Source organism: Sphingopyxis sp. H050, assembly GCF_001468265.1.
GTDB lineage: Bacteria > Pseudomonadota > Alphaproteobacteria > Sphingomonadales > Sphingomonadaceae > Sphingopyxis.
In genome coordinates, this window is sequence record NZ_LNRZ01000002.1 from 57,672 (window position 1) to 169,173 (window position 111,502).

At 64.8% G+C, this 111,502-nt stretch carries 111 protein-coding genes, 2 tRNA genes, 1 other RNA gene and 1 riboswitch (2 of these 115 only partly in view); of the genes, 63 read left to right on the forward strand and 51 right to left on the reverse strand.

What is annotated here, in order from left to right; genetic code table 11:
• From ATE67_RS03380 to ATE67_RS03395, 4 genes are all read left to right on the forward strand, one after another.
• Window positions 1-1,035 carry the 3' portion of a hypothetical protein gene (locus ATE67_RS03380; RefSeq protein WP_058809149.1) on the forward strand. It extends 579 nt beyond the left edge of the window, so the window shows 1,035 of its 1,614 coding nt (coding positions 580-1,614); the start codon falls outside the window, past its left edge; its stop codon occupies window positions 1,033-1,035.
• The gene (locus tag ATE67_RS03385; protein ID WP_058809148.1) at window positions 1,032-2,564 is read left to right on the forward strand and encodes an ATP-binding protein; all 1,533 of its coding nucleotides are present in this window, start codon (window positions 1,032-1,034) and stop codon (window positions 2,562-2,564) included. Before ATE67_RS03380 ends, ATE67_RS03385 begins: the two co-directional genes overlap by 4 nt.
• Window positions 2,565-2,854: 290 nt before the next feature.
• Entirely contained in the window at window positions 2,855-4,612 is a 1,758-nt protein-coding gene (locus ATE67_RS03390; RefSeq protein WP_058809147.1) for a PIN-like domain-containing protein, read from the forward strand.
• Window positions 4,609-6,273 (forward strand): ATP-binding protein, encoded by a 1,665-nt coding sequence (locus ATE67_RS03395; RefSeq protein WP_058815265.1) that lies wholly within the window; start codon window positions 4,609-4,611, stop codon window positions 6,271-6,273. Before ATE67_RS03390 ends, ATE67_RS03395 begins: the two co-directional genes overlap by 4 nt.
• 122 nt (window positions 6,274-6,395) lie before the next feature.
• Here the strand turns inward: ATE67_RS03395 and ATE67_RS21295 are convergent, their stop codons facing one another.
• A complete protein-coding gene (locus ATE67_RS21295; RefSeq protein WP_156416892.1) occupies window positions 6,396-6,581 on the reverse strand; it encodes a hypothetical protein in 186 nt (61 codons plus the stop codon).
• Between the two features lie 253 nt (window positions 6,582-6,834).
• On the opposite strand from ATE67_RS21295, the gene ATE67_RS03400 reads away from it, so the two are divergent.
• The 6 genes from ATE67_RS03400 to ATE67_RS03425 all read left to right on the forward strand — a co-directional run bounded on the left by ATE67_RS03400 (window position 6,835) and on the right by ATE67_RS03425 (window position 10,506).
• Window positions 6,835-7,323 (forward strand): hypothetical protein, encoded by a 489-nt coding sequence (locus ATE67_RS03400; RefSeq protein WP_058540022.1) that lies wholly within the window; start codon window positions 6,835-6,837, stop codon window positions 7,321-7,323.
• Between the two features lie 8 nt (window positions 7,324-7,331).
• On the forward strand, window positions 7,332-8,183 hold the full coding sequence (locus tag ATE67_RS03405; protein ID WP_058809145.1) for a GIY-YIG nuclease family protein: 852 nt from the start codon (window positions 7,332-7,334) through the stop codon (window positions 8,181-8,183).
• A gap of 55 nt (window positions 8,184-8,238) precedes the next feature.
• Window positions 8,239-8,709, forward strand: coding sequence for a hypothetical protein (locus ATE67_RS03410; protein ID WP_058815266.1), 471 nt, complete (start codon window positions 8,239-8,241; stop codon window positions 8,707-8,709).
• Window positions 8,693-9,367 carry a hypothetical protein gene (locus ATE67_RS03415; protein ID WP_058809143.1) on the forward strand — a complete coding sequence of 225 codons (675 nt, stop codon included), beginning with the start codon at window positions 8,693-8,695 and terminating at the stop codon, window positions 9,365-9,367. The genes ATE67_RS03410 and ATE67_RS03415 overlap by 17 nt, the downstream gene beginning before the upstream one ends.
• Window positions 9,352-9,804, forward strand: coding sequence for a hypothetical protein (locus ATE67_RS03420; RefSeq protein WP_058815267.1), 453 nt, complete (start codon window positions 9,352-9,354; stop codon window positions 9,802-9,804). Before ATE67_RS03415 ends, ATE67_RS03420 begins: the two co-directional genes overlap by 16 nt.
• Window positions 9,805-9,879: 75 nt before the next feature.
• Entirely contained in the window at window positions 9,880-10,506 is a 627-nt protein-coding gene (locus tag ATE67_RS03425; RefSeq protein ID WP_231728034.1) for a hypothetical protein, read from the forward strand.
• A gap of 45 nt (window positions 10,507-10,551) precedes the next feature.
• On the opposite strand, the gene ATE67_RS03430 is transcribed toward ATE67_RS03425, so the two are convergent.
• Both ATE67_RS03430 and ATE67_RS03435 read right to left on the reverse strand, forming a co-directional pair.
• Window positions 10,552-11,337, reverse strand: coding sequence for a hypothetical protein (locus ATE67_RS03430; protein ID WP_058809140.1), 786 nt, complete (start codon window positions 11,335-11,337; stop codon window positions 10,552-10,554).
• A gap of 391 nt (window positions 11,338-11,728) precedes the next feature.
• Window positions 11,729-11,923: a hypothetical protein gene (locus tag ATE67_RS03435; RefSeq protein WP_231728035.1), complete on the reverse strand. Its 195-nt coding sequence runs from the start codon at window positions 11,921-11,923 to the stop codon at window positions 11,729-11,731.
• A gap of 161 nt (window positions 11,924-12,084) precedes the next feature.
• Here ATE67_RS03435 and ATE67_RS03440 point away from each other — a divergent pair, with 161 nt between their 5' ends.
• The 3 genes from ATE67_RS03440 to ATE67_RS03450 all read left to right on the forward strand — a co-directional run bounded on the left by ATE67_RS03440 (window position 12,085) and on the right by ATE67_RS03450 (window position 13,886).
• Window positions 12,085-12,549, forward strand: coding sequence for a DUF736 domain-containing protein (locus ATE67_RS03440; RefSeq protein WP_058809138.1), 465 nt, complete (start codon window positions 12,085-12,087; stop codon window positions 12,547-12,549).
• Window positions 12,550-12,622: 73 nt separating this feature from the next.
• Window positions 12,623-13,645 (forward strand): SLOG family protein, encoded by a 1,023-nt coding sequence (locus tag ATE67_RS03445; protein WP_058809137.1) that lies wholly within the window; start codon window positions 12,623-12,625, stop codon window positions 13,643-13,645.
• 7 nt (window positions 13,646-13,652) lie between these two features.
• Window positions 13,653-13,886 (forward strand): DUF6117 family protein, encoded by a 234-nt coding sequence (locus ATE67_RS03450; protein WP_058809153.1) that lies wholly within the window; start codon window positions 13,653-13,655, stop codon window positions 13,884-13,886.
• Window positions 13,887-13,929: 43 nt separating this feature from the next.
• Here ATE67_RS03450 and ATE67_RS03455 read toward each other — a convergent pair whose 3' ends face one another.
• Window positions 13,930-14,400 (reverse strand): SRPBCC domain-containing protein, encoded by a 471-nt coding sequence (locus tag ATE67_RS03455; RefSeq protein WP_156416893.1) that lies wholly within the window; start codon window positions 14,398-14,400, stop codon window positions 13,930-13,932.
• A gap of 375 nt (window positions 14,401-14,775) precedes the next feature.
• On the opposite strand from ATE67_RS03455, the gene ATE67_RS03460 reads away from it, so the two are divergent.
• Entirely contained in the window at window positions 14,776-15,747 is a 972-nt protein-coding gene (locus ATE67_RS03460; protein ID WP_058809135.1) for a DUF2493 domain-containing protein, read from the forward strand.
• Between the two features lie 198 nt (window positions 15,748-15,945).
• Here ATE67_RS03460 and ATE67_RS03465 read toward each other — a convergent pair whose 3' ends face one another.
• A complete protein-coding gene (locus ATE67_RS03465; RefSeq protein WP_058539864.1) occupies window positions 15,946-16,185 on the reverse strand; it encodes a hypothetical protein in 240 nt (79 codons plus the stop codon).
• Between the two features lie 461 nt (window positions 16,186-16,646).
• Between ATE67_RS03465 and ATE67_RS03470 the strand changes: the two genes are divergently transcribed.
• From ATE67_RS03470 to ATE67_RS03485, 6 genes are all read left to right on the forward strand, one after another.
• Window positions 16,647-16,949 (forward strand): CopG family transcriptional regulator, encoded by a 303-nt coding sequence (locus ATE67_RS03470; RefSeq protein WP_058539870.1) that lies wholly within the window; start codon window positions 16,647-16,649, stop codon window positions 16,947-16,949.
• Window positions 16,946-18,940, forward strand: coding sequence for a type IV secretion system DNA-binding domain-containing protein (locus tag ATE67_RS03475; protein WP_058809134.1), 1,995 nt, complete (start codon window positions 16,946-16,948; stop codon window positions 18,938-18,940). Before ATE67_RS03470 ends, ATE67_RS03475 begins: the two co-directional genes overlap by 4 nt.
• On the forward strand, window positions 18,937-21,879 hold the full coding sequence (gene mobF / locus ATE67_RS03480) for a MobF family relaxase (RefSeq protein ID WP_058809133.1): 2,943 nt from the start codon (window positions 18,937-18,939) through the stop codon (window positions 21,877-21,879). Before ATE67_RS03475 ends, mobF begins: the two co-directional genes overlap by 4 nt.
• Window positions 21,869-22,429, forward strand: coding sequence for a lytic transglycosylase domain-containing protein (locus ATE67_RS20920; protein ID WP_231728036.1), 561 nt, complete (start codon window positions 21,869-21,871; stop codon window positions 22,427-22,429). Before mobF ends, ATE67_RS20920 begins: the two co-directional genes overlap by 11 nt.
• A gap of 79 nt (window positions 22,430-22,508) precedes the next feature.
• Window positions 22,509-22,646, forward strand: coding sequence for a helix-turn-helix domain-containing protein (locus tag ATE67_RS20925; RefSeq protein ID WP_331458740.1), 138 nt, complete (start codon window positions 22,509-22,511; stop codon window positions 22,644-22,646).
• 618 nt (window positions 22,647-23,264) lie between these two features.
• On the forward strand, window positions 23,265-24,305 hold the full coding sequence (locus ATE67_RS03485; protein WP_058809132.1) for an IS110 family transposase: 1,041 nt from the start codon (window positions 23,265-23,267) through the stop codon (window positions 24,303-24,305).
• A 596-nt stretch (window positions 24,306-24,901) separates the two neighbouring features.
• Here the strand turns inward: ATE67_RS03485 and ATE67_RS03490 are convergent.
• The 6 genes from ATE67_RS03490 to ATE67_RS03515 form a co-directional block, all read right to left on the reverse strand.
• A tRNA-Lys gene (locus tag ATE67_RS03490) sits at window positions 24,902-24,977 on the reverse strand.
• A gap of 111 nt (window positions 24,978-25,088) precedes the next feature.
• Entirely contained in the window at window positions 25,089-26,195 is a 1,107-nt protein-coding gene (rodA, locus tag ATE67_RS03495) for a rod shape-determining protein RodA (RefSeq protein WP_058815268.1), read from the reverse strand.
• Window positions 26,192-28,099 (reverse strand): penicillin-binding protein 2, encoded by a 1,908-nt coding sequence (gene mrdA, locus ATE67_RS03500; RefSeq protein ID WP_058815269.1) that lies wholly within the window; start codon window positions 28,097-28,099, stop codon window positions 26,192-26,194. Before mrdA ends, rodA begins: the two co-directional genes overlap by 4 nt.
• A gap of 11 nt (window positions 28,100-28,110) precedes the next feature.
• A complete protein-coding gene (gene mreD, locus ATE67_RS03505) occupies window positions 28,111-28,632 on the reverse strand; it encodes a rod shape-determining protein MreD (RefSeq protein WP_058815270.1) in 522 nt (173 codons plus the stop codon).
• Window positions 28,629-29,534: a rod shape-determining protein MreC gene (gene mreC / locus ATE67_RS03510; RefSeq protein WP_058815271.1), complete on the reverse strand. Its 906-nt coding sequence runs from the start codon at window positions 29,532-29,534 to the stop codon at window positions 28,629-28,631. The genes mreD and mreC overlap by 4 nt, the downstream gene beginning before the upstream one ends.
• 20 nt (window positions 29,535-29,554) lie before the next feature.
• A complete protein-coding gene (locus ATE67_RS03515) occupies window positions 29,555-30,601 on the reverse strand; it encodes a rod shape-determining protein (protein ID WP_058815272.1) in 1,047 nt (348 codons plus the stop codon).
• A 197-nt stretch (window positions 30,602-30,798) separates the two neighbouring features.
• Here ATE67_RS03515 and mutL point away from each other — a divergent pair, with 197 nt between their 5' ends.
• Window positions 30,799-32,613: a DNA mismatch repair endonuclease MutL gene (gene mutL / locus ATE67_RS03520; RefSeq protein WP_058815273.1), complete on the forward strand. Its 1,815-nt coding sequence runs from the start codon at window positions 30,799-30,801 to the stop codon at window positions 32,611-32,613.
• A gap of 1 nt (window position 32,614) precedes the next feature.
• On the forward strand, window positions 32,615-33,151 hold the full coding sequence (locus tag ATE67_RS03525) for a hypothetical protein (RefSeq protein ID WP_156416894.1): 537 nt from the start codon (window positions 32,615-32,617) through the stop codon (window positions 33,149-33,151).
• On the opposite strand, the gene ATE67_RS03530 is transcribed toward ATE67_RS03525, so the two are convergent.
• From ATE67_RS03530 to ychF, 5 genes are all read right to left on the reverse strand, one after another.
• Window positions 33,152-33,610, reverse strand: a complete 459-nt coding sequence (locus ATE67_RS03530) for a MaoC family dehydratase (RefSeq protein ID WP_058815275.1) — start codon at window positions 33,608-33,610, stop codon at window positions 33,152-33,154. It lies immediately after the preceding gene.
• A 15-nt stretch (window positions 33,611-33,625) separates the two neighbouring features.
• Complete coding sequence (locus ATE67_RS03535) at window positions 33,626-35,194, reverse strand: alkaline phosphatase D family protein (RefSeq protein ID WP_058815276.1); 1,569 nt, start codon at window positions 35,192-35,194, stop codon at window positions 33,626-33,628.
• A 71-nt stretch (window positions 35,195-35,265) separates the two neighbouring features.
• Window positions 35,266-36,588 carry a hypothetical protein gene (locus tag ATE67_RS03540; RefSeq protein WP_231728037.1) on the reverse strand — a complete coding sequence of 441 codons (1,323 nt, stop codon included), beginning with the start codon at window positions 36,586-36,588 and terminating at the stop codon, window positions 35,266-35,268.
• Window positions 36,589-36,631: 43 nt separating this feature from the next.
• Complete coding sequence (locus ATE67_RS03545; protein WP_058815277.1) at window positions 36,632-36,925, reverse strand: hypothetical protein; 294 nt, start codon at window positions 36,923-36,925, stop codon at window positions 36,632-36,634.
• A gap of 71 nt (window positions 36,926-36,996) precedes the next feature.
• The gene (gene ychF, locus ATE67_RS03550; protein WP_058815278.1) at window positions 36,997-38,094 is read right to left on the reverse strand and encodes a redox-regulated ATPase YchF; all 1,098 of its coding nucleotides are present in this window, start codon (window positions 38,092-38,094) and stop codon (window positions 36,997-36,999) included.
• Between the two features lie 192 nt (window positions 38,095-38,286).
• Here ychF and ATE67_RS03555 point away from each other — a divergent pair, with 192 nt between their 5' ends.
• Together ATE67_RS03555 and ATE67_RS03560 are read left to right on the forward strand one after the other, a co-directional pair.
• The gene (locus ATE67_RS03555) at window positions 38,287-38,910 is read left to right on the forward strand and encodes a CAP domain-containing protein (protein ID WP_156416895.1); all 624 of its coding nucleotides are present in this window, start codon (window positions 38,287-38,289) and stop codon (window positions 38,908-38,910) included.
• A gap of 136 nt (window positions 38,911-39,046) precedes the next feature.
• Window positions 39,047-40,159 (forward strand): serine hydrolase domain-containing protein, encoded by a 1,113-nt coding sequence (locus ATE67_RS03560; RefSeq protein WP_231728038.1) that lies wholly within the window; start codon window positions 39,047-39,049, stop codon window positions 40,157-40,159.
• 19 nt (window positions 40,160-40,178) lie between these two features.
• On the opposite strand, the gene hslU is transcribed toward ATE67_RS03560, so the two are convergent.
• The 4 genes from hslU to ATE67_RS03580 all read right to left on the reverse strand — a co-directional run bounded on the left by hslU (window position 40,179) and on the right by ATE67_RS03580 (window position 43,907).
• Window positions 40,179-41,480: an ATP-dependent protease ATPase subunit HslU gene (gene hslU / locus ATE67_RS03565; protein WP_058815281.1), complete on the reverse strand. Its 1,302-nt coding sequence runs from the start codon at window positions 41,478-41,480 to the stop codon at window positions 40,179-40,181.
• Window positions 41,481-41,485: 5 nt separating this feature from the next.
• Complete coding sequence (gene hslV / locus ATE67_RS03570) at window positions 41,486-42,052, reverse strand: ATP-dependent protease subunit HslV (protein WP_058815282.1); 567 nt, start codon at window positions 42,050-42,052, stop codon at window positions 41,486-41,488.
• Between the two features lie 231 nt (window positions 42,053-42,283).
• Entirely contained in the window at window positions 42,284-43,090 is an 807-nt protein-coding gene (locus ATE67_RS03575; RefSeq protein ID WP_058815283.1) for a class I mannose-6-phosphate isomerase, read from the reverse strand.
• A gap of 103 nt (window positions 43,091-43,193) precedes the next feature.
• A complete protein-coding gene (locus tag ATE67_RS03580; protein WP_058815284.1) occupies window positions 43,194-43,907 on the reverse strand; it encodes a winged helix-turn-helix transcriptional regulator in 714 nt (237 codons plus the stop codon).
• Window positions 43,908-44,057: 150 nt separating this feature from the next.
• Here ATE67_RS03580 and ATE67_RS03585 point away from each other — a divergent pair, with 150 nt between their 5' ends.
• From ATE67_RS03585 to ATE67_RS03620, 8 genes are all read left to right on the forward strand, one after another.
• Window positions 44,058-45,194 (forward strand): acyl-CoA dehydrogenase family protein, encoded by a 1,137-nt coding sequence (locus ATE67_RS03585; protein WP_197411878.1) that lies wholly within the window; start codon window positions 44,058-44,060, stop codon window positions 45,192-45,194.
• A 71-nt stretch (window positions 45,195-45,265) separates the two neighbouring features.
• On the forward strand, window positions 45,266-46,726 hold the full coding sequence (locus tag ATE67_RS03590; RefSeq protein WP_058815285.1) for a protein adenylyltransferase SelO: 1,461 nt from the start codon (window positions 45,266-45,268) through the stop codon (window positions 46,724-46,726).
• Between the two features lie 62 nt (window positions 46,727-46,788).
• Window positions 46,789-47,967 (forward strand): nucleotide sugar dehydrogenase, encoded by a 1,179-nt coding sequence (locus ATE67_RS03595; RefSeq protein ID WP_058815286.1) that lies wholly within the window; start codon window positions 46,789-46,791, stop codon window positions 47,965-47,967.
• Window positions 47,968-48,156: 189 nt separating this feature from the next.
• Window positions 48,157-50,499, forward strand: coding sequence for an autotransporter assembly complex protein TamA (locus tag ATE67_RS03600; protein ID WP_058815287.1), 2,343 nt, complete (start codon window positions 48,157-48,159; stop codon window positions 50,497-50,499).
• Window positions 50,499-54,734 (forward strand): translocation/assembly module TamB domain-containing protein, encoded by a 4,236-nt coding sequence (locus tag ATE67_RS03605; protein ID WP_058815288.1) that lies wholly within the window; start codon window positions 50,499-50,501, stop codon window positions 54,732-54,734. Before ATE67_RS03600 ends, ATE67_RS03605 begins: the two co-directional genes overlap by 1 nt.
• Complete coding sequence (locus tag ATE67_RS03610) at window positions 54,734-54,946, forward strand: hypothetical protein (RefSeq protein WP_058815289.1); 213 nt, start codon at window positions 54,734-54,736, stop codon at window positions 54,944-54,946. Before ATE67_RS03605 ends, ATE67_RS03610 begins: the two co-directional genes overlap by 1 nt.
• A riboswitch (yybP-ykoY riboswitch) is annotated at window positions 54,925-55,105 on the forward strand. Its footprint overlaps the gene before it by 22 nt.
• Window positions 55,106-55,126: 21 nt before the next feature.
• Window positions 55,127-55,699: a TMEM165/GDT1 family protein gene (locus ATE67_RS03615; RefSeq protein ID WP_058815290.1), complete on the forward strand. Its 573-nt coding sequence runs from the start codon at window positions 55,127-55,129 to the stop codon at window positions 55,697-55,699.
• A 258-nt stretch (window positions 55,700-55,957) separates the two neighbouring features.
• Window positions 55,958-56,578: a PilZ domain-containing protein gene (locus ATE67_RS03620; protein WP_058815291.1), complete on the forward strand. Its 621-nt coding sequence runs from the start codon at window positions 55,958-55,960 to the stop codon at window positions 56,576-56,578.
• On the opposite strand, the gene ATE67_RS03625 is transcribed toward ATE67_RS03620, so the two are convergent.
• From ATE67_RS03625 to ATE67_RS03640, 4 genes are all read right to left on the reverse strand, one after another.
• Window positions 56,575-57,219 (reverse strand): FABP family protein, encoded by a 645-nt coding sequence (locus ATE67_RS03625; protein WP_058815292.1) that lies wholly within the window; start codon window positions 57,217-57,219, stop codon window positions 56,575-56,577. The two genes, ATE67_RS03620 and ATE67_RS03625, sit on opposite strands and share 4 nt — an antisense overlap.
• Window positions 57,220-57,240: 21 nt before the next feature.
• Window positions 57,241-58,092 (reverse strand): N-carbamoylputrescine amidase, encoded by an 852-nt coding sequence (aguB, locus tag ATE67_RS03630; protein WP_058815293.1) that lies wholly within the window; start codon window positions 58,090-58,092, stop codon window positions 57,241-57,243.
• Window positions 58,093-58,147: 55 nt separating this feature from the next.
• Window positions 58,148-59,131, reverse strand: coding sequence for an agmatine deiminase family protein (locus ATE67_RS03635; RefSeq protein ID WP_058815294.1), 984 nt, complete (start codon window positions 59,129-59,131; stop codon window positions 58,148-58,150).
• 126 nt (window positions 59,132-59,257) lie between these two features.
• Window positions 59,258-60,946, reverse strand: coding sequence for a M28 family metallopeptidase (locus tag ATE67_RS03640; RefSeq protein ID WP_058815295.1), 1,689 nt, complete (start codon window positions 60,944-60,946; stop codon window positions 59,258-59,260).
• A 139-nt stretch (window positions 60,947-61,085) separates the two neighbouring features.
• On the opposite strand from ATE67_RS03640, the gene ATE67_RS03645 reads away from it, so the two are divergent.
• Entirely contained in the window at window positions 61,086-63,107 is a 2,022-nt protein-coding gene (locus ATE67_RS03645; RefSeq protein ID WP_197411879.1) for an alpha/beta hydrolase family protein, read from the forward strand.
• Window positions 63,108-63,166: 59 nt separating this feature from the next.
• Here ATE67_RS03645 and rpsD read toward each other — a convergent pair whose 3' ends face one another.
• The gene (gene rpsD, locus ATE67_RS03650; RefSeq protein ID WP_058815296.1) at window positions 63,167-63,778 is read right to left on the reverse strand and encodes a 30S ribosomal protein S4; all 612 of its coding nucleotides are present in this window, start codon (window positions 63,776-63,778) and stop codon (window positions 63,167-63,169) included.
• A 212-nt stretch (window positions 63,779-63,990) separates the two neighbouring features.
• Here rpsD and ATE67_RS03655 point away from each other — a divergent pair, with 212 nt between their 5' ends.
• Entirely contained in the window at window positions 63,991-64,305 is a 315-nt protein-coding gene (locus ATE67_RS03655; protein ID WP_058815297.1) for a chorismate mutase, read from the forward strand.
• A gap of 4 nt (window positions 64,306-64,309) precedes the next feature.
• Here the strand turns inward: ATE67_RS03655 and ATE67_RS03660 are convergent, their stop codons facing one another.
• From ATE67_RS03660 to rpiB, 7 genes are all read right to left on the reverse strand, one after another.
• The gene (locus ATE67_RS03660) at window positions 64,310-64,555 is read right to left on the reverse strand and encodes a hypothetical protein (RefSeq protein ID WP_156416897.1); all 246 of its coding nucleotides are present in this window, start codon (window positions 64,553-64,555) and stop codon (window positions 64,310-64,312) included.
• 89 nt (window positions 64,556-64,644) lie between these two features.
• Window positions 64,645-64,881, reverse strand: a complete 237-nt coding sequence (locus ATE67_RS03665; RefSeq protein WP_058815299.1) for a hypothetical protein — start codon at window positions 64,879-64,881, stop codon at window positions 64,645-64,647.
• 26 nt (window positions 64,882-64,907) lie between these two features.
• A complete protein-coding gene (locus ATE67_RS03670; RefSeq protein ID WP_058815300.1) occupies window positions 64,908-65,636 on the reverse strand; it encodes an RNA methyltransferase in 729 nt (242 codons plus the stop codon).
• Window positions 65,633-66,100: a transcriptional regulator NrdR gene (nrdR, locus tag ATE67_RS03675; protein WP_058815301.1), complete on the reverse strand. Its 468-nt coding sequence runs from the start codon at window positions 66,098-66,100 to the stop codon at window positions 65,633-65,635. The genes ATE67_RS03670 and nrdR overlap by 4 nt, the downstream gene beginning before the upstream one ends.
• Window positions 66,101-66,103: 3 nt before the next feature.
• Entirely contained in the window at window positions 66,104-66,322 is a 219-nt protein-coding gene (locus tag ATE67_RS03680) for a hypothetical protein (protein ID WP_058815302.1), read from the reverse strand.
• A 4-nt stretch (window positions 66,323-66,326) separates the two neighbouring features.
• On the reverse strand, window positions 66,327-67,634 hold the full coding sequence (gene glyA, locus ATE67_RS03685) for a serine hydroxymethyltransferase (RefSeq protein WP_058815303.1): 1,308 nt from the start codon (window positions 67,632-67,634) through the stop codon (window positions 66,327-66,329).
• The gene (rpiB, locus tag ATE67_RS03690) at window positions 67,631-68,083 is read right to left on the reverse strand and encodes a ribose 5-phosphate isomerase B (protein WP_058815304.1); all 453 of its coding nucleotides are present in this window, start codon (window positions 68,081-68,083) and stop codon (window positions 67,631-67,633) included. The genes glyA and rpiB overlap by 4 nt, the downstream gene beginning before the upstream one ends.
• Before the next feature lie 112 nt (window positions 68,084-68,195).
• Here rpiB and ATE67_RS21630 point away from each other — a divergent pair, with 112 nt between their 5' ends.
• On the forward strand, window positions 68,196-68,360 hold the full coding sequence (locus ATE67_RS21630) for a hypothetical protein (protein ID WP_197411880.1): 165 nt from the start codon (window positions 68,196-68,198) through the stop codon (window positions 68,358-68,360).
• Between the two features lie 40 nt (window positions 68,361-68,400).
• On the opposite strand, the gene ATE67_RS03695 is transcribed toward ATE67_RS21630, so the two are convergent.
• A complete protein-coding gene (locus ATE67_RS03695; protein ID WP_058453864.1) occupies window positions 68,401-69,057 on the reverse strand; it encodes an alpha/beta hydrolase in 657 nt (218 codons plus the stop codon).
• Between the two features lie 205 nt (window positions 69,058-69,262).
• On the opposite strand from ATE67_RS03695, the gene ATE67_RS03700 reads away from it, so the two are divergent.
• The 12 genes from ATE67_RS03700 to ATE67_RS03750 all read left to right on the forward strand — a co-directional run bounded on the left by ATE67_RS03700 (window position 69,263) and on the right by ATE67_RS03750 (window position 79,822).
• A complete protein-coding gene (locus tag ATE67_RS03700; RefSeq protein ID WP_058815305.1) occupies window positions 69,263-70,366 on the forward strand; it encodes a cysteine desulfurase family protein in 1,104 nt (367 codons plus the stop codon).
• Window positions 70,366-70,701, forward strand: coding sequence for a 2Fe-2S iron-sulfur cluster-binding protein (locus ATE67_RS03705; protein ID WP_058815306.1), 336 nt, complete (start codon window positions 70,366-70,368; stop codon window positions 70,699-70,701). The genes ATE67_RS03700 and ATE67_RS03705 overlap by 1 nt, the downstream gene beginning before the upstream one ends.
• 47 nt (window positions 70,702-70,748) lie before the next feature.
• Complete coding sequence (locus tag ATE67_RS03710; protein WP_082660190.1) at window positions 70,749-71,555, forward strand: c-type cytochrome; 807 nt, start codon at window positions 70,749-70,751, stop codon at window positions 71,553-71,555.
• A 48-nt stretch (window positions 71,556-71,603) separates the two neighbouring features.
• Window positions 71,604-71,701: signal recognition particle sRNA small type (gene ffs / locus ATE67_RS20930), an RNA gene on the forward strand.
• Between the two features lie 185 nt (window positions 71,702-71,886).
• Window positions 71,887-73,581, forward strand: a complete 1,695-nt coding sequence (locus tag ATE67_RS03715) for a DNA polymerase III subunit gamma/tau (protein ID WP_082660191.1) — start codon at window positions 71,887-71,889, stop codon at window positions 73,579-73,581.
• A 10-nt stretch (window positions 73,582-73,591) separates the two neighbouring features.
• Entirely contained in the window at window positions 73,592-73,927 is a 336-nt protein-coding gene (locus ATE67_RS03720; RefSeq protein WP_058815308.1) for a YbaB/EbfC family nucleoid-associated protein, read from the forward strand.
• Window positions 73,928-74,185: 258 nt separating this feature from the next.
• Window positions 74,186-76,582, forward strand: a complete 2,397-nt coding sequence (gene lon, locus ATE67_RS03725) for an endopeptidase La (protein ID WP_058815309.1) — start codon at window positions 74,186-74,188, stop codon at window positions 76,580-76,582.
• A 173-nt stretch (window positions 76,583-76,755) separates the two neighbouring features.
• Window positions 76,756-77,028 (forward strand): HU family DNA-binding protein, encoded by a 273-nt coding sequence (locus ATE67_RS03730; protein ID WP_037510426.1) that lies wholly within the window; start codon window positions 76,756-76,758, stop codon window positions 77,026-77,028.
• A gap of 164 nt (window positions 77,029-77,192) precedes the next feature.
• Window positions 77,193-77,267, forward strand: a tRNA-Val gene (locus ATE67_RS03735).
• A gap of 83 nt (window positions 77,268-77,350) precedes the next feature.
• Window positions 77,351-77,656, forward strand: coding sequence for a hypothetical protein (locus ATE67_RS03740; RefSeq protein WP_058815818.1), 306 nt, complete (start codon window positions 77,351-77,353; stop codon window positions 77,654-77,656).
• Window positions 77,657-77,758: 102 nt separating this feature from the next.
• Window positions 77,759-78,421 carry a response regulator transcription factor gene (locus ATE67_RS03745; RefSeq protein WP_058815310.1) on the forward strand — a complete coding sequence of 221 codons (663 nt, stop codon included), beginning with the start codon at window positions 77,759-77,761 and terminating at the stop codon, window positions 78,419-78,421.
• 96 nt (window positions 78,422-78,517) lie between these two features.
• The gene (locus ATE67_RS03750; RefSeq protein WP_058815820.1) at window positions 78,518-79,822 is read left to right on the forward strand and encodes a sensor histidine kinase; all 1,305 of its coding nucleotides are present in this window, start codon (window positions 78,518-78,520) and stop codon (window positions 79,820-79,822) included.
• A 485-nt stretch (window positions 79,823-80,307) separates the two neighbouring features.
• On the opposite strand, the gene ATE67_RS03755 is transcribed toward ATE67_RS03750, so the two are convergent.
• Both ATE67_RS03755 and ATE67_RS03760 read right to left on the reverse strand, forming a co-directional pair.
• Entirely contained in the window at window positions 80,308-81,003 is a 696-nt protein-coding gene (locus ATE67_RS03755; protein WP_058815311.1) for a glutathione S-transferase N-terminal domain-containing protein, read from the reverse strand.
• Entirely contained in the window at window positions 81,000-81,287 is a 288-nt protein-coding gene (locus tag ATE67_RS03760) for a chorismate mutase (protein ID WP_058815312.1), read from the reverse strand. Before ATE67_RS03760 ends, ATE67_RS03755 begins: the two co-directional genes overlap by 4 nt.
• A gap of 104 nt (window positions 81,288-81,391) precedes the next feature.
• Between ATE67_RS03760 and ATE67_RS03765 the strand changes: the two genes are divergently transcribed.
• The 4 genes from ATE67_RS03765 (at window position 81,392) to ATE67_RS03780 (ending at window position 85,728) form a co-directional block, all read left to right on the forward strand.
• Window positions 81,392-82,405, forward strand: coding sequence for a polyprenyl synthetase family protein (locus ATE67_RS03765; RefSeq protein WP_058815821.1), 1,014 nt, complete (start codon window positions 81,392-81,394; stop codon window positions 82,403-82,405).
• A 129-nt stretch (window positions 82,406-82,534) separates the two neighbouring features.
• A complete protein-coding gene (locus ATE67_RS03770; protein ID WP_058815313.1) occupies window positions 82,535-82,921 on the forward strand; it encodes a DUF1801 domain-containing protein in 387 nt (128 codons plus the stop codon).
• A complete protein-coding gene (gene hrpB / locus ATE67_RS03775) occupies window positions 82,918-85,383 on the forward strand; it encodes an ATP-dependent helicase HrpB (protein ID WP_058815314.1) in 2,466 nt (821 codons plus the stop codon). The genes ATE67_RS03770 and hrpB overlap by 4 nt, the downstream gene beginning before the upstream one ends.
• A gap of 66 nt (window positions 85,384-85,449) precedes the next feature.
• Window positions 85,450-85,728 (forward strand): ETC complex I subunit, encoded by a 279-nt coding sequence (locus tag ATE67_RS03780; protein ID WP_058815315.1) that lies wholly within the window; start codon window positions 85,450-85,452, stop codon window positions 85,726-85,728.
• Window positions 85,729-85,818: 90 nt separating this feature from the next.
• Here the strand turns inward: ATE67_RS03780 and ATE67_RS03785 are convergent, their stop codons facing one another.
• The 5 genes from ATE67_RS03785 to ATE67_RS03805 form a co-directional block, all read right to left on the reverse strand.
• On the reverse strand, window positions 85,819-86,034 hold the full coding sequence (locus tag ATE67_RS03785) for a DUF4170 domain-containing protein (protein WP_058815316.1): 216 nt from the start codon (window positions 86,032-86,034) through the stop codon (window positions 85,819-85,821).
• Between the two features lie 348 nt (window positions 86,035-86,382).
• Complete coding sequence (locus tag ATE67_RS03790; protein ID WP_058815317.1) at window positions 86,383-86,739, reverse strand: hypothetical protein; 357 nt, start codon at window positions 86,737-86,739, stop codon at window positions 86,383-86,385.
• A complete protein-coding gene (locus ATE67_RS03795; RefSeq protein WP_058815318.1) occupies window positions 86,723-87,097 on the reverse strand; it encodes a hypothetical protein in 375 nt (124 codons plus the stop codon). The genes ATE67_RS03790 and ATE67_RS03795 overlap by 17 nt, the downstream gene beginning before the upstream one ends.
• Window positions 87,097-87,549 carry a phage holin family protein gene (locus tag ATE67_RS03800; RefSeq protein WP_058815319.1) on the reverse strand — a complete coding sequence of 151 codons (453 nt, stop codon included), beginning with the start codon at window positions 87,547-87,549 and terminating at the stop codon, window positions 87,097-87,099. The genes ATE67_RS03795 and ATE67_RS03800 overlap by 1 nt, the downstream gene beginning before the upstream one ends.
• 17 nt (window positions 87,550-87,566) lie before the next feature.
• Complete coding sequence (locus ATE67_RS03805; RefSeq protein ID WP_058815320.1) at window positions 87,567-88,109, reverse strand: hypothetical protein; 543 nt, start codon at window positions 88,107-88,109, stop codon at window positions 87,567-87,569.
• 214 nt (window positions 88,110-88,323) lie between these two features.
• On the opposite strand from ATE67_RS03805, the gene eno reads away from it, so the two are divergent.
• The 9 genes from eno to ATE67_RS03850 all read left to right on the forward strand — a co-directional run bounded on the left by eno (window position 88,324) and on the right by ATE67_RS03850 (window position 95,251).
• Window positions 88,324-89,598 (forward strand): phosphopyruvate hydratase, encoded by a 1,275-nt coding sequence (gene eno / locus ATE67_RS03810; protein WP_058815321.1) that lies wholly within the window; start codon window positions 88,324-88,326, stop codon window positions 89,596-89,598.
• 69 nt (window positions 89,599-89,667) lie between these two features.
• Complete coding sequence (locus tag ATE67_RS21805; RefSeq protein ID WP_156416898.1) at window positions 89,668-89,856, forward strand: hypothetical protein; 189 nt, start codon at window positions 89,668-89,670, stop codon at window positions 89,854-89,856.
• Between the two features lie 222 nt (window positions 89,857-90,078).
• Window positions 90,079-90,276 (forward strand): hypothetical protein, encoded by a 198-nt coding sequence (locus ATE67_RS03820; protein WP_058815323.1) that lies wholly within the window; start codon window positions 90,079-90,081, stop codon window positions 90,274-90,276.
• 90 nt (window positions 90,277-90,366) lie between these two features.
• Complete coding sequence (locus ATE67_RS03825) at window positions 90,367-90,693, forward strand: FtsB family cell division protein (protein WP_058815324.1); 327 nt, start codon at window positions 90,367-90,369, stop codon at window positions 90,691-90,693.
• A gap of 116 nt (window positions 90,694-90,809) precedes the next feature.
• A complete protein-coding gene (gene pdhA, locus ATE67_RS03830; RefSeq protein WP_058456090.1) occupies window positions 90,810-91,880 on the forward strand; it encodes a pyruvate dehydrogenase (acetyl-transferring) E1 component subunit alpha in 1,071 nt (356 codons plus the stop codon).
• A gap of 1 nt (window position 91,881) precedes the next feature.
• A complete protein-coding gene (locus ATE67_RS03835; RefSeq protein WP_058815325.1) occupies window positions 91,882-93,285 on the forward strand; it encodes a pyruvate dehydrogenase complex E1 component subunit beta in 1,404 nt (467 codons plus the stop codon).
• Between the two features lie 189 nt (window positions 93,286-93,474).
• Complete coding sequence (locus ATE67_RS03840; RefSeq protein WP_058815326.1) at window positions 93,475-94,101, forward strand: hypothetical protein; 627 nt, start codon at window positions 93,475-93,477, stop codon at window positions 94,099-94,101.
• An 86-nt stretch (window positions 94,102-94,187) separates the two neighbouring features.
• Window positions 94,188-94,904, forward strand: a complete 717-nt coding sequence (gene cysE, locus ATE67_RS03845; RefSeq protein WP_058815327.1) for a serine O-acetyltransferase — start codon at window positions 94,188-94,190, stop codon at window positions 94,902-94,904.
• Window positions 94,904-95,251 (forward strand): DUF2794 domain-containing protein, encoded by a 348-nt coding sequence (locus tag ATE67_RS03850; protein WP_058815328.1) that lies wholly within the window; start codon window positions 94,904-94,906, stop codon window positions 95,249-95,251. Before cysE ends, ATE67_RS03850 begins: the two co-directional genes overlap by 1 nt.
• On the opposite strand, the gene ATE67_RS03855 is transcribed toward ATE67_RS03850, so the two are convergent.
• Entirely contained in the window at window positions 95,229-96,302 is a 1,074-nt protein-coding gene (locus ATE67_RS03855; RefSeq protein ID WP_058815329.1) for a hypothetical protein, read from the reverse strand. The genes ATE67_RS03850 and ATE67_RS03855 overlap by 23 nt on opposite strands.
• Before the next feature lie 115 nt (window positions 96,303-96,417).
• On the reverse strand, window positions 96,418-97,320 hold the full coding sequence (locus ATE67_RS03860; RefSeq protein WP_058815330.1) for an SDR family oxidoreductase: 903 nt from the start codon (window positions 97,318-97,320) through the stop codon (window positions 96,418-96,420).
• Window positions 97,321-97,515: 195 nt separating this feature from the next.
• Between ATE67_RS03860 and ATE67_RS03865 the strand changes: the two genes are divergently transcribed.
• The gene (locus ATE67_RS03865; protein WP_058815331.1) at window positions 97,516-98,883 is read left to right on the forward strand and encodes an OprO/OprP family phosphate-selective porin; all 1,368 of its coding nucleotides are present in this window, start codon (window positions 97,516-97,518) and stop codon (window positions 98,881-98,883) included.
• A gap of 259 nt (window positions 98,884-99,142) precedes the next feature.
• On the opposite strand, the gene phoB is transcribed toward ATE67_RS03865, so the two are convergent.
• The 7 genes from phoB to ATE67_RS21305 all read right to left on the reverse strand — a co-directional run bounded on the left by phoB (window position 99,143) and on the right by ATE67_RS21305 (window position 107,600).
• Window positions 99,143-99,841: a phosphate regulon transcriptional regulator PhoB gene (gene phoB / locus ATE67_RS03870; RefSeq protein WP_058815332.1), complete on the reverse strand. Its 699-nt coding sequence runs from the start codon at window positions 99,839-99,841 to the stop codon at window positions 99,143-99,145.
• Complete coding sequence (gene phoU, locus ATE67_RS03875; protein WP_058815822.1) at window positions 99,841-100,560, reverse strand: phosphate signaling complex protein PhoU; 720 nt, start codon at window positions 100,558-100,560, stop codon at window positions 99,841-99,843. The genes phoB and phoU overlap by 1 nt, the downstream gene beginning before the upstream one ends.
• 179 nt (window positions 100,561-100,739) lie before the next feature.
• Window positions 100,740-101,522 (reverse strand): phosphate ABC transporter ATP-binding protein PstB, encoded by a 783-nt coding sequence (pstB, locus tag ATE67_RS03880; protein WP_058815333.1) that lies wholly within the window; start codon window positions 101,520-101,522, stop codon window positions 100,740-100,742.
• Window positions 101,523-101,524: 2 nt separating this feature from the next.
• The gene (gene pstA / locus ATE67_RS03885) at window positions 101,525-102,781 is read right to left on the reverse strand and encodes a phosphate ABC transporter permease PstA (protein WP_058815334.1); all 1,257 of its coding nucleotides are present in this window, start codon (window positions 102,779-102,781) and stop codon (window positions 101,525-101,527) included.
• Window positions 102,774-104,150, reverse strand: coding sequence for a phosphate ABC transporter permease subunit PstC (pstC, locus tag ATE67_RS03890; protein WP_058815335.1), 1,377 nt, complete (start codon window positions 104,148-104,150; stop codon window positions 102,774-102,776). The genes pstA and pstC overlap by 8 nt, the downstream gene beginning before the upstream one ends.
• Before the next feature lie 276 nt (window positions 104,151-104,426).
• The gene (locus tag ATE67_RS03895; protein ID WP_058815336.1) at window positions 104,427-105,476 is read right to left on the reverse strand and encodes a substrate-binding domain-containing protein; all 1,050 of its coding nucleotides are present in this window, start codon (window positions 105,474-105,476) and stop codon (window positions 104,427-104,429) included.
• Between the two features lie 141 nt (window positions 105,477-105,617).
• Window positions 105,618-107,600 (reverse strand): ATP-binding protein, encoded by a 1,983-nt coding sequence (locus ATE67_RS21305; RefSeq protein WP_197411881.1) that lies wholly within the window; start codon window positions 107,598-107,600, stop codon window positions 105,618-105,620.
• A 95-nt stretch (window positions 107,601-107,695) separates the two neighbouring features.
• Between ATE67_RS21305 and ATE67_RS03900 the strand changes: the two genes are divergently transcribed.
• A complete protein-coding gene (locus ATE67_RS03900) occupies window positions 107,696-108,004 on the forward strand; it encodes a putative quinol monooxygenase (RefSeq protein WP_058815337.1) in 309 nt (102 codons plus the stop codon).
• A gap of 354 nt (window positions 108,005-108,358) precedes the next feature.
• Here ATE67_RS03900 and ATE67_RS03905 read toward each other — a convergent pair whose 3' ends face one another.
• Window positions 108,359-109,132, reverse strand: a complete 774-nt coding sequence (locus tag ATE67_RS03905) for a hypothetical protein (RefSeq protein ID WP_231728040.1) — start codon at window positions 109,130-109,132, stop codon at window positions 108,359-108,361.
• 171 nt (window positions 109,133-109,303) lie between these two features.
• On the opposite strand from ATE67_RS03905, the gene ATE67_RS03910 reads away from it, so the two are divergent.
• Complete coding sequence (locus ATE67_RS03910) at window positions 109,304-109,852, forward strand: hypothetical protein (RefSeq protein WP_058815339.1); 549 nt, start codon at window positions 109,304-109,306, stop codon at window positions 109,850-109,852.
• A 99-nt stretch (window positions 109,853-109,951) separates the two neighbouring features.
• Here the strand turns inward: ATE67_RS03910 and uvrA are convergent, their stop codons facing one another.
• Window positions 109,952-111,502 carry the 3' portion of an excinuclease ABC subunit UvrA gene (uvrA, locus tag ATE67_RS03915; protein ID WP_058815340.1) on the reverse strand. Its footprint extends 1,341 nt past the window's final position, so only the last 1,551 of its 2,892 coding nucleotides appear in the window; its start codon lies beyond the right edge, outside the window; the stop codon is at window positions 109,952-109,954.

Genomic DNA, 111,502 nt, shown 5'->3' on the forward strand with positions numbered 1-111,502 from the left:
GTCGAATCGTTGACCGATATCGTCCGTGCGATCGACGAGAAATATGGTCCCAAGAAGGACCTTATCCTCATGGACAACAATGTTGTCGCAAGCCCGCGGTTCAAGGAGATCATCGCCGAGATTCGCGATCTCGGCTTCACCCCGGGCGCGAAGCTTTTGCGGTCGGGCTCGCGCGTCCCCGTTCAGCGCCGGGTCGATTTCAATCAAGGCGTCGATGCGCGCATTCTGTGCAAGGACCCGATGTACCTGCGGGAATTGGCATCGATCTGTCTCAAGCCCTTGCGCATCGCATTCGATCATCTCGGCGTTCGCAAGCCCTATGAGCAGGCGGTGCGCTACGCTCACGAACATGGGCTTACCGAGCTCTCGAATTACATGCTCTATAATTTCCACGATACGCCTGCGGATCTCTTCGAGCGCATGCGCCTCAACGTGACGCTGAACGAAGAACTCGACATTCGCGTCTGGTCCTTCCCCATGCGTTTCCAGCCGACTAACCGACCGGACCGCGGTCATATTGGCGAGCACTGGTCGCGCTACCAGCTGCGGTCGATGCAACTCATCCTTCAAGCGACACATGGTGTCGTGAGCGGCGCCCCCGAATTTTTCCGTCGGGCGTTCGGTGACACCGTGGCCGAATTCGAGAATATCCTGATGATGCCGCACGACATGATCTTCAACCGCGACTGGTATGACAAGCAGGGCGGGCGGGCCGAATATGATGACTATGTGGCCCAGGCCTCCCGGCTCTCGCCGGACCGGCGCCATGAACTGATAACGCTCCTTTCATCGTGCGACCCGCGCCATTATCCGACTTTGACCGAAATGACCGACGATGCGGCCGTTCGCAGCATCCTCCAATTCTATATGCCTCGCTCGAAGGAACTTCTTGCGGCAATCTGGAGCGGACGGGGTTCCTGGCCAAAGGTTGCCGCTGACCTCGGGGTTCCAGAGGACGAACGCGTTGAGGATGCGGGCCTTGACGCCGAAGAAGAGCCGATTGAGGCGTCGGCGAACCGAAAGGTGGCAGCATGAATACGATGATGCAGCTTGGTCGCGGCGACGCGGAAAGCCAACTCGAGCAGACCGCGACGGTTGGAAAGGACATCATCGAACTCCTCTCGACGGCGATGTATGTCGACCCACTTACGGTTTACCGGGAATATATTCAGAACTCGGCCGATGCGATCGATGCCGCGCGCGCCGCCGGGCATCCCGCCGGACAGGTCCAGATCGCGCTCGATCCCGCCGCGCGCACAATCGTCATTCGCGATGACGGGGACGGCCTGCCGATGCAGGGTTTCGCCGCAAGATTGACGGCTGTAGGGGCGAGTCTCAAACGGGGCACGCAGGCGCGGGGGTTTCGCGGCGTCGGCCGGCTGTCGGGACTGGCCTATGCGCGCGCGCTGACGTTCCGGTCGCGCGCGCGCGGCGAGGACATTGTGTCAACAATGCGATGGGACTGTCAGCGTATGCGCGCTGCGCTCAAGGACCCCGACGATCACCGCGATCTTCCCGCGCTGGTCGCGGCCGTCACAGAAACACATATAGAAACCGAAGCCGGCCCTCCCTTTTTCGAGGTCAGGCTCGAGGGGGTGGTGCGCCACGGTGACGACCGGCTCATGTCGCCGGGCGCCGTCGCCGATTACCTGTCCCAGGTCGCGCCGCTTCCGCTCAACACCGCCTTTTCGCACCGGGAGGGCATCGTCGCGAAGCTTTCGGCCGAGCTTGACATGGCCGGTATTGAAATTTCCATCAACGGCGAACCGCCGCTCATGCGTCCACATGTCGACGAGATCTTGGTAGAGGGCGTTCGTCCGCTTCGGCTGCATGAAATCAGCTTCGTGGAAATCCCGTCGACGGATGGCGGGACCGCGGCGCTCGGATGGATCGCCCATCATGATTATGAAGGCGCAATCCATCCTTCGACCAAGGTCCGTGGACTTCGCGTGCGCGCCGGCAATATTCAGATTGGCGATGCGGGCGTTCTCGCCGACGCATTCCCCGAACAGCGTTTCGACAGCTGGGCGGTCGGTGAAATCCATATTCTCGATCCCCGCATAGTCCCGAATGGGCGCCGGGACGATTTTGAGCGCAACATCCATCTCGCGAATTTGAAGAACCATCTCGCGCCGCACGGACGCGAGGTTGCTAACCGCTGCCGCACCAGTTCGCGGGAGCGCAAGCGGGTGCGCGATATCGAGCTCGAGCAAGCCTCCGCCCGCGAAGGGCTTTCAATCCTGAGACAGGGAAGCCTTGGTGCCGCCGAGCGCGACCGCGTGGCGCTTTCGGTCGAACTCGCGCTGATGCGTGCCGAGAAGCATACCGGCCAAACGGAGCTCGTCGTCGATGTGCATCAACAGACGCGCCTGGAGCTCGACGGGTTGCGCGAAGAGCTCGACATGCTGGCGTCCGACGAGCAGGCCCCCGCATCGCCACTTGACCGGCTGAACCCCGAACGACGCGCCTTTTACGAGGAAATGTTTGCTCTAATTTACAACTGCTCAGTCAACCGCTCGGCCGCAAAGGGCCTTGTCGACCGGATTATTGCCCAGATTGCCTGAGTGGTCTTCGGTGAGGGGCTCGGCAGGCGCGGAGCAGCCTTCAGTTTCGGGCTGGCGGCCCCATGCTCGCTATTTGGAACCGATCCGGACAATCGAATAGCATTGCACTTTCATTTGAACGCTCGAGACGAAGCATTGTCCGGCAATGGGCTGTTTCCAAACTCGAGTTTGTTCACCCTCGACTCAGAAGATTGAATCAGTAATCAGTCGTCGCATCCAATAAAATTCTTGCGCGGGGCGGCTTTCACACAATGATATTTCCGGAAATCGCTCCCTCTCGCAGTGAGTGCATGCGGCAGATCCAGGAGGCTTTCCGGTCTGACGGCGCCCGGATTTATGTCGACGCAAGCGTTCTCATCCACTGCTACGAAATGAGCCGCAGTGCCCGCGAGGAACTGCTCAACGCGCTCGATTCCTTCGGGCCCAAGGTGCGTATTCCCGTCTGGTCAGCGAAGGAAACCTGGGATCATACCCGCGCGCTGCGGACAAAATGGCCCTTGAAAGCAACCGCCAAGACCCTGAGCAACTATATGGCGCGATTTCGGTCCGAAAGCCTTCGCTACGTCGATGAGCGCACCTTCGGCGACATGAGCATGGAGCAATTCTCACGCGAGCTTGATGGTTTTCTCGCTACGGGAGAGGCGCTCGCCAAGCGGGCCGAGCACATCGACCCCGGGCACGATGACGCAAATGCGCGCTTGCTGCCGTTCATCGCCGGTCACGCCCTCACATCCGACATGACGATCATCTACGATGAGGTAAACCGGACGGGCGAGGCGCGCTACAGTCATGACGTTCCTCCCGGCTTCGGCGATGGCGGCGTGAGGACTCAAAATGGAGAAGGCGAGGAAGGCGAAGGATCGGCCCAACTCAAGGGTAAGAAGCGCAACCGCTTCGGCGACCTTATCATGTGGCTCGAGGCGCTGCAGGATTGCGGTGCGCCGGAAGCCAAGCATCTTGTGATCGTGACACGCGACAACACCAAGAAGGACTGGGTCTATAATCCCGAACGCGTTGCGACCGACGAGGGCGGCCTCCTGCAGAATGGCGGCCTCATCACCCTTCCGCTCCCGCTTCTCGCACAGGAAGCGAAATTTCGCTGCCCGCACCTCGAAGGGATCCACGTGATCTCGCTCGAAATGCTCACGCACATTCTGCGGACAGGTCATGGCGCGCGCGTCACAAACCTTGTCCGCGCGCTTCAGCCCGATGTGGGCAACCCGCGCGGAAGCGTGCGCGACGGGCGCGCCGAACGACGCGGGGAAAGTGCCGAGGGCGAGCCCGTTGCCGTGAGCTTCGGATCGTCGGACATGATATTCGAGCCCGGGGAGGATACAGAAGGCCCGGTCTGGCGAGCGGTTAACGCGCTCCGTGCGGAAGGCTGGAGCATAACCAACGCGGCGGCCGCGGCGCTGACCGAATATATGCACCAGGTCAATGCCGATCAAGCCAAGCAAATTGGCCGGGGCATTGTCGCAGCGTCGAACGACGACGCGCTGAAGCCGATCGAACTCGCACAGCATGTTCTCAACGGCGACGAATATTCGGCGGAGATACGGGCCAACCTCCTCGTCGGCATGCTCGGCGAGACCTATTTTGACGAAAATGGCGAGCCGAGGAAGCCGACGGCGCACAGCGATATCACCGGTATCCTCTTCGATCACGCCGGCGACGCCGACACACGCGTCGCCTATGAAGCGACGATCGCGACGACACTCGATCCCTTCCGGAAACTCTATCTCGCTCTTCCGGGCGAACCGGAACGCGGCATCCCGATCGAACTCCAGCTCAGCGGCAGCCGCCTTATCGGTTGCCAGGCCGATGGAAAGGATTTGCTCGAAATGAATGCCCCTGAATCGCGTCAGCTCGTGAGCGGCGGCAAGAGCGAGGAAATGCCGGTCACTGATCTGCTCGCAGCACTGGCGCGCGAGTTCGTGGTCCCTGAGACCATGCTGACTCTCGAAGGCCCGACCAATTTCCAGATCGAACTTCCCGAGCGGATAGGTTTTGTCGGCTGGGGCCCGAACAGCGGAGAATTGCTGCGATGACGAAAGCCCAGGTGCCCGCCGACTCAGTGATCGTCGGATCCTATTCGCTCGAATCCCTGACCACGGGTATGTATGAAGATCCGCGGCACTGTATCCGCGAATATGTACAAAATGGCTATGACGCGATCCGTGCCGCGCGGGCCGTTGAACTGATCGGTCCGGCCGAAGGCCTCGTCACGGTTTCGATCAGCGGCTCGCAAAGTCGTCCCACGATCACCGTCAAGGACGATGGCACCGGCATTCCCTCCGCGCAGGCCGTCGGCATTCTCGTGTCTGTCGGCGCCAGCACCAAACGCTCGACGCTGAATGCAGGATTTCGGGGGATCGGGCGCCTTGCCGGCATCGCCTATTGTACGACCCTTCGTTTCTCCACCACCGTGGCCGGTGAGGATGTCGCGACCATCGTCGAGTTCGATTGCGGCCGCCTGCGAGGTTTCATGAAGCCCAGCGCGGACTATCAGGATATTCGCGAAGTCATCCGGCAATGCTCCACGAGCGACATCAGGACGGCACCGGTTGATGCCCATTGGACCGAGGTTGAAATGATCGGCCTCACCGGTGTCGGTCTCGAATTTGCCGAAATCGAAAAGCTGGTGCCCTATCTCCGACAGGTTTGTCCGACCGACTATTCGGATCGCTTCACCTTCGCGCCGCGCATCCGGAATTTCGCCGAGACAGTCGGACATCCGATCGGCTCGATCGAGGTTGAAACGCGCTACAAGCGCGAACGCACCCAGATCCTCAAGGCCTATGACGATGCGACGCCGACGAGCGATCCGCGCAAGCCATCGACCGTGAATGACATCGAACTCATCAACAACGCCGAGCTCGGCTGGCATGGCTGGATCGCCCGTTCGAACTTCAAGGGAGAACTTACCGACGACACGGTCGCAGGCGTGCGCTTCCGGATGAAAAATATCCAGATAGACGGGTCGAGCCTCATCGAGACTTTAGGGTCTGAGCTGACACTCGGTGGCACCGAAGGCCGCCTCCAACGCTACGCCGTCGGAGAGATTTTCATCACCAATCCCGCCGTAATCCCCAACGCGCGCCGCGACGGGTTCGAGGACAGCGCGGCCTGGCGCCAGATCCGCACTGACGTGAAGACGAAGGTCGCAAAGCGCGTCGTCACCCTCGTCCGGGAAGCCTCGAAGAGCCGGACGACGCTCCGCTCGATCGCCAGCGAAATAGCCGGGCTCGCGCGAACGATCGATGCGGAGTGGATCGAACCTGTCGTTGCCGACCGGGTCGCCGCCACCATCAATCGCATCCTTGCCCGGCTGAAGCCTGAGAAGCTCACCGGCGGAGACCCCGATGAGGTCGGTGGCCATGTGTCGAGGCTCAAGACATTGCAGGAGAAGCTCGACGAACTGCGCGCCCGCCCGAAACCGGAACCCGAGAGACCCCAGGAGGGAGGTGGCAACGTGCCTGCGCCGGAGGACGATGATGGCGGTGGTGCGGATGACGGCAACGACATTGGCGGCGGCAGCGGCGAAAGCGATGACGTCGGCGACGACGACGAGATGGATTCCCCCGACGCCTGGCCTGCCGACCGCATGCTGGCAGCTGTGCGCTTCATCATCGAATCCGAACAGGGTGCAGAGGAGGCGCAGCGCATATTCGCGGCTGCCGCTGCCCATCTTGCTGCGGGAGGACCATGACCCACGGGCTTTACGTCATCGCATCTCTCGCCGGATGAGCGCTGCCGCCCTGTTCCAGACGATATCCGTGAGAATCAGACCATGCTGCCGGACGGCAAAACAGAGCCCATAGGGAAAGATACTCATGTCGTGCGCCGAAGCGGTGCCTCGAGGAGCAGTTGCAGCGTCTTTCGCTTGCGCCTTATTCGGGCAATAATCTCCGTCACACGCGACGGCGACAATCCGAATTGCCGTCCGAGTGCCGCATAGCTTGCCCCTTCGCTATGCAGCCTCTCCATTTCGGCATTCCGGGCATCCTTCACCGTCATCGATCTTGTCCTCATATCGAGATCCCCGACGGCGTTTCGCCGTTGGACCGGTCCTCCCAGTATCGCGCCGCGAGATCATCACGCAAGTAGAAGTTCATTCTATGTTCCTGTCCGCTCTCCGGCTTCGAATTCTTCTCGTTCTGCCACTCCGGCGAAGGACGCTATAGCGATCCACGGCTTTGACTGGCTTTGGAACAAGCTTTTCTTCATGGTCCGTCCGCATCATGGATATGGAAAGGGGAATGGCCGGCCGATGATCGAACAGGAACAAGCCAGCTGGAAATCCCGTGACTATTTCGCCGAAATGTATGTGGCGGGCCTGATGGCCGACGCCGGCTGGAACCTCTATTTCCCGCACCGCGACCAGGGGTTCGACATGATCGCAACCTATGCTGCCGCCGACGGTATGATCGTCCGGCCAGTCCAGGTGAAGGGCAAATATCCGACCGAGGGAAAAACAGACAAGGCTCGCTACGGTTATGTGGGTCCGATCACGGCTTTTCATGACGACATGATCCTGGCAATCCCGCTCTTCGCAGGGCTCGAGGATCCTGCGCCGCGACACATCGCCTGGATGCCGCGCAAGGCCATTCGTCCCGCCGCCCAGGATCGCTGGCGATGCGAACCGGCGCGCTTCGTCGATGGCTTGCCAAAGCCCCGCGACACTTTTCTGGGATATTTCGACCAGGTGGGATTAATGCGCTGGGTCCTGCCCACCATCGATCCGATCCTGGCGGACTAGCCGCCGCGATGCCGCTAACCTTCAACATGCTGCTGCGCTCGGAAGGCATCGATCCGGCCGAGGTGCGCCTGCTCCGTCATCAGACCGAGAAGGAGCGTGGCCGCACACCTTATTCGCTCTGGCGCGACGATCCCGCTGCCTTCGAGCGATATCAATCCGTCCAGGACGTGAAACAGCGCAGCCATTTCCGCAGTGCCTTTTGGGCGAGCTTCGTGGCGCCGCCCGGCGGCGGCACCCTGTTCGTCGGCCTCTATCGGGTGAAGCTGATCGGCGCCGTCGCGGTCGGTGCGATCGACGCCTTCACCGGGCGGGGCATCGGCGAGGAGAAGGGCTGGGCGCAATATGATCAATATGACTGTATATTGATGCCGGATCTCGCTGACTATGTCGGCCGCCTGTCCATCCATTGGGGTGATAGCGCGAGCAGCCGCCGCGCCTGGAAGCAGCGGGCGGAGCTGCGCGACAAGCCGATCGTTGAGCTCTTGCGTGCCTTTCGCGAGGATCCCTTCCCGGGCTTCACCAATCTCGTCCGTCCGCTGTCCGAGGTCGAGACGATACCAGCGGCGTGGAAGGAAGTGCTCGCCGCCAGCCGAGGGGTCTATCTGCTCGCCTGTCCGCGCACGCGTGAACATTATGTCGGGTCCGCCTGCTCAGCCGGAGGGTTCCTCGCGCGCTGGCGCGATTATGTCGCGTCCGGTCATGGCGGCAATGTCGGCCTCAGAATCCGCGACCCTTCCGATTTTACGGTCAGCATCCTCGAGGTCGCGGGGTCGGCCGCCTCGGAGGCCGACATCCTTGCCATGGAAGCTCAATGGAAAGCGAAGCTTTTGAGCCGCACCATCGGCCTCAACCGCAATTGAGTAGGTGCGATGCGACCTTGCCCCTCGGTTGCCAGCCCGGCAGGAGAATACGGCCATGATGCGCGGTGACGAGATCGACCGGGAATTCCGGGCCATCGTGTTCGACTTCTTCTATTGGTTCTCGCGCTTCGAATTCGCGCTGAAGGAAAGGCGCTATCTGAAGTCGCATGTGGTCGGACGGAAAGCGGAACCGAGCTGGAAGGAATTCTGGGAAGCCCATGAAGGTGCGTACAAACTGACGCCCGCAGCCAAAGCGCTCATCGCGGCAAAACCCGAACGGCAGATCGTCGGCGAGCCCGACCATGATTTCGAAGAGCCGCCGATCCCCGAAGATGCCTCGGACCTCCAAGCACTGACGATATACGTCCGGACGGTCCGTAACAACCTCTTCCACGGCGGCAAGCATGGGCTTAGCTATTGGAGCGATCCGCCGCGTACCCGTCTTCTCCTCACGACCACGATCACCATTCTCGATGAGCTGGCCAGACTCGGCGGTTTTGGCGGCGATTATGATCTCTATTACTGAACCCCATGGCTCTCCGCCCGAACCCACCGCCTATTTTATCGATGAGAGCGGCCATAGCGGCGATCTCGCAGCCACCCGCGCGCTCGATTTCGCCGATCAGCCGGTCTTCGCGCTTGCCTGTATCGGCGTCGCCGATGCAAGGGCGCTCGGCGCCGAGATGGAACGCCTGCGCGGTGTCCATGGCTGCGGCCCGGGCGAGCTCAAATCGGCCATGGCGCGCTTGCCCCGGTTCGTGACCGACCTCGCGGCCTATCTGAAGGCGCGGGACTGCCCGGTCTTCATCGAGCTCGTTGACAAGCGCTTCTTTATCGCCACGCATGTTGTGACCTATCTGCTCTGCGGCGGGCTTGGCCTGGGCCAGGTGCCCGAACCTGTTCGCAACGCCGTCGCCGAATTCCTGACCGACGAACCGGCCGACGCTCTCCTGCTCGGCTATCTCGCAGCATGCCGCGAGCCGTCGCTCCCGGCTATCCGCGTGCTTCTCGATGAGCTGTGGGCCTGGTTCGACCCTCGGACGGAGACATCGCCAGAGTCGGCCAGTTTCTCACAATGGAAGCCCGAGACCGTGCCTGTCGGGCCGACGCCGACACAAGGGCCTTCCTGCCGCTGCCCGACCGGACCGAGTCCGACCGGATGGTCTGGATGCTGCCCAACCTGACATCGCTCGCTCATATCTATGGCCGCATCAACCTGTCCCGTGCCGGGGGTCTCGAAGGCGTGAGCCTCGTCCATGACGAGCAACTCCAATATGGCCGCGTTCTTGCCGACACCAAGGCGGCGATGGATGACCTCGCCCGGCAGGGGCCTGTCATGCATCTTCCCTTCGCCGACTATGACGTGTCCGGCGCCGCCGCGTTATGCTTCACCGCCAGCACGAACGATCTGTGCTTGCAGGCCAGCGATCTCCTTGCCGGTTGCGCCATGCGGTTCGCGCGCGATGCCGCGGACAAGCGGCGCCGGCTCGATCCGTCGCTGCGCGAGGCCTTTTTCGCGCTCTTGAGGCTCACCGACGCGTCCAGGGGCCACGGTGTCAATCTCGTCTTCACCTATGCGGCGCTGGGCCGGATGGGCATACCGGTCCACCGGGCGTTCTGAACGCCTTGTGGGAGGGAGGGCCTAAAGCGGCCAAACTTCGCGGGGGAGCGTGAGATGATCCATATCGAACCCCTGATGACGCGCTTGAGCGCCCGACGTCCGATCTTCCACTCGGAGGCGGACTTTCAGCACGAACTGGCGATCGAACTCCGCGCCATGGATCCCGCGCTCGCGCTGCGGCTCGAATATCCCTTCGGGCTCGGTGCGCGCGCCAGCCTCGATATCCTGCTCCGAAAGAAGAACGTACTGGCCGGCCTCGAGCTCAAATATCTGTGCCGCGCCGCCGATGTCTCGGTCGCCGGCGAGGCGTTCCGCCTGCGCCATCAAAGCGCGCACGACATCCGCCGCTACGACGTCTGCAAGGATGTCGTCCGCATGGAGGCCTTCTGCGAACGCTTCGGCGCCACCGGCGGCGTCCTCATCCTCACCAACGACCCGGCCTATTGGTCGCCGCGCCGGCACGCCGACACGTTCGACGCCGCGTTCAACCTCGCCGACCTTCGGGTGCTTGGCGGCACGCTGGCCTGGGCCGAGGGCGCCGGCTCGGGAACGACCAGGGGGCGGGAGGTGCCGCTGGCAATCGCCGGTAGCTATCCGCTGGCTTGGCGCGACTATGCCGATGTCGGTGGAGCCGGCGGCCGCTTGCGCTATCTCTTTATCCCCATCGGCTGCGTCGAAACCCGAGGCGCCGCGGACGCTTGAGCATCGCGTCGTAGCATGTCGTCGCTATTTTCAGCCACGGCTCCGCTAGACCCAGACCGCGGAGCCATAGGCACGTCGGAGCGCGCGACGCCGCTCTTCTTCGCGGCGGGCCTGCGCCCGGGCTCCTTCGGGCCTGATCTCGCAATCAAGATCGTAGAGCGACGCCTTGGCCATGTTGAAGCCCGCATTGAGAGTCTCGCGGCCAAAATCGTCGGTATGGGGCTTCGCGTCGAACCCGGCATGGATTGCGGCCGCGATCAGCAGGCCATTGGGGACATAGACCGGCCCGAGCTTTTCGCCGCCGGGATAGCGGCATTCATAATTCTCGGCGATATGCTTCAGCCAATAGCTGTTGGTCGCGGGCCGGATCGTTTTCGTTCGTTCGACCCGCGCGACGAAGGCGAGACTGGCGAGGAAGGGTTCGGCCGAATGACCGCTGACCAGCTCGGCCCGGTCGTCGTCGAAGCGCTGGCGCCGCACCGCTGCCGTGTCGTCCGGCTGCCATTCGCCGATGCCGAAGCCGCTAGCGGTCAGCGTCGGATAGCGCTCGGCTACCTGCTCGAGTGCAGCCTTGGCGACCGCTCGGTACAGTGCCGTACCCGGACCGTGGAAGTCATGCTGCGCCAGATAGGCCGTAAACGCCGCGCCATCGGCGACGGCATGATGACCCGCGTCCGTATTCGCCTTGAGCGACGCATAGGTCCGGTATGCCAGCCCCCGCGCGAGCGCTTCGCAGCGGTGCGACGATTTGACCTCGGGCAGCGCCTTGGTCAGCGAACGTTTGACCGCATCGACAGCGGACGCAGTGACGGAAATGGACAGGGTGAACATTGAGCACCTCCAGGAGGGGCATGGCCGTTCGCCGATTACGCAGCTGCCCGGTGGAAGGGTGCCTCGGGATCATGATGCAAAAGCTCGATGGTCTTCGGACGTTTGACCCGGCGACAGGTCACAGGTGTCCAACCCGAAATGCGATATAGGAATCCCGGTTCGGCGCCGCAAGGGGCTGCGCAGCGGTTCGCTCTGAACCATTCCGCTGACGGAGGTGAGCGAGGACGGCTGCCCGCTGGCGCGGGCACCGCCGCTCTATCTCCGCGTCGCTCGCGCGCCGCTCCGACCGAGCGCCGGCTGCGCCGGATCTCGGCCCTGCCGGATGACGATAGGCTCCCGGGGGAAGAAAGGCGCGGGGTGAAGGATAGGGTGGATGTGGAGATCAGCGGCGCTAGCGGAAAGGCCGCGGACGGCGGTCGGCCGCGTCGGCGGAGGCCTCGAGATCGGCAGCAAGCTGACGCAGCGCCCGTGCGGCGCCCAGCCGTTCGAGGCCGTCGCCATGCGCGGCCGCGCTGCCGCGCTCGGCGCGGGACCGCGCCAGCCGCGCGACCGTTCGCATCGTCTCCGAGTCCATGGGTGCGATCATAGCGCCCGAGCCACCATGAAGCGAGCCTCGGTGCGGCGGCGAAGGTGAAGATCCCCTTGCGCGTCGGCACGCGGCCGCGGCGGTGGGACAGAGAGGAGAGAGGGCTTTTGGAAGGTGTCGCTTGGGACTGGCCTGAGCGACATATGTCAAAGGAAAGTCTCATGAATATCGGTGAATTCAACGTCCGCAATGGCCGTCTCCTGGGTTCGATCGCCACCCGCACGATCGATCTGCCGCGCCTCGGCCTCCGTCCCGTCGAAAGCGACAATGACCGCGCCCCGGTCTTCGAGATCATCGCGCTCAATGTCGGCAATCGCTGGGTCCAGGTCGGCGCACTCTGGGAAGCCGTCGCCAAGCACACGACCGGCGAGGTGTTTCTCCAGGGCTCGATCGACGATCCGGGCCTCGCCGAACCGCTCCCTATCGCGCTCTTCGGAAGCGATGAGGATGGCTATCGCGTCGCCTGGCGTCGCCCGCAGCGGCGCGACGATTTCGGTCCCGCGATCCGCTCGGGCCGCGCCGGCGATCCCTCGGGGGATCAGGGCGGCTTCGGCGACAGCACCGCTGGTCGCGACGGTGGCGTGATGGGCGACGAGCAGCCCGTCGATGACGAGATCCCCTTCTGACGGGCGGCTTGGCCGGGCCGGGGGCGTTCGCGCGCCCGGCCCTTTTCTCTTCTTTCATTGGAAAGGTCAGGACATGACGCACAGCCGTCCCCCAAGCATCGACCGCTTTGCCGACCTCAAGCAGCTTTATGCCGAAGCGATCGCCACCCCCGAATTCCAGGCCGCTTTCGGCGACCCGATGCCTCTCTCGATCATCGAGGCCGGGGACGAACCCGGCGAGCATGACATGCCCGAGCCGATCGCGGCGCAGGCCGAATGCGGCGGCATCGTCGCCGCCATCTTCGATCTGTTCACCGGCACGCGGCTCGAGCCCTTCGCCCCCGACATCGCCTGGGGCATCGTCAATTCCTTCCATTTCGTGGCGGGCAAGATCGAACGCCGTGAAGATGCGGTCGCCGGGGACCTTGGCGAGCTCGCCCGCCGCCCCGATCTCAGCGAGGTCTATGCGACGAGCCTCGAGGAGAAACAGATGCTCTGCCGCTCGCTCGCCGAGCAGCGCGGCGCTCTCGAATGCATGCGCGATTATGCCGCCGAGATGTACCGCGCCCTCGCGGGCTGGCCCTGGTCCCCGGCCAGGGGCTCGCGCGTCTCGACCGTCGCGACCGCGAGCCAGGTCGCGGTGCAGGACTTCCTGCGCGAACGCCAGCTCGCGGCGCGCGAACGTCATCTGCCGCAAGGGCCGATCATTGTCTTCTCCGGCCCTGCCCAATGGGAGAATTGGCAGCCGATCTGGGCGAGGCTCGACGCGATCAAGGCGCGCGTCCCGCACATGACGTTGGTCACGACGGGCCAGCGCAAGGGCGCCGACGCGATCGCCGCGGCATGGGCCGCGCGCCCCGAAAACGGGGTGCCGCTCGTCGCTTATGGTCTCTATGGTTCGGGCAAGAAGATCGCCTTCAACCGCAACCGCAAGCTCGTCGACCTAAAGCCGGTCGAGGCCTTGCTCTGTGAAGGATCGGGCCTCCAGGCCAATCTCTATCAGCTGCTCCGCAAGGCCGGCATCCCAATCCACGCCTTCCGCAAGACCGACGCGGCGATCCCGGCGGATGCGCCGCGGCGCCCCGGGGCCGCCGCCCCGGCCGCGCGGGCGGCGTGAGGGGGCCATGGCGTTCCCCGCGCGCTGCCGCGACACTTATGCCCTGCTCCTGCGCGCCGCCGAACGGCGTGACCTGGCGCTGATGGAATGCACCGGCCGCGCGACGGGCGCCCCGGTCTATGTCCTGTGCGAGATGCGGCGCGAAGGCGGCGGCCATGTCATCACCCCGCTTGCGCATCTCCATGACGGCGACCCCGCCGAACTCATCTGGCCACCGGGGCACCAGCCGACTCCCAGTTGAACCTCAAGGGCGACCCTCCTTTCGGAGTGGTCGCCTTTTTTGTTCACTCGGTCAGCAGAGCGAGCCGTCGAAGCGCGGCAGCGAGCGCCTCGCGATGCGTGTCCGCGCCGACCGCGTCCGGTACGCCGGTCGCGCGCAGCGTCACCTTGGTCCCGCTCTGTGCCGCCTCGATCAGTGTCTCGAACGTCATGGCGGCGATCTCGCGACGGTCCTCGCCGAGAAAGCGGACTCTCTCCAGTACCCGTTCGTCCGCCAGGAAATCGACGAAATGGCCCTCGACGAGGTCCTTGCCAGGCGCCGACACACCATGAGCTTCATCCGCGTAACGCAGCTCCAGGCGATAGCCGCCGCCGGCCCTGGGATCGAGCGCCGAGAAGCCGCCATCGACCCCTTCGGGAATCCGCCACGCCTTCAGCGTCTCCGGGTCGAGAAAGGTCCGGAAGAGCATGCGCGGGCTCGCCAGGATGATTCGTGACGTGCTGTCGACCCGTTCCCCCTGTTTCGGCGCACTCAAGACCTGTCATCCTTTCATGGCTACCCCGGTGCCACAGGGGCGGGGTGATCGTTGGTGCCGCCCCCCGGTCTTTTGAGGGTGGCGCCTGGGGCGCACCATTTGCGAATCGGGGGCATCGAGCCCCCGCTTCGCAAGCCTCTTCTTCTCTCTCAACTCTTTTCAGCATGGCACGGGGACGGCGCCGGCCTCAAGGACGGCGGGGCCCCACCATTTTCCTTGGCGGGGCGGGTGCGGCGCCTGTCCTTCGGGCCTCGGTGTCCGCCAAGGAAAATCGTGACCCCCACCGCCGCTTCGCGGCCCGCTGCGCGGGTCCTTGACCCCGTCGCCCGGAGCCCGTGCCGGAAAGAAGACCTCTTTTGTTTCAAGGAGGTTCTCATGACGACGATCAAATATACCCGTACCGCAGACGAAATCGCCGACCTCATCGCCGAGGAAACCGCAAGCCCGGCCTTTGAACAGGCCTTTACCGAAACCGGGGGCGGCTTTCGGATGAGTTACGCCGAGGACGAGACCGACGCGGCGATGCCGCTCGCCCGCGAGGCGGAGCTGGCAACCGAGATGGTGGTGCGCACCTTCTTCGACCTGTTCCGCGATACCCGCCTCGAAAACCTCGCCGACCGGATCGCTTGGGGCATGGTGCACAGCCTCCACAAGGTCGCGGGCCAGCTCGACGGCGAAGCCGACAAGGCGGCGCTCAAGGTCCGGGACCTCATCCGCGACGCCGACGGAAGCGAGGTGTTGTCCGCCGAACTGGAGGAGGCCCAAAGGCTCTGCCAGTCCCTCGATGAAGCGCGCGACGCGATCGACTGCATGCGCGACCATGCCGCCCGCTCCTTCGCCGCCGAGACCGGCCGCCCATGGTCGGCGCCACGGGGATCCCTGGTGTCGAGCAAGCGCACGGCTTCGGTGGTTGCAGCCGCCGACTTCCTCGCCGCCCGCCGTCAGCAGCGCATCGACCGCCACGCGCCGAAGGGGCCGGTCGTGCTCTTCTCGGGCGGCCAGAAATGGGAGGATAGCGGTACTCTCTGGAACCGGCTCGACAGCATCCGCGCGCGCGTGCCCATGATGGTCCTGGCAACCACCGCGCAGGACAAGGGCTGCGACGCCATCGCCGCCGCATGGGCCGCGAGCCGCAAGGTGCCGCTGGTCGCCTTCACCCTTGCCAAGTGGCGGAACATGGGGGACCGGGCAGGGTTCGCGCGCAACGACGCGATGCTGGCCTTGAAGCCGGTGGAAGCGATCGTCTGCGAAGGCAGCGGACTCCAGTCGCACCTCGCGCGGGGCGTGCGGGCTAAGGGCATTCCGGCGCATTTCTTCCGGCTGTCCGATCAGCGCCACGCCGCCTGAGGGCGGAAAAGGGCCGGTCCGGGCTTTCCCGGATCGGCCCTTTTTCTTGTGCGGGAGGACATTCGCCGAGCTCCAGGACCCCGTATCGGGGTCCATCGCCCGGCGATGCGATGCCGCGCTTCGCTGAGCGGCATCGGCCTCCTGCGCGCGGCTCCGCCGTGCTCGTCGCAGGGACGCCGTTCCGGCGATGACCGGGGTTCAGGTAGCAGCCGCCGGGAGCGCCTTCAGCGCTGCCACAGCGGCCGCACCGCCCGCCCTGGTCGCGAGGACGAGCACGTCCTTATACTCGCGTTCGGTCAATTGTTCCACCGGGATTTCGGCAGCGAGCGCGCCATAGCGGGCGCGGATCTGGCGGCGCACCGCCTCGGCTTCGTCCGCGAGCTTCCTCTGGTCATTGTCGATCTTTGCGAGACGTTCGCGGTCGGTCATCTTGGGCATGAACTGTTCCTTCGAAAAGAAGGTCCGCCCGCCGCTCTTTCTTATCCGCAAAATCACCCAGTGACGCAAGGACATAGGATGGGCCGGCGTGCCGCCGGCCGAAGAGAATGATCCCCTCCGGGGGGCCCCGCGCCTTCCGGCACGAGGCGGCGCAGCGCGAAAAGCGCTGCGAAGCGAGGACGCACGCCGCAAGGGCGTTTGTAATGCACCGTACGCACGGGTGCTGCGGGCGCAAAATCGCCGGAAAAGTGCCGGTTTTGCGGGTCACAAAATGGCGGACGCGATGTCTCCGATCGTCCGACGGCGTCTGACCCTTCCGCGCAAGAAACGGGCTAACCCGCTGATATCATGCGTCATACTGCGTCTGACGCCGGCAGACGCGATAAGATGTTGAGATCATGGTGCTAATCTGCTATCAAGCGGGTGCTTCATCACGCTCGGCGCTGTTCAAGGATCAGTGCTTGGCCAGAATAACGCTCCGTCTCGACGATGCGCTGCATGACCGGTTGGTTGCCGCTGCGCGAGGGATCGGGACTACACCCTCCGCCTATATCCGGGATATCCTTGACCGGTACGAAGGTCATGATCCGGCCGGCTATCACGCCCGGTTCGACGAGCTTCATGCGACCGCGATCCAGACGCTCGCGATCCTCGCCAAGTCGATCGGTCGGCGGTCGCCCGAGACCCTCGAGGAGGGACTCGCCGATGCCCGGCGCCTGCTCCGCGAAAGGGGGCTGCTCGACCCCGAGCAGGACCGCGCATGAGCATATTCCGCCATGACACGCTGGGCTCCTGGACGAGAGGCGGTCAGGCGATCGTCCACAACGTCCGGATGACCACCCAGGTCTTCTATCAGACCTGTCTCGCCGGGATCATCCTCTGGATAGGGGGTGTCCTCTGGTACGCGTTCGAGAAATCCACCGACTATGAGCGCTTCGTCCTCCTGAAGCTCGCGCAGGCGGCGATGATCGGGGACACGGTCCCCGGCGCCGCCGCGCCCCTTCTGTTCAGGACGCCTGCAGGCCGCGAATATTGGGTGAGTCCCGGGGCGCTCCTTGACTCCGGCATCGCCGAGAAAACGCTCCATGCCTTCGAAACCTATCTCCTCCAAGGGGCGGCGCTCTCGGGGGTGTTCGCACTCGCGATGCTCGCCTGGGCCTGGTTCTATTTCACCCGGACGGGCAGGGGACTCGGCTCCAACCAGTTCCTGCGCGGAGCGCGCTTCGGGACAGTCCGCCAGGTTCGTCGGGCGCTGCGCTGGCAGCCGCGCGGGAGTTTCGAGATTGGCGGCGTACAAGTGCCCGAGGCCTTCGAGCCCGAGCATATCCTGATCTGCGGTGCGCCCGGAACCGGCAAGACCAACATCATCGTCAAGATGCTCGACGGCATCCGCAAGAGAAAGCGTCGGGCTATCGTTTATGACACCGCGGGGACCTTCGTCGAGAAATTCTACCGCCCCGGGATCGACGTGCTGCTGAACCCGCTCGATGCCCGCGCGGACGCCTGGTCGCCTTGGGTCGATGTACCCCGCGACTATCATTATGACCAGATCGCCGAGTCCACGATTCCGGACAAGGCGGGCGATCCCTTCTGGGCGAAGGCGGCGCGCGGGACACTGGTCGCGGTGCTCCGGAAACTTGCCCGGCAGGAGCGGACCCTGGTCTCGATCCTGCTCGACACGCTGCTCCGGTCCAAGCTCAAGGATCTCGCCGCTTTCGCTGCCGGAACCGATGCCGCTGCCTTCATCTCGACGGAAGGTGAGCGCACCTCGGCCGGCATCCAGGCCGAGCTTGCCTCGGTGATGCGCAGCTTCTCCTATCTCGACGATACCGTCGATGGGCTGTCGATCCGCGACTGGGTGGCGAACGAGAAGGATGACAGCTGGCTTTTCATCACCGTGAAGGCCGACCAGCTTCCTTCGCTCCGGCCGCTTATCACGGTCTGGCTCGACATCGCGATCAGCGCGATCATGAGCATGGCGCCCGATCGCGACCGGCGGCTCTATTGCGTCATCGACGAACTCCCGACCCTCCAGAAGTTGCCATCACTTTCCGACTTCCTCGCCCGCGCCCGGAAATATGGCGGATGCGGTATCTTGGGGTTCCAGAGCTATCCCCAGCTCGAAGCAACCTACGGAATCCAGGATGCCGCCGCGATCACCGGCTATTGCTCGACTTGGGTGGCTTTGCGCGCGAACGACACCCCTACCGCCAAGCATGTCAGCGAGAATCTCGGCCAGGTCGAACAGGTCGAGGCCAATGAGGGCATGAGTTACGGCGTCAACGACATGCGCGACGGGGTCAATCTCTCGCGGATGCAGGTGACCCGGCCTTTGGTGATGCATACCGAGGTCACCAATCTTCCGAACCTTGCAGGCTATCTCCGGTTCGGCCGCAATCTCCCGGTTGTCCGCTTCGAGGATCGCTACAACAAGGTGCGGTCGGTGGCGGTCGCGTTCGAGGAACGAATCGATCCGCCGATCCGCCTCGATGCGCCTGGCGGTGCGGCGCTGCTGACGGAAACTCCCGCGGCGGCGAGTAAGCCGAAGCGCCGCCGCCCGGGTGACGATGCGCCGATGCTGCCACTTCCCGAGCCGCAGCCGCCGAAGAATGCTCCAACGCCCGTAGACCCGGAACCAGGGGCGCCCTCGCCACGGCCTCAGCCGGAAATCACCCTTTTCGGCAAGCCGGCGGGGTTCCGCCTGCGCCAGCACGGTCGCCGCGATGGCGACCGCGATGAGGCGAGACCGGCATGATCCATCCACGCCGCCTGAAGGGTACGCCTCGCAACCTGTCCCGCTACTACTCGGTGGGGGATTACTATACCAAGGGTGTCGACGAGCATTCGGAATGGGGTGGCCGGATCGCCGCTGAACTCGGGCTTGAGGGCAAGGTCGATCCAGCCATCTTCGAGGCGTTCCTCGAAGGTACGGTTGCCGGCCAGCAACTCGGCCGGCACAGGCAGGACGGCCGGATCCAACATCACCCCGGATGGGACTTCGCGGTCAGTGCGCCCAAATCCGTGTCGATCTTGGCCCTCGTCGCCGAAGACACGCGCATCGTGGCCGCGCATGAGCGCGCGGTCGGCGTCGCGCTTTCCTATCTGGAGGAACATGCAACGCTACGCCACCGCGATGGAGGTACGATTGTCCACGAGACGACCGGGCGCCTGATCTTCGCGCGGTTCACCGAACACGCCTCGCGCGAGCTCGATCCGCATCTCCACACCCATGTCGTCGTAATGAACATGACTAATCGCGCGGATGGCGCGCAAATGGCCAGCCTCGAGACCCGCGCCATGTTCGCCGAGCAGATGACCGCGGGGCAAGTCTATCGGAGTGAACTCGCGCACGCGCTGAGAGAGCTTGGCTATGCCGTCGATTTCGACCCTCGCAAGGGTCTTTTCGAGATCAGGGGCGTTCCGCGCGAACTGATCGAGACTTATTCGACCCGCGCCGCCCAGATCGAGGAACATGCCCGTGAGCACGGTCTCACAGGGCAGGCGGCGCGGCGCATATCCTTCTACGAAACCCGCGGACCCAAGGAACGCGCGTCGCTGGATGATTTGCATGGGCGCTGGACCGCTCGCCTCGAACCCCATCGGGAGATGCTGGACAAGCTGATCCTCGCCGCAGCTCAAACCGGCGAGCGGATGATCCCGGTCGAGCCGATGACCGCCGCGCGCGCGATGCTGTTCGGCATCCGGCAGTCGGAAGGCCGCGAGGCTGTCAATAATCTCGGACAGTTCCTCCGCACCGCGCTCGCCAGTCATGTCGGCGAGGTGCGGCTAGCCGACATCCGCCCTCTTGTCGAAGCGCACGAGGATCGCGCGAAGCTCCTCGTGACCCGGCACGAGACGGGCGACGCTGTGCATGTGCGCGGGCGGACCACGCGGCGCACGGCACGGCTGGAGCTCGCGCTTGTCGATCATCTGGCACTGGCGCTAGGAGACGCCGTTCCGGTCGCGCCGCGCGAACGGCTGGAGCGGATGAGCGAGGAAGCGGGGCTGAACGCAGCGCAGGAGGCAGCGCTCCTCCATATCGGCACGACGACTGATCGTGTGGTCGGTGTTCATGGTGTCGCCGGCGCGGGGAAGTCGACGCTGGTCAAGGCACTCCGTGAAGCGGCGGATCCGGACACGGCGATCATCGCGCTCGCCCCGACTTCGTCGGCCGCCGCGAATCTCGGCGCCACCGCGGGAATAGAGTCGCGGACGGTCGCGAGCCTTATCGCGGGCGGAGGGTACGGCCTCGATGACCGGCATGCGCTGGTGCTCGACGAGGCGGGCCAGCTCGGCAACCGGCAGGCGCTACGGGTGCTGGAGATCAGCCGGCTGACGGGAGCGCGGCTGATCCTGCTCGGTGACAACCGGCAGACGGGTGCGATCGAACAGGGCAAGGCCTTCTGGCTGATGCAGCGCCTGGGGCTCCCGAAGGCCGAACTTCCCGAATCGGTCCGCCAGGAAACGCGGGCGATGAAGGCGGCAGTCACCCAGGCCCGGCTTTTCAACTATGCCGCATCAATCGCCAATCTCGACAAGGTGTCGAGCGGAGAAGCCGCCGACAAGCTCGCCGAGGAGCTCGTCCGCGAATGGACGCATCTCAAGCCTGAGAACCGGGCGAACACCAATATCCTTGTCCTTGAGAATGCGACCCGGCTTATCGTCAACACCAAGGTGCGCGAGGCACTGAAGACCGAAGGCGCGGTCGCGGCCCAAGAGACCCGTCTCGCTGTGCTAACCCCTTCAGGCCTGACGGATCAGGAGAAGCATTTTGCGCGCTTTTATTCGGGCGGACAGGTGCTCGTTTTCTCGCGCGAGAATGCCGGGCTCGGCATCGCCCGAGACACCGAATATCGGGTCGTTGGCATCGGGCGCGACGCGCGCGGACGACAGATCGTCCGCCTCGTCGACGAGAATGGCAGGACCATTCGTTGGGATCCGAGCCTTGGGCGGGCCTCGCAGGTTAATGTGTTCAAGGCGGAGGAACGCGACCTTGCGGCGGGCGACCGCGTTCAGTGGCGTCTGGTGTCGCATGATCTCGGCGTCCGCAATGCCGACCGCGGAACGGTCGAGCGGCTGGAGGGCGCGCAGGCGACGATCCGCTGGGACCGCGACGGGCGTGTGCAAACGATCGATCTCGGCCGGCACAAGAATTGGGACCATGGCTATGCCGAGACCGTCTATTCGGCGCAGTCCAAAACCTATGACCGCGTCTATGTGCTTGCCCCGGTCAACTCCCCGCTGGTCACGGGCCAGAATTATTACACGGCGATCACGCGTGCGCGGTTTGGCGTAAAGCTCTGGACTGAGGATGAGAAACGGCTCGTCGACCGGCTCGAACGGCGGTCCGGTGAGAAGACGTCGGCGCTTGAAGGCTTGGGGCGTCTCCACCGCGACAATGAGCGAAGCCGGACTGCGCGGCATGGAGGTCGTCTCGATAAGCTGCGTGACGAGCAGCGGCATGACCGTGAGGAGCGGATGATGGCCGACCGCGCTCGACGCGAGCAGACAGAGCCCCCTGACTTCCGCTCCTATTTCGCAAACCGGGCGTTGTCGGCAGCCGAGACGATGGACAGATTCTTCCGCTCGATCCTCGACGGAGACCGGTCTTCGCGGCGCGCGTCATCCGATAGCTCGCAGGCTCCGCAGCCATCTCCCGACCATGCGAGTGAAGGAGGCCGTCATGACCGCTAACCGCCTTTATTGGATATCGATCGTAGTCACCGCGGTTGCCTTGTCGCCAGCTAGTGCCACGTTTGCCAGAGCGGAAAGCACTGCTGGAGAAGCAAGGATTGCCCAATGCATTCGCGCCGCCGCCGGCGGCCGTCAATGGCTTGAAAGGACGCTTTGGGGCTTGCGTGATCAGGAAGGCGGATGGATCGGGGCCGAGGTCAAGAACAGCGACGGCAGTCACGACCTTGGACCGCTTCAGGTCAATAGTTGGTGGGTAGGCAAAATCGCTTCGATGACAGGTCGCTCGCCCGAGATAATTCGGTGGTGGCTCGCGAACGATGCCTGTTTTAATGTCGATGCTGCACGATGGATATTCCTTTCGGGCCTTCACGCGACCGGCGACTACTGGAAAGCGATCGGCAAATACCACAGTCCAACTCTTTGGCGGCAGCGTCGCTATGCGAACGCCGTTTCCGAGCACTTGCGTCGCCGCTTCGGTGCAAACCTGTTTTCTCGACGGGCAGGCGTGACCGGACCGAGTCCGATATTCGACACGAGATCTAAGGACTGATGAAGTGAGAAAAATGAACTCCGAAGGAATTGCCCAAGCTGTGGAGCCATTGGCGGTCCGAATCCCTCTAGCTGCGCAAATGCTGGGTATCGGCAAATCGACCTTATATGAGATGATCGCCGCTGGTGAGATTGAAACAATCAAAATCGGCAGATCCACTCTTGTTCCCACGGATAGCCTTCGCGCGTTCCTGGCTAGGCGCCGTAATCCGATCTGAACAAGCATTTCCAGAACCCGTCCTTGGCCGTGTCACTCCGCTGATCGGTGCAGTCGCTTGGCGGCTCGATGTCGTCGTAAAAATCGAAACTGCGGCTTTGAGGGCTGCCGTCCAAGATCATTTCACCAAGGAGAAATGCACAAGCTGACAAAACTAGCCAGCGAAGTAGCATCGGATATTTCGTGAGCGTAACGCTTACCAACGCCGCTCCTGTTACGAAGAGCAGGAAGCCCAGGATGAGACCAAAGCTCCACCATCACGAACGATTGCCGCCGCTTTTCGGCGGATTGAAGGTTTGAATCCGAAGGCTTGGCGCCAAATCCGACGATGAATGAATTCTGGGCGCTTTACGGCCGCAGACCGTTCATCATTCCTGCCAGCTGCTGGTCCGCAATCGGCCCCGTTGCCGCAAGTTTTGGGATGGCGATGCCAAAACCACTGGCGCCACCGATCGATTGCTGATGGCCTCCGGCACCCTCCTACGCAAAGAGTGAGATTGAAACGTCCGCTTTTCGCGATCAGCGCCTAGAAGCGGATGAGGTGGATGGCTCCCGCTCACGGCATCTAGGTGCCAAGATGGGTTGCTGTCATGCAACCCGAGCAAAGGAGCCACCCACCATGGAGATTAGCACGATCGGCCTGGATTTGGCCAAGAACGTTTTTCAGGTTAACGGCATCAGTGCGACCGGCGAGGTCGTAATTCGCAAGGCGCTGCGGCGATCGCAGATGCTGCCGTTCTTCGAGAAGCTGCCGCCGTGCCTGGTAGGCGCCGAGGCGTGCGGGACGTCGCATCACTGGGCGCGCGAACTGACCAAGCTGGGTCATGAGGTGCGGCTGATGCCGGCGGCTTACGTGAAGCCCTATGTGAAGCGCGGCAAGAACGACGCCGCCGACGCGGAAGCGATCTGCGAAGCGGTCACACGCCAGACGATGCGGTTCGTGCCGATCGAGTCGCGCGAGCAGCAAGCGGCCTTGTCGCTGCATCGTGTGCGCAGCCTGTTGATCAAGCAGCGCACGCAGCTGGTCAACATGATGCGCAGCGTGCTCGCCGAGCTGGGCGTCGCCATCCCGGTTGGTATCGTAAAGGCACTGCAGATGGCGCGCGAGATCGTCGACGGCGAGTCGAGGCTCGATTTGCCGACCGAGGCGACCAATGTCGTCACCATGCTGGCAGAGGAACTGCTCCAGCTTCACACCCAACTGCGTAAGCTCGACCTGCGTCTCGCCGCTCGGCAGCGCAGCGACGATCGAGCCCGACGTCTGGCAACTATCCCTGGTATCGGGCCGATCGGTGCGACCGCGCTCGCCGCGTCGGTGACCGACCCAATCCAGTTCTCGTCAGGGCGCCAGTTCGCCGCCTGGCTGGGGCTGACCCCGCGGCAGAGCTCGAGTGGCGGTAAGGAACGCTTGGGGCGCATTACCAAGATGGGCGACAGGTATCTTCGGCAGCTCCTGGTCGTCGGCGCAACCGCGTTGGTCCGATACGCCAAACATAAACCCGGCACGGTCGATCCGCGCTTTGTCGCTCTGCTCGCCAGAAAGCCCGCGCGCGTGGCCTCGGTCGCCATCGCTAACAAGATGGCGCGGATCGCATGGGCGATCATGGCGCGCGGCGGCGTCTTCGAACGCGGGCATGCGCCAATGCTGGCGGCCGCATAGACCGAGAACTTAGCCGAGGAGATCAGCTTCACGAGGTTGTGAGAGCGAAGGATGTGATGGCAAAACCGGTCGAACCGGGAACAAGGACAACCCAAAGACTGTCATAGGCGTAATAGCCTGCAAAGCCGATCGGACCTTGTTCACGGACCCCATCAGGGCCAGCAGTCTACACCGACTGCATCAACAGGCCGGACAGACGACTGCAACCGACCAACGGCCAGATCATCACTTTACACTTGCAACGCGGGAGCCATCCACAGACGACGGCCCTCTACAGGCCATTGCTCTTATGTTGTCTGACCGTCTCGCTGACGGATAGCGTCTGTTTGAGATCCAAGGCGCCACTCGAGCCACTAGCTTGGGCAGGCCGAAAGGCGCGGCGAGGCAACGGGTGAGAACAAGGCTCTCAGAGAGCGATTATTGGCAACGCCGAATCTGGAGCCAGATGGATTCTCTTGTCTGTCGGCGACCACCAAGGTCCGCTAATGATCGGCGTCGCGATGACACCCATATGGCACCCATAGCAGCGCCTGGGTGTCAAATTGCGCCAGGGTGCCCGGGGATAGTGTCTATTATTCTGATATTATTGGGAAATTTGGTGGACGCACTAGGGCTCGAACCTAGGACCCGCTGATTAAGAGTCAGCTGCTCTACCAACTGAGCTATGCGTCCACTTGCCATTTCGGCAGGCTTCGACGAGGTGGGTTGGAGCCCTGTCTCGCGAAGAGAGCGGCCCGCTATCATGGTGCTTTCGCCTTGGCAATGGCCAAAGCGAATTTTTTCTCACTGAAAGCGGCGGGTGCCCTTTTTGCTGTCGTTTTCGATGGCGAGGATGATGCCGACGCAGGTCATGATCGTAAGCATCGACGATCCGCCATAGGAAAAGAGCGGCAGGGGGATGCCGACGACCGGCGCCATACCCATCACCATCGACAGGTTGATCGCGATGTAGAAGAAGATCGTCATGGTAAGGCCCGCCGCGGTGAGCTGACCGAAGCGGGTGCGGGCCCGCAGCGCGACGCGGGTCGACCAGCGCAGCAGCAGGAAGAAAAGGAAGAGAAGGAAAAGGCCGCCGATCAGGCCCCATTCCTCGGCCATCGTCGCGAAGATGAAGTCGGTGTGCCCCTCGGGCAGATAGTCGAGATGGCTTTGCGAGCCGTTGAGGAAGCCCTTGCCGCCGATCCCGCCCGATCCGATCGCGATCTTCGACTGGCTGATGTGGTAGCCCGCGCCGAGCGGGTCGCTTTCGGGGTCCATGAAGATCAGAACGCGCTTCTGCTGATAGTCGTGGAGGAAGGAGAACAGCACCGGCAACGCAGCGATGCCCGCCGCGGCGGTGCTGCCGAACCACCAAAGGGGAAGGCCGGCTGCGAACATCACGACGACACCGCCTATGCAGATCGCGAGCGCGGTGCCGAGGTCGGGCTGGAGCATCACGAGCGCTGCCGGAACGCCGATCATGACCAACGCGGGCCAGAGTGCAGTGAGGGTCCGCGTGCTCCCGGGCGGAAGCTGGGTATAGAAGCGCGCAAGCGCGATAACGATCGCGACCTTCATCAGCTCCGATGGCTGCAGATTCATGAAGCCGAGGTTGAGCCATCGCTGGCTGCCCCCGCCCACGAAGCCCAGCAACTCGACCGCGATCAGCAGGACCAGGATGCCGATATAGGCGAGATAGGAGAAATCCTCGAACAGGCGGATCGGCAGGCGGCCGATCACCAGCGCGACGCTGAGGAACAGGAGGAAGCGCACGCCCTGATTGAGCGCCCATGGCGTGATGCTGCCGCCCGCTGCCGAATAGAGCACGAGCAGGCCGAAGCCGGTGATTCCGGCCAGGATCGCGATCAGCTTCCAAGGGATCGCCTGGATGGCGGGTGGGACGGGGATCACTGCGCGAGCCCCGCATCGGGGCGGGCGATGCCCGCCTTCCACGCCGCATAGTCGCGGTCCATCCGCTCCTTGATCGTCCCGCCCCAGCCGGCCTCGAAGGCCTCGAGCGCTTCCATAGCCTTGGCGCGGTCGAACAGGAAGGTCATGAAGTCCTTGGCGACCGGCGCCGCGGCGCGGCTGCCGCCCATCCCGTGCTCGATCACCACCGCAGTCGCATAGCGTGGATTGACGACCGGCGCGAAGCCGATGAACAGGCCGTGGTCGCGGAACTTCCACGTGCCGCTCTTGCCATTGCCCGTGTTGAGCCCGCGCACCTGCGCCGTGCCGGTCTTGCCCGCCATCGCGATGCCGTCGAGCGGCAACTTGCTGCGCCCCGCGGTTCCGCCCGGCCCGTTGACGACCAAGTCCATTCCGTGGCGCGCGGTCGCCAGCGCCTCCGCCGAGAAGGGCAGGGCTTCGTTCCTGAAATGGCGGTTGACCAGGCGCGGGTAGAGGCGGCGGCCCGAGGCGATGCGCGCCGCCATGACCGCCAGCTGAAGCGGGTTCACGCTGACATAGCCCTGGCCGATCACCGCGTTCAGCGAATCCGACGCGGACCAGGGCTGGTCGTATTTCTTCATTTTCCAGGCGCTGTCGGGAATGGTGCCGTAGCGCTGGTTGCTGCCGGCGAGCTGGAATTCCTCCCCGAGCCCCATCAGCCGCGCGGTCGGTGCAATCGCGTCATAGCCGAGACGGTGCGCGACCCAATAGAAATAGCTGTTGCAGCTCTTCATGATCGCGGTCGCCATATCGACGCTGCCATGCCTGCCGAGGCAGCGGAAGAAGCGGCTGCCGAGGCGATAGCCGCCGATGCAGGTATGGCGTTCGCTGGGGTCAATCCCATGCTCGATCGCGGCGATCGCCGCCATCGGCTTCAAGGTCGAACCCGGCGGATAGAGGCCGCGCGTCGCCTTGTTGATCAGCGGCTGGTGGTCGTCCTCGCGCAGCCAGCTATATTCGGAGCTGCTGATGCCGTCGGAGAAGCTGTTCGGATCGAAACAGGGCATAGACACGAAGGACAGGATGTCGCCATTCTGGCAATCGATGACGACCGCCGCGCCAGACTCGCGCCCCATGCGCCGCGCAACGAACTCCTGCAGGTCGGCGTCGATCGTCAGATGGACCGTCTTGCCCTGTGTGTCGCGCGTCGTCTCGAGCTCGCGCACGACCTTGCCGCCGGCGGTGACCTCGACGCGCTTCGCGCCGGGCTTGCCGCGCAGCATGTCCTGGAAATATTTCTCCAACCCGTCCTTGCCGGTGCGAAAGCCGGGGGTGATGTAGAGCGGATCCTTGACCTTCTCATATTCCTCGGCGGTCGGGGCGCCGACATAGCCGATGAGATGGCCGACCGCCGCGCCCGTCGGATAGTTGCGCGCGAAGCCGCGCTGCGGGGCGACGCCGGGCAGTTCGGGCAGGCGGACCAGGATCGAGCTATACTCCGCCTCGGTCATGTCCTCGGCGACGGCAACCGGCTGGAAGCCCGACGCGGATTTCAGGTCGCGCTGGATGCGCTCCATGGTGTCGCCGTCGAGCTGAAGCAGGGTGCGGAGCTGACCCAGCACGAAATCCTTGTTGTGCAGGCGGTCGGGGATGATGTCGATGCGCAGCGACACGCGGTTGTTCGCGAGCGCCTTGCCGTTGCGATCGACGATCCAGCCCCGTCGCGGCGGGACGAGCGTCAGATTGACGCGGTTGCTTTCCGATTCAAGAACATAGCGGTCGTTATCGACGACGGAGATATAGGTCATGCGCGCCGCCAGCGCGACGCCGACCGCCGTCTGTGCGCCGCCGACGACGAGCGCGCGCCGCGTGAAGGTGAAGCCTCTCCAGGCTTCGGTGATCGGGGGACTTTTTTTGCGCGGCATGGAGGGACGGTTTATCGGCGTTTCAGGCGGAAATTGTCAAACTTGCCGGTGAGGCGAAGGAAGAGCGGCAGCAACAGGATCGAGACGATGATCTGGGGCAGGGCGAGCCCCAGCACGCGTCCCGTGTGGGCGTCGGGATGCGTGATGAGCGCGGCGACAGCCTGAATGATCGCGACAAGTAAAGCTCCAATCGCCCAGTCGTGGAAAAAACCGCGCCAATAGATGCGCTGAGAGACATAGGCGATCGCGATGCTCGCGGCGGTCCACAGAAAGACCGCGGTGCCGATCGGCGCGCCGCTGAACAGGTCGTCGAACAGGCCCAATGGAATGCCGATCCACACCGGCCACATTTCGGTGCGGAGGAGCTGCCAGCACAGGAAGAAGAGCAGGCCGAGCGGCGGCAGCACCGGCGAACTCGCGACAAGCGGCAGCATCAGCGGCAGCGCCGATGCGACCAGCACCGTGATGACCGGCACCGCGCGCATCCGCCACAGCGATGCCGGCTCGCCGAGGCGCGGGCCCTTCTGGTTCATGGCGCCTTCGGAACTTCCGGCACCGCCTCGGGCGGCGGCGCCAGCTGCGCCTCGGCGTCTTGAGGCGTGTAGGGGCGGAGCACCGCCACCGCATCGACCTTCGCCGGATCGGCGAGCGGCCGCGCGAGCGCGCCATCGTCCTGGCGGCGGATGACGATCGCGACCGGAATATTCGGTGGGTAGATTCCGCCGGTGCCTGAGGTGACGAGGATGTCGCCGGGCTTGAAGGGATTGTTCGCGATGTTGAGCGTGCGAATGTCGAGATCGCCATTGCCCCGGCCATAGGCAAGCGCGGGCAGGCCGTCGCGCGCGCGGCGAACGGGAACGATATTGTCGACGTCGGTGATCAGCAGCACCTGCGACACCGACGGCCCCGACCCGAGGATGCGTCCGATCAGCCCGTCGGCGCCGCGCACCGGCTGCCCGGATGCGACGCCCAGGTTTCGGCCGATGCTGAGCAGCGCGATGCGCTTGGTGCTCGTCGAGGTCGAGGTGAGCAGATAGCCGTTGGCGATCGCGGCCTTGTCGGTTTCCTGCAGCTTCAGCAGCGTCTTGAGCTGACGGTTCTCTTCCTGCAGCGAGCTGGTCGCGACGAGCTGGCGCCGCGTTTCGGCAAGCTCCTTGCGCAGCCGCCGGTTCTGCGTTCCCGCCCCCACATAGGCCGAAACCGCGTCATCGATGCCCGAGATCGAGCCGATCGCCGAGCGGCTGACGCGCGCGACGGGGGCAGTGATCTCCTGGCTGGCGATGCGGAGCTGGGCGAAGCCGACGGGATCGACGACCGACAGCAGCGCCAGCAGCAAGCCCGCCATCGCCCCTGTCACCGCGATGACATAGGCAACGAACAGGCTGTACTGGGCCTTGCGGGATTGCCCCGGACGCCGATGTGCCGGGCGGACCATAGTGAAGCGCTACCGTCCGATCAGGCTTGCTGCAACACGCCGCGGAAGGCCGGATCTTCCATCGCGCGGCCGGTGCCGATCGCGACGCAGGTCAGCGGGTCTTCGGCGACCGTGACGGGCAGGCCCGTCGCATCGCGCAGCAGTTCGTCGAGTTCGGCGATCAGCGCGCCGCCGCCGGTCAGGACGATGCCCTGGTCGACGATGTCGGCGGCCAGTTCGGGGGCGGTGTTCTCGAGCGCGATGCGCACACCCTCGACGATCGTCCCGATCGGTTCGGACAGCGCTTCGGCGATCTGCGCCTGATTGATCGAAATTTCCTTGGGCACGCCGTTGACGAGGTCGCGGCCCTTGATGTGGATCGTCAGGCCCACGCCGTCGGCGGGAATGCGCGCGATGCCGAAATCCTTCTTGATCCGCTCGGCGGTCGATTCACCGATCAACAGATTATGGTGCCGGCGGACATAGCTGACGATCGCTTCGTCCATCTTGTCGCCGCCCGCGCGGACCGAGGTGGTGTAGGCGAGGCCGCGGAGCGAGAGCACCGCGACTTCGGTGGTGCCGCCGCCGATGTCGACGACCATCGAACCGATCGGTTCGGTCACCGGCATGTCGGCGCCGATCGCGGCCGCCATCGGTTCCTCGATCAGCCACACTTCGCTGGCGCCGGCGTTCGACGCCGCGTCGCGGATCGCGCGGCGTTCGACGCTGGTCGATCCCGACGGGACACAGATCACGATCTCCGGGCTGCGGAACGCGTTGGGCTTGCCGCCATGCACCTTGGTGATGAAGTGCTTGATCATCTGTTCGGCCACGTCGATGTCCGCGATGACGCCGTCACGCAGCGGGCGGATCGCCTCGATGCTGTCGGGGGTCTTGCCCATCATCAGCTTGGCGTCGTCGCCGACCGCCTTCACCCGCTTGATGCCGTTCAGCGTTTCGACTGCGACGACCGAGGGTTCGTTGAGCACGATGCCCTTGCCGCGGACATAGACCACCGTGTTCGCGGTGCCGAGGTCGATCGCCATGTCCTGGGAATTGAATTTAAGCCAGCGCGAAAAGAAGGACATCTATACCTGCTTCCTGTCATCGAAGCCGCGGCCCCGCACGGACCGCGCCCCCTGTCGTGATTCCACCCGCGCGCCCGTCCGGGGACAGCTTCAATCAGGGGGAGATTCCGGCTCTTCCACGGGGGCTGGCTGGACAAAATGATCAGGGCTGTGCGGGTGGGTCGCGATTTGCGTCCGACTGCGCTAGGAGAGGGCCTATGTCAATACGCCGCCTGCCGGAAAAGCTCGTAAATCGGATCGCAGCCGGTGAAGTGGTCGAAAGACCCGCCGCGGCGCTCAAAGAGCTGGTTGAAAACGCCATAGACGCTGACGCGACTCGCATTTCGGTGCGAATCGCCGAGGGCGGGATTTCGCGCCTGGAGGTCGAGGATGACGGCTGCGGGATGACCGCGGCCGACATGGCGCTGGCGCTCGAACGCCATGCGACCTCGAAGCTGCCGACCGATGCGATCGAGGACGTCACGACGATGGGTTTTCGCGGCGAGGCGCTGCCGTCGATCGCCAGCGTCGCGGCGCTGACGCTGGAAAGCCGGGTCGCGGGCGGCGACGGCTGGAAACGCGTGGTCGACAATGGCGCGGTGGTCGCCGAAGGACCCGCAGCGCTGGCGAACGGCACCCGCGTTCTTGTCGAGAATCTGTTCGCGCGCGTTCCGGCGCGGCGCAAATTCCTGCGCAGCGCGCGGAGCGAATATGCCGCCTGCATCGACGTCGTGAAGCGGCTGGCGATGGCGCGCCCCGACATCGCCTTCGTCGTCGAACATGACGGACGGCGCGTACTCGACGTGCAGGGCGGCCAAGACCGGATCGCGCGCGTTGCCGCGCTCACGCAGCGCGAGCTCGCTGCGAACAGCATCGGCGTCGATCTGGACCGCGGCGAGGTGCATCTGGGCGGGGTGATCAGCCTGCCGACCTACAATCGCGGCATCGCCGACCATCAATATCTGTTCGTCAACGGCCGGCCGGTGAAGGACCGGCTGCTCGTCGGCGCGCTGCGCGGGGCCTATGCCGATCTGCTTGCGCGCGATCGGCATCCCGTGGTCGCGCTGTTCCTCGACATTCCGACGAGCGAGGTCGACGTCAACGTCCATCCGGCGAAAACCGAGGTGCGTTTTCGCGATCCGCAGCTGATCCGCGGCCTGATCGTCGGTGGCCTGAGGCGGGCGCTCGACGAGCATGGCTTCCGCAGCGTCCAGCGTCCCGCGGAGGCGGCGCTTGCTGCGTGGCAGCAGGAACCCGTCGCACCCGAGCCCGCGACCGGCTTCCTGTTCGGCCACCGGACCGAGCCCGCGGTCCACCTGTTCGGAACCGACCTGCCGCCGCGGTCGGACGACGTCGCGCGCGTTTACGACCGGCTCGTACCGTTCGCCAGCACGCAGGCCCCGCTCGCCGGGCGCGCCGAGGTCGCCGAGATCGCCCCGCCGCAGGCCGAAGAGCATCCGCTCGGCATTGCCCGCGGGCAGATCGCGAACACTTATATCGTCGCCGAGGCGGAGGACGGTCTCGTCATTGTCGATCAGCATGCCGCGCACGAACGGCTGGTGCTCGAGCAACTCCGCCACGCCATGGCTGGCCGGGCGGTGCCGTCGCAAGGCCTGCTGCTCCCCGAAGTCGTCGAACTCGACGAGCCCGCGTGCGACCGGCTCGAAGCCGCCGCCGCGCAGCTTGCCTCGCTCGGCGTCGAACTCGAGCGCTTCGGCCCCGCTGCGGTCATGGTGCGCGCGACCCCGGCGATGCTCGGCGCGATCGATTGCCATAAGCTGGTCAACGACATCGCCGACGATCTTGCCGGTTATGACGCCGCGCTGGGGCTCAATGAAAAGCTGGAGCTTGTCGCCGCGACGATGGCTTGCCATGGTTCGGTCCGCGCCGGGCGGCCCTTGAGCGTGGCCGAAATGAACGCGCTCCTCCGTCAGATGGAGGTGACGCCCCACTCGGGCCAGTGCAATCACGGCCGTCCGACATGGGTGAAGCTCGCGATGGACGATGTCGAGAGATTGTTCGGGAGGAAATAGCATGAGGTTTCGCGTCTGTGCGCTAATGCTGGCCGTATCTGCCGCGCTTCCCACTTTGGCCGCCCCGGCGAAAAAGGCGCCCGCCAAAGCCGAATCCTGCCTGGCGAATCCGACCCTCCCGCCCGAATTCGCCGACTGGTCGCGCAGTATTTCGGCGAAGACCATCTACGGCTATGGCGAGCCGCGCGACATCGGCTGGCCCGCGCTCGGCGCGGCGCGGACCGAGCTGTCGCTGCACAAAGCCGAAAGCTTGCGCTATTGGGTCGCGCCCGCGCGCGAGCCCGATGTGTTCAAATTCGGCGGTATGGTGCCGATCGACGTCAAGAAATCCGGGCGGCTGGTCGTCGCGCTAGACGGCGGGGCGTGGATCGACCTCGTGCGCGACGGCCGCATCGTCAAATCGGCGACCCACGGCCATGGTCCCGCCTGTTCGGGCATCCGCAAGACGGTCGAATTCGACGTCGAGCAGGGGCGCTATCTGCTCCAGATCGTCAATGCGCCGTCGGACCGGATCCGCGCGATGGCGGTGATGCGCTGATCAGTCGGTCCCCGCTTGGTCGCGGACGCGGATCAGGCCGGTCGACACCATCGTCATCACCGGCACGTCATGCTGGTTCAAGACGGTGAGCCTTGATTTGAAAAGGCCCATTTCCGGGCGACTTGCCGACCGGCGCTTTTCCAGCACCTCGGTTTCGCAGCGGAGCGTGTCGCCCGGATAGACAGGCGTCAGCCACCGCAGATCCTCGATCCCGGGCGAGCCGAGCCCGGCCTGCTCATGCTCCTTCATATTGTCGACCATCATCCGCATCGCCATCGATCCGGTGTGCCAGCCGCTCGCCGAGAGCCGCCCGAAATGGGTGTTCGCGGCGGCTTCGTCGTCGAGGTGAAACGGCTGCGGATCATACTTGCCCGCAAAGTCGATCACTTCGTCGCGCGTGACCTGCTTGCTGCCGAAGCGCCGGACGACGCCGACCTCGATGTCCTCATAGTATAGCAAGTGTCTCTCCCCGCCTCAGGCCATCTTGATCCCGGCGACGTCGCGCTCGACCACGGCGGTCGCGCGATTCGACAGCGTGTTGGTCGGCGTCGTCACCTTGTCGACGACCATGAAGTGCGATTGCCACGCCTCCTTGCCGACTTCGCACACCACATAGCCGCGCTGGTCGTTAGCGAATTTGAGCTCGGGGTTGAGCTTCAGGAACACGTCGGTGCCCCGGCGCTGGTCGCTGCCGTCACCGCCGCTCGAAATCGAGGTCGCGACGACCTCGGCGCCGACGACCTTGTCCTTGTGGACCAGATCGCCGCAGAAATTCTGATGCTCGTCGCCGGTCAGCACGACGCAATTCTTGAGCCCCGCAAAGCGCGACAGGATGCGCTCGCGCGGGGCGTCGTAGCCCGGCCAGCTGTCGAGGTTGAGGATCTTCTTCGGCTCGTCCTCGCGGCGGCGGCGGTCGAGCGACATCATCGTCACCTGCTGCGCGATGCCGTTCCACGTCGCGCCGCCTTCACCGAGATTCTTGGCGAGCCAGTCTTCCTGCGCCTTGCCAAGCACCTGTGCATCCTTGGCGAACACCTCGGGGCAGGTCGGCTTGAAGCCATCGCCGCACGGTTGATTGCTGCGATACTGCCGCGTGTCGAGCACCTGCATCGCCATCAGATTGCCGTAACGCAGTTCGCGGTTCGCGGCGATGAAGCCGCCGCGCGGGAGCAGCGCCTTGCGGACGGGCATATGTTCGTACCACGCCTGGAACGCCGCCTGCCGGCGCAGCATGAACACCTCGGGGGGCGGCGCGTCGGGATCGTTGCCGTCGAGGTCCATCTTCCAGTCGTCGTAGACCGAGACCCAGTCGTTGCGGATCTCGTGATCGTCGAAGCTGGAGATGAAGGCGTGCTGCGACCGCGCCGCCTGCATGTCGATGTCGAACAATGTCTGCGAATAGGCGGTGCGGAAGTCGCCGAGATCCTGCAGCCCGCGCAGCGCATATTTGCGCACCGGCCGCACGGGCAGGCCGTCGGGGAACAGATAGTCTTGGCTGTACTCGTAGATGAAGTCGCCGTAGTGATAGACGAAGGCGAGGTCCTCGCGCGCGAGATGACGGTAGGCGCCATAGAAGCCCGACTCATAATGCTGGCAGCCCGCAACGCCGAATTTCAGCGCGTCGACGTTCGCGCCGACCGGGGGCAGCGTTTTCGCCCGCCCGCGCAGGCTGCGCTCGCCGCCCGCGGTAAAGCGGTAATAATAGGGGCGATTGGGCTGTAGCCCGGCGACCTCGACATGGACGCTGTGACCGAGTTCCGGGCGCGCCAGTTCGGTGCCCTTCGCCGCGATCTCCTTGAAACCGCTATCGGGCGACACTTCCCATTCGACCGGTATGTTGACCGGCGGCATCCCGCCATGCGGCGCCATCGGCTCGGGCGCGAGGCGGGTCCAGATGACGAAGCCGTCGCTCGCGGGATCGCCCGCTGCAACGCCCAGGCCGAAGGGGAAGTCGCGGAAGATGCCAGCCTCCGCGCGCAGGATCGCGGGCGCCGACAGCCCGGCAAGCGTGGCGGTGGCGAGAAAGTTGCGGCGGTTCAACATGGCTGGGCTCCGTGGGGAGGAATTGGGGGGAGGCGAATCGCTAATCCTCGATAGCCCAGCCATGCGTTACATCAATGACCGATGCTGAGCCGCGCGAAGACCGTCGCGCCGATCGGGTTCCTGCCATAGGCCGCATCCAGCCGTCGCGGCTTGTCGAACGCCGCCACGCTGCCGCCGAGCGCGAGGTTCAGTGGCCCCGTGATCGGGATGCGGTACGCATAGCCCGCCTGGAACTTCGTCACGCGGAACGGCACGTCGTGCAGCGGATCGTCATGGTCGCTGAATAGCTCGTCATTCTTCACATTCTCGATCCGTCCGAACAACGTATGATGATCGTCCAGATCCCAGTTCACCTCGGCCAGATACGCCGTCAGCGTCTCGCCGGGATCGCGGTTCTTGGCGCTGAACGCCGCGGTCGCCGACAAGCCCTTGCCGTTCGCATATTGGACGCTCGCCGTGGTGCGATGCTCATTCTGTGCGCCGTGCAACAACTCCGGCTGCTTCAGGAACGCATGGCTTGCCTGCAGCGCAAGGCTCGGCGTCGGCGTCCAGGTGCCGCGCACCGCCCAGCTGTCGAAGCGCGGTTTTTCGATATTCCAGCGCTTCTCGTCGGGCTCGCGCCCCGTAAAGAGCGAGCCTTCGATCTGCACCCTCCGCGTCTGATAGCCAAGCGTCGCGACGCCATAGGTGATGTGCGTCGAATCGAACCAGTGGTGGGTGATCGGCGCCTCGGGATTATAGCGCGCGCTGCCGCGGTGCATGAACGCGCTCGGCCCGATCGCTGGCTCGCCGACGGGGCCGCCATAGAGGAACAGACGTTCGCCATTGTCGCCAACGTCAATGTCGATGCGCGCCGCCAGCTCCATGAACAGGTCGTGCGGATGCTGGCGATCGACAAGCGGCTCGCCGCCCGCGGTCTCGCCGGTCGCGAACAGATTGGGATAGCCGCGGTTCGACATCAGCGGCTCGAGGCTCATCATCGATTTGAGCTGGATGCGGCCCCAGCCGGTGTCCTTCTCGCCCGACAGCATCAGCATCGATTGGATAGTGGCCTTGTCGTCGCCGCGCGGACCCGACTGGTCCGAATAGACGCCCCAGGCGAAGCCATGCGCCATGACCATCCAGCCGCCGCCGGCGTCGATATGCAGACCGGTGTGGCCGCTCTCGTTGGCGGGAAGGCGCGCGGTGCCCGAACCTTCGCCGGGCGCGTCCGGATTGCCGTGGCCCATCGCCGAATGGTCCATCTTCGAATGATCCATTCTCGAATGATCCATGGGTTCGTCGCCTGGCGGCGTTCCGGCGGACATATCATGTCCGCTATGATCCTGCGCGGCTGCGGGCAGGGAGAGGAGGGCAAGCGCCGCGGCGCCCGCCAGAAAAGGCAGTTTCGACATATGAATTTCCTGACAAAGAACGGGAATGGGTTTTCCGTCTTCGTCAGGCGCGGGGCGGCGGCGTACTCGGCGGTGCGTTGGCGCCCGCGAGCGCCATCATCGACTGCGGAGCGGGCGCGGCAGGGGGAAGGGGAAGCGGGGCTTGAGCGGCCGGCAACGCCGGATTGGCGACGCAGCCGATGCAGAAATAGCCCATCTTGCCGGTATCGCCGTCGGGCTTGTGCGTGGGCTGCGTGCCATGACAATCGACCGGCGCGCTCTGGCCGTGCGTCGGCACGGCCATCGCAGGCAGCGACAGGCCGATCAGAAACAGGGCGAGGAGCAAATGCCGCAACATCGCGCCGCTCCTAGCACGGCGCGTGGGCAAGAGGAAAGGCGCTGCGGCAAAGCCGCGTCCGCCTTTTCCGCCTAGCTGTGCAGGAAGTGCATCACGTCGCCGTCCTGCACGATATAGGCCTTGCCCTCGGCGCGGAGCTTGCCGGCTTCGCGCGCGCGCGCTTCGCCGCCCAACGCGACATAATCGTCGTAAGCGATCGTTTCGGCGCGGATGAAGCCCTTCTGGAAATCGCTGTGGATTTCACCCGCGGCTTGGGGAGCGGTCGCGCCCTGATGCACCGTCCACGCGCGCGCTTCCTGCGGCCCCACGGTGAAGAAGGTGATCAGGTGGAGCAGTTCGTAGCCGGCGCGGATGACGCGGGCGAGGCCCGTTTCGTGCAGGCCCATCTCTTCGAGGAATTCGAGCCGGTCGGCTATGTCCATCGTGACGAGTTCGCTCTCGATCGCGGCGGAGACGACGACGGCCTGCGCCCCCTCGGCAGCGGCCTTGGCGAAGACTTTTTCCGAGAAGCCATTGCCCTTTGCGGCGCTGCCTTCGTCGACGTTGCAGACATAGAGGACGGGCTTCGAGGTCAGCAGCTGTGCGGTGCGCAGCACGCGCGCTTCCTCGTCGTCCCTGGGTTCGACGAGCCGCGCGGGCTTGCCGTCGCGAAGCAGGTCGAGCGCTTGCCCGAGCACCGAGGCCGCGATCTTGGCTTCCTTGTCGCCCTGCGCCGCCTTCTTGGCGAAGGCGGGGACGCGCTTTTCAAGGCTTTCGAGATCGGCGAGCAGCAGTTCGGTCTCCACCGTCTCCGCATCGGCGACGGGATCGACGCGGTTTTCGACATGCTGAATGTCGTCATCCTCGAAACAGCGCAGCACGTGGACGATCGCATCGACTTCGCGGATATTGCCGAGGAACTGGTTGCCTAGCCCTTCGCCCTTCGACGCGCCGCGGACGAGGCCGGCGATGTCGACGAAGGCGAGCTGCGTCGCGATGATCTTTTTGCTGTTCGCGATCGCGGCCAGCTTTTCCAGCCGGTCGTCGGGGACCGCGACGTTGCCGATATTCGGCTCGATCGTGCAGAAGGGATAATTCGCCGCCTGCGCCGCCGCCGTCTCGGTCAGCGCGTTGAACAGGGTGGACTTGCCGACGTTCGGCAGGCCGACGATCCCGCATTTGAAACCCATAAAAACTCCGTGAGGTTCGGCGCGCTGTGGCGTGCGCCGCCGTGTGTCGCCCGCGCCCCTAGCGCCAAGTGACGCCGGACGCCAGCCATATGGCGTCGCGGGCAGCGCTGAGCGGTTGCTATTTGTTCAGACTGGTGGGACTAGATCCATGCCGTGAGATATCGTGCGAGACATTTCCGGGCGGCTGCCGTGGTGAGCGCCGCACTGGCGGCCGGCGCCGCAATCGCTGCGCCCAGCCGCTTCGAAGCCAGCGTGCTTGCCGAGCTCAATCGCTTTCGCGCCGATCCCGCCGCCTACGCCGACGTGCTGCGCAGCTATCGCCCGCGCTTCGAGGGCAGGCTGCTGATCGCCGAGGAAGGCGGCGAGATCGACATCATGACCAACGAGGGCGTCGCCGCGGTGAACGAGGCGATCCGCGAGCTGCGCGCCGAAAAGCCGCTCGCGCGGCTGACCTGGAGCGACAGCCTCGCCCGCGCCGCCGCCGACCATGTCGCGGCGCAGTCGCGGTCGGGCTCGGTCGGCCATTATACGAACGGCCGTGGCCCCAGCGAGCGTATGCGCGCACGCGGCGGCGGCCCCTATGTCAACGAGGTCATCACCTACGGCCATCATACTCCGGCGGGGGTGATTCACCAGTTGCTGATCGACGACGGCGTGCCCGACCGCGGCCATCGGTACAGCCTGCTCCGCGCGGAACACCGCTACGCGGGCGTCGCCTGCGGAACGCACAAGGTTCATCGCACGATGTGCGTCGTGCTGATGTCGCAGACGCCCGACGGCTCGCCCCCGCCGCCCCCGAAGCGCCCCGCGCAATGACGGCCATGCTTGCAAGCTGTATTATTATAGCATAACAGTCTATCTCTCTGAGAACAGGGAGATAGCGATGCGTCTGGCGAAACTGGCCCTGATCGTACCGATGTTATTGAGCGCGGTCCCGGCGCAGGCAAAATCCGTGCTCGATAAAACCCGAATTGCAACGACCGCGCGCGATGCGATGATGAAGACCGGCGCGCGCGGACTGGCGATCGCGGTCATCGACCGGGGCAAGGTCGTCTCGGTCCAGAGCTTCGGCGATCGCAACGCAAAGGGCGACCCGCTGACGCCGCAGACGATCATGTATGGCGCCTCGCTGACCAAGGCGGTCTTCGCTTACACGGTGCTGCGGCTGGTCGACGAGGGCAAGGTCGATCTCGACAGGCCGATTGCGGCGATGCTGGCGAAGCCGCTGCCCGATTACGGCAATCTCGACGCCTATGGCAATTGGGGCGACCTCGCGGGCGACGAGCGCTGGCGGGCGGTGACGCCGCGCCATGTGCTGAACCACAGCACGGGCTTCGCGAATTTCTCCTTCCTCGAACCCGACGGAAAGCTGCGCTTTCATTTCGATCCGGGCAGCCGCTACGGCTATTCGGGCGAGGGGATCATGCTGCTCCAGTTCGGGCTCGACAAGGGGCTGGGTCTCGACACCGGCAGAGAGGTGCAGCGGCTGGTCTTCGATCCGCTCAAGATGCCGAACTCCAGCCTGGTCTGGCGCCCCGATTTTGCCGCCAACTATGCCGACGGCTGGACGCTCGGCGGCAGCGTCGAGGTGCATGACGAGCGCGGCCGCGTACGAATGGCGGGGTCGATGGACACGACGATCACCGACCTGGCAAACTTCGTCGCGGCGTTGGTGTCGGGCAAGGGGCTTTCAAAGAAGGCCCGCCGCGAACTGCTGCGACCCGGCCTGCCGATCCGTTCGGCCGGGCAGTTCCCGACGCTGGGCGGCGACGTGCCCGCGGCGCAGCAGCACAAGGGTCTGGCGGCGAGCGTCGGGCTGATCACCTTCGACGGACCGCAGGGCCGAGCCTTTTTCCGCGGCGGCCACAATGATTCGACCGGCAACACGCTGGTATGCCTTGAAAAGGGCCAGCGCTGCGTCTTGATCATGTCGAACGACGTCCGCGCCGAAGCCGCTTTTCCGATGATCGTGCGCGACATCCTCGGGGAGACGGGGGCGCCGTGGCGCTGGATTTTCGGCGATATGAAATTCGTCTCGGCCCCGCTGCAAACCAAGGCCCTATAATGGCGCGGGGGACTACATCCTACAGCACATATTTGCTGAGGTCGGTGTCCCCGACGACATCGGCGAGCTGTTTGTCGACATAAGCCGCGTCGATCTCGAGCGTCGTGTCACCGACGTCCTCGGCCGTGAAGCTGATCTCCTCGACCAGCCGCTCCATGATCGTCTGCAGGCGGCGCGCGCCGATATTCTCGACCTTCTCGTTGACCTCGGCCGCGAGCTTCGCGACGCGCGCGATCGCGTCGGGCGTGAAGTTCAGCGTCACGCCTTCGGTGCCTAGCAAGGCCACATATTGTTCGGGCAAGCCGGCCTTGGTCTCGCTGAGGATGCGGACGAAGTCCGCCTCGGTCAGCGCACCCAGTTCGACGCGGATCGGCAGGCGGCCCTGCAGTTCGGGGAGGAGGTCGCTCGGTTTTGCGACGTGAAAGGCGCCCGACGCGATGAAGAGGATATGGTCGGTCTTCATCGGACCATATTTGGTCGCAACGGTTGTGCCTTCGATCAGCGGCAGAAGGTCGCGCTGAACGCCTTCGCGGCTGACCGATCCGCCGCGCACGTCGCTGACGGCGATCTTGTCGATCTCGTCGAGGAAGACGATGCCGTTCGCCTCGGCATCGGCGAGCGCGATGCGCGCGACATCGTCTTGGTCGAGGCGCTTGTCCTGCTCCTCCTCGATCAGCCGCGTCGCGGCCTCGATGACCTTGAGCTTGCGGCGCTTCTTGGGCGCGCCGCCCATCGCCTTGCCGAGCATGTCGGAGAGGTTGATCATGCTCATCTGGCCCGGCTGGCCGGGCAGTTCGAACGGCATGCTGGGGGCGTCCGCCACCTCGATCTCGACCTCGCTGTCGTCGAGATGACCTTCGCGGATACGCTGGCGAAAGCTTTGGCGCGTCGCCTCGCTGGCGCCCTTGCCGGTCAGCGCGTCGAGTAATCGCTCCATCGCGGCCTCTTCGGCGGCCGCGCGCACCGCCTCGCGGCGGCGGTCCTTTTCGAGCCGCACGGCCTCCTCGACGAGGTCGCGGGCGATCTGTTCGACGTCGCGGCCGACATAGCCGACTTCGGTGAATTTGGTCGCTTCGACCTTGATGAAGGGGGCGTCGGCAAGCTTCGCCAGACGGCGCGAAATCTCGGTCTTGCCACAGCCGGTGGGGCCGATCATCAGGATATTCTTGGGGCTCACCTCGTCACGCAGATCGGGCGACAATTGCTGGCGGCGCCAGCGATTGCGCAGCGCGACGGCGACCGCGCGCTTCGCCGCAGCCTGGCCAATGATATGCGTGTCGAGGGCGGCGACGATCGCCTTCGGAGTCAGATCCTTGTTCATTTTGATTATGCCTGAATTTCGATGATTTCTTGGGTGAACTGGTCGTTGGTGTAGACGCAGATATCGGCGGCGACTTCCATCGCCTTGCGGGTCAGGACCTCGGGATCCTTTTCATAATCGGCGAGCGCGCGGGCCGCGGAGAGGGCGAAATTTCCGCCCGATCCGATCGCGGCGATGCCGCCCTGGGGTTCGAGCACATCGCCGTTGCCGGTAATGACGAGCGTCACTTCCTTGTCAGCGACGATCATCATCGCCTCCAGATTGCGGAGATATTTGTCGGTGCGCCAGTCCTTGGCGAGTTCGACCGCGGCGCGAAGCAGTTGGCCATTGTGGCGTTCGAGCTTGGCTTCGAGGCGTTCGAAGAGGGTGAAGGCGTCGGCGGTCGCGCCCGCGAAGCCGCCGATCACGCTGCCGTCGTGGAGGCGGCGGACCTTGCGGGCGTTGGGCTTCATCACCGTCTGGCCCATCGAGACCTGGCCGTCGCCGATGATGACGACCTTGTCGGCACTGCGGGCGGAGAGGATGGTGGTTCCGTGCCAGGGCGCGGCACTTTGCGCGTGGGGATTGGTCATGGCGCGGGATATGGGCGATGGCGTGCGGGGCTGCAAGGGGAGGGGCTTTCCGATCCCTCCTGCTACAAATCCACCCGTCATCCCCGCGAAGGCGGGGATCCAGCTTATTCTTCCTTTCTTCTCTTTGCGCCTTCGCGCCTTTGCGTGAGGTTTAGTTTTCCCGGCCTCACGCAAAGGCGCGAAGGCGCAAAGAAGAAAGCTGGATCCCCGCCTCCGCGGGGATGACGGGATTTAAGCCGGCCAAGTCAGGAGGGCGCGGGCGCCTTGGTCGATCTCGATCGCCGAAGTGTCGGTGAGCAGGACCGCTTCGCCGAGCGCGACGCTTTCGCCTGCGATGTGACACCCGGCCGAGAGCGGAACGAACGTCAACTCGCCGGTCGCTTGCGAGAGAATCGCCGAATCGACGGGACCCGCGAGCTGGGCGAGGTGGAAGTGCGGGCCGCTGACGAGCATGCGGTTGGCGGTCGGATCGACCACCGTGTCGCGCTCGTCATGGACCGGGCCGGGGTTCGAGACCTTCAGCCCTTCGTCGAGGTGGAGTTCGCGCGGGCGGCCATAATCATAGAGGCGGTAGGTGCAGTCGACATTCTGCTGCACCTCGACCACGGTCAGCCCGGGACCGATGGCGTGGATCGTGCCTGCGCGATTATAGACGAAATCATCGGTCTTCGACGGACGCCAGTCGATCAGGTCGACAATGCTGCCGTCGAGCGCGGCGGCATGGAGTTCCTCGCGGCTGCTTTGCCGGTTGAGGCCAACGCCGAGTTCCGCGCCCGGTTGCGCATCGAGGATCAGCCAGCATTCCTCCTTGCCGCGCGGATAGCCCGCGGCCTGCGCGGCTTCGTCGTCGGGGTGGACCTGGATCGACAGCCGCTCCGACGTGAAGAGGAATTTGACCATGATCGGCGCGTCGTCGCCGGCGGGGTTCGCGAACCAGATCTCGCCGATGCGGCGACCGCCGAAATCGCCGAACGCGGGCGGGATGTCGGTGCGGCCCCATGGCTTTTCGACGACGATGGTTTCGAGGCGGGTCAGCATCAGGTTCAGATGCGGCCGCGCGGCGTGGCCGTCAAGCGGCGAGCGTCAGGCCGCGCGATGCAAAGGATTGCCCATGCCGCTGCAATGACCAGATGACGCGGCGTCAAAGCGCCGCTTCGGCGGCTTTGGCCGGCGCGGTCTTGGCGAAGGGGCTGAGCCCGAGCCAGGATTCGATGCTGCCGGTCAGTTTCTCGTCGCCGGTCAGGATCAGGCGTCGTTCTTCCACGGCATCGCCGACGCGGTCATAGCCCATCCAGATCGCGGTCATCGTGCGCAGGTCGGTCGCGGCGTAGAGGTCGACGTCCTGACCCGGATCGACCGAACAGAGCTGCGTTTCGGCGCCGGGCTCGATAACCAGCCACCACGAGCGGCGGTCGGCGGGCAGGTCGGTGTAGCGAAACTGCACGATCGTCTTGCGGTCGGGCATGGGGTCGAGCACCAGCCCGCGGCGCATGTCCCACATGAGCAGCTGGACATCGAGCTTTTCGAGCGACAGGTCGCCGTCGATCCAGCGCTTGCCCCACACGCCGAACGCCTCGACGACCGGCGCCAGCTCCTGCCCGGCACGGGTCAGGCGATAGTCGAACACCCCCGAGTCCTTCGGCGCCGGGGCGCGATAGACGATGCCGGCGGCCTCCAGTTCCTTGAGGCGCTGCGACAGCAGGGCGGGGGACATGCGCGGGACGCCCCGCCGCAAGTCATTGAATCGGGTCGATCCCGCGGCGAGTTCGCGGACGAGAACGATCGTCCAGCGCGTGCACAGCACCTCGGCCGCCATCGCAACCGGACAGAATTGGCCATAGCTGGTATTCGCCATGATAAGCTCCTCGGCCAGCGTTATACCGTATGAGTCGCCGAAGAGGCGAGTTCAGTTTATGTACCGGGGGCGATTCAGTTCCTGAACTATCGGGCCGCGCCATCCCTCGTCAGAAGCCGTCGTCAGCAAGAGAAATCTATGGAGATGACAATGCTTGCCACGACTGAAACGAAGACCCCCCAATATTGGCTCGACATGGCCGACAAGATCGCCGCGAAGATCGGCGCGGCCGCGGCGGCGCACGACCGCGATGGCAGCTTCGTCGCCGAAAATTACGACCTGCTCCGCGAGGCCGGGCTGATCGGCGCGGCGGTGCCGGTCGAACTCGGCGGCGACGGGCTCGATTACCGGACGCTGTGCGGCGTCGTGCGCCGGCTCGGCAAAAGCTGCGGGTCGACCGCTCTCGCCTTTTCGATGCACTGTCACCAGGTCGCGGTCGCGGCGTGGCGCTGGCAGCATATGCAGGCGCCGACCGACGCCCTGCTGCGCCGGGTGGCGGCCGAGAATCTGGTGCTCGTGTCCAGCGGCGGGTCGGACTGGCTGCAAGGCTCGGGCAGCGCGACGAAGGTCGAGGGCGGATTCCTGATCAACGCGCGCAAGATTTTCTCGAGCGGCTGTCAGGCGGGCCATATCCTGATGACCAGCGCGGTCTATGACGATCCCGAGGCGGGGCCCAGCGTGCTGCATTTCGGGTTGCCGTTCAGCGCCGAGGGCGTCACTATCCTCGACACCTGGGACACGATGGGGATGCGCGGCACGGGATCGCACGACGTCGAGCTCAAGGACGTGTTCCTTGCCGACGCGGCCGTCTCCGGGCGGCGTCCGCAGGGCAAATGGCACCCGCTGTTCCATATCATCAGCATGATCGCCTTCCCGCTGATCTACTCGGCCTATCTGGGCGTCGCCGAGGGCGCGCGCGATGCGGCGATCGAGGCGGCCCAGCGCAAGCCGGCCAATCCGGCGCTGATTGCGCTCGCCGGCGAATTGCAGAACAGTTTCTGGACCGCCGAAACCGCGGTGGCGTCGATGATCGCGACCGCGGAAACGGCATCGCCGGGCCCCGAGACGACAAATCTGGCGATGATCGGGCGGACGGTTGCCGGCCGCGCGGCGATCCGCACCGCCGAGCTGGCGATCGAGCTGGCGGGCGGCAGCGCCTTCTACAAGGGCTCGCCGATCGAACGCGCCTTCCGCGACGTGCAGGGCGCGCGCTTCCACCCGCTGCAGGAGCCGGCGCAGAAGGAGCTCAGCGGCCGCCTGGCGCTCGGGCTCGACATCGACGGCTGATTGAGAGTGGCCGGGTCGCTTCAGCGGCGCGGCCACTTGCATAAATGGCGCCGACGTTTGACATAGGCGGCATGGATTTCGCGTTCGACAACAGCTTTCACGACAGCATGGAGGGCTTCTACGCCCCCGCCGAGGCGGCGAAGCCGTCGGCGCCAAAGCTGCTCCTCTTCAATCACGACCTCGCGCAGCGACTCGGGATCGATGTCGGCTGCGCGAGCGACGAGCAGCTTGCGCGCATCTTTTCGGGTGAGGAGATGCCCGGCGGGGCGAACCCGCTTGCGCTGGCCTATGCCGGGCATCAGTTCGGCCATTTCTCGCCGCAGCTCGGCGACGGCCGCGCGCTATTGCTGGGTGAAGTGGTGGCGCCCGACGGCGCGCGCTTCGACGTCCAACTCAAGGGATCGGGGCCGACGCCCTTCTCGCGCAACGGCGACGGCAAGGCCGCGATCGGACCGGTCCTTCGCGAATATCTGATGTCCGAAGCAATGGCCGCCCTCGGCGTGCCGACGACGCGTTCGCTCGCCGCGGTCGCGACGGGTGACAGGGTCCAGCGCGAGCAGGCGCATCCGGGCGCGGTGCTGACGCGCATCGCGTCGAGCCATATTCGCGTCGGCACTTTTCAGTTCTTTGCCGCGCACTTCGGCGCCGACCATGTCGTACAGTTGTCCGACTATGTCATCCGGCGGCATTTCCCCGATCTTGCCGACACGGCGAATCCGCATCTGGCGCTGCTCAACCGGGTGATCGGGTTGCAATGTGAACTGGTCGCCTGCTGGCTGGGTATCGGCTTCATCCACGGGGTGATGAACACCGACAATGTAGCGGTCAGCGGCGAGACGATCGATTACGGGCCGTGCGCCTTCATGGACCGTTTTTCCGTCAACACCGTCTTCAGCTCGATCGACGCCAACGGCCGCTATGCCTATGGTCGCCAGCCGCAGATATTGCACTGGAACATGGCGCGGTTCGCCGAGGCGTTGTTACCCGCGATCCACGCGGTCGATCCCGACGGGGTCGAGACGGCGAAGGATCTGGTTAACGAAATCCCCGAACGCTTCCGCGCCGTCTGGCACCAGCTCGTGCGTGCGAAGCTGGGGCTGCTCGAAGATGCGCCCGACGCCTCGCTGATCGATTCCCTGTTCGCGGCGCTCGAAGACAATGGCGTCGATTTCACCTCCTTTTTCCGTGCGCTCGCGATGCTGCTGCGCGGGGAAGGCGCGATGCTCGAAAAGCTGCTGCCGACGCCCGACGCGATGGCGCCGTGGATCGCGCTATGGTGGGAGCATATCGAGCGCGAGGCGCTGAGCCCGCTCGAAATCGCCGACGCGATGGATGGGGTGAATCCGGTCTATGTGCCGCGCAACCATCTGGTCGAAGCGGCGCTCGGCGCCGCCGAGGGAGGCGACATGGCGCCGTTTCTCGAACTGCTGGAGGTGGTGCGTCATCCTTATGACGAGCGGCCGGTCTGGGCGCTGTTCGCGGGGCCTGCGCCGGCCGAGTTCGGCCCCTACAAGACCTTCTGCGGCACCTGATCGGTTGAGCCGTCCCCCGCGGCCTGCTAGGCACGCCGCCGCACCCGTCAGAGGATAACGCTTTGTCTCCACCCAAAATCACCGTCGTCGGCACCGGCTATGTCGGGGTGTCGAACGCCGTCCTGCTCGCGCAGCATAGCCAGGTCGTCGCGCTCGACATCGACGCGCGCAAGGTCGAGTTGCTGAACGCGGGCAAATCGCCGATCGCCGACCCCGAGATCGAGGAGTATCTGGCGAACAAGCCGCTGAACCTGACCGCGACCACCGATCGCGAAGCGGCCTATGACGGCGCCGATTTCGTGATCGTCGCGACCCCGACCGATTATGATCCCGACAATAATTACTTCAACACGACGACGGTCGAGCGGGTGATCGCCGATGCGCTGATGCTGGCGCCGCAGGCGCTGATCGTGATCAAATCGACGATTCCCGTGGGCTTCACCGACCGGATGCGCGCCGAGACCGGATCGGACAATATTGTTTTCTCGCCCGAATTCCTGCGCGAAGGGCGGGCGCTCCACGACAATCTCCACCCCTCGCGGATCATCGTGGGCGATACGCACCCACGCGCCAGGGAATTCGCGCAGCTGTTGCTCGAAGGGTCGCTGAAGCCCGACGCCGCGGTGCTCCATACGGGCAATACCGAGGCCGAGGCGATCAAGCTGTTCGCCAATACCTATCTTGCGATGCGGGTCGCCTTCTTCAACGAACTCGACACTTACGCTGCGGCGCATGATGTGGACTCGCGGCAGGTGATCGACGGCGTGTGCCTCGATCCCCGCATCGGCAGCTTCTACAACAATCCCTCCTTCGGATACGGCGGTTATTGCCTGCCCAAGGACACCAAGCAGATGCTAGCCAATTACAAGGATGTGCCGCAGAATCTGATCGCCGCGATCGTGTCGTCGAATACGACGCGCAAGGATTTTATCGCATCGGAGATCATCAAGCGGCGCCCGCGCGTGGTCGGCATCCACCGCCTCGCGATGAAGGCGGGATCGGACAATTTTCGCGCCAGCAGCATCCTTGGCATCATGAAACGGGTGAAGGCCAAGGGTATCGAGGTCATCGTCTACGAACCGCTGGTCGAGGAGGACCGGCTGTTCAATTCGCGGGTGATCCGCGATCTCGATGCTTTCAAGGCCGAGGCGGATGTGATCATCGCGAACCGCGTCACCGACGAACTCGCCGATGTCTACGACAAGGTCTATAGCCGCGACTTGTTCGGCGCCGACAGCTGATTTAGGCCGATATTCAACGACCCGCCGCTTTTGCGCGGAACCGCCGGGCCTTGCGCTCGTTGAATCGCCGTCGGTGGCAACGGGCAGGGGAAGTGCGATCCATGGCGTCGTTTCGCGACTTTGCCGCCGCAGAAAGCGGTTGCGCGGTTCTGTCGCCCAAGTCAGAGAAGCATCAGCGACGGGCAACTGATGCAAAACACTGATCTTTCCAGCGAAATGCACGCGCGCCGGTCGCTGCGCCTTCGCCGGATATTGACCCTGTCGGCCTCAATCCTGTGTCTGGGATGGAGCACCGCCGCGCTCGCGCAGGCGGTCGATCCGCCACGTGTCGTGCCGACGGTCGATGCGACACCCACCGCCGACATCGCCGCGCCGACCCCGCCGCCGCCCGAAGCGCAGCTACCTGAAGTCGCGCCGATCATTTCGGACGAGGAGTTCAAAGGCGCGATCCCGACGATCAGCGCCGAGGACGATCCCGAACTTAACGAGCCATTGGAGTCGATCGAGGAGTTCGAGCGCCGCCAAGCGATCAAGGACGCCCGCGACGTCGGCGCCGAGGTGCCCGTGGTCGATGGCGCGCCGGTCCCCGCGCTCGCCGATGGTGACAGCGCCGAGGCGATCGGCGATGCGCCGATCAGCGACGCCGAACTCGCGGCGCCTTTGCCACCGCTCGAAAGTTTCGACGTCACCCCGGTCGAATTCGCCGAACCCGAAAATCCGGACGAGACGCGCAGCATTCCCTATACGGTGCAGGTCAACGGTCTTGCGCCGGCCGACGACAGCACGGATGTCGATCTGGCCGACCTGTTCGGCGATCTGTCGGCGCTCTACGACGGCGATGGGAAGGCGGACAATATCGCCATGGTGCGCGCGCGCCTGTCGGCCGACGCCGAGTTGATGCAGCGCATCCTGGCGTCCGAGGGCTATTATGACGGCACCGTCGAAACCCGGATCGATCGCGGCGACCGCGCCGACCGCAATCCGGCGGACGGTTCCCAGAGTAGCGGCCCGAACCAGAATGGACCGCGCCAGCCGGTCACCGCGGTGATCGACGTGAAGCCGGGCGTCCGGTATAAATTCTCGGCGATCACCCTCGATGCAAAGCCGACGATCCCGCCGACGTTGATTCAGGACAACTTCCCGCTCGCGGTCGGCGAACCGATCGTCGCGCAGCGCGTGCAAGGCGCCGAAGCCGCCATCGCGCTGAAGCTGCCCGAGGAGGGCTATCCCTTCGCCACCGTCGGCCAGCGCGACATATTGCTCGACGGCGCAACGGGCGAGGGGGCTTACACGCTGCCGATCGACATCGGACCGCGCGGGCGGTTCGGCGGCATCGAGACGACGGGCAAGCTCGCTTTCGATGCAGAGCATGTCGGCGTGCTCGCGCGCTTCAAGCGCGGCGAGCTCTACGACAGCCGGATGGCCGACGATCTGCGGCAGGCGCTCGTCGCGACGGGGCTTTTTTCGACCGTGGCGGTCGAGCCGCAAAAGACGGGCGAGAGCGCGGGCGACAATACCGAATATGTGACCGTGCTGGTCACGCAGGAAGCCGGGCCGCCGCGCACGCTCGCCGCGAGCGCGGGCTATGGCACCGGCGAGGGCCTCCGGCTGGAAGGGACCTGGACCCATCGCAACCTGTTCCCGCCCGAAGGCGCGCTGATCGGGCGCGCCGTCATCGGGACGCAGGAGCAGGGCATCGGCGCGACGTTGCGCCGCTCGAACGCCGGCAAGCGCGACCGCACCGTCGAACTGGTCGCCGAGGCGACACGCAGCAATTACAATGCGTTCGAGGCCATCACGGGGCGCGTCGGGGTGCGGATGAGCCGGGACTCGACGCCGATCTGGCAGAAGAAGCTGACCTACGCCGTCGGCGCCGAACTGATCGCGACGAGCGAAGACGATTACAGCTTCACGCGAGGTGCGCGCGAACGCGATTTCTATACGATCTTCGGCCTGAGCGGGCAGGTCGGTTTCGACCGCACCGACAGCCTGCTCGATCCGACCAAAGGGTTCCGGGTCACGACCCGCATCCAGCCCGAAGGGTCGCTGGCCGGTCGCTTCTCGCCCTATGCGCGCGCGCAGGTCGATGTCAGCGGCTATTATCCGGTGGCGGACAGCCTCGTTCTTGCGGGCCGGGTCCGGGTCGGCTCGATCCTTGGCGCGGCGCGCGAGCGGCTGGCGCCGTCGCGCCGCTTCTACGCCGGCGGTGGCGGGTCGGTGCGCGGCTATGGCTATCAGCAATTGGGGCCGAAGGATCCGAACAACGACCCGATCGGCGGCCGCAGCGTCAACGAGGCCGCGTTCGAGGCGCGCTATCGCTTCGGCAATTTCGGCGTCGTCGGCTTCGTCGACGCAGGGCAGGTCTATCGCGGGTCGACGCCGACCTTTGACGATCTTCGCTTCGGCCTGGGCATCGGCGGCCGTTTCTACACCAATTTCGGGCCGATGCGCCTCGACATCGCAACGCCCATCGACCGTCAGCCGGGCGAGGCGCGCGTCAGCGTCTATGTCTCGATCGGACAGGCCTTCTGATGGCGGAGGATGCAGTCGCGATCGCCCAGAGCGAGAAGAGAGCGGCGAAGCGTTCGTGGCCGACGCGGATTGCGAAATGGGCGGGCATCATTCTGTTGAGCCTGATCGCGGTGATCGCAATCTTCCTTATTGGGCTAAACAGCGATGCCGGGCGGCGCTTCGTTGCGACCCAGGTCGAGAAATATCGGTTCGAAAACGGGATGAAGATCGGCATCGGCCGGCTCGACGGTTCGCTGTTCGGCGAAATGGTCATCCGAGATTTCACCTTGTCCGACCCCAAGGGGGTGTTCCTGCGCTCGCCCGAACTGCGCGTCGACTGGCGACCCTTCGCTTATCTGTCGAACCATATCGACGTCCGCTCGGCGACCGCAAAGACGCTGGTGATGGAGAAACTTCCGGCCTTCTCGCCGGTGCCCGACACGGGCGAGCCGCTGCTGCCCGACCTCGACATCGATGTCGGCCGCGTACAAGTCGACCGCTTTGTCTTCGAGGCGCCGGTGGCGGGCGACCGGCAGGTGGCGACGCTACGCGGCAAGATCGCGATCGCCGACCGCCGCGCGCAGGTGACCGCCGACGCGCGCACGATCGCGGGCGGCGGCGGCGAGGGCGATACGCTGAAGCTGCTGCTCGACGCGGTGCCCGAGCAGAATCGGCTCGCGATGACGTTGGACCTTACGGCGCCGAAGGGCGGCGTCCTCGCGGCGATGGGCGGATTCGAGCAGCCGCTGACCGCGAAACTGGACGGGCGGGGCGACTGGAAGGTCTGGAACGGGGCGCTGACCGCCAATCTCGGCGCCGATCCGCTCGCGCGGCTGGCGCTGACGGCGCGCGACGGGACGTTCGCTGTCAAGGGCACGGCGCAGGCGTCGCGCTTGCTCGCCGGGGGTCCCGTCGCCCGCATATTGGGGACCGAGACGTCGGTCGATCTCACCGCGAGGCTCGACGAGCGCAAGATGGATCTCGACGGCCGCGTTGCCTCGGATGCCGCGCAACTCGGCGTCAGCGGCGGGATCGACCTCGGCAACAGTCGCTATGAGGGGCTGAGGCTCGCGCTCAACGTGCTGCGCCCGAGCGCTGTTGCGCCTGCGCTGCGCGCCAATGGTCTCCGTGCAACGGCGGCGTTCGACGGCGCCTTCGACCGGCCGACGGTCGATTATACCGCGAACGCGAACAGCCTGGCGGTCAACGACATCATCGTCGAGGCGCTGAGCCTGGCGGGCAAGGCGCGGGTCGACGCCGATCAGATCGTCATCCCGGTCGCCGGCCGCGCGGCGCGCATCCGCGGGCTCGATACGGTCGCCGGGGGCACACTCACGCAAGTGCAGCTCAATGGCGATCTCGCTTACGCCGACGGCCGTATCCTCAGCGACAATTTGCGCCTGCGTTCGCCGCGTATCGATGCAAAGGCGATCGTCATCGCGGACCTGACCAAGGGCTTCTACACCGGCGCGATCGACGGGCGGATCAACGACTACCGGATCGAGAGCGTCGGCATCTTCGACATCGACACCGATGCCGATCTGAAGACTGCGCCGCGTGGCGGGTTCGAGATCGTCGGACGCGTCCGCGCGCGGTCGACCAAGTTGTTCAATTCGGGCGTGCGCGACTTTCTCGGTGGCAATGCGACCGCGTCGAGCGACGTGCGCTATGGCACCGACGGGGTCGTCCGTTTCTCCGGCCTGCGCATGACCGCGCCGCGCCTGCGCGTGACGGGCGGGCAGGGGAGTTACGCACCGAACGGCCAGATCAGGCTGACCGCACGCGCCAACTCGACCGATTACGGCCCTGTCGGGCTTCAGCTGGCTGGGACGATCAGCGATCCCCGCGCGGTGGTGACGGCGGACCGGCCGGGGCTTGGCATCGGACTGGCCAAGCTGGTCGCGACAATCAACGGCGCGCCGAACGGCTATCGTCTGGCGGCGACCGGCGAGACGGACTATGGTCCGTTGGCGGCCGACGTCGTGTTGGTGACGGCTTCAGGGCCGCTGACGATCGACATTCAGCGCGGCGACCTGTCGGGCATCGGCTTCACCGGGCGGCTCGTGAAGAGCAATGCCGGGCCGTTCGTGGGGCAGCTGGACGCATCCGGGCAGGGTCTCGGCGGCGTCGTGCGGCTGAGCGCGGCCGGGAAATATCAGGCTGCGGCGATCAACGTCCGGGCGAACAACGTCGTGCTGCCGGGCGCTGCAAAGCTCGCGATCGGATCGGCGATCGTCGATGCCGACGTCGTCCTCTACGACAAGCCGCATATCGTTGCCGACGTCCAGCTCGCCGACACGCAAATCCGCACCTATGACATCGCGGTCGGGCGCGTGAAGATCGACTATCAGAACGGCAGCGGGCGGGCGCAGGCGCTGGTCGAGGGATCGAGCGGGGTGCCGTTCCGCATCGCCGCCAACGCCGATCTGAAACCGGACCTGTGGCGCGCCTCCGTGCAGGGCCGCGCGACCGGCGTCAGTTTCCGCACCATAAGTCCCGCGCGGATCATTCCGGGCCGTGACGGCTATGAGCTGCTGCCGACGACGGTCGACCTCGGTCGCGGCAGCCGCGCGCGCGTGGCGGGCCGCTTCGGCGACGGCATCATGATCCAGAGCCGCCTCGACCGCGCGAACATGGCGCTCGTCAATTCAATCTACCCCGGCCTCGGGCTCGGCGGGCGCGCGACAGGCAGCGTAGATTTCGAGCAGGCGAACCCTGACGCCTTCCCGCGCGCCGACGCCCGGCTGACGATCGAGAATTTCACGCGCACGACCGCGGCCTCGGTCAGCCAGCCGGTCGACATCAATTTCGCCGGCAAGTTGCTGAGCGACGGGGGCGAGGCGCGCGCGGTGATCCGCAAACGCGGCACCGTGATCGGCCGCATGCAGGCGTCGCTCCGCCCGCTCGGCGCCGGCGCGGGCGACTGGACGACGCGGCTGCGCGCCGCGCCGTTGAGCGGCGGCGTCCGTTACAATGGTCCCGCCGACACCCTTTACAGCTTCGCGGGGCCGGCCGATCAGGGTGTGTCGGGACCTGTCGCGGTCGCCGCCGATTTCAGCTGCCGGGTCAGCGACCCGTGCCTCAACGGCGTCGTGCGCGGCAATGGCATGACCTATGAGAACCAAGCCTATGGCACGCAGCTGACCAACCTGGCGGTCAACGGCCGTTTCACCGGCAACCGGCTGGAGATCGAGAGCCTGACCGCCAACGCCGGGGACGGCACGGTCAAGGCGAACGGCTTCATCAGCCTTTCCGAAGCCGACGGCTATCCTATGAATATCACCGCGACGCTCGACAACGCGCGGCTCGCACGCAGCGAAAATATCGCAGCGCGCGCGACGGGTACGCTGACGCTCGAAAAGGTTGCGGGGCAGACCGCGTTGCTCTCGGGAGACCTCCGCCTGCCCGAGACGCGGTATCGCATCATCCGCGAGGGCGCGGCGAGCGTGCCGGTGCTGACCGGCGTGCGCCGCAAGCCGGCGACCGGACGGCGGCGGATCAGCGGCGACGGGCTCGAGGCCGTGGGCGGCAGCCTGTTCGACCTGATCCGGCTTAATATCCACCTGCGCGCGGGCGACGAGATTTATGTCAGCGGCATGGGGCTGGAATCCGAATGGCAGGCCGACGTCACGCTGACCGGCACCACGCAGGCGCCGCGCGTCACCGGCGATATCGAACTGGTGCGCGGCACGCTCGGTTTCGCGGGTCGTTCGTTCGAGCTTCAGGAGGGCCGCGTGACCTTCCCGACAGGCAATGCCTACGACCCGTCGATCCGCTTGGTCGCCGACGAGACGATCGAGGAGGTGACGGTGACAGTGAATGTCTCGGGCCGCGCCCAGAACCCGCAGATCACCTTCTCCAGCGTTCCCGGCCTGCCGCAGGACGAGATCGTCTCGCGCATCCTGTTCGGCGACTCGATTACCGCGCTGTCGCCCTTGCAGGCGGTGCAGCTGGCAGCGTCGCTCAATTCGCTTCGCGGCGGGAGCGGCGGTTTGAGCCCACTTGGAGCGCTGCGTTCGGCAACGGGGATCGACCGACTGCGCATCCTGGGCCCCGACGACGTGGCCGGACGCGGGACGGCGCTGGCCGCGGGACAATATATCTCCAAGGATATCTATCTGGAGGTGATCACCGACGCGCGCGGCTATACCGCGACGCAGCTCGAGATCAGCCTGACGCGGGCGCTGTCGATCCTGAGCCAGGCGGGCGGAGCGGGTCAGTCGAACCTCAGCATCCGCTATCGCAAGGACTATTGATGCGCCGCGCCGCAATCCTGCTGCCGTTGCTGCTCGCCGCCTGCCATCAGGAGCCGTCGTTCGACGAGCGCTACGACAAGGCGGCGAAGGAAATTGACGCGCGTGCCAAGGCGATGGACGCCGATATCGCCGAATCGGAAAAGGCGGCCCAGGCTGCGGGCTTGCCAGAGGCCGCAAAGCCCGCTACCGCGCCCCCGTCATCTGGGGAGTAGCCAGCCGTCCTTCGGGACGGGCCGCCGTATCAACATACTTGGCCGAGAGGTCATGGTGCAGCGGAAGCGGGAATACCGCTTGGGCGAGACCAATGGCATCGAACCCTCCGTCCGGGCCGGGCGGCGGGGAGCGATGTCCGTTGGAATTGCCTGCCGCCCGGCCCCGGAGTACTAAATCCCATGGAAGCCATTTTGACGTCGACCGCCGTCGTCGCGCTCGCCGAGATCGGCGACAAGACCCAGCTGCTCGCGATCCTGCTCGCGACGCGCTTCCACCGGCCGGTGCTGATCATCCTCGGCATTTTCGTCGCGACGCTCGCCAACCATGCGCTCGCGGCGCTGCTCGGCGCCTCGGCAGCGTCGTTTCTCGATAGCCCGATCTTCCGCTATGCGATCGGGCTGTCTTTCGTCGCGATGGCGGCGTGGACGCTGATCCCCGACAAATTCGAGGACGACGAGGCGCCCAAGCCGCGCTTCGGCGCGTTCCTGACCACGCTGATCGCGTTTTTCCTTGTCGAGATGGGCGACAAGACCCAGGTCGCGACCATCGCGCTCGGCGCGCAATATCACAATGTTCCGGCGGTGGCCGCGGGGACGACGATGGGCATGATGATCGCCAATGTTCCGGCGATCTTCCTCGGCCAGGAATTGCTGAAGCGCGTCGACCTCGCAAAAGTGCGAATGGTCGCGGCAGGGCTGTTTCTTGTCATCGGATTGTGGGTGCTGACGCAGGCCGCAGGGTTGATCGGCTGACCGATTTGTCCATTCATCCTTAATGCTGCCAATTCGGCACCGTTAAACTCTGTAAAATGAGAAATTTGTTCATATTCGGTGCGCATGTTGGTCGGCGGATCAGGTTAATTCGTTGAGTCACGGTTAACTCTGGTTCGCAAGAATATTCGGTATTGAACTGACTTTTCGAGTTTTGTTTGCCGACAATCGGGACTTACTTGTGGTATAACGATGACGTACAACTCTTCTTCCAGCGCCGTTCCGAGTAAGGAAAATGGCATGAGTGACCCTCGTTTCGTCAAGCCAGCGCACGAGCCCGCAATCGGATCTGAACAGGATCGCCGGGGGGGCGACCGCTACCGTACCGTGTGGCGCATCGCGAAAGTGGTGCGCGACGGGGATGTCGGATTGTGGCGGGTGCGCAATATGTCTGACCGCGGCATGATGCTCGCCGCCGACGTGCCGATCACCGTCGGCGAACATCTCGAAATCGCATTGTCCGACGCTGTTTCGGTCAAGGGCAAGGTCGTGTGGGCCGAGGGCGGACGCTGCGGCGTCGCCTTCGATCAGGAAGTCGACGTCGCCGATGTCCTGAAACGGCTTGCCGCCGAGCAGCGGGCCAGCGGTTACCGCCAGCCGCGCCTGCCGGTTCACAGCAAGGCGCAGGTCGTTACCGAAAACGGTACGAGCGACATTGAACTCGCCGACCTGTCACAGAGCGGCGCGGGCTTCGTCCACGGCGAGAATCTGGAGGTCGGCAAAGAGATCGAGCTGATTCTGGCGGGTGGCGTACGCCGCAAGGCGATCGTCCGCTGGGCGCGGGGCGGCCGCGGCGGCCTGTGGCTGACCCAGCCGCTCGACCGACACGACCTGGAAAGCATCCGCCACTTCGAGGGCTAGGCGCCGCCGCGGATGATCTTGGCCCAAGGGTTGAGGTCGGGCTCGGCGATCTTGGTAAGCCTGTTGCGGTCGCGATGCCGGAATAAAGTGTCGCGCCCCTTCACCATCAGCATCGTGTCGGAGACATAGCTCCACGACCCGTCGTCGTGGAAGTCGATGGTCAACTCATAGCGGTCGGTGCGAAAGGCGAGGTCGAGGAAGCTCGTCGAGCAAATTCCATATTCGCTCTGCCCGCGCTCGGCTTTGACCACGAGTCGCTTCGCATCGCGTTCGGCATGGCCCGACGCCATCGCGATCTGGCCGCGCGGGATCGCGAGCGTCTGGATGATCAGGCCGGTCGAGGCTTCATAGAGCCAATAGCCGACCTGATCGTGGAAGCTGATTTCCTCCTCGCGCGTGTTGACATGCTGGTGATAGCGCAGACCATAGAAGAGCTGCGGCCCGTTCGCCTGGGGATCGATCGGCTGCATGTCGATCCGCTCATAATAGTGGCGCGTTTCGGGGCCGTCGGCCTTGGGGTTGATGTCGATACCCCGCTGCCCCTCCCAGACGCCCGCGAGCCGCGCGAGCGGGCCGAGATTGGCGAGCGTTTCTGGGTCGACGTTCTCGGGTTCGGTGAAGATATCCTCGGGTAGTTCCATCGCTTGCCCCCTCGCTGGCGATCAGATGTCTTCGATGAGCCGTCCATAGAGCTGCGGCCGGCGGTCACGGAAAAAGCCCATGCCGGCGCGGTGCTTGGCTGCGCGATCGAGGTCGATCGTCTCGATCAAGACGCCCGTTTCCGCCGCACCGAACGCCTGTGTCATATCACCCCATTCGTCGGTGATGAAGCTGTGGCCATAGAAATTGGCGTCGCCCTCGGCGCCGATGCGGTTCGCGGCGATCACCGGCATGCAGTTCGACACGGCATGGCCCTGCATCGCACGGCGCCACATGCGGCTGGTGTCGAGGTTGGCGTCATAGGGTTCGCTGCCGATTGCGGTCGGATAGAAAAGCAGTTCGGCGCCCATCAATGCCATCGCGCGCGCGCATTCGGGATACCATTGGTCCCAGCACACGCCGACCCCGATCCGCGTCCCGAACACATCCCAGACTTTGAAGCCGGTGTTGCCGGGGCGGAAATAATATTTCTCTTCATAGCCCGGGCCGTCGGGAATGTGGCTCTTGCGATAGGTCCCCATGATCGCCCCGTCGGGACCGATCATCGCGAGCGTGTTGTAATAATGCGGTCCGTCCTTCTCGAAGAAGCTGGTCGGGATCGCGACCTTCAGCTTCGCGGCCAGCGCCCGCATCGCGACGACGCTCGGGTGTTCCGCGGTCGGGCGCGCGGTTGCGAAGAGTTCCTCCTCCTCGACCTGGCAGAAATAGGGGCCTTCGAAGAGTTCGGGCGGCAGGATCACCTGCGCCCCCTTTGCCGCCGCATCTTCGACGAGCGCGGTGACGGCGTCGATATTCGGCTGAAGGGGACCGGGCAGGGGAAGCTGCAACGCGGCGACGGTGATGGTGCGGGTCATGGCCTGTCCGGTAAGCGGGAGTCGGGGCGGAATATAGGGGGCTTAGCGCCCGATGCTAGGCCGGAAGCTGCTGGCTCGAGCAGTGGAAGCTGCCGCCGCCGACGATGATCCCCCGCGCGGGCACCCCGACGGCGCGGCGATCGGGGAAGAGTGCGGCGAGGGTGTCGACGGCGAGCTGATCGTTCGCAACGCCATAGGTCGGCACGACAACGGTCGTATTGCCGATGTAGAAGTTCATATAGCTCGCCGCCGCGATCTCGCCGTCCACTTCGACGCGCCCGGGCGAGGGGAGGTCGACGATCTCGACGCCGCCGAAGGCTGCGGCCCGCGCGCGCGCATCGGCATAGATATGCGCGTTGGGATCGTCATCGCCAGCGGCGACGGGCAACGCAAGCCGCCCTTCGCCGACGAAACGCGCCAGATTGTCGACATGGCCGTCGGTGTGGTCGCCGACCAGCCCGTTGCCCAGCCACAATAGCCGCTCGATGCCGAGCGACTGGTGCAGCCGCATTTCGATATCTTCGCGCGTCAGCGCCGGGTTGCGGTTGGGGTTGAGCAGGCATTCCTCGGTCGTGACGCACAGCCCGGTGCCATCGACGTCGATCCCGCCGCCCTCGAGCACCCAGTCGAGGTGCTGCGTCGGCAGGTCCGCATGCGCCGCCAGGATCGCCCCGATTTCGCGGTCGCCGGGCATCACGAACTTGTTGCCCCACCAGTTGAAGTCGAAATTACGCGCCTCGCGCTCTGCGCCGGTGCCGACGATGATCGGGCCGGTATCGCGAAGCCAGATGTCGCCAAAGGGCGCGACGAACAACTGCACGCCCTCATCGACAAGCGTCTCGGCGATATCGGCATTGTCATGGTCGCGGACCAGAAGATGCACCGTCTCGCCGCGCCCGCCGTCGTGGACGGCGTTCGCGAAAGCCGCGACATCGCGCCGCGCCGCGTCGATCTGTCCCGCCCACTCGTCCTCGAGGTGCGGGAAACCGATCCACACGGCGTCGTGCGGCGCCCATTCGACAGGCATGCGTAGGGTCATCTGACTTCTCGTTTTAAAACTAACCAAGCTCCGTTCGCCCTGAGCCTGTCAAAGGGCCGTTCTTTCCTTCAGCGCCGAAGAAGAACGGTGCTTCGACAAGCTCAGCACGAACGGCAAGGATACGCCTTATTTCGCCGCGGCGCGCGACTTGTCTCGGGCGGCGCGGAACTCGTCGCCTTCCACCCAGTTCGGCCATGCATCGGTCATCGCCAGCATGCGGCCCGCGGCGTAATAGAGGCGCAGGTCCGACAGCATGCCGTTCCAGTTGGTGATCGCTTCATATTCGTCGCCGGGCGCGTGATAGCGGTTCTTCTCATAATCCTCCGACGCCTTCTTGCCGGCCTCCTTGCCGCCGTCGACCAGATCGTCGCCACTGCCGAAGTTGAACATCGGCACGCCGAGCTTCGCAAAGCTGAAATGGTCCGAGCGGTAATAGAAGCCCTTTTCGGGGGTTGGTTCGTCGACGATCACGCGCTTTTCGGCGGCGGCGATCTTCGCAAGATAAGCGTCGAGTTCGGACTTGCCGCGACCAACGACGACGATGTCCTTCGACGGGCCGACGGCGTTCAGCGCGTCCATGTTCACCCCGCCGACGATCTGCGCGAGCGGGAAAACGGGGTTTTCGGCAAAGAATTTGGAGCCGAGCAGGCCCGATTCCTCGGCCGTGACCGCCAGGAACACGACGCTGCGATCTGGCGCGCCTGCTTTCTGGAACGCCTGAGCCAGCGTCACAAGGCCCGCGATGCCGCTCGCATTGTCGACCGCGCCATTGCAGATATCGTCGCCCGCGACCGGCGTGCAGCGGCCGAGGTGATCCCAGTGGCCGGTGTAGAGCACATATTCGTCGGGACGCTTGGCGCCCGGCAGGATGCCGATGACGTTGCGCGACATCTTCTTGGCGATTTCGTTGTCGAAACCGAAGTTGGCCTTCACGCCGGTCAAGGCGACCGGTTTGAAGCCCTTCTTGCCCGCCGCGGCGCGCAGCTTGTCGAAGTCCTGACCTGCGCTGGCGAAGAGCTCCTTCGCTTTGGGCAGCTGGATCCAGCCGTTGGCGACGGTCTGGTCGGCGCCGCCGTTCTTGCTTTCGGCAAGGTACTGCGTTCCGGTGTTGCTGCTTTCGACGACGTTCCAGCCATAGGCGGCGGGTTCGGTGTCGTGGACGATGAGAACGGCGGCGGCGCCCTGGCGCGCGGCTTCTTCATATTTATACGACCAGCGGCCGTAATAGGTCATTGCGCGGCCGTTGAATTCGCCCTTGGCTTCCTTGGTCTGCCAGTCGGGATCGTTGACGAGGACGACGACGGTCTTGCCCTTCACATCGAGCCCGGCATAGTCGTTCCAGCCCTTTTCGGGGGCGTTTATGCCGTATCCGACGAACACGACGTCGCTGTCCTTGACCTCGGTCTTCGGCTGCACGCGATAGCTGAACGCGACATAGTCCTTGGCATATTGCGCGGTGACCGGCGTCTTGCCGCCAGTGAAGGTCAGCGGCGTGGCGTTTTTCGCGGTAATCTCGACCAGCGGCACGTCCTGCGTCCACTTGCCGTTGTTCCCGGGCTTCAGTCCCGCTTCCTCGTACTTCTTTATGATATAGGCGACGGTCTTTTCCTCGCCCGGCGTGCCCGGGGCGCGGCCCTCATAGGCATCGGACGACAGTTCCTTGGTCACATCCTGCAGCGTCGCGAGCGACAGCTCGGGGACCTGAACGTCGGGCAGCGACGCGGCATCGGGGCCGGCCGCCTTGTCGGAGCCATTGCACGCAGCAACGGAGAGGAGGACCGCGAAGGCCGCGGCGGTTCGGGGGGTACGAAGCATGGAATGTCCTTGGAAAGTTACATTTGCGACGACCGGGCTTCTGCCAGCCGCCGGGCGGCGATGCAAGGCGGCGCGCGAAATCGGTCCTACGGGTAATCCCGCCACTAGGGTTCCAAAATCGCTTGATAATCTTGTCGCGATGACCAGTCTGCACGCCGACACCATGCAATACGGGGGCGAGATGATTAAAGGGAAGCGGGTCAGCAGAGGTATTTCGGCGCTGGCCTTTGCGATGGCTGCGGCCGCGGGCGGAGCGCAAGCGCAAGGGACCGACAATGCGGCGCGTTTCGGCGCGCTCGAATCCATCCTCGACGTCAGCCTGTCGCCAGACGGCAGCAAGTTGGCGTTTATCGATCAGGGGCCGAAGAAGACGCGGCGGCTGTTCGTCGTCGACACGGCCGAGGGGTCCGAGCCGCGCCAGATATTGGCGAGCGACGGGGGGATCTCCGGCAATCTCAGCTGGTGCGGGTGGGTCACAAACGCGCGTCTTGCCTGTCAAACCTTCACGCGCGGCGATGTCTCGGGCGATGTCCTTTCGGCGACAAATATCATCGGCATTGATGCGGCCGGCGGCAATCTGAAGCTGCTCAGCAATCGTCGGAGCCACCGGGCGCTTTACGCCGACTTGCGCGGCGGCAGCGTGATCGACTGGTCGTCGACCGACAAGGGCTCGCTGCTTATGACGCGCACCTATGTGCCCGAGGTCGATACCGGTACGCGCATCGCCAACCGTGCCGAGGGGCTGGGCGTCGATCGGGTCGATTCGGTCACGGGCGCTGGCCGCCGTGTTGAACCCGCCAACCGCGACGCGATCTATTATCTGTCCGACGGGCACGGCAATGTCCGCATCATGGCCTCGCAATCCTGGTCGAGCAGCACCGGACAGCTCGAACCGACGATCCGCTTTTCCTATCGCCCCAAGGAAGGGGGCGGCTGGAAGCCGCTGGCGCAGACCGACATCGTGCTGGAGGATGGCTTCGATCCTGCCGCGATCGATGCCGAGACGAATCGTGTCTATGGCTTCCAGAAGATCGACGGACGCAAGGCAGTGGTCGCCATGGCGCTCGACGGCAGCGGCGCGGTGACCCCGGTCTATGCTCATCCGTCGGTTGACGTCGACGACATTATCCGCATCGGGCGCAATGGCCGGATCGTGGGCGTTTCCTATGCGACCGACCAGCGCACGGCGGTCATGACCGACGCGGCGATGGCGAAGATGACGAGCGCGCTGTCGAAGGCGCTTGGCGGCAAGCAAGTCGTGATCGTCGATGCTTCGGCGGACGAGAGCCGCTATCTGGTCCGCGCCGAATCCGACACCGATCCGGGCGCCTATTATCTGTTCACGCCAAAAGCCGGGGAGTTGCGCCCGTTGCTTGATTCGCGGGCGCCGCTGGTTGGAATGACCCTGTCACCTGTGAAAGCGGTGACCTATCCGGCCGCCGACGGCGCGAGGGTACCGGGCTATCTGACCCTGCCGCCCGGGCGTGTCGATGCGAAGGGCCTGCCCGCGATCGTGATGCCGCATGGCGGACCGTCGGCGCGCGACGAGTGGGGCTTCGACTGGCTGGCGCAATATTTTGCGCAGAGCGGTTATGCGGTGCTCCAGCCCAATTATCGCGGTTCGTCGGGCTATGGAGACGCCTGGTATCAGAGCAATGGTTTCCAGTCGTGGAAGCTCGCGGTCGGTGACATCAACGACGGCGGCCGCTGGCTGGTTGGGCAGGGCGCTGATCCCGCGAAGCTGTCGATCGTCGGCTGGTCCTACGGCGGCTATGCCGCGTTGCAGTCGGGGGTGCTGTCGCCCGACCTGTTCAAGGCGATCGTCGCGATCGCGCCGGTTACCGACCTGCAGCAGTTGAAGGACGAGGCGGCGCGCGAAGGGACGGGACGGATCAACACCAAGTTCATCGGCAGCGGCCCGCATATCAGGGAAGGCTCGCCCGCCCAGAATGCCGGTGCAATCAAGGCGCCGGTGCTGATGTTCCACGGCACGTTCGACCAGAATGTCGAGCCGGCGCAGTCGCGGACGATGAAGCGCGCGCTCGATGCCGCGGGCAAGCGGGTCGAGCTGGTCGAATATCCCGAACTCGCCCACAGCCTGGAGACGAGCGAAGCGCGGATCGATATGCTGCGGAAGATTTCGGCTTTCCTGCCGCACTAAAACAAAAGGGGCGGCCCGTTGCCGGACCGCCCCTTTGCATCTCGCGATGAATCGCCGGATCAGCGCGAATAGAATTCGACGACCAGGTTCGGTTCCATCTTCACCGGATAGGGCACTTCGTCGAGCGTCGGAACGCGGACGTAGGTGGCCTTGGTGCCTTCGACCGACAGATATTCGGGCAGGTCGCGCTCGGGCAGGCTCTGCGCTTCGGCGACCAGCGCCATTTCCTGGGCCTTCTTGCCGAGGGTGATTTCGTCGCCCGGCTTCACGAGGCGGCTCGCGATGTTGCACTTCACGCCGTTCACATAGACGTGGCCGTGGCTGACGAGCTGGCGCGCCGAGAAGATGGTCGGCGTGAACTTCGAGCGATAGACGACCGCGTCGAGACGGCGCTCGAGCAGGCCGATCAGGTTCTGGCCGGTGTCGCCCTTCATGCGCGACGCTTCGAAATAATTCTTCTTGAACTGCTTTTCGGTGATGTCGCCGTAATAGCCTTTCAGCTTCTGCTTCGCGCGGAGCTGGATGCCGAAGTCCGACATCTTGCCCTTGCGGCGCTGACCGTGCTGGCCGGGGCCATATTCGCGGCGGTTGACCGGGCTCTTCGGGCGACCCCAGATGTTCTCGCCCATGCGGCGGTCGAGTTTATACTTGGCGCTCTGGCGCTTCGACATGCGTCGTCTCCAATTTGCTGTGTGCCGAGGGATTTCGGCAGTTCCCGGGTCGCACCATATGGGCACCAAGAAATCTCGGGCCATATGCGACCGCCGCTTCACCGGGGTGCGGGGTCCATTGCGAAGGCGCGCGGTTAGACGGGGAGGGGGACAAAGTCAAGCGCCCAAGGGCCCGCTCGACAGAATGGAAAAAGCCGCTAAAGGCAGCGCGCATGACGTCTGCCAAACTTCCCGAAGATTGCGAAACGATGGTCGAGATCCGCGCCGGGGTCGATCAGGTCGACCGCGAGCTCGTCGCGCTGCTCGTTCGCCGTTTCGGCTATATGGACGCCGCGGCGCGCATCAAGACCGACCGCGCCAGCGTTCGCGACGAAGCGCGGAAAGCTGAGGTGCTCGACAATGTCGCACGCGAAGCCGAGGCCGCAGGACTGGATCCGGCGCGGCTGCGTGCGGTGTGGTACGAACTGGTCGAACAGTCGATCGCTTATGAGGCGACCCAGTGGGATCGCCTGCGAGCTAGTAGCTGATCGCTCAGTTGGTAGCGCCAGCCGACGGCTTGTCGGCAACGGTTTGCGTCGCCTCTTCCTTTGGCTTTACGGTCTCGACGACCGTACGGCATACGCGCTTTGGGACGGCGCTGCCGGTCGATTCAATCTTTTCGCAGATCTTCTTGGGTTTTGCGGGCTTGGCCGCCGGCGCCGTAGTGGCGCGCGTATCATTTTCGGCGGTGTTCGCCGACGCTGCTGCAAGGGCAAGCGAAAAGAGCATGGACATCATATCGAAAATCCCCCCGACTGAAGCCGGCGTTTCGCGGCCGAACGCCGCGATGCCGCCGTGCATCATCCGATCTCAGGTGCTTTGGTCGATCAGCGGGCGCCGCCGCCGCCGTTCATGCGGACATCGCTGCCGACGTCTTGCGGCTGGGCGTCCCATTGTTCCTGGGTCTTGCAGGTGCGACCCTTCAGGCGCGAACCGGTGTTCACGTCGGTGCGGCAGATTTTCTTCGGCTTCGCCGGTTTGGCGGTGGCGGTGGTCGGCGCTGGCGCTTCAGCCGCCTCGGGGGCTGAAGCCGAAAGCGCGAGGGAAAGGATGAGAGTCAGCATAGGGTCTCCAAGATCGATTCCCCCCGTTATCGCGATCGGGGCGTCCTGCCAAGTGCCGTCACGATCCCATGCATCATCCTGATATCATTGTGCGACCAGCCGGTCTTCGTAAGCGTGGTCCTGAGCGTCCGCAGCGTTGCCTCCGTGCGGTCGGCGGGGAAGAAATAACCTGCCTTGTCGAGGTCGCGGACGAAATGCTGGATCAACTCCTCCATCTCCGCATGCGGTGCGGGAGGATCGAGCGGCACGTTGGGCGGGCTCGCCAGCGCCACCCCTTTCGACCATTCATAAGCCAGCAGGATCACTGCCTGGGCGAGGTTCAGCGACCCAAATTCGGGGTTGATCGGCACCGTGATGATCTTGTGCGCGAGCGCGACATCGTCGGTTTCGAGCCCCGAGCGTTCGGGACCGAAGATGTAGGCCGAGCGCCCGGCGGTGGCATGGACTTCGCGCGCGGCGTTCTCGGGCGTCGACACCGGCTTGATAACGCCGCGCTTGCGGACGGTGGTGGCGTAGATGGTCGTGCAATCGGCGACTGCTTCGGCCAGCGTGTCGAACAGTTGGGCGTTCGCGAGCACGATATCGGCGCCTGACGCCGCCGGCCCCGCATCGGGGTTCGGCCAGCCGTCGCGCGGCGCGACGAGGCGCAGTTCGGTCAGCCCGAAATTGAGCATCGCCCGCGCCGCCTTGCCGATATTCTCGGCAAGTTGCGGTCGAACGAGCACGATGACGGGAGGCGGGGCGGCCGCGGTCATTTGCCCGGCCGTGCCGCCTCGGTGATCGATGAGGCGAACTCCTCGAAATCCTTGGCCTCGGTAAAGTCGCGATAGACGCTGGCGAAGCGGATATAAGCGACATTGTCGAAGCCCTTCAGCGCCTCCATCACCATCGCGCCGATCTGCGCCGCCTGTACCTCATTCTCGCCCGAGGTTTCGAGCTGGCGCTGGATGCCCGATACCAGCCGCTCGATCCGCGCCCCGTCGATCGGGCGCTTCCGGCACGCGATCTGGACGCTGCGCATCAGTTTCTCGCGGTCGAAGGGTTCGCGGCCGCCGCCGGCTTTCAGCACCGCGACCTCGCGCAGCTGAATGCGCTCGAAGGTCGTGAAACGCGCGCCGCAGTCCTCGCACTGGCGGCGGCGACGGATCGCCGCGCCGTCCTCGGTCGGGCGGCTGTCCTTCACCTGGCTGTCTTCATGTCCGCAATAGGGGCAGCGCATCGGTCAGCGTTTCACCCGCGTATAGAGCGCGATGGCGGCGCCGGCGAACAGGCCGACCGGCCATGTCACGACGGGCAGCACGGCGCCGGCAATCGCGCCGACGACGCCGCCGGTCAGCACCGGGCGCGTCGAGGGATGGTTCATCCCCTGCTTGCCCATGGCCTTGACCTCTTCGATGGTCACTTCGACCAGCGTCGGCTCTTCGGGATGCTGCCTCGCCATTGCCTTAGCCCTGATAGATGGGGAAGCGTTCGCACAGCGCGCGGACGCGGCCGCGGACCTTGGCTTCGACATCGGCATCGCCATGCTCGCCCTTGTCGCGCAGCGCCTCTAGAACGTCGGCAACCATATCGCCGATCTCCTCGAACTCGGCGATGCCGAAACCGCGCGTCGTGCCCGCGGGCGATCCGACGCGGATGCCGCTGGTCTTGACCGGGGGCAGCGGGTCGAACGGGACGCCGTTCTTGTTGCAGGTGATCGCCGAGCGTTCGAGCGCCTCGTCGGCGTCGCGGCCGGTGATGCCGAGCGGGCGGAGGTCGATCAGCGCGAGATGCGTGTCGGTGCCGCCGGCGACCACATCGGCGCCGCGCGCCTTCAGCCGGTTCGCCAGCGCCTGGGCGTTGGCGATCGTCGCCTTGGCGTAATCCTTGAACTCGGGGCGCAGCGCTTCGCCGAACGCCACTGCCTTGGCGGCGATGACATGGACCAGCGGGCCGCCTTGCAGGCCTGGGAAGACCGCCGAATTGATCCGCTTGGCGATCGCTTCGTCATTGGTCAGGATCATGCCGCCGCGCGGGCCGCGCAGCGTCTTGTGCGTCGTCGTCGTGACGACATGCGCGTGCGGCAGCGGCGAAGGGTGCGCACCGCCGGCCACCAGGCCCGCGAAATGCGCCATGTCGACCATCAGCAGCGCGCCGACGTCATCGGCGATGGCGCGGAAGCGCGCGAAATCGAGCGTGCGCGGATAGGCCGAGCCGCCCGCGATGATCAGCGAGGGGCGATGCTCCTTCGCCAGCGCCTCGACCTGGTCGAAATCGACGAGATGGTCGTCGGCCCGTACGCCATATTGCACCGCGTTGAACCATTTGCCCGACATCGCCGGCGGCGCGCCGTGGGTCAGGTGGCCACCGGCGTCGAGGCTCATGCCCAGGATCGTCGCGCCCGGCTTGGTCAGCGCCAGCATCACCGCGCCATTGGCCTGCGCGCCCGAGTGCGGTTGGACGTTGGCAAAGCCGCAGTCGAAGAGTTGTTTCGCGCGGTCGATCGCCAGCGTCTCGACCTCGTCAGACGGCGCACAGCCCTGATAATAGCGCTTGCCCGGATAGCCTTCGGCATATTTGTTGGTGAAGACGCTGCCCTGCGCTTCGAGTACCGCCTTCGAGACGATATTCTCCGAGGCGATCAGCTCGATCTGATACTGCTCGCGTTCCAGTTCATGCTTGATCGCCGCCGCGACCGCGGGGTCGGTGGTGCCGACGCCATCGGTGAAATAGCCGGCCGATTTGATGGGCTTGTCGAGCGTTTCGGTGGTCATCGGCTGGTCTCCAGTTGCGGCGGATGAGAAAGCTTGTCGACGCGGCGCGCGTGGCGGTCGCCGGCGAAGTCGGTGGTCAGGAAGGCGGTGATGCACGCCTTCGCCATGTCGATGCCGGTCAGGCGCGCGCCGAGGGCTATCACATTCGCGTCATTGTGCTCGCGCGCCAGCTTCGCCGACAGCGGCTCGGATACGAGCGCGCAGCGGCAGGCGGGGTTGCGGTTGACCGAGATCGAGATGCCGATCCCCGAACCGCAGAGCGCGACGCCCTTGTCGGCGCTGCCGCCCGCGACGGCCTCGGCAAGGCGATAGCCATAGTCGGGATAATCGACGCTGTCGGGGCCGTTGGTGCCAAGGTCGGCGACGTCGTGACCTTCGCCGCGCAGCCAGTCGGCGAGCACGGCCTTCAGCTCATAAGCGGCGTGGTCAGAGGCTATCGCGATGCGCATCGGCGCGGCTCCCGCTGGAGAAAGGGAATCTATGACGCGCCTTTAGGCGAAGCTTGGCCGATTGGCCATAAGCGAGGTGGCAAATTTGTGACGCCGGCGATATGGCCGCGCCATGTCCGACACGATCCTGTCCGTGCTGATGCTGACCGGCGTCATTTTGACCGGCGGCGCCATCTATGTCTTTCGCAAGGGCGACCGGCGCCGCGCGTTGTTGATGCTGGTCGCGGCGCTGGTCATGTTCGCCAATGTGGCGATCTGGGTGGTGCCGACGACATAATAATCGTCGCCCCCGCCTGCGCGGGGGGCGACGTTCCACTTTACCGGATCGGCGAATCCGGCGCGAGCCGCATGTCCAGATAATTGTCGAGCGACTTCATCAGCTGGTCGAGCTCATGCTCGAAGAAGTGGTTGGCGCGCGGGATCTCGTCGTGATGGATCGTGATGCCCTTCTGCGTGCGCAGCTTGTCGACCAGCTTCTGGATCGCGGCAGGGGGGACGATCTCGTCCTGCCCGCCTGCGACGATGATGCCCGACGAGGGGCAGGGCGCGAGGAAGCTGAAATCATACATGTTCGCCGGCGGCGCGACCGACAGGAAGCCCCGGATCTCGGGGCGGCGCATCAGCAGCTGCATGCCGATCCACGCGCCGAAGCTGAAGCCCGCGACCCAGGTCGTCTGCGCCTCGGGATGGATCGACTGCACCCAGTCGAGCGCCGACGCGGCGTCGCTCAGCTCGCCGATGCCGTTGTCGAACGTGCCCTGGCTGCGGCCGACGCCGCGGAAATTGAAGCGCAGGACCGCAAAACCGCGCGCGACGAAGCTCTTGTACATCGCCTGCGTGATGCGGTCGTTCATCGTGCCGCCGCCCTGCGGGTGCGGGTGCAGGATCAGTGCGACCGGCGCGCGCGGGCGCGGCGGCGGCGAGAAACGGCCTTCGATGCGGCCCTCGGGGCCGGGGAAAATCACGTCGGGCATGGAAGCACCTCTTATCTTTTTGAGCTCAAGGCCGAATCGCCGGCTGGCGGGGTGGCGGAGCGAAGGTGGCGCCTATATAGAAATTGGGTAGCAAGTTGCAACTTTTGCGAATCGCTCGCAATAAGGTGGCGGCACGCTCCCCGTTTCCGTTCGCTCGATGCGAACGGGGTTTGATTGGTTCCTCGCAGATGATTGCCGCGCCCGCATGATTTACCTCGATTACCAAGCCACGACGCCGCTCGCCCCCGAAGCGCGCGAGGCGATGCTGCGCTGGCTCGAAGGGCCGGGCGAGGGCGCCGATGACCTTGGGGGCTTCGCCAACCCGTCGAGCACGCACAAAGCCGGCCGCGCCGCCGCCGCCGCGGTCGAGGTCGCGCGCGATCGGGTCGCGGCGCTGCTGCCAAAGGGCGGCCGGGTCTATTTCACCTCGGGCGCCACCGAGGCGCTCAATTGGGCGCTGTTCAGCGGCGCGAAGGCGAAGCCGGGCGGCGTCGCGGGACTGAGCATCGAACATGCCGCCTCGCTGCAATGCCTCGAACGGCTTGGCGCAGCGATCCTGCCGGTCGATGGCGAGGGGGTCGCCGTCCCGCCGGATGACACGCTGATTCCCGAAAACGGTATCGTCGCGACGATGCTGGTCAACAACGAGGTCGGCACGATCCAGCCTGTCGCCGATTTCGCCGCAGCCGCGCATGCGAAGAACAGCCTGCTGCTCTGCGACGCGGTGCAGGGCTATGGCCGCGTGGCGATCCCCGACGATGCCGACCTGATCGCGATCTCGGCGCACAAGATCCACGGACCGAAGGGCATCGGCGCGCTGTGGGTGCGCGACGGCGTCGATCTGGAGCCGCTGATGTTCGGCGGCGCGCAGGAGCAAGGAATGCGCTCGGGCACCGTCTCGCCCGCGCTCTGCGCCGGTTTCGGCGCGGCTGCGGCGCTCGCGGCCGAGCGATTCGAGGGGGATGCCGAGCATGTCGAGCGCCTCTGGTCGCTCGCGCGCGACATGCTGCCCGAATGGACGCTCAACGGGGCCGAAGGCCCGCGCTACCGCGGCAACCTCAACGTCCGGCGCGAGGGCGTGAACGGCCTTCGCCTGATGTCCGACGCGCGAAACGTCGCCTTCTCGCTTGGCAGCGCGTGCGGCAGCGGGTCGGGCAAGGTCAGCCATGTGCTGCGGGCGATGGGCGTCAGCGAGGCCGACGCCCGCGCGTCGATCCGCCTGGGCTGGGGACGCTATATGACCGAAGCGGCGTTGCGCGACGGCCTGAACGCCATCAAGGATGCGGCGCGGCTGCAAGGGGTCAATTAATGCGCGTCACCTTCATCCATGCAGACGGCAAGGGCCGTACCGAAGCCGACGCCGAACCGGGCAGCATCCTGCTCGACGTCGCGCAGGCGCATCTGATGCCGCTCGAGGGGACGTGCGAGGGGCAGATGGCCTGCTCGACCTGCCATGTCATTGTCGACAAGCAGGATTTCGACCGACTGCCGCCTGCAAGCGAGATGGAAGAGGATATGCTCGACCTCGCTGCCGGCGCGCGCCGCACCAGCCGCTTGGCGTGCCAAATCCTGTTGACCGAGGATATGGACGGTTTGACCGTGCATATTCCGTCCGAAAGTCGCAATATGCAGGGGCCACGCTGAAAGCGGGATAATCGAGTACGGGTCGCACCGAATGGGGAAAAAGGGCGATGCGGAGACTTTCGTTGTTGGCGGCGATACTGCTCGCCGGATGCGGCACGCCCGCGGAAAAGCCCGCGCCGCCGGTCGCCTTCGCCCGGCTGTCGACCGATGCCGTCAAGCATGGCGAGCGCATGTCGATCATCCTGGGCTGTTCGGGCTGTCATGGCACGGATTTGACCGGTCAGGACTGGAGCCAGGAAGGATATGGCCGTCTCTGGACCGCCAACCTGACCGTCGCGGCGGCGGGCTACACCGATGCCCAGTTGAAAGGCGTCATCAAGAGCGGCAAAAAGCCCGATGGCACGCCGCTCTGGGACATGCCCTCGCATCTCTTTACGCATCTTGCCGATGCCGATGTCGATGCGCTTGTCTCCTATATCCGCAGCCTTCCCAAAAAGGGCGAAGCGCATCCGCCGCCCACCTTCGGCCCGATCCTGAAAGCCGAAATGGCGAAGGGCGAATATTTTTCGTCGGCGGTTCGGACCGAGCGCGACGGAAAGGCCTTCCCGCCCGACGCAGGACCGGAGCATCGGCTGGCACGCTATATCGTCCGGGCCACCTGCGCCGAATGCCATGGCATGGATTTGCGCGGCGGCAAGGCCGGGCCGATCACCGGAGACCGGCCCGACATCCGGATCGCCGGTTCCTATGACGCCAGGGATTTTGCGCGCCTGCTTTGCACCGGCGTGGCGGCGGGCGATCGCAAGCTGGGGCTGATGGCGGAGGTCGCTCGGGGCCGGTACAAAAATTTCACCGATGCAGAGATTGCCGCCATCCACGCGTATCTGAAGGCCGTGGCCGAACGCGACCCCTGACCCGGGCGCACCGCGCTTGATTTTCGTCAATCGCGCCGCCATATGCGCCGCGGGAGTCGGGCGGACGCAGTCTTCGCCAACCCGGTCAGGTCCGGAAGGAAGCAGCCGCAACGAATTCGCTGCGGGTCGTTCCGGCTCCCACCCTCATTTCCTCTCCGGTTTCGTCACCCTGAACTTGTTTCAGGGTCCATGGCCGATGCTTTCGATAAACGCTGTGTTGGAGGTGAGGCCGGGCGATCAATGCTGAAACAAGTTCAGCATGACGAGCTATGGGAGGGACCGTCCGCTTTCCCCTTCGACAAGCGCTCCGACCGTGCCTAATACGGATCGCATGAGCGATTCCGCCGACGACGAACCGACGATGCTGGGCATGGATTTGCCGGAGACGCCCGCGCCCGCGGCTTCGAGCGGCCCCTACCGCGTCCTCGCCCGCAAATATCGCCCGCAGACCTTTGCCGAGCTGATCGGGCAGGATGCGATGGTGAAGACGCTGGGCAACGCGATCGCGCGCGACCGGCTGGCGCACGCCTTTCTGATGACCGGGGTACGCGGGGTGGGCAAGACCTCGACCGCGCGCCTGATCGCCAAAGCGCTCAATTGCATCGGCCCCGACGGGCAGGGCGGACCGACGATCGATCCGTGCGGGGTGTGCGAGCCGTGCCGCGCGATCACCGAGGGACGCCATATCGACGTGATCGAGATGGACGCCGCGTCGAACACCGGCGTCGACGATGTGCGCGAGATTATCGAGGCGGTGCGCTATGCCGCGGTATCGGCGCGCTACAAGATCTACATCATCGACGAAGTGCATATGTTGTCGCGTAACGCCTTCAATGCGCTTCTGAAAACGCTCGAAGAACCGCCGCCGCACGTCAAATTCCTCTTCGCGACCACCGAAGTGAACAAGGTGCCGGTGACGGTGCTGTCGCGCTGCCAGCGCTTCGACCTCCGCCGCATCACCCCCGACATGCTGTTCGCGCATTTCAGTTCGATCTTGCAGAAGGAGGGCGTCGAGGCGGAGGCGCCCGCGATCTGGCTGATCGCCAATGCCGCCGAAGGTTCGGTGCGCGACGGCCTGTCGATCCTCGACCAGGCGATCGCGCACGCCGACCTCGATGGCGGCGGCAAGATCGGGGCCGATCAGGTGCGGACGATGCTGGGGCTGTCGGATCGCACCGCGATCACGCAGTTGATGGCGGCGATTTTGGGGGGCGACAGCGGCGGTGCGATCGACCTCGCTCGCGCGCAATATGCGCTGGGGATCGAGCCCGTGGCGATGGTGCGCGGGCTGATGGACCTGACGCACGCGATCACGCTCGCCAAGGTGTCGCGCCACGACGATCCCGCACTCGCGGCGAGCGACCGTGAACGGATCGGCGACTGGGCGCAGAAGCTGGGTTTCGCGCCCCTCAACCGGCTGTGGCAGTTGCTTCTGAAGGGGCATGACGAGGTACTGCGCGCGAACAATCCGCTCGAACATCTCGAAATGCTGCTGCTGCGCGTGATCTATGCCGCGTCGATGCCCGATCCCGGCGAGCTGGCGAAATTGCTCGAATCTGGCGGGGTGCCGACGATGCCGCTCGCCGCGCCGCCGGCTCCCGGCGGGCACGAGAATGCGGCGGCCGAGCCGGTTTCCGAAATCGCGGCCGCGGCGAGCGGCGGAGCGGCGGCCTCGGCGCTGACGATAGCACAAATTCATCAGCTGCTTGAAAGCACGGGTAATCATCAGCTTGCACGGCAAGTTTATGACGATCTCAAGCTTCTGGAACTCGAACCCGGCCTGCTCGTCTACGCGCCCGCGGCGGCGCTCGACGGCGATTTTCCGCGCCGATTGGGTGAGGCGCTGTTGAACCAGACCGGCAACCGCTGGCAGGTGCGCGTGGGCGAGGGCGAAGGCCGTCCCAGCCTTGGCCAGATGCGCGCCGCGAAGCTGGCCGACAATGAATCCCGCATTCGCGAACTGCCGGTCGTCAAGGCCGCGTTTGCGGCTTTCCCCGAGGCAAAATTTGCCGACGACAGTAAATAGGTCCAAATCCATGAAATCGATCGAAGAAATGATGAAGGCGGCGCAGGAAGCCGCCGCCACCGTGCAGGCCCAGATGCAAGAGGCGCAGGCGAAGCTCGACACCGTCGAGGTCGAGGGCGTGTCGGGCGGCGGCCTCGTCAAGATCACCGCAACCGCCAAGGGCCGCATCAAGGCGATCCACATCGACGACAGCCTTATCGTCCCCGCCGACAAGCAGATGCTCGAAGACCTGCTCGCCGCGGCGTTCAACGACGCGCGCGAAAAGGCCGATCGCGCCAGCAACGAGGAAATGGGCAAGATGACCAGCGGCCTGCCGCTGCCGCCGGGTTTCAAGCTGCCGTTCTGACCTGAATATCCTCCCTGTGCCGAAGGCATGGGGAGGGGGCCGCGCCCGAAGGGCGTGGTGGAGGGGCCGAAACCTCGCGCCATTGCCCCTTCGTCAGCGCTTCGCGCTGCCACCTCCCCATCGCTTCGCGACAGGGAGGATTGCGCTGCCCATTCAGCAATGCGTCATTGAACCACCAGCAGGTTACGCCATATTAGCGATGAACACCCTATAAAGAAGGGCGGAGCCGCCGAAGCCGCGGCCCGCTCAGGAGCCGTAATGACGCAATCTTATCCCCTGCTTCCGCTGCGTGACATCGTCGTTTTTCCGCACATGATCGTGCCGCTGTTCGTCGGCCGCGACCGCTCGGTCGCCGCGCTCGAGACCGCGATGGAAAGCGACAAGGAAATCTTCCTCGTCGCCCAGCTCGATCCGGGCGAGGACGATCCGCAGCGCGACGACCTGTTCGACGTCGGCGTGATTGCCACGGTTTTGCAGCTGCTTAAGCTGCCCGACGGCACCGTCCGCGTCCTCGTCGAGGGCAAGGAGCGCGCGAAGCTGTTGAACCTCACCGAGGAGAGCAAGGCGGTGATGGCGAGCGTGGAGCCGATCGCCGACACGGTGGACGACAGCGTCGACACCGCCGCGCTGATGCGCTCGGTCGTCGACCAGTTTGAAAGCTATGCCAAGCTCAACAAGAAGATGCCCGCCGAAACCGCGGTGCAGCTGTCGCAGATCGAGGACGCCTCGCGTCTGGCCGACTCGGTGGCGGGCAATCTCAACATCAAGGTCTCGGACAAGCAGGCCCTGCTCGTCGAGGATGCGCCGTCGAAGCGGCTCGAAATGGTCTTCGCCTTCATGGAGGGCGAGCTTGGCGTGCTGCAGGTCGAAAAGAAGATCCGCGGCCGCGTGAAGCGCCAGATGGAAAAGAGCCAGCGCGAATATTATCTCAACGAGCAGCTGAAGGCGATCCAGCGCGAACTCGGCAACGACAATGGCGAGGGCGGCGACGACCTTGCCGAACTGCAGCTCAAGATCGACAGCCTCAAAATGTCGAAGGAGGCCAAGGCCAAGGCGAACGCCGAGCTCAAGAAGCTGCGCGCGATGGCGCCGATGTCGGCCGAGGCGACGGTCGTACGCAACTATCTCGACACGCTGATCGGCCTGCCGTGGGGCAAGAAGTCGAAGCTGAAGAAGGATATTGCGAAGGCGCAGGACGTGCTCGACGCCGACCATTTCGCGCTCGAAAAGGTCAAGGACCGGATCGTCGAATATCTGGCGGTGCAGGCGCGCACCAACAAGCTGAAGGGCCCGATCCTCTGCCTCGTCGGCCCTCCGGGCGTCGGCAAGACCTCGCTCGGCCGCTCGATCGCGAAGGCGACGGGGCGCGAGTTCGTGCGCCAGTCGCTGGGCGGCGTGCGCGACGAGGCCGAAATCCGCGGCCACCGCCGTACCTATATCGGCTCGCTGCCGGGCAAGATCGTGACGAATCTCAAAAAGGCCGGCACGATGAACCCGCTGTTCCTGCTCGACGAGATCGACAAGCTCGGCCAGGATTTCCGGGGCGATCCGGCGTCCGCGCTGCTCGAAGTGCTCGATCCCGAACAGAATGCGAAGTTCCAGGACCATTATCTGGAAATCGACGTCGACCTCAGCGACATCATGTTCGTGACGACGGCGAATTCGCTGAACCTGCCGCAGCCCCTGCTCGACCGCATGGAGATCATCCGCCTCGAAGGCTATACCGAGGATGAAAAGGTCGAGATCGCGAAGCGCCACCTGATCGCCAAGCAGATCGAGGCGCACGGCCTGAAAGCGGGCGAATTCGAGCTGACCGACGAAGGTTTGCGCGACCTCATCCGCTATTACACCCGCGAGGCGGGCGTCCGCACGCTTGAGCGCGAGATCGCGCGTCTTGCCCGCAAGGCGCTGCGCAAGATCCTCGAGGGCAAGGCCGAGAGTGTCACGGTCACCCCCGACAATCTCGCCGAGTTCGCGGGCGTCCGCAAATTCCGCCACGGCGTTTCGGATCGCGAGGACCAGGTTGGTGCTGTGACCGGGCTCGCCTGGACGGAGGTTGGCGGCGAATTGCTGACGATCGAGGCGGTTACCGCATCGGGCAAGGGCCAGGTCCGCACGACCGGCAAACTCGGCGAGGTGATGACCGAGTCGGTACAGGCGGCGCTGTCGTTCGTGAAGGCGCGCGCGCCGGCCTATGGCATCAAGCCCAGCCTGTTCGCCCGCAAGGACATCCATATCCACTTGCCCGAGGGCGCGGTGCCGAAGGATGGTCCGTCGGCCGGCGTCGGAATGGTCACCACGATGGTCTCGACGCTGACGGGCATCCCGGTCCGCAAGGACGTCGCTATGACGGGCGAAGTGACGCTGCGCGGCCGCGTGCTCGCGATCGGGGGGCTCAAGGAAAAGCTGCTCGCGGCGCTCCGCGGCGGGATCACCACCGTCCTCATTCCCGAAGAGAATGAGAAGGATCTGGTCGAAATCCCGGCGAACATCACCAAGGCGCTGAAGATCATTCCGGTCAGCCATGTCGACGAGGTGCTGGCCGTCGCGCTGGTTTCTCCAGTCGAGCCGATCGAGTGGACAGAGGCCGACGAACTCGCGGCATCGCCCCCGATTGCGCCCGGCAGCGACCCCGAAACGACGATTCGGCATTGAGTCATCGGCGCCGGACGTCATTTCGTCCTATATTCGTCGCAAAATCGACGTTTTGGCTCGGTTTTCGCCCTTTTTTGCTTTGACAAGGCGGGGCGAAACATCGTTAGTGGCGCGCCATGGCTTCGGGCCATGAATCATCAGTTATCCAACCATAATGCAGGGGTTCCTTAGGCATGAACAAACAAGACCTGATCGCCGCCGTCGCTGACTCGAGCGGCCTGACCAAGGGTGACGCGAGCAAGGCCGTTGAGGCCGTTTTCGACGCGATCACCGGTTCGCTGAAGAAGGGCGGCGAAGTCCGTCTCGTCGGCTTCGGCACCTTCGCGGTCAGCAAGCGTAAGGCATCGACCGGTCGCAACCCGCGCACCGGCGAAACGATGACCATCGCGGCGTCGAACCAGCCGAAGTTCAAGGCCGGCAAGGCCCTCAAGGACGCTGTCAACTAAGTTGGCAGGCACCTTTTGGTGAAAACATTTCGGGTCGCGGCGCAAGCTGCGGCCCGATTTGCATCTGCAGGCGAAAATTCGGCAAATGGGCGTTGCATTACCGGCGCGAGCGGCTATGGCCGTCCGGCTTTCGGACGCCTCAGGCCATCGGCCGGCATCGGAATGGGCGCGTAGCTCAGCGGTAGAGCACACCCTTCACACGGGTGGGGTCACAGGTTCAATCCCTGTCGCGCCCACCATTCCCCCGAAGCATCTTTTGCCCGAACCGGGGCTTGCAGCCCATTCATCGCCTATTCAATGCGTTCACGCTAGGACCATGGGCATGTTCCGCACTCTGATCATAACCCTCGCTTCCGCCTCGCTGCTTGCCGGCACACCCGCGATCGCGCGCGGCGACCGCGACCAGGACAATCTGCGCGAAGCCGCGGCGCAGGGGCAGGTGATCCCGCTCAACCGCCTCATCGAAGGCGTGAAGTCGCGCCCACCCTACAGCGGCATGACCTATCTCGGCGGCCCGCAGTTCGATGCGGAGCGTATGCTCTACGCGCTGAAGTTCATGGATGGCAGCCAGGTCGTCGTCGTCTATGTCGATGCGCGGACGGGCCGCATCGTAGGCCGCAAACCCTGACAATTTGCCTGCAACGACATTTTGCGATGATCGTTGCGACTTGATACACAGTCGTTGGATAGCGGCCGGCCATGTACCGGCGCGCAGAGGAAAGGCGTTTCAATGCGGATTTTGATTGTCGAGGATGAACCCACGCTCGGGCCGCAGCTGAAATCGACGCTGGAGGCGACCGGCTATGCCGTCGATCTCGCGACCGATGGCGAGGACGGCCATTTCCTCGGCTCGACCGAAAATTACGACGCGGCGATCCTCGACCTCGGCCTGCCCGAAATCGACGGGCTGACGGTGCTCGACCGCTGGCGCAAGGAAAAGCGCAATTTCCCGGTGCTCGTGCTGACCGCGCGCGACAGCTGGTCTGACAAGGTCGCGGGTCTCGACGCGGGCGCGGACGATTATCTCGCTAAGCCGTTCCAGACCGAAGAGCTGATCGCGCGCCTGCGTGCGCTCATCCGCCGCGCCGCGGGCAACGCGTCGAGCGAGCTGATTGCGGGCAATGTCCGCCTCGACACGCGCTCGGGCCGCGTGACGCTCGACGGCGCGCCGGTGAAGCTGACCGCGCAGGAGTATAAGCTCCTGTCCTACCTGCTCCACCACAAGGGCAAGGTCGTGTCCCGCACCGAACTGATCGAGCATATCTACGATCAGGATTTCGACCGCGATTCGAACACGATCGAGGTGTTCGTGACGCGCATCCGCAAGAAACTGGGCGCCGACATCATCACCACCATCCGCGGCCTCGGCTACCAGCTCGACGATCCGCAATAAGGCATGGCGGAGGGGGACGTCGCCCCGGCGGTAGAATCCGATCCGGCCCGGCCGGCAGCCCTGACGAGCCGGATCACCGGCTCGCTGGCGCGGCGCATGATCGCGATCGCGACGATCTGGATTTCGGTGCTGCTCATCGGGGGCGGCTTCGCGCTCGATCGCGTGCTCACCAACGCCATCACGCGCAACTTCGATTCCAGCCTCGAATATGTGCTGATCGCGATGATCCGCTCGTCGGAGATCGGGCCGGATGGAGAGGTGCGGTTGATCGAACCGCTCGGCGACCAGCGTTTCCTCGAACCCTATAGCGGCCTGTATTGGCAGATCAGCGGCGGCGGACAGGAGCCCTATCGGTCGCGCTCGCTGTGGGAGCGCACACTGAAGCCGCCGCAGGCCCATGTCGACAACGAACTTCATACCTACAACAGCAACCAGTTTCCCGAGGAGCAGCTGCGGGTCCTCGAACGCAATGTCATCCTGCCCGGCAGCAAGACGAGCTGGCGCTTCCAGATCGCGCAGTCGCGCGAGGCGCTGGACCTGCAGATCGGCGCGGTGCGCGCGACGTTGATCCCCAGCCTCGGTCTGCTCGGCCTCGGCCTCATCATCCTCGCCGCGCTTCAGACCTTTTACGGCCTGTTGCCACTGCGCCAGATTCGCCGCGCGATCGCGGCGATGCGCGGCGGGCAGAACCGCCGCGTCACCGCACCGTTGCCGCTCGAAGTGCAGCCGATGGTCGACGAGCTCAATGCGCTGCTCGCGCATAACGAGAAGCAAGCCGAGGAGGCGCGGCTCCACGCGGGCAATCTGGCGCACGCGCTCAAGACTCCGCTGACCGTGCTGGTCAACAGCGCGACGGGATCGGACAGCCCGCTTGCGGAGACCGTGCGGCGCGAGGCGGCGACGATGCAGCGCCAGGTTGACCACCATCTCGCCCGCGCCCGCGCCGTCGGCCGCCGCGGCGCCGCGCAGGCACGCGCGATCGTATGGGACAGCGTCGAAAGCGTCTCGCGCGCGGTCGGGCTGCTCTATCCCAAGGCACGGCTCGATGCATCGGGCGACAAGACGATCGTCGCGCGCGTCGAGCGGCAGGACCTGGACGAGCTGATCGGCAATCTGCTCGAAAATGCGGCCAAATATGGCGGCGGCAGCGTCTTCGTCACTGTCCAGCGCGACGGCACGATGGCCGAAATCCTGATCGAGGACGACGGCGCGGGCATCTCCCCCGCCGACCGCCAGCGCATCTTCGACCGCGGCGTCCGCCTCGACAGCGGAAAGCCGGGGACCGGCCTCGGCCTCGCGATCGTCCGCGATGTGGCGGAGATTTATGGCGGCAGCATCATGCTCGAAGAGAGCGAGGATCTGGGCGGATTGCTGGTAAGGCTGAGGTTGCCGGCGGGTTAGGCTGTTTTGGGGTCGATTCCAGACATTCGTCATCCCGGACTTGATCCGGGATCCATAGCCGCGCCGTCGTCGTGGATCCCGGATCAAGTCCGGGATGACGAGAAATGAGAATCCTCACTGTGGCGAAGCCATGGGGAGGGGGACCGCCGCCGCAGGCGGTGGTGGAGGGGCGACGACGTCGCGCCAAAGGCCTCTCCGTCAGCGCTTCGCGCTGCCAACCCCCATGGCTTCGCCACAGGGAGGATCATCGTCAGCAACGCTCGCTAGCCGACATCGCCCGCTGCGCAGAAAACACTTTCCTACATTGTTGCGGCATGAGACCGTAATCCGGCTCTTTGAAAATGTCCGTCGATCGAACCGTCATTCAGCGAGCGTGCCACTAAAGCGACAAAAGCGACATTTTTGCGCGCGCCGTCCGTCGCTTTTGTCGCCTTAAGGCCACAAAGGACAAAATTCCGGCGTCTTCAAGCGGGGCTCTTGTGACTTTAAGCGGCGCAGACCAGCAATCCGCGCTGCACCGCCGGCCGGGCCAGCCCGCGCTCCAGCCACGCCTGCGCATGCTTGAACCGATCGAATCCGACGATCTCGGCGGCATCGTAAAATCCGATCAGATTGCGGACCCAGCCGAGCAGCGAGATGTCGGCGATGCTATATTCCTCACCCATGATCCACGTCCGCCCGTCGAGGCGGCCATCGAGGACGCCGAGCAGGCGCGCGGACTCGGCGGCGTAACGGTCCCGGGGACGCTTGTCTTCATATTCGCGACCCGCGAATTTGTGGAAGAAGCCTAGCTGCCCGAACATCGGACCTGCGCCGCCCATCTGCCACATCAGCCATTGGATCGCCTCGTACCGGCGGCCCGGATCCTCGGGCAGGAAGCGGTCGGTCTTATCGGCGAGATAGATCAGGATCGCGCCCGATTCCCACAGCGCGAGCGGCTTGCCGCCCGGACCGTCGGGATCGTAGATCGCGGGAATCTTGCCGTTCGGGTTGAGCGCCAGGAACGCCGGGTCATGGCTTTCGTTCGCCATGATATCGATGCGATGCGCCTCATAGGGCAGGCCGCATTCCTCCAGCATGATGCTGACCTTGACGCCATTGGGCGTCGGCAGGCCGAACAGTTGCAGGCGGTCGGGGTGCTCGGCCGGCCATTTGGCGAAGATCGGATGGTCGAGGCTCATGCGTCGGTCTCCCGCTTGGCGCGCTGATGGTGGCGGATCACCTCGTCGATGATGAAGCGCAGGAATTTCTCGGTGAAATCGGGGTCGAGGTCGGCATCGCGCGCCAGTTCGCGCAGCCGCCCGATCTGGCGCTCCTCGCGGCCCGGATCGGCGGGGGGCAGGCCCTCGCGCGCTTTCAGTTCGCCAACCGCCTTTGTGACCTTGAACCGCTCGGCGAGCATATAGACGAGCGCCGCGTCGATATTGTCGATGCTCTGGCGGTAACGGCTCAGCTGGTCGTCCATGCGCGGCTCCTCATATGCAAGAAAGGCTTGGCACCGGCGGGGGGCGCAAGGCAAGCCGAAAGTCGTTGCAAAATCCCGGTCCTCCGGCCAATGCGGCGCTTGTCATGACTGCGGAAATCCATCTTCTCCACGGCGACCGACCGCCCTCGCTCGACCCGATGATGGCGCTCGTCGCCGCCGATATGAACGAGGTGAATGCGGTCATTCTCGACCGGATGCAGTCCGAAGTGCCGCTGATCCCGGAGCTTGCCGGCCATCTGATCGCGGGGGGCGGCAAGCGGATGCGTCCGATGCTGACGCTCGCCTGCGGCAAGCTGCTCGACTATCCGGGCCGCCGCCACTGCAAGCTCGCCGCCGCGGTCGAGTTCATCCACACCGCGACTTTGCTCCACGACGATGTCGTCGACAAATCGGACCTTCGCCGCGGCCGCAAGACCGCCAACATCATCTGGGGCAACAGCGCCTCCGTGCTCGTCGGCGACTTCCTGTTCAGCCGCGCCTTCGAGGTGATGGTCGAGGATGGGTCGCTGAAGGTGCTCAAGATTTTGAGCCGCGCCTCGGCCGTGATAGCCGAGGGCGAGGTCAACCAGCTCTCGGCGCAGCGCCGGATCGAGACGAGCGAGGACCAGTATCTCGCGATCATCAACGCCAAGACCGCGGAGCTGTTCGCCGCCGCGTGCAAGATCGCCGCAGTCGTCGCCGAACGCGACGACGCCGCCGAAGCCGCGCTCGACGCCTATGGCCGCAACCTCGGCATCGCCTTCCAGCTCGTCGACGATGCGATCGACTATGTCTCCGACGAGGAAACGATGGGCAAGGGCGTCGGCGACGACTTCCGCGACGGCAAGGTCACGCTACCGGTCATCCTCGCCTATGCGCGCGGCAGCACCGAGGAGCGCGAATTCTGGAAGCAAGCGATCGTGGGCCACAAGACCTCGGACGAGGATTTGGCTTACGCCAAGTCGCTGCTGCTGAAGCACGACACGATCGCCGACACGCTCGCGCGCGCACGACACTATGGTCAGCGCGCGGTCGACGCGATCGGCGGCTTCCGCGCGAGCCAGGCGAAATCGGCGCTGACCGAAGCCGTCGCCTTCGCCGTCGCGCGCGCTTACTGACTTTGAACATTCCCGCGACAGCGGGATTGCATTTTTCTTCTTCGCGCCTTTGCGCCTTTGCATGAAATCAGAAAAACCTCAGGCAAAGGCGCGAAGGCGCAAAGAAAGAGGAAAAGGGGTTTTGTTGGAATGGCGATGATGGGCCCCGCAGCGGAAACCCCCGATGCGTACATCGCCGCCCTTTCAGGCTGGCAGCACGAACGTTGCGCGATGATGCGCGCCGCGATCATGGGCGCCGCGCCGTTCGAAGAGACGATCAAATGGACCAACCTCGTGTTCATGGCGAACGGCCCGTGCATCCTGATCCGTGCCGAGGAGCATCGCGTGCTGCTCGGTTTCTGGCGCGGCAAAAGGCTGCGCGAAGTCGATGCGCGGATCAAGGCGAGCGGCAAGTATGAACTCGGCAATCTGGTGATGACCGAGGCGACCGATGTCACGGCGGAGCAGGTCGCGCGCCTTGCCGCCGAAGCCTTCCGCCTCAACATCGAACTGGGCAATCCCGCAGCACGCACATGACGCAGCCGCTCCCGATCGATGCCGTGCTGCCCGACATCATGGCGGCGCTGGTGCTGAAACCCAACGTTGTCGTCGTCGCGCCGCCGGGCGCGGGTAAGACGACGCGCGTCGCGCCCGCGATGCTCGACCAGCCTTGGTGCAAAGGCAATGTGTGGCTGCTCTCGCCGCGCCGGCTCGCGGCGCGTGCGGCGGCGGAGCGCATCGCCGAGGAGATGGGCGAACCGGTTGGCTGCAAGGTCGGCTATGCGACCCGCCTCGACAGCAAGCAGTCGGCGGCGACGCGGCTGCTGGTGATGACGCCGGGCCTGTTCCGCAATCGCATCCTCGCCGACCCGGAGCTTCACGGCGTCTCGGCGGTGCTGTTCGACGAAGTCCACGAACGCAGCCTCGACGGCGATTTCGCGCTCGCGCTCGCGATCGACGCGCAGCAGGGGCTGCGCGACGACCTGCGCCTCGTCGCCATGTCGGCGACGCTCGACGGGGCGCGCTTCGGCGCGCTGCTCGGCAACGCGCCGGTGGTGAAGAGCGAAGGCAAAAGCTGGCCGCTCGACCTCCGGCATATCGGCCGCCGCGCCGAGGATCGGCTCGAGGCGTCGGTGCTGCTCGCGGTGCGGCAGGCGATGGCCGATGAGCCCGAAGGCGATATGCTGGCCTTCCTGCCCGGCGCCGCCGACATCGAGCGCGCCGCGGCGGCGGTCGAGGCGGCGGGGCTGCCGCTCGTCGTCCATCGCCTGCATGGCCAGATCGACCCGGCGCAGCAGCGAAAGGCGCTCGTCCACGATCCCGACGGCGGCCGCAAGCTCATCCTCGCGACGAGCATCGCCGAAACCAGCCTGACGATCGAGGGCGTCCGCATCGTGATCGACGCGGGGCTGTCGCGGCGTCCGCGTTTCGACAAGGCGGCAGGGATCGCGCGCCTCGTGACCGAACGCGCCAGCCAGGCATCGGCGACCCAGCGCGCGGGACGCGCGGCGCGGCAGGGGCCAGGCGTTGCCTATCGTTTGTGGGAAGCCGCGGCGACCGCGGGGATGCCGCCCTTCGACCCGCCCGAAATTCACGAGAATGACCTGATGCCCGTGGTGCTCGACTGCGCGAGCTGGGGCATTATCGATCCGCGGCAATTGGGCTGGCTCGATCCGCCGTCCCCCGCCGCGATCGCCGAGGCGAAAGCGCGCCTGCGAGGGATCGGCGCGCTTGGCGCCGACGGACGCATCACCGCGCATGGCAAGGCGCTTGCGGCGATCCCGCTGCCGGTGCCGCTCGCGCATATGCTGCTTGACGCGGCGCGCGCGGGGGAGGCCGATCTGGCCGCAAGGCTGGCGGTGCTGCTCACCGAACCGGGGCTCGGCGGACGCGGCGTCGACGTCGAGGCGCGGCTTGGGCGTTGGAAGGCGATGCGCGGCGACCGCTCCGAAGGCGCATGGCGGCTGGCGCGGCGCCTCGCCGAGCTTGGCGAGAAACGCGCATCGGGCGAAAGCAAACTCGGCGAGCGGTCGGTGGGTGGCTGGATCGCGACTGCCTGGCCCGACCGGGTCGCTCGACAGCGCGCGGGCCAGCGCGGCGACTATCTGAGCGCGGGCGGCCGCGCCTACAAGCTCGATCCGTTCGATCCGCTGGCGAACAGCGAATGGCTCGCTATTGCCGACGCGCAGGGTCATGCCGCCGGGGTGCGCATTCTGGGTGCGGCGCCGATCGGCTTGGCCGAGGTCGAAACGATCTTCGCGGGCCAGATCGAAAGCCGGTCGGCAAGCCGCTACGATGCCGAGGCCGACCGCGTCGACCATCGCCGCGAACGCCGCCTCGGCGCGATCGCGCTGTCGAGCGGACAGACGGGGCGAAGCGAGGGCGCCGAGGACGACATCGCGGTGCGGCTCGCGGCGGTGCGCGAAAAGGGGCTCGGTCTGATCGGCTGGGGGCCGGTGTCGCAGGCGCTGCGTCAGCGCGCGTCCTTCGCTGCGCTCGATACCTTGTCGGCGCCCGCGCTCGCGGACAGCCTCGATATCTGGCTCGCGCCGCTGCTCGAGAAGTCGCGCGGACTGCGTGACATCGGCGACCAACGTCTCGCCGATGCGCTGTCTGGCCTGCTCGACTGGCCCGCGCGGCAGTTGCTCGACAAGCTCGCGCCCGCCGATTTCACGACGCCCGCGGGCAGCCGCCACGCGATCGATTATGGCGCCGATGGCGGCCCGACGGTCAGCGTGCGCGTGCAGGAGATGTTCGGCCTCGCAAAGCACCCGGTGATCGGCGACCCGCCGATCCCGCTCGTTCTCGCGCTGACCTCGCCCGCGCACCGGCCGATCCAGACCAGCCGCGACATCGCGAGCTTCTGGCGCGGCAGCTGGTCCGAAGTCGCGAAGGAGATGCGCGGCCGCTATCCCAAGCATAGCTGGCCCGACGATCCGGCGAACGCGCGTCCGACCTTGCTCACCAAGGCGGCGCAGGCGCGGCGCGACGGGCAATAGGCCTCTTTTCGTTGGCCGCGCTTGGCGCTAAGGCGGCGGCAGAAGCATCCAGCAGGACGACCCTCGATGAAAGCGCGTATCTTCCAGAAGCCCAAGAATGCGATGCAGTCGGGCCGTGCGGGCACGCAGCGCTGGTTCCTGGAATTCGCGCCCGCCGAAGCGCGCAAGGCCGATCCGCTGATGGGTTGGGCGGGCAGCGGCGACACGCAGCGCCAGCTCCGCCTGGGCTTTGCAACGCGGGAAGAAGCGGTCGCCTATGCCAACAAGAACGGTATCGAGGTGGAGGTTATGCCGACGCCCGTCCGCAAGCTGAAGATTCAGGCCTACGCCGACAACTTCCGTTGATCAAATAGGCGTCGCCCCCGCGAAGGCGGGGGCCGTTGGAGAAGTGGCGCGGAGCTTGCTAGCGGCCCCCGCCTTCGCGGGGGCGACGGATCATTCTGCCTCGGGCTGCAGCAATTTGTGCAGGTGGACGACGACATATTTCATTTCGGCGTCGTCGACGGTGCGCTGTGCGGCGCTGCGCCAGGCCTTTTCGGCCGATTTGTAATCGGGGAACAGCCCCACGACATCGAGGCTGTTCAGGTCGACGAAATCGAGGCCCTGCGGATCGCTGACGCGTCCGCCGAACACGAGGTGCAATTTGCTCATGACTAGCTTTCCTTGCGGGTTCAGGGGCAGAACCAGACAATAGCGCGTTCGAGGCGTCGAAATGGCGAAGATATCGACTCTGCGTGGCCGCTGCGGATGGTGGTTCCATCTGCAAGGTCGCGCTGAGGCGAGATCGAAGCCATTTCGGCGTCCCTTCGGGATTTGGCCGATTTTGTCCATGGCTGCGTCGGCAAGGCCCGGAATATGTCGATATGCCCGCGCCTCGCCTCCTAGCCCTGAACAAAATCGCCCCAAACCTCGAAGGCGCTATTGTCTGGTTCTGCCCCCGGACGGGGAGGGGAGAAGGCGCGGCCCCTACCAGCGCTTGGCCGTTACGGCAAGCCCAGCTCAGTCGTCCTTCGTGCCGCCCTTGGGCAGCAACGAGCCCAGCAGCGCGCCGATTGCGACGGCGCCAGCGACGAGCGCCAGCGGCTGCTTTTCGGCGACGTCTTTCAGCTTGCTGTTTGCCCGCTTCGCCTGAGCCTTGCCCTTGGCATAGGCTTCGCCGGCGACTTCGCGCGCGGCGTCGGCCTGCTCGCGGCCCTTTGCGGCCAGCTCGCTCGTTGCGGCGCGTGCGCGGCCGTATCCGTCCTGGATCCGCGCCTTTGCCGCCTCGGCGGTGGCGCGCGCATTTTCGGCGGTTTTCTCGGCAAGTTCACTCGCTTTTGCGCGGGCGTCTTGGGCGGTTTCACTCAGCGGCTTCATCATGGTCCTCCGTCAAATCATCCTCGGCCGCAACGGGCCGAAATTTTGCCGCGGCCGCGTCGGCCAGATCCTGTACCTTTTGCGCGAGTTTCGGCGCATGGTCCCTGATCGGCTCGCGCAGCAGCCAAACGACGCCCGCCGCCGCGGCGAGCGCGATCGGCAGGCGGTTGTTCTTGAACGCCTCGCGCACATTATGCGCCGCGGTGGCCACCTTCACATCGACATTATATTTGCCGCGCGCATAGAGCGCCTTCGGCTTGAACGCGGCCTTTGCGACGTCGAGCCGCCGGTGCAATTCGGCGCGTTGCAGCATCGAGCGGCGCGCGGCGTTGATCAGGCGGTTGCGGGTGCGCGGCATCAGTCGTCGGCCTCTTCGTTGATCAGGTCGCGGCGGAGCGCGGTGCGGATGTCGCCATAGGCAACCCGCGCGCGCCAGCCGGCAAAGGCGGCGATGGCCAGCAGCACGCCGACGACGATCAATGTCGCCAGCAATGGCCCGAGGTGCGGGATCAGCACCAGGATCGCGCCGAAGGCGAGCGCGAGCATCGCGATACCCGCGGTCGAGGCCGCAACCGCACCCCAGCCTGCCGTCCAGCTGACGCCATGCAGCGCCAGTTCGCCGCGCGCTTCGAGCAAAGCCAGTTCCGCCTTCGCCGTCGCCGAGAGATCGTGGACAACGTCGCCGACGATCTTCTCCAGCGGCATCGGCGGCGGCGTGATCGGACGGCCGTCCGGCGCATAGCCGTGGCTCACGCGGTCATAGGCGTGGGCATCGCCCTCGGGCGGCATGTTGGAATCGGGTGCGGGCATCGACGCGACTGTAGCGGTCAGTCGCTGCTCGAGCCACCCTTGAGCAGTCGGGCAAGCACGAAGCCGATCACCGTCGCGGCGCCGACCGCAATCGCCGGGTTCTTCTTGACGAGGTCGCGCGTCGAAGCGGCGAGCTCGTCGAGATCCTTCTTGTCGAGCGTCGAGGCGAGGCCGGCGACGGTCGAGGCGGCCGAGCGGGCATAATCGCCGTACTGTTTGCCGAACTTGGTGTCGACGGTGCCGGCGCCATCCTCGAGCAGCTTGGCGAGGCTGCCGACCGCTTCGGCGGCCTTGCCCTTGCCCTTGGTCGCGGCTTCGCGCGCCTTGGTCGAAGCCTGGCTCTTCAGCGCTGCTGCTTCTTCCTTAAGCGAGGCGGCCTTTTTGGAGGCTTCCGACTTGATCGTGTCGCGCGTTGCGGCAAGCTGATCGCGGATCGGATGATCCTTGGCCGTCGCCTTCGTCGCGGCGGGCTTGCGTGCGGGCGCAGCCTTGGTCGCAGCGGGCTTGGCGGGAGCGCGGGGGGTCGCTTTCTTGACGGCGGGAGTAGCAGCTTTGGCCATGGTTCGTCCTCTTCTTCTTATCCCGCGCCAGATAAGGGCGCGGCGGTTTTTCCTCTGTCTGCGTTAATATAGCAACACGCGCTGATTGGTTCCATCCCCGGGCAAAATTCCCCCTAAATTCCCATGCAGCGGTTGCGCTGGCGGCAAGGCGCCGATAACAGGCGGGCGCCTTTCCCACCCGGCCGACCGCAGGCCGTTCAGCAGGACAACATCCATGACCGCCATCATCGACATCCATGGCCGCGAAATCCTCGACAGCCGCGGCAATCCGACGGTCGAAGTCGATGTGCTGCTGGAAGACGGCAGCTTTGGCCGCGCCGCGGTGCCCTCGGGCGCCTCGACCGGCGCGCACGAAGCGGTCGAGCTGCGCGACGGCGACAAGGGACGCTATCTCGGCAAGGGCGTGACCAAGGCGGTTGCCGCGGTGAATGGCGAGATCGCCGAACTGCTCGTCGGCCTCGATGCCGAAGACCAGCGCGAACTCGACCAGGCGATGATCGACCTCGACGGCACAGCGAACAAGAGCCGCCTCGGCGCGAACGCGATCCTCGGCGTCAGCCTCGCCGCCGCCAAAGCTGCCGCGGACGCGCGCGGGCTCCCGCTCTATCGCTATGTCGGCGGCGTTTCGGCGCGCACGCTGCCGGTGCCGATGATGAACATCATCAACGGCGGCGAGCATGCCGACAATCCGATCGACGTGCAGGAATTCATGATCATGCCGGTCGGCGCGGGCAGCATCGCTGAAGCCGTGCGCTGGGGCAGCGAGATTTTCCACACACTGAAGAAGGGCCTCTCGGCGAAGGGCCTCGCGACCGCGGTCGGCGACGAAGGCGGCTTCGCCCCGAACCTCGCCTCGACGCGCGCCGCGCTCGATTTCATCGCGGCGTCGGTCGATCAGGCGGGCTTTAAGCTCGGCAGCGATGTCGTGCTGGCGCTCGATTGCGCCGCGACCGAGTTCTTCAAGAACGGCAAGTACGAGATCAGCGGTGAGGGGCTGTCGCTGAGCCCCGAACAGATGGCCGACTATCTCGCCGCGCTGGTCGCCGACTATCCGATCAAGTCGATCGAGGATGGGATGAGCGAGGATGATTTTGTGGGCTGGAAGGCGCTGACCGACCTGATCGGCGACAAGTGCCAGCTCGTCGGCGACGACCTGTTCGTGACCAACCCGGTGCGTCTGGAGGATGGCATCAAGACTGGCCTGGCCAACTCGCTGCTCGTCAAGGTCAACCAGATCGGCACGCTGTCCGAAACATTGGACGCTGTCGATATGGCGCACCGCGCACGCTACACCGCGGTGATGTCGCACCGCTCTGGCGAAACCGAAGACTCCACGATCGCCGATCTGGCGGTCGCGACCAACTGCGGCCAGATCAAGACCGGCAGCCTTGCCCGCTCGGACCGGCTCGCGAAATACAACCAGCTGATCCGTATCGAGGAAGAGCTGGGCGACATGGCGCGCTATCCGGGGGCGGCGATTTTCGGGTGAGGCGATGGAGTGGCAGGCGGCCCATGTCGGCCTTTAAAACGACGGGCTGGTGCTCCGCGGCCTCGACATATGAAACAGGATTGGCGCCCGCCCGTCGAACTGCCGCACCCTTCCTATCCGCACCAGCGGCATAATCCTGTCGTCTATGACGTCGGCGACGGGGGAATGCCGGTCCGCTTTGCGGCAGGCGTACGGCCGATCGCTATCAGGGTCATGAACCCGCCGCACGAGCCGCCTGATCATTGGCCAATTTTTTAAAACGAGCCCATTGTTCTTAACATGGATCATGTTCGGGCCCGAATTGCTTAGGTCGACTGCCATGGACCCGTTATGCAGGGTCCGACGACCGCGGTTTCACATTTGATCGGTTTTTTGTGGCTCGGCTCCTGCCGCAGTCTCCGTCGTTGCATGACCGGTCGATCGTAACTTTGTCGTGAGCCGTGGGTCGCGCCCGCTCCCGTCGAAGAGGGAGCTTAAATCATGCGCGCCTTTCATATTCTCCTCGATGAGGATGACGGCGATACGCCGATCCGCATCGATTTTCAGGCGGAAACCCCCGATCATGCGCTGATCGTCGCACAGGGACATGCCGGCGGCCGCTCGCTCCAGTTGTGGGAGGGCGCCGCGATGGTTGGATCGCTCGACAAGGCCGCGCCGCAGCTCTGGCGGCTGACCTGACCGCTTTGCGGCTTTGCGTTTCGGCGAATGGAGCGGAAAAGCGCCGCGGACGCCTTGACGCCAGGAATCACCTGTGATTCAAGGGCTGGAATGACGCAGCGCCACAAATTCCGCAAATCGATGAGCCGGGCGGTCGGTCCCACGGTGGCGCTGATCGCGGTGCTCGCGATGATCGGCTACATCATCTTCGGCCCGACCGGCCTCTATGCTTGGGGCGACTACAGCCAGTCGGTCGAAAAGAAGCGCGTCGTGCTGACCGAACTGGCGAAGAAGCAGACCGAGCTTCAGAATCGCGTCAACCTGCTTGACCGGAACCGCGTCGATCCCGACCTCGCCGATGAATATGTCCGCGAGAAGCTGGGTGTCATGCATCCCGACGAGATCGCGATTCCGGTGGAGCCCGACGTCAAGCCCTGAGCGGGTTTGCATTTTTTGCATACGTAGAATTTGGGCGTTCTCGCGCGTTGCCAAACGGGGCTTCGCGCTCCTATAGGGGTGCCCTGCCGTAACGGCTAACCGTAAAGGAACCCGCCTTGGCCAAAGCCCCCGCGCGCAAGACTGCTGCGCCGAAAAACACCGCGTCCACCCCGGCGCCCGCGACCAATCGCGAGTCCCCGCGCGATCCCGCACCCTATGATGCGACGCCCGCGGAGCTCGAGAAATTCTATCGCGAGATGCTGCTGATCCGCCGCTTCGAAGAGAAGGCGGGCCAACTCTATGGCCTCGGCCTGATCGGCGGCTTCTGCCACCTCTATATCGGTCAGGAGGCCGTCGCAGTCGGCCTGCAGTCGGCGCTCGACGGCGACAAGGACAGCGTGATCACGGGCTACCGCGACCATGGCCACATGCTCGCCTATGGCATCGACCCGAAGGTCATCATGGCCGAGCTCACCGGCCGCGCCGCCGGCATCTCGCGCGGCAAGGGCGGCTCGATGCACATGTTCAGCGTCGAGCATAAATTCTATGGCGGCCACGGCATCGTCGGCGCGCAGGTGTCGCTCGGTACGGGCCTTGCCTTCGCGCACAAGTACCGCGGCGACGGCGGCATTGCGATGGCCTATTTCGGCGACGGCGCCGCGAACCAGGGCCAGGTCTACGAGAGCTTCAACATGGCGGAGCTCTGGAAGCTGCCGATCATCTTCGTGATCGAGAACAACCAGTACGCCATGGGCACGTCGGTCAACCGCTCGTCGGCCGAGGACCAGCTCTATCGCCGCGGCGAAAGCTTCCGCATTCCCGGTATGCAGGTCGACGGCATGGACGTTCTCGCGGTGCGCGGGGCGGCCGAGGCGGCGATCGAATGGGTCCGCGCGGGCAAAGGGCCGGTGCTGATGGAGCTCAAGACCTACCGCTATCGCGGTCACTCGATGTCCGACCCCGCGAAATATCGCAGCCGCGAGGAAGTGCAGGCGGTGCGCGACAAGAGCGACGCGATCGAACATCTCAAGAAACTGATGGAAGAAGCGGGGATCGGCGAGGACAAGTTCAAGGCGATCGACAAGGAAATCCGCCAGATCGTCAGCGACGCGGCCGATTTCGCCGAAAGCGCCCCCGAACCCGAACTGCATGAACTCTATACCGACGTGCTGGTGGAGCAATATTGAGATGGCCATCGAACTGAAGATGCCGGCGCTGTCGCCGACGATGGAAGAAGGCACGCTCGCCAAGTGGCTCGTCAAGGAAGGCGATGCGGTCAAGTCGGGGGACATCCTCGCCGAGATCGAAACCGACAAGGCGACAATGGAATTTGAAGCGATCGACGAGGGTACGATCGCGTCGATCCTGGTCGCCGAGGGCACCGACAATGTGAAGGTCGGCACCGTCATCGCGACGATCGCGGGCGAGGGGGAAGAGGCGGCCTCAACTGCCGTTCGTGCTGAGCCTGTCGAAGCACCGTCCTCCTCTTCGGCGCCGCCTGAAGAAAAGAGCGGCCCTTCGACAAGCTCAGGGCAAACGGAAGAAAAGGCTGCGAAGCCCGCACCCACGCAGCGCGCCACCGACCCGTCGCTCCCCGAAGGCACCACCACGGTCCGCCTCACGGTTCGCGAGGCGCTGCGCGACGCGATGGCCGAGGAAATGCGCGCCGACGACCGCATCTTCGTGATGGGCGAGGAAGTCGCCGAATATCAGGGCGCGTACAAGGTGACGCAGGGTCTGCTCGACGAATTCGGCGCGCGCCGCGTCATCGACACACCGATCACCGAATATGGCTTCGCCGGCCTCGGATCGGGCGCCGCGATGGGCGGTTTGAAACCGATCATCGAGTTCATGACCTTCAACTTCGCGATGCAGGCGATCGACCACATCATCAACTCGGCGGCGAAGACCAACTATATGTCGGGTGGCCAGATGCGCTGCCCGATCGTGTTCCGCGGTCCCAACGGCGCGGCGAGCCGCGTCGCCGCGCAGCACAGCCAGAATTATGCGCCGTGGTATGCCAGCGTCCCCGGCCTGATCGTGATCTCGCCCTATGATGCCGCCGATGCGAAGGGCCTGCTGAAGGCCGCGATCCGCAGCGAGGATCCCGTCGTCTTCCTCGAGAACGAACTTCTCTATGGCCGCAGCTTCGAGGTGCCCGACGTTGCCGACTATGTCCTGCCGATCGGCAAGGCGCGCATCATGCGAGAGGGTGGCGGCGTGACGATCGTCAGCTACTCGATCGGCGTCGGGTTGGCACTCGAAGCCGCCGACGCGCTTGCGGCCGAGGGGATCGAGGCCGAGGTGATCGACCTGCGTACGCTGCGCCCGCTCGACACCGCGACGGTGCTCGAAAGCCTCAAAAAGACCAATCGCCTCGTCGTCGTCGAGGAAGGCTGGCCGGTCTGCTCGATCGCCAGCGAACTCGCGATGGTCGCGATGGAGCAGGGCTTCGACGATCTGGACGCCCCGGTGGTGCGCGTCTGCAACGAGGATGTGCCGCTGCCCTATGCGCACAATCTCGAAAAGGCGGCGCTGGTCGACACCCCGCGCGTCATCGCGGCGGTGAAGGCGATCACCAATCGCGCCTGAGGCACCGCGTAATCTTAAAACCGTTCGTGCTGAGCTTGTCGAAGCACCGCTCTTTTCTTTGGCGCCCGTCCAAGAGAAAGAACGGCCCCCTTAGACTGCCTGCTAAGGCAGGCGCTCAGCACAGGCTTCGACAGGCTCAGGGCGAACGGCTTTTATTTTGCTCTTGCTCTGCTCTAACGCTGGTCGAAGATGACGAGCGAAACTGAAACGACTTACCCCGACATCCGCGATCCGCGCGTGATGGTGGCGGTGCCGCGCGAACGGCGCGCCGCGATCGCGGCGCTATGGGCGCTCGCGGAACGGCTCACGAAATTGCTGCAAGATGCGCGCGAGCCGCTGATCGGGCAGATCAAGCTCGCCTGGTGGCGCGACATGATGACGATGCTCGCGAGCGATCCTGGGGCGCTGCCGCAGGGCGAGCCGCTGCTTGCGGAACTGCAGGCGACCTGGGCGGGACAGGGCGGGCTCGACACGCTCGTCGATGCCGCCGAAGCGATGCTGCTCGCCGAGGATGCGGCGGCGCGCCGCGACGCCGCCGGTGGATTCGGCGACGCGCTGTTCGCGCTCTCGGGCGGCGGCGGCGGCGCACGCTGGGGCCTGGTCTGGGGCGCGATGCTGCAGGATGGCGAGCAGGAAGGCCGCCAATTATTCGCCGACGCCCGTAACCGGTCCGCGCCGCCGCGCGTATCTTTCGGCGGAAACCGTGCTTCGGTGATGCTTGACCGCTGGGCCGCCGCGATCGCCAGACATGATGGCGAACGACGCTGGCGAGGCGAAGGGTTGTTGCTGTTGCGGCTCGGGCTGATCGGCCGCTGACCGAATAAATGCGGTCGGGACTGGAAAAGCCGCCGCCGAACATCTATCTTGCGCGGTACAGAAATAGGGTCGCAGGGGACATAGGGATGTTCAACGGGCTGATTGCCTATCTGGATTCGATCAAGGCGCGCGATCCGGCGCCGCGGTCGCGCTGGGAAATCCTGCTTTATCCGGGGCTGCTTGCCGTCGGTATGCACCGCGTCGCGCACTGGCTGTTCGAGGCCGAGCTGTTCTTCCTCGCCCGCTTCGTCAATCATTTCTCGCGCTGGATGACGGGCATCGACATTCATCCGGGCGCGAAGATCGGGCAGCATCTGTTTATCGACCATGGGTTCGGCGTCGTGATTGGCGAGACCGCCGAGATCGGCGACAATGTGTCGATCTATCAGGGTGTCACGCTCGGCGGGACCGATCCTGCCAACGGTATCGGCGGCAAGCGCCATCCGACCCTGGCCAATGACGTGATCGTGGGATCGGGCGCGCAGATATTGGGCCCGGTCACCGTCAATGCGCGCGCGCGCGTTGGCGCCAATGCGGTCGTGACCAAGGATGTGCCGGAGGGCGCCGTGATGGTCGGCATCCCGGCACGCTCGACGCTGCTCGACGCCAGCGAATATGCGCGCGAGTTCGTGCCCTATGGCACCCCGTGCAGCGAGACCTTCGATCCCGCGACGCAGCGGTTCGAAATCCTGCAATGCCAGCTCGAACAGATGCAGAAGCAGCTCACGGCGTTGCTCGAAGAGCGGGAATCGATCGCCGCCCAACTTGAAGCTCCGCGCAAAGGGAGCCGGAAAAGCGCCTGATGGGCACCGTGACGCCTCTGCCGTTCACCAATCGGGCGGCACCGCAGCAAACCGGCTTCGAGCGGACCGAGCTTCTCCGTATCCTCGATCTCTATGGGCGCATGGTCGCCGCGGGGCATTGGCGCGACTATGCGATGGATTTCCACCGCGATGCCGCGATCTTTTCGGCCTTTCGCCGCGCGGCCGAGCGCCCCGAATATCGCATCGAAAAACGCCCCGCCTTGCGGAGCCGGCAGGGCATGTGGGCCCTTGTCTCCGAAGCCGGGGCGATTTTGAAGCGCGGGGACGAGCTTGCGAACGTGCTCGCCCCCGTCGAACGCAAGCTTATGAAGCTGGTTGGGGATTGATCGAGCGGATCGTCGCCGGCAGCTGGTTCGCCAGATTGTCGGGCAGCAAGCCGACCACCGCCGCCCGGGCATTCTGCCAGAAGGCCGAGAGCAGCAGCAGCGCTGAACCGATCACGAACGCCGTCAGTGCGACGTTGAGCTCGACCGCCCCGAACTCGCGGAACAGCTGGGTCATGGCGAACAGCACATAGGCGAGCGCCGAGACGAGCAAAGCGCGGCGGTCGATCGCCAGCGCGATCAGTCCAAAGCCGATATAGATGGCGACAACCAGCACCGCCGCGGCGCTGCCGATATTGTCGCCCTGCGTGACGCCGAGCAGGTGGAAGATCGGGTGGACGATCATCGGCGCGGCGAGCAGATGGAGCCAGAAGGCGACGTCGCTGCGGCGCGTCTGGCGCACGCGGTCGCTGCGGTCCCACCACATGGCGAGCGTGAAGACGCCGAGGCCGGCGATCAGCACGAGCACCATCGGCAATGTGCCGTCGGGGCTGGGGACGCCGGTGATCGCGAGGACGACCGCGACCGCGGTTGCGGCGAGCGCGGCGGTTCCGGCGGCGACGGTGATCGGCACCATAAAGCGCTTCCAGTGGAGCCAGGTCGCGGCGGCGGTGACGGCGGCGATAGCGCCGCCGACGATCGTCATCGTGGTCTCGCCGGGGCTGTTACCGAAAATATCCTCGCCATGCTTGACCAGAAACCCGATCATCGTCGCGCAGACGCCCGCCGAAAAGGCGAGGACCAGGACGATGCTGGGCAGCGCCATACGGCGCTGGCGGGTGAAATATTCGGCGAGGAACCAGGCCGAGCCCGCGACGAACGCGCCGGCGAGAGCCGGGTGGATCGACTCGCCGATCCAGCCGACCGCGACGAGCAGGATCACCGCCGCGATGCTGACGAAAATATCGTTGAAGCCGGTGATAAGGCGGAAGGATTCTTCATCCGCCGCGGGGGCGGCGCGCACCGATGCGATATGCGACCGGAAAGCCGCGGCGGCCTCCGGCGTCAGCACCTTCGCATCGACCGCAGCTTGCAGGTCGGTTTCACTATACATCGGGGTCGTCCTTTATGTGACCGATCCCCTTGCCCCGCCGATGTTATGGCATTGGCGTATTGCTGTGTCAATACAGTGATGCGCCGCCGCCTTTTCCGACGGCGGCGCGACCAGATCAGCCGAGCGCCTGCAGCGCGCGCATAACGATCATCGACTGTTCGCTGCCCGACTGCGGGACGATCTCGCCATTGCGGTCGATGATCTTTTCCCATGCGGCGGCGACGCCTTCGGGCGTGCGCTGGTCTTCGGGAAGCGCGACGCCGGGGGTCGCGGTGACATAGGCGGCGTGGAACGCGCCCGCGCCCGCGCCGACGATCATGTTGGTCGGCGCGTCCTCGCTGACGAGGTAAAGCGCGGCAGGAACGACATTCTCGGGCGTGAACTTCTCGAACAGTTCAGGCGGGAAAATGTCTTCGGTCATGCGCGTCCCCGCGACCGGCGCGATCGTGTTGCAGCGAATGTTATATTTTGCGCCTTCGAGGTGCAGCGTCTTGGTCAGCCCAGCAAGGCCCAGTTTCGCCGCGCCATAATTGGCCTGGCCGAAATTGCCATAAAGGCCGGTCGACGAGGCGGTCATCAGGATGCGGCCATAGGCCTGCTCGCGCATGATGTCCCAGGCCGCCTTGGTGACGTTCGCGCTGCCCGACACATGAACCTTCAGCACCAGGTCGAAATCGGCGGGCTCCATCTTCGCGAAGCTCTTGTCGCGCAGGATGCCGGCGTTGTTGATGACGATGTGGACGCCGCCCCATTCTTCCTTGGCCTTGGCGACCATTTCGACCATCTGGTCATATTCGGTGACGCTGCCGCCGTTCGACATCGCGGTGCCCCCCGCGGCGCGGATTTCCTCGACGACCTGCAGCGCGGCGTCCGAATGGCCGGTGCCGTCGCGCGCGCCGCCGAGGTCGTTGACGACGACCTTCGCCCCGCGCCGCGCGAGTTCGAGCGCATAGGCGCGGCCAAGGCCGCCGCCCGCACCGGTCACGATCGCAACACGTCCGTCAAACTTGATGGTCATTATGGTCTCCCGGAAAAGGGCAAGCCGACGAAAGGTTGCCCGAAAAAACTGGACCGTCCTTAGCCGTTCGGGGCAGTCAGGCAAGCGCCGAGTGACCCGCGCAGATTGAAACGAAAATGTCACGTGAATGACGTGCATTTGTAACAAATGCGTCATAGCAGCACCGTCAACGCCACCCTACGCAACGGAGCCCCCATGCGATTCAACCTGCCCGCCGCCTTGCTGGCGACGACGATGCTCTGCCTGCCCGCCACCGCGCATGCACAGGCGATGACCGCGGAGGAAGCGGCCGACCTTCGGGCCGAACTCGCCGCGCTCAAGGCGCAGGTGAACACGCTGGAGGCGCGGCTCGACGCGGCGGAAGCGAAACCCGCCCCCGCGCCCGCACCGGTGCCGCCCACTGCTGCACCCGCGCCCTCGGTCACCGCGAAGCCCGCGACCGAGATCGCCTGGAAGGGCGCGCCGGAGATCAAGACAGCCGACGGCTGGAGCTTCAAGCCGCGCGGCCGCATGCAGCTCGATGTCACCAGCATCGATACGCCGCCGGGCGTCACCGACGCGCGCGGCGGCGTCGGCACCGAGTTTCGGCGCCTGTTCCTGGGCGTCGAGGGCAAGATTCCGGGCGGCTTCGGCTATCGCGTCGAGGCCGATTTCGCCAACAGCTCGGTCGAACTAACCGATGTCTATATGACCTACGGCACGGGTCCGCTGACGATCACCGCGGGCCATCACAAGCCCTTCTGGTCGCTCGACGAACTGACCAGCGACCTGTTCACGACGTTGCTGGAACGCGCGGCCTTCACCCAGGCGTTCGGGTTCGAACGTCGCGTCGGCCTCTCGGCGCAGTATAAGGGCAAGGCGCTGCTGGTGCAGGGCGGGGTGTTCGGCGACAATGCCAACGATCTGATCAGCGACACCAACAATGCGGTCAGCTTCGACGGGCGGGTGATCTGGATGCCGAAATTCGGCGATACCCAGCTGCATCTTGGCGGGTCGGGGCACTGGCGCAACATCAACGACGCGCCCGCGGTTCGCTATTCGCCGCGGCCGTTCATCCACACGACGAACGCCCGCCTCGTCGATACCGGGACGTTCAATGCGACCAGCGAGCGTGGGCTCGGCCTGGAAGCGGCCGCGCTGGCCGGGCCGTTCCATGTCGCGGGCGAAGCCTTCTGGCAGACCGCGCGGCGGCCCGGCCTCGCCGACCCGACCTTCTTCGGCGGCTATGCCGAGGTCGGCTATGTGCTGACGCGCGGCGATGCGCGCGTTTACAAGGACGGCGCTTTCGATCGGCTCGCGCCCTCGCGGCCGATCAACGCCGGCGGCCCCGGCGCGATCGAGATCAACGCGCGCTACGACTATCTGGACCTCAACGACGCGGGGATCGTCGGCGGCCGGCAAAGGACGATCGGCGTCTCGCTGGTGTGGGCGCCGATTTCCTACGTTCGCCTGATCGCCAATTATGGCCGCCTGACGTTCGACGACGCCGCGATCGGCACGCCGACCGGTGACCGCGACTATTCGGCCGATGCGTTCGGGCTGCGGACGCAGATCGACTTTTGATGGGGTTGGGGTCCCGACGAGACCGCCCCACCTCATCCGTCATCCCGGCGAAGGCCGGGATCCGGCCCTATCGGAGTGACGCTACGGCAGCATCCCTGCCTTCGCCGGGACGACGAGGATAGAGGGCAGCTTCCGGCGCTCTCCACTCTGACGTGATCCCCGGCGAATGCCGGGGTCCAGAGCGGCATGACGCTATGGTGGCTTGTTAATCCCTGGCCCCCGGCTTTCGCCGGGGATCAGGATCCGGCAACCGCCGCCCTCAGATGCTCTTCCCCGCATCCAGCGCATAGCCCGCCGAGCGCACGGTGCGGATGATGTCCGCCGTGCCCGGCAGGTTGATCGCCTTGCGCAGGCGGCGGATATGGACGTCGACGGTGCGCAGTTCGATGTCGCTGTCCTGACCCCATACGCTGTCGAGCAGCTGCCCGCGCGAGAAGACGCGGCCCGGATGCTCCATGAAATGACGCAGCAGGCGGAATTCGGTCGGGCCCATCGCCACGATCTGGCCATTGCGCACCACCTTGTGCGCCACCGAGTCGAGCTCGATGTCGGCATAGGCGAGCAGCTCGCCGGCGAGCGCGGGGCGCAGGCGGCGGAGCACCGCGGAGACGCGCGCGACCAGTTCGCGCGGGCTGAACGGCTTGGTCACATAATCGTCGGCGCCGGTTTCGAGGCCGCGGATGCGGTCCTCTTCCTCGCCGCGCGCGGTGAGCATGATGATGGGGACGTTCGCCGATTTGGGGTTGCGGCGCAGGCGCCGGCACACTTCGATGCCGGGCAGGCTCTCGATCATCCAGTCGAGCAGGACGATGTCGGGGACGCGCTCCTCGACCAGGATCAGCGCCTGTTCGCCGTCGGGGGTCTGCCGGACCGAAAAGCCTTCGCGCGCGAAATGCCAGACGATGAGTTCGGCGATCGCCTCGTCATCCTCGATGAGCAACAGGTCGGGCTGCGGCATCAGCCTTGCTCCTGCTCCGCGGCGCCATCTTCTGGCTGCTCACCGCGTTCGCGTTCCTCCATATGGTCGCCGGTCACGACATAATAGACCATCTCGGCGATGTTCGTGGCATGATCGCCCATGCGCTCCAGGTTCTTGGCGACGAACAGCAGGTGTGCGCTTTCCGAAATATGCTTCGGATTTTCCATCATGAAGGTCACGAGCGTGCGAAAGATGCTGTTGTAGAAATCGTCGACATTCTTGTCGCGCACCGTCACCCGCACCGCGAGTTCGGCGTCGCGTGCGGCGAAGCTGTCGAGCGCGTCGTGGATCAGTTCGGCGACGATCGACGACATCGACATCAGCAGCGGAATCGCCTCGATCGATCGCGTCTGGTCCATCAGCGCCACGCGCTTGGCGATATTCTTGGCATAATCGCCGATGCGCTCAACCACCGACACGATTTTCAGCGCCGCGATCATCTCGCGAAGATCGTCGGCCATCGGGGCGCGGAGCGCGATCGTCTGGACCGCAAGCTGTTCGACTTCGCTTTCGAGCGCGTCGATCTTTTTGTCGCCCTCGACGACCTGCGCCGCGAGATCGAGGTCGCCGCTATTCAGCGCGTTCATCGCCTGGAGCAGCGCCTGTTCGGCGCGCCCGCCCATCTCGCTGATCAGGCCGCGGAGGCGGTTCAGATCCTCGTCGAAGGCCTTGACGGTATGATCGTTGGTAACTGCCATCTGCTTCGTCCTATCCTGGAGGCCGCTTTGGAAATCAGCGCCCAACCTTTTTCCTCGTCATCCTGAACTTGTTTCAGGATCCATGGTCGCCCCTCTCCATCGACGCCGCGCAACAGGATAGCGCGGGCCATGGATGCTGAAACAAGTTCAGCATGACGAAGAGAGAGTAACGGTGCGCATCATCCATAGCGCCCCGTGATATAGTCCTTGGTGCGTTCCTGCTTCGGGTTGGTGAAGATGTCGGTGGTCTTGCCGTACTCGACCAGCGTCCCGAGGTGGAAAAAGGCGGTGCGCTGCGACACGCGGGCCGCTTGCTGCATATTGTGCGTCACGATCACGATCGCATATTTGCCGCGCAGTTCGTGGATCAGCTCCTCGATCTTCGCGGTCGCGATCGGGTCGAGCGCCGAGCAGGGCTCGTCCATCAGGATGACTTCGGGGTCGACCGCGATCGCGCGCGCGATGCACAGCCGCTGCTGCTGGCCGCCCGACAGCGCGGTGCCGCTTTCGGCCAGGCGGTCCTTGACCTCGTCCCACAGCCCGGCGCGGACCAGCGCGCGCTCGACGATGACGTCGAGGTCGGCCTTGCCCGGGGCGAGCCCGTGGATGCGCGGACCATAGGCGACATTGTCATAGATCGACTTGGGAAAGGGGTTCGGCTTCTGGAACACCATGCCGACACGCGCGCGCAGCTGCACCACGTCCATCGACGGCGCATAGATATCCTCGCCGTCGAGCAGGATCGTGCCGGTGACGCGCGCGCTCGCGACCGTGTCGTTCATCCGGTTCAGCGAGCGCAGGAAGGTCGACTTGCCGCAGCCTGACGGGCCGATGAAGGCGGTGACCAGGTCGGTGCCGACGTCGATCGAGACATCGTTGATCGCCTGCTTCTGCCCATAGAAGACATCGACGCCCTTGGCGGTCATCTTGGGGTCGGCGATGGTCAAATCATCTTGGGACATGGTCACCAGCGTTTTTCGAATTTGTTGCGAAGATAGATCGCGAGCGCGTTCATCGACAGCAGCACGATGAGCAGCACGATGATCGCGGCGGAGGTTTTCTCGACAAAGCCCCGGTCGACTTCGTCCGACCAGAGGAAGATCTGCATCGGCAGCACGGTCGAGGGCGAACAGATGCCGCCCGGCACGTCGCCGATAAAGGCGCGCATCCCGACGAGGAGCAGCGGCGCGGTCTCGCCCAGCGCGCGCGCCATGCCGATGATCGTGCCGGTCAGGATGCCGGGGAGGGCGAGCGGCAGGACATGGTGGAACACCACCTGCACCGGGCTGGCGCCGACGCCGAGCGCCGCGTCGCGGATCGACGGCGGCACCGCCTTGATCGCGTTGCGGCTGGCGATGACGATCACCGGCATCGTCATCAGCGCCAGCGTCAGCCCGCCGACGAGCGGGCTCGCCTGGCAGATACCGAACCAGTTGATGAACACCGCGAGCGCGAGCAGGCCGAAGATGATCGAGGGCACCGCGGCGAGGTTGTTGATCGACACTTCGATCAGGTCGGTCCAGCGGTTCTTCGGCGCATATTCCTCCAGATAGAGCGCCGCGAGCACACCGGTCGGAAAGGCGATCAGGAAGGCGATGAAGATCGTCAGCACCGATCCCTTCAAGGCACCCCAGATGCCCGCGACCGCCGGATCGGTCGCGTCGGCATTCTTGAAGAAGGGCCAATGAATACCGGTCGACAGCTTGCCGTCGCGCTGCAGTGCGTCGACCTTCGCCCCCAGCGCCCCCTTCGCGCCTTCCTTGGCCGCGATGTCGACTTCGGACGAGGCGGGAAGGTGGAAGACCGTCTTGCCCTGCAGGATCGCGGGGTCGGCCTTGATTTCGGTCCGCACGTCCTTCCACGCATTTTCGCTGATCATCTTCGCGCCCTCGGCGCCCAGCGCCTCGTCGGCGGCAAAGGCGACGATGTCGGCGAGCCCCGCGTTGGCGATCGCCTGATCGGCGTCGGCATCGCCGAGCCGCGAGGCGTCGACCGTCAGCGGCATCGCCTTGAAGTCGATCGGAACCTCGACATTGGTGTAGGTGAAGCCGCGCAGGCCGCCCCCGACCATCACGAACAACAGGAAGGCGAGGAAAAAGCCCGAGAGCAGCACCGCGCCCAGCCCGAACAGCTTGAAGCGGCGCTCGGCGGCGTAGCGGCCCGCGATGCGTTTCTGCATCACGGCGCCTTTCCAGTCGGTCGGGGCGGTGTCCCTATTCATAAGCTTCGCGATACTTTTTGACGATGCGGAGCGCGACGATGTTGAGCAGCAGCGTCACGACGAACAGCACGAGGCCGAGCGCGAAGGCGGCGAGCGTCTTGGCGCTGTCGAATTCCTGGTCGCCGGTCAGCAGCTTGACGATCTGCGCGGTCACCGTGGTGACACTGGCGAAGGGGTTGGCGGTGAGGTTGGCGGAAAGCCCCGCGGCCATCACCACGATCATCGTCTCGCCGATCGCGCGGCTGACCGCCAGCAGGATGCCGCCCATCACGCCGGGCAGCGCGGCGGGGATCAGCACCTGGCGGATCGTCTCGTTCGGCGTCGCGCCGAGCGCCAGCGACCCGTCGCGCATCGCCTGCGGCACCGCGTTGATGCTGTCGTCGGCCATCGACGAGACGAAGGGGATGATCATCACCCCCATCACGATACCGGCGGCGAGCGCGCTTTCGGTCGAGGCATTGGGAACGCCCAGCATCACCGCGAACTCGCGCAGCGCCGGGGCCACCGTCAGCGCGGCGAAATAGCCGTAAACCACCGTCGGCACCCCAGCGAGGATCTCGAGGAGCGGCTTCACCCAGCGGCGCACGCGCGGCGCGGCATATTGGGTGAGGTACACCGCCGTCATCATGCCGATCGGAATCGCGACGATCATCGCGATGATCGCGCCGATCAGCACTGTGCCCCAGAACAGCGGGATGCCGCCGAAGGTGCCGGGCTGCGGCGCGCCGCTCGTCGGCGCCCATGTCGTCCCGAACAACAACTCGGCGGGCGAAACGAGGCGGAAGAAGCGGATCGATTCGAACAGCAGCGACAGCACGATGCCGAAGGTCGTCAGGATCGCGACGAGCGAGGCGAGCAGCAGCAGCGCCATGACGATCTTCTCGACCCGCGTCCGCGCGCGGAAATCGGGCCTGATCCGCGTGAAGGCGTAGAGCCCGCCCGCCAGCGCCAGCGCCAGCATCGCGGCGATGCCGATCCACGCATAGAAATGCGTCGCTTGCGTGTAGGGCTTGACCAGCGGCGCCGCGGCGGGAATCCGCACCGCGGCCTGCGCCCCCTGCGCGACGCTCCGCGCGTCGGACAGGATCGCCCCGCGCTCGAAGCCGAAGGCGGGCAGGCCCTGCGCCGCCTCGCTCGCGAGCACGCTGTTGGTGATGAGGCCCGGCGACACCGCCGACCACACGGCGAGGAAGATCGCGGCGGGCGCGAACAGCCACAGCGCGACGTACCAGCCATGATATTGCGGGCGCGAATGCAGCTTGGCGCCCGCGCGGCCCGCCAGCATCAGCGAGCGCGCCCGGCCGGCGAGCCAGCCGATCAGGGCAAGCCCCGCGATCAGCAGCAGTAAGGCGGCGGCGTTGAAAGTCACTGTGTCCCCTGTTGTCGCTTGCGCGTCATCGCGTCCGACCCAAAGCCGGTCGGCATGGCAGTTTGATGACTCTTGTCACAATTTACAGCCGCATCGGGCGCTTTAATTCCGCTCGTGTCGAGCGAAGTCGAGACACCCATCGATCTTGCGCAATCCTGTGGGGCATCTCGACTTCGCTCGATGCGAACGGAGAAGGGATGGCCCGGGCAGGATATGCAAAAAACGGCGGCCGGGGGAGGGGGATGTGGGCCCCTTCCTCCGGCCACCGGCGGGGGGTTACTTCAGCTCCGCGCCGTCCAGCACGGTCATGCCCTTGGCGTTCGCCGCGGCCTTGTCCGCGACGTCCTTCGGCGACACGACCAGGCCCTTGGCGGCCAGATAGCCGCCCGACGCCGCGCCCTTCAGGAATTCGGCAACATATTCGGCGAGGCCGGGGATCACGCCGACATGCGCTTTCTTGACATAGATGAACAGCGGGCGCGACCCCGGATAGCTGCCGTCGGCGATCGCGGCATAGGTCGGGCTGACGCCCTGCACCGGCACCGCCTTGATCTTGTCCTTGTTGGCGTCGAGATAGCTGAAGCCGAAGATGCCCAGGCTGTCGGGGTTCTTGTCCAGCTTCGAGATGATCAGGTTATCGTTCTCGCCCTGCTCGACATAGAAGGGCGCGCCGCGCAGCGTGGTGCAGGTCGCCTCGTGCTTTTCCTTGTCGCTGTCCTTCAGCGCCTTCATCTCGGGGTTGGCGTCGCAGCCCTTGCCCAGGATCAGCTCCTTGAACGCGTCATAGGTGCCGCTGGTCGACGGCGGGCCGAAGACCGAGATCGCGACCGGGGGCAGCGCCGGGTTGACGTCCTTCCACGTCTTGGCGGTGTTCGGCTTGCCATAGGGGTTCGCGGCGAGCGCCTTGTAGACATCCTCTTCCGACAGCTTGAAGCCCGGGCCGCGCTGCGCTTCGCCGAGCGCGATGCCGTCGATGCCAACCTGGATTTCGACGATGTCCTTGACGCCATTCTTGGCGCAGGTGTCGAATTCCTTCTTCTTCATGCGGCGCGAGGCGTTCGCGATGTCGGGCGTGTCGCCGCCGACCCCGGCGCAGAAACGCTCGAAGCCGCCGCCGGTGCCGGTCGAATCGATCTTCGGCACCTTGTTGCCGGTCGCCTCGGCGAACTTTTCGCCCACCGCGGTCGCAAAGGGATAGACGGTCGACGATCCGACCGCGCTGATATAGTCGCGCGCCGCGCCGCCCGAGGACGCCTGGTCCTGACAGGCGGAAAGCGCCAGCGCGGCGGTCGCGGCGCAGGCGATGAGGGCAAATGTCTTGGCCATGGAGTAATCCTGTAGAGGGGGTCGTTACCGAACCAAGCCGCCACCCCTGCGGCGACTCGCTGACTGCCCTCTGATGGATTTGTGTGACGCGTTTGTGACAGGGAGTGTCATGGAAGTGTCATGGAGGGGTTCCGGTTGTCATCAATCCTTATACCGAGATTTTTGACGGGCTTCTTCAGTCGCCGGATCTACCAAAAAGTTGATTAGATCCTCCAGAATAATTACCTCAAAATCTGGTTGAGAGCCTCCCGAATCTGGAAACGCTTGATGGGTTGCCCCAAAACACAGCCGTGATGCGCCTTCATCGCCAACAAGAAGAGAGTTCATAAAATACTTCTCTCGCCATTGCTTCTCGGCGGACCAGCACACCACCAAATTAACATGTCTAGGATACTTTATTTCATTACTGAAATCTCTTATCAGCGCATCAAAATCAAACTTAAACTCCAGCACACGAGGCTCCGATAAAAAGGGGAACCCAAGAGCGGAATCGACACCCAAAGGATTATTCTCACGTGAAAATTTTAAGTTGTTTTCTTCATGGTAATTTAGCTGAAAAAGGCTGTCATATCGATCGCTTTGTGATGTAGAATAAAACTGATACCCTCGTATCGCCCCAATTCCAATCAGTTCGTGGAAAAGAGCAACAACATCTTGCTCTTGTTGTGGTTTTGATATGAGGCTGATGTCTTTCCCGTCATGAGAAAATGAAAGGAGGTTTTGGTCTCGATATTCTTCTTGCTTCTTTTTCCACTCGTGAAGCTCTTTATCCGGCGCCACGGCAACGGCACCAGTATCAGGTTTGAGGTGCTGCAAATAGCGTTTGAACACTGTCACGCACCGAACCGAAATTGCTTCTGCTAATTCAGTTAGTTCTGGTTGAAACACTTTTCGTCCCATATCCGGCGCGCCGTCGGTAAAATGCACTACAACGTGCGAGTTCGCTTGATAGCCGATGGTGCTAGTCAACGGAATAATGGACAACTCTCCCTGCGGCATGTTGTCGCATGCCATTTGCAGTCCGCCATGTATAATTCGTTGGCCACGACGAAGCTTCAGCTCATCGTCATTAAAAGAATTCCATATTTTCGCGGAACGAAGAAATGAAGCATAAACAATAACGCTATGGCGCTCAATTAGGGATCTCTTTTCTTCATCTAAAGCGGTAGCAAACCATCCTGTCTCGCTCAGAAGATCCTCTTTTGAATAAATCTCCCACATGCAGTCCAATCTCTTGAATTCAATTGCAAGTTTTGAAAATCTTTGGTCAGGGCTACCTTGAATCTTTGATAGCTCACTTTCTATATCCTTAACTGTAGCTGTCTTTAGATCGGCCATTTCGTGAGGATAAAAATACTCGGCCAGGTCACTTGAAAATTTTGTAGTTGTTCCATCCACATCTATACACGTTAGTTCAATTTGTGGATGGAATTTCGTCGAATTTAGATAGATTCCACCCAGCGGGCTTTTGATTCTAAGAACGTTGAACCATTGCTCGGCATTTCGAGCCCCGAGCCAGATCAGATCTCGCGGGCGTTCGCCAGGCAATCCTCCCAAAATGACTTCTATTGAGGTTCCATCTTCCGTGCCGATTTCGGGAATGTTGAATCTTTCGGCTTCGAACGTAGGCCGTGGGATCGACCCCGCGCTATCTTGCGCCCACTGGCGACCATTGCGGAGTATTGCCGACACTTCTTCGCCCGATTTGCGAGTGTGGGCGCGCAGCAGTGAAAATCCGTATGCAAGGAACGTCGCTCCGACACCCTTCTGGCCCCTATACTCCTTTGGGTTTTTGAAGCTGACGTTTGGCCGCAAAAAGAAGCGATACTCTGGCATCGTCATGCCGACACCATTGTCCACTACTCTCACGCGGCTTCTTGCGGCATCGATCGTAATCCAGATTTTTGGCGAATAAGTTTCATCGGCAACTTTCGCTTTGGCCTGAAGGGCATCAAGCGAATTCTGAATGGTCTCGCAAAATAAGTCGAAATAGCCCGTGTAGGACTTCAGAATGTTCTGAACAATGCGCCGATTTGCTTGGTCCAAGAGAGCTTCGTTCTCGGATTCTGCATAATTAGTAGCCAGCGGATCGTAGCCATCAATATCGTTTAATGTCGCTGACACAGTTGTCATCCCCTACCACGGTGTTCAGTTTTTATGGATTCCCGATGCCGTTTTTGCAATGCCGACGTTGAGGCGTTAGTAGTTGAGAGTTCCAGATGATCTTCATCACCGGCCACGTCATCCTCACCCCCGAGCATCGCGAGCGCATGATCGCGCTCGGCGCCGAGCATAGCGCGCGGTCGCGGAGCGAGCCGGGGTGTCTCGCGCACAACTGCCATATCGATGTCGAGAACCCCGACCGGCTGATGTTCGTCGAGGAATGGGAGAGCATCGACGCCGTGCGCACCCATTTCGCGGTGCCCGCGTCCGCCGCCTTCGTCGCCGAAATGCGCGCCCTCTCGCCGCAGCCGCCGGTGATCCGCATCTTTGCCGCCGAGGATGTCACTGCAAAGCTGATGGGGTAGGGGCGGCGTTCGCTGTCGCGGCGGTCCCTATTCCGTCATGCCGGGCTTGACCCGGCATCCGCCTTTCCTCCTTCAAAACAAGGCAGGCCCCGGATCAAGTCCGGGGTGACGATAAGGGTGTAAGCGGGCCCGAAAAAACCGCTGTCCTACATTATCCGGCTGTGCCAGCGTTCCGGCCGCTCTTTGATTTCGTCGATGATCCGCTCCTCCGCTACGGCCCCGGCCTAAAGCGACAAAGGAGACAGTTTCGCGCTGTGCGTCCGTATCTTTTGTCGCTTTAAGAAGCGCGCGCCGGGCATAAGAAAAGCGCCCCGGAACCGGTCCGGGGCGCCCCTCTGTCGCGATGCCGGTCGATCAGCCTTCGGTCGGCGTCGTCGCGGCGACCGGTTCCTCCGCCGGCGCGGCGGCGGGTTCTGAGGCGGCTTCGGCGGCGGGAGCCGCTGCGGCTGGTGCCGCGGCCGCGGCGGGTGCCGCCAGCTCGGCCGTGGGCACGATCTTCGCGCCCGCCGGGATGACATAGCTCAGCGCGTCCGCGGTGCGCGCGGTCAGGTGTTGGCCGACCGGGATGATCGCCGACTTGCCGGTGACGAAGGCGCCGAACACGCCGACCGCGACCACCGCGCCGACCGCGGCGCCGGTGTTGCCCACGCCTTCCTGCCGGTGCTTGCCCGCCAGCGCGACCTTCTGGCCGTTCGGCATCGTCAGGTCGTTGAAGGTGATTTCCATCTTCGCCGACTTGCCGAATGCGCCCTTGCCGGTGCGCCAGGTGACGGTGCCCCGCGCCGGCGTGCCCTTCGGGATCACGACGACGCCATTGTGCATCACGTCGAACAGGCTGCGCATCAGCACCACGTCGCCCTCGCGCAGTTGCTTGCTCGACGCCTCGTCATCGGGCGTCAGGATGACCTCGGTATAGGAGGGCAGAAGCAGCGTCGGCGCGATCGCCGTGGCGGCGGCGACGGGCGCTGCGGCGGGAGCGGCGGCGGCTGCGGGCGCAGCGGCGCTTTCGGCCTCGACCGCGGCCGTTGCTTCGGCCGCCGCGGGTGCGGCGCCTTCCTGCGCCTGCGCCGGAACGGCGAGCATGGCAAAAGAACCCGCCAGAGCGGTTGCGACCTTCAAACGTAACATGTCATTCCCCCGAATTGCCGCTGATGCCGCGGCGTTCCCCTCGCCGCAGGACGCGGCCTCTGCGTCATGCTGGGCCGCGAAAATCTTGTCAATCGGGGACATTACCGATCCTGATGCATCGCGCGCAGATGCCCGCTATTGGTACAGCGGCGCGTTGAGGCAGGGGAGCATATGAGCGGGTTCGAATTCATCTTTTCGCTGTTCGGGCTGATCCTCGGCCTTGCGCTCGCCGAGGGGCTGGGCGGGCTCAGCCGCGCGCTGAAGGCGAGCCACAAGGTGCGCATCGGCTGGCCGACCGCGCTGCTCGGGCTGTTCGTGTCGTGCGACGTCGTGACCTTCTGGATGTACGGCTGGTCGATGCGCGACACGCTGCCGCTGAGCTGGCCGGTCCTGTTCGGCGGCTTCATTGTCACCGCCATCTATTTCGTCTCGGCGAGCCTCGTCTTTCCCGACGATCCCGAGGCGTGGGACGATCTGAACGCGCATTTCGACCGCCACCGCCGCAAGGTGCTCGGCGGCATTTTTCTTTGCAACGTTGCGCTGATCGCCAGCGTGATCTGGCTCGCGGCCCTGCCGCCCCTCGACCTGCGCCGGATCGTGATTACGTGGAGCTTCTTCCCCGTCGCGCTGCTCGCGATCTGGACGAAGGACCGCCGCGTCGTCTGCGCCTGCCTGATCTGGCTGATCGCCACCTATCCGCTGTCGGCGGTGTGGCACTGAGTCTCTCTCCTCCCATTTATGGGAGGGGTCGGGGGAGGGCATGTCGATATCGCGCGGGGGCCACAGGCCTTCCCCAAACCCGTCCCTGAAGGGAGGGGCTTATTTGAGCAACGGCTTCAGATACTGCCCCGTAAAGCTCCGCGGTTCCTTCACCACCTGTTCGGGCGTCCCCGCCGCGACGATTTCGCCGCCCTTGACCCCGCCTTCGGGGCCCAGATCGACGATCCAGTCGGCGGTCTTGATGACGTCCAGGTTATGCTCGATCACTACCACGCTGTTGCCCTGATCGACCAGCGCCTGCAGCACCTCCAGCAGCTTGCGGACATCCTCGAAATGCAGCCCGGTCGTTGGCTCGTCGAGGATATAGAGCGTCTGCCCGGTCGAGCGCCGCGACAATTCCTTGGCGAGCTTCACCCGCTGCGCCTCGCCCCCCGAGAGGGTCGTCGCCTGCTGCCCGACCTTGATATAGCCCAGCCCCACGCGGACCAGCATTTCCATCTTGTCGCGGATCGCGGGCACCGCCTTGAAGAACTCCGCCGCATCCTCGACCGTCATGTCGAGCACGTCGGCGATGCTCATCCCCTTGAACTTCACCTCCAGCGTTTCGCGGTTGTAGCGTTTGCCGTGGCACGTCTCGCACGTCACATAGACGTCGGGCAGGAAGTGCATCTCGATCTTGATGAGGCCGTCGCCGGTGCAGGTTTCGCAGCGTCCGCCCTTGACGTTGAAGCTGAAGCGCCCGGGCTTGTAGCCGCGCGCCTGCGCCTCGGGCAGTCCGGCGAACCAGTCGCGGATCACGGTGAAGGCGCCGGTATAGGTCGCGGGGTTCGAGCGCGGGGTGCGGCCGATCGGCGACTGGTCGATGTCGATCACCTTGTCGCAATGTTCGAGGCCCGACAGGCTGTCGTGCGGCCCCGCGACCAGCCGCGCGCCGTTCAGCGTCCGCGCCGCGCTGGCATAGAGCGTGTCGATGACCAGGCTCGACTTGCCCGATCCCGACAGGCCGGTGACGCAGGTGAAGGTGCCGAGCGGGATCGTCGCGGTGACATTCTGCAGGTTGTTCGCGCGCGCGCCCTTCAGCACCAGGTCGAAACCGTTGCCGGGGCGGCGGCGCGCCGGCACCTCGATCTTCTTCGCGCCGGTCAGATACGCCGCGGTCAGGCTCTTCTTGTTCGCCAGCACCTGTTTCAGCGTCCCCTCGGCGACGATCTCGCCGCCGTGGACGCCGGCGCCGGGGCCCATGTCGACGACATAGTCGGCGTGGCGGATCGCATCCTCGTCATGTTCGACGACGATCACCGTATTGCCGAGGTCGCGCAGCCGCTTCAGCGTCGCGAGCAGGCGGTCGTTGTCGCGCTGGTGCAGGCCGATGCTCGGCTCGTCGAGCACGTAGAGGACGCCGCTCAGCCCGCTGCCGATCTGGCTCGCCAGGCGGATGCGCTGGCTCTCGCCGCCGCTCAAGGTGCCCGACGTGCGGTTGAGGTTCAGATAATCGAGCCCGACATTGTTGAGGAAGCCCAGCCGCTCGTTGATTTCCTTCAGGATCGCCTTCGCGATCTGGCGCTGCGTGTCGTTCAGCTTCTCGTCGAGCGTGCTGAACCAGGCGAGCGCGTCGGCGACCGAGCGCTGCGCCGACATGCTGATATTCTC

Excerpts from the sequence above, each read along its gene's own strand:
- ATE67_RS03385 (WP_058809148.1), top strand. The coding sequence starts at position 1,032 with ATGAATACGATGATGCAGCTTGGTCGCGGCGACGCGGAAAGCCAACTC.
- ATE67_RS03390 (WP_058809147.1), top strand. The coding sequence starts at position 2,855 with ATGCGGCAGATCCAGGAGGCTTTCCGGTCTGACGGCGCCCGGATTTAT.
- ATE67_RS03395 (WP_058815265.1), top strand. The coding sequence starts at position 4,609 with ATGACGAAAGCCCAGGTGCCCGCCGACTCAGTGATCGTCGGATCCTAT.
- ATE67_RS21295 (WP_156416892.1), bottom strand. The coding sequence starts at position 6,581 with ATGACGGTGAAGGATGCCCGGAATGCCGAAATGGAGAGGCTGCATAGC.
- ATE67_RS03400 (WP_058540022.1), top strand. The coding sequence starts at position 6,835 with ATGATCGAACAGGAACAAGCCAGCTGGAAATCCCGTGACTATTTCGCC.
- ATE67_RS03405 (WP_058809145.1), top strand. The coding sequence starts at position 7,332 with ATGCCGCTAACCTTCAACATGCTGCTGCGCTCGGAAGGCATCGATCCG.
- ATE67_RS03410 (WP_058815266.1), top strand. The coding sequence starts at position 8,239 with ATGATGCGCGGTGACGAGATCGACCGGGAATTCCGGGCCATCGTGTTC.
- ATE67_RS03415 (WP_058809143.1), top strand. The coding sequence starts at position 8,693 with ATGATCTCTATTACTGAACCCCATGGCTCTCCGCCCGAACCCACCGCC.
- ATE67_RS03420 (WP_058815267.1), top strand. The coding sequence starts at position 9,352 with ATGCTGCCCAACCTGACATCGCTCGCTCATATCTATGGCCGCATCAAC.
- ATE67_RS03425 (WP_231728034.1), top strand. The coding sequence starts at position 9,880 with ATGACGCGCTTGAGCGCCCGACGTCCGATCTTCCACTCGGAGGCGGAC.
- ATE67_RS03430 (WP_058809140.1), bottom strand. The coding sequence starts at position 11,337 with ATGTTCACCCTGTCCATTTCCGTCACTGCGTCCGCTGTCGATGCGGTC.
- ATE67_RS03435 (WP_231728035.1), bottom strand. The coding sequence starts at position 11,923 with ATGATCGCACCCATGGACTCGGAGACGATGCGAACGGTCGCGCGGCTG.
- ATE67_RS03440 (WP_058809138.1), top strand. The coding sequence starts at position 12,085 with ATGAATATCGGTGAATTCAACGTCCGCAATGGCCGTCTCCTGGGTTCG.
- ATE67_RS03445 (WP_058809137.1), top strand. The coding sequence starts at position 12,623 with ATGACGCACAGCCGTCCCCCAAGCATCGACCGCTTTGCCGACCTCAAG.
- ATE67_RS03450 (WP_058809153.1), top strand. The coding sequence starts at position 13,653 with ATGGCGTTCCCCGCGCGCTGCCGCGACACTTATGCCCTGCTCCTGCGC.
- ATE67_RS03460 (WP_058809135.1), top strand. The coding sequence starts at position 14,776 with ATGACGACGATCAAATATACCCGTACCGCAGACGAAATCGCCGACCTC.
- ATE67_RS03465 (WP_058539864.1), bottom strand. The coding sequence starts at position 16,185 with ATGCCCAAGATGACCGACCGCGAACGTCTCGCAAAGATCGACAATGAC.
- ATE67_RS03475 (WP_058809134.1), top strand. The coding sequence starts at position 16,946 with ATGAGCATATTCCGCCATGACACGCTGGGCTCCTGGACGAGAGGCGGT.
- mobF (WP_058809133.1), top strand. The coding sequence starts at position 18,937 with ATGATCCATCCACGCCGCCTGAAGGGTACGCCTCGCAACCTGTCCCGC.
- ATE67_RS20920 (WP_231728036.1), top strand. The coding sequence starts at position 21,869 with ATGACCGCTAACCGCCTTTATTGGATATCGATCGTAGTCACCGCGGTT.
- ATE67_RS20925 (WP_331458740.1), top strand. The coding sequence starts at position 22,509 with ATGCTGGGTATCGGCAAATCGACCTTATATGAGATGATCGCCGCTGGT.
- ATE67_RS03485 (WP_058809132.1), top strand. The coding sequence starts at position 23,265 with ATGGAGATTAGCACGATCGGCCTGGATTTGGCCAAGAACGTTTTTCAG.
- mrdA (WP_058815269.1), bottom strand. The coding sequence starts at position 28,099 with ATGCCGCGCAAAAAAAGTCCCCCGATCACCGAAGCCTGGAGAGGCTTC.
- mreD (WP_058815270.1), bottom strand. The coding sequence starts at position 28,632 with ATGAACCAGAAGGGCCCGCGCCTCGGCGAGCCGGCATCGCTGTGGCGG.
- mreC (WP_058815271.1), bottom strand. The coding sequence starts at position 29,534 with ATGGTCCGCCCGGCACATCGGCGTCCGGGGCAATCCCGCAAGGCCCAG.
- ATE67_RS03515 (WP_058815272.1), bottom strand. The coding sequence starts at position 30,601 with ATGTCCTTCTTTTCGCGCTGGCTTAAATTCAATTCCCAGGACATGGCG.
- mutL (WP_058815273.1), top strand. The coding sequence starts at position 30,799 with ATGTCAATACGCCGCCTGCCGGAAAAGCTCGTAAATCGGATCGCAGCC.
- ATE67_RS03525 (WP_156416894.1), top strand. The coding sequence starts at position 32,615 with ATGAGGTTTCGCGTCTGTGCGCTAATGCTGGCCGTATCTGCCGCGCTT.
- ATE67_RS03535 (WP_058815276.1), bottom strand. The coding sequence starts at position 35,194 with ATGTTGAACCGCCGCAACTTTCTCGCCACCGCCACGCTTGCCGGGCTG.
- ATE67_RS03540 (WP_231728037.1), bottom strand. The coding sequence starts at position 36,588 with ATGTCGAAACTGCCTTTTCTGGCGGGCGCCGCGGCGCTTGCCCTCCTC.
- ATE67_RS03545 (WP_058815277.1), bottom strand. The coding sequence starts at position 36,925 with ATGTTGCGGCATTTGCTCCTCGCCCTGTTTCTGATCGGCCTGTCGCTG.
- ychF (WP_058815278.1), bottom strand. The coding sequence starts at position 38,094 with ATGGGTTTCAAATGCGGGATCGTCGGCCTGCCGAACGTCGGCAAGTCC.
- hslU (WP_058815281.1), bottom strand. The coding sequence starts at position 41,480 with ATGAACAAGGATCTGACTCCGAAGGCGATCGTCGCCGCCCTCGACACG.
- hslV (WP_058815282.1), bottom strand. The coding sequence starts at position 42,052 with ATGACCAATCCCCACGCGCAAAGTGCCGCGCCCTGGCACGGAACCACC.
- ATE67_RS03575 (WP_058815283.1), bottom strand. The coding sequence starts at position 43,090 with ATGCTGACCCGCCTCGAAACCATCGTCGTCGAAAAGCCATGGGGCCGC.
- ATE67_RS03580 (WP_058815284.1), bottom strand. The coding sequence starts at position 43,907 with ATGGCGAATACCAGCTATGGCCAATTCTGTCCGGTTGCGATGGCGGCC.
- ATE67_RS03585 (WP_197411878.1), top strand. The coding sequence starts at position 44,058 with ATGCTTGCCACGACTGAAACGAAGACCCCCCAATATTGGCTCGACATG.
- ATE67_RS03590 (WP_058815285.1), top strand. The coding sequence starts at position 45,266 with ATGGATTTCGCGTTCGACAACAGCTTTCACGACAGCATGGAGGGCTTC.
- ATE67_RS03600 (WP_058815287.1), top strand. The coding sequence starts at position 48,157 with ATGCAAAACACTGATCTTTCCAGCGAAATGCACGCGCGCCGGTCGCTG.
- ATE67_RS03605 (WP_058815288.1), top strand. The coding sequence starts at position 50,499 with ATGGCGGAGGATGCAGTCGCGATCGCCCAGAGCGAGAAGAGAGCGGCG.
- ATE67_RS03610 (WP_058815289.1), top strand. The coding sequence starts at position 54,734 with ATGCGCCGCGCCGCAATCCTGCTGCCGTTGCTGCTCGCCGCCTGCCAT.
- ATE67_RS03615 (WP_058815290.1), top strand. The coding sequence starts at position 55,127 with ATGGAAGCCATTTTGACGTCGACCGCCGTCGTCGCGCTCGCCGAGATC.
- ATE67_RS03620 (WP_058815291.1), top strand. The coding sequence starts at position 55,958 with ATGAGTGACCCTCGTTTCGTCAAGCCAGCGCACGAGCCCGCAATCGGA.
- ATE67_RS03625 (WP_058815292.1), bottom strand. The coding sequence starts at position 57,219 with ATGGAACTACCCGAGGATATCTTCACCGAACCCGAGAACGTCGACCCA.
- aguB (WP_058815293.1), bottom strand. The coding sequence starts at position 58,092 with ATGACCCGCACCATCACCGTCGCCGCGTTGCAGCTTCCCCTGCCCGGT.
- ATE67_RS03635 (WP_058815294.1), bottom strand. The coding sequence starts at position 59,131 with ATGACCCTACGCATGCCTGTCGAATGGGCGCCGCACGACGCCGTGTGG.
- ATE67_RS03640 (WP_058815295.1), bottom strand. The coding sequence starts at position 60,946 with ATGCTTCGTACCCCCCGAACCGCCGCGGCCTTCGCGGTCCTCCTCTCC.
- ATE67_RS03645 (WP_197411879.1), top strand. The coding sequence starts at position 61,086 with ATGACCAGTCTGCACGCCGACACCATGCAATACGGGGGCGAGATGATT.
- rpsD (WP_058815296.1), bottom strand. The coding sequence starts at position 63,778 with ATGTCGAAGCGCCAGAGCGCCAAGTATAAACTCGACCGCCGCATGGGC.
- ATE67_RS03655 (WP_058815297.1), top strand. The coding sequence starts at position 63,991 with ATGACGTCTGCCAAACTTCCCGAAGATTGCGAAACGATGGTCGAGATC.
- ATE67_RS03660 (WP_156416897.1), bottom strand. The coding sequence starts at position 64,555 with ATGATGTCCATGCTCTTTTCGCTTGCCCTTGCAGCAGCGTCGGCGAAC.
- ATE67_RS03665 (WP_058815299.1), bottom strand. The coding sequence starts at position 64,881 with ATGCTGACTCTCATCCTTTCCCTCGCGCTTTCGGCTTCAGCCCCCGAG.
- ATE67_RS03670 (WP_058815300.1), bottom strand. The coding sequence starts at position 65,636 with ATGACCGCGGCCGCCCCGCCTCCCGTCATCGTGCTCGTTCGACCGCAA.
- nrdR (WP_058815301.1), bottom strand. The coding sequence starts at position 66,100 with ATGCGCTGCCCCTATTGCGGACATGAAGACAGCCAGGTGAAGGACAGC.
- ATE67_RS03680 (WP_058815302.1), bottom strand. The coding sequence starts at position 66,322 with ATGGCGAGGCAGCATCCCGAAGAGCCGACGCTGGTCGAAGTGACCATC.
- glyA (WP_058815303.1), bottom strand. The coding sequence starts at position 67,634 with ATGACCACCGAAACGCTCGACAAGCCCATCAAATCGGCCGGCTATTTC.
- rpiB (WP_058815304.1), bottom strand. The coding sequence starts at position 68,083 with ATGCGCATCGCGATAGCCTCTGACCACGCCGCTTATGAGCTGAAGGCC.
- ATE67_RS21630 (WP_197411880.1), top strand. The coding sequence starts at position 68,196 with ATGTCCGACACGATCCTGTCCGTGCTGATGCTGACCGGCGTCATTTTG.
- ATE67_RS03695 (WP_058453864.1), bottom strand. The coding sequence starts at position 69,057 with ATGCCCGACGTGATTTTCCCCGGCCCCGAGGGCCGCATCGAAGGCCGT.
- ATE67_RS03700 (WP_058815305.1), top strand. The coding sequence starts at position 69,263 with ATGATTTACCTCGATTACCAAGCCACGACGCCGCTCGCCCCCGAAGCG.
- ATE67_RS03705 (WP_058815306.1), top strand. The coding sequence starts at position 70,366 with ATGCGCGTCACCTTCATCCATGCAGACGGCAAGGGCCGTACCGAAGCC.
- ATE67_RS03710 (WP_082660190.1), top strand. The coding sequence starts at position 70,749 with ATGCGGAGACTTTCGTTGTTGGCGGCGATACTGCTCGCCGGATGCGGC.
- ATE67_RS03715 (WP_082660191.1), top strand. The coding sequence starts at position 71,887 with ATGAGCGATTCCGCCGACGACGAACCGACGATGCTGGGCATGGATTTG.
- ATE67_RS03720 (WP_058815308.1), top strand. The coding sequence starts at position 73,592 with ATGAAATCGATCGAAGAAATGATGAAGGCGGCGCAGGAAGCCGCCGCC.
- lon (WP_058815309.1), top strand. The coding sequence starts at position 74,186 with ATGACGCAATCTTATCCCCTGCTTCCGCTGCGTGACATCGTCGTTTTT.
- ATE67_RS03730 (WP_037510426.1), top strand. The coding sequence starts at position 76,756 with ATGAACAAACAAGACCTGATCGCCGCCGTCGCTGACTCGAGCGGCCTG.
- ATE67_RS03740 (WP_058815818.1), top strand. The coding sequence starts at position 77,351 with ATGTTCCGCACTCTGATCATAACCCTCGCTTCCGCCTCGCTGCTTGCC.
- ATE67_RS03745 (WP_058815310.1), top strand. The coding sequence starts at position 77,759 with ATGCGGATTTTGATTGTCGAGGATGAACCCACGCTCGGGCCGCAGCTG.
- ATE67_RS03750 (WP_058815820.1), top strand. The coding sequence starts at position 78,518 with ATGATCGCGATCGCGACGATCTGGATTTCGGTGCTGCTCATCGGGGGC.
- ATE67_RS03755 (WP_058815311.1), bottom strand. The coding sequence starts at position 81,003 with ATGAGCCTCGACCATCCGATCTTCGCCAAATGGCCGGCCGAGCACCCC.
- ATE67_RS03760 (WP_058815312.1), bottom strand. The coding sequence starts at position 81,287 with ATGGACGACCAGCTGAGCCGTTACCGCCAGAGCATCGACAATATCGAC.
- ATE67_RS03765 (WP_058815821.1), top strand. The coding sequence starts at position 81,392 with ATGACTGCGGAAATCCATCTTCTCCACGGCGACCGACCGCCCTCGCTC.
- ATE67_RS03770 (WP_058815313.1), top strand. The coding sequence starts at position 82,535 with ATGGCGATGATGGGCCCCGCAGCGGAAACCCCCGATGCGTACATCGCC.
- hrpB (WP_058815314.1), top strand. The coding sequence starts at position 82,918 with ATGACGCAGCCGCTCCCGATCGATGCCGTGCTGCCCGACATCATGGCG.
- ATE67_RS03780 (WP_058815315.1), top strand. The coding sequence starts at position 85,450 with ATGAAAGCGCGTATCTTCCAGAAGCCCAAGAATGCGATGCAGTCGGGC.
- ATE67_RS03785 (WP_058815316.1), bottom strand. The coding sequence starts at position 86,034 with ATGAGCAAATTGCACCTCGTGTTCGGCGGACGCGTCAGCGATCCGCAG.
- ATE67_RS03790 (WP_058815317.1), bottom strand. The coding sequence starts at position 86,739 with ATGAAGCCGCTGAGTGAAACCGCCCAAGACGCCCGCGCAAAAGCGAGT.
- ATE67_RS03795 (WP_058815318.1), bottom strand. The coding sequence starts at position 87,097 with ATGCCGCGCACCCGCAACCGCCTGATCAACGCCGCGCGCCGCTCGATG.
- ATE67_RS03800 (WP_058815319.1), bottom strand. The coding sequence starts at position 87,549 with ATGCCCGCACCCGATTCCAACATGCCGCCCGAGGGCGATGCCCACGCC.
- ATE67_RS03805 (WP_058815320.1), bottom strand. The coding sequence starts at position 88,109 with ATGGCCAAAGCTGCTACTCCCGCCGTCAAGAAAGCGACCCCCCGCGCT.
- eno (WP_058815321.1), top strand. The coding sequence starts at position 88,324 with ATGACCGCCATCATCGACATCCATGGCCGCGAAATCCTCGACAGCCGC.
- ATE67_RS21805 (WP_156416898.1), top strand. The coding sequence starts at position 89,668 with ATGAAACAGGATTGGCGCCCGCCCGTCGAACTGCCGCACCCTTCCTAT.
- ATE67_RS03820 (WP_058815323.1), top strand. The coding sequence starts at position 90,079 with ATGCGCGCCTTTCATATTCTCCTCGATGAGGATGACGGCGATACGCCG.
- ATE67_RS03825 (WP_058815324.1), top strand. The coding sequence starts at position 90,367 with ATGACGCAGCGCCACAAATTCCGCAAATCGATGAGCCGGGCGGTCGGT.
- ATE67_RS03835 (WP_058815325.1), top strand. The coding sequence starts at position 91,882 with ATGGCCATCGAACTGAAGATGCCGGCGCTGTCGCCGACGATGGAAGAA.
- ATE67_RS03840 (WP_058815326.1), top strand. The coding sequence starts at position 93,475 with ATGACGAGCGAAACTGAAACGACTTACCCCGACATCCGCGATCCGCGC.
- cysE (WP_058815327.1), top strand. The coding sequence starts at position 94,188 with ATGTTCAACGGGCTGATTGCCTATCTGGATTCGATCAAGGCGCGCGAT.
- ATE67_RS03850 (WP_058815328.1), top strand. The coding sequence starts at position 94,904 with ATGGGCACCGTGACGCCTCTGCCGTTCACCAATCGGGCGGCACCGCAG.
- ATE67_RS03855 (WP_058815329.1), bottom strand. The coding sequence starts at position 96,302 with ATGTATAGTGAAACCGACCTGCAAGCTGCGGTCGATGCGAAGGTGCTG.
- ATE67_RS03860 (WP_058815330.1), bottom strand. The coding sequence starts at position 97,320 with ATGACCATCAAGTTTGACGGACGTGTTGCGATCGTGACCGGTGCGGGC.
- ATE67_RS03865 (WP_058815331.1), top strand. The coding sequence starts at position 97,516 with ATGCGATTCAACCTGCCCGCCGCCTTGCTGGCGACGACGATGCTCTGC.
- phoB (WP_058815332.1), bottom strand. The coding sequence starts at position 99,841 with ATGCCGCAGCCCGACCTGTTGCTCATCGAGGATGACGAGGCGATCGCC.
- phoU (WP_058815822.1), bottom strand. The coding sequence starts at position 100,560 with ATGGCAGTTACCAACGATCATACCGTCAAGGCCTTCGACGAGGATCTG.
- pstB (WP_058815333.1), bottom strand. The coding sequence starts at position 101,522 with ATGTCCCAAGATGATTTGACCATCGCCGACCCCAAGATGACCGCCAAG.
- pstA (WP_058815334.1), bottom strand. The coding sequence starts at position 102,781 with ATGAATAGGGACACCGCCCCGACCGACTGGAAAGGCGCCGTGATGCAG.
- ATE67_RS03895 (WP_058815336.1), bottom strand. The coding sequence starts at position 105,476 with ATGGCCAAGACATTTGCCCTCATCGCCTGCGCCGCGACCGCCGCGCTG.
- ATE67_RS03900 (WP_058815337.1), top strand. The coding sequence starts at position 107,696 with ATGATCTTCATCACCGGCCACGTCATCCTCACCCCCGAGCATCGCGAG.
- ATE67_RS03905 (WP_231728040.1), bottom strand. The coding sequence starts at position 109,132 with ATGTTACGTTTGAAGGTCGCAACCGCTCTGGCGGGTTCTTTTGCCATG.
- ATE67_RS03910 (WP_058815339.1), top strand. The coding sequence starts at position 109,304 with ATGAGCGGGTTCGAATTCATCTTTTCGCTGTTCGGGCTGATCCTCGGC.